Here is a 115,343-nt window from a genome sequence, read left to right as displayed (position 1 = left end):
AGTTTATTCGGCAATAACCTTGTAGGGCCATTACCTTCAAATATTGGTGATTTAAGTGCTCTAGAATCGTTACACCTCCCAGTAAACAAAATATCTGGGCAGATTCCCTCTAGCTTTTCAAACTTATCTAATCTCAAAAGTTTAAGTTTTGCCTTAAATGATATTACAGGCAACATTCCAGAAGATATCGGTAATTTAAGTCAACTCACAAGTCTTTTTCTTAATGCTAACTATTTAAATGGTAATATACCAAGCAGTATTTGGAATTTGAGTAAACTTCAATACCTATTCCTTCCCCAACGAGGAGGGAATAAGCTATCGCTAATCGACAACAAAATACCTTCTAATGTTGTGCTTCAAGATTTAACCTCTCTAAGTTTATCAAACATTCCAATAGCGGAGCCTATACCTTCTGAATTTTTGGATGTCCCTAATTTGCGACGTATTGATATTAACCAATGTCGTATTCCAGGGGCACTACCAAAAGAATTTGCTAATATTTCACAGGTTTTTGCCGAGTTTAATGATTTTGAAGGCACCATTCCACAGGAATTGATTAATGCTGTGGGCAACGATAATTTAAATATTGCTAACAACTATTTCGATTTCAACGATTTGGAACCTTTGGTAATGGCAAATAATTATAATACATTAAACTACTCCCCGCAAAGAACAAAAGATATCGAACAAAACCTTGATTTCCCTCCTGGAGGGGACATCACATTAAGCATAGACGATACCCGCCACAACAAATTCAAAAACTCAAAAGGTGTGGGCGATGTGTACCAATGGTTTAAAGATAACGTTGCCATATCTGGCGCAAACTCCAGTACGTATATAATTGCAAATGCTTTGGAAGCTGATAGCGGTGTGTACTATTGTCAAATCACAAACAACTTAGTGCCAGACTTAGTAATTACAAGGGCAAACATAACGCTGGTAATCGATGCTAATTTAACAGTTGATGAAACTGATAAAAACAGTTTTAGCATCTACCCCAACCCAACAAATAATATCATAAACATAAAATTGGGCAATTACCAAGAAGCCCAAGCCACATTATTCGATACTAACGGAAGAAAAATTTTAGAACAAAAACTGACCACAGAAAATACTATTATGGATATTGGGAATTTAAATTCGGGAATGTATGTATTTCATATAAAGACTAAAGATGATATGGTAGTAAAACGCATCATAAAGCAATAAGTTAAAAACCAACCGTTTATCGACAAACTTTTCGACCAAAAACCTAAAAATCCCCAGTATTGGGGATTTTTTTATGCCTTGTATTTCCCTAAGTTTGATGTAGCTATTAACAATAACTCTTAATCTGATGGATAATACTTCTTAAACACACAATTCTCAAAAAAAGAGGCTGTCTTAAAAGTGTCATTCTGAATGAACATGAAGAATCTATAAAATCAAAATATTGAAAAAAATCAATACATAGAGATTCTTCGCTATCGCTCTGAATGACATTAAAAACACTTTTCAGACTACCTCTACATTTCGCTCTCCCCAATTTTACATCTGGAAAAAGCACAAGCTTTCTCTAGCCAGACTTTTCTATGCTTTGTTTTGAACAATTTTAATTAATCTTTTAAAAACCAATCATTATGAAAACAAGTACAAGTATTTTAAAAAACATGCTATGCTTCGCCATAGCAATTATGACCTTAGGCCTTAGTGCCCAAACCATTATTACTGTTGATAATAACCCCGGTTCTACTACAACACAACAAACCATACAGGAAGCTATTGATGCGGCCACAGCAGGAGATATTATTTATGTACAACCTTCAGGTACTTCCTACGGACATGCAAATGTAACCAAGGCTCTTACCATTGTTGGTAGATCCCATAGTGAAAACAATAGGGTTTCAACTCTAGGCACAGTAAGTATTAGGTCTAGCAATGTTACCATAAAAGGCATTAATTTTGGAAACCTTAATTTTTCTGCAACTGGAGCATCTAATCCTCCACCTTTTGTAGGCACTAAAATATATGAATGTGAATTTGCTAGTGCTACGTTAGGTATTACAAGTGTACTTCCAGTAGATGCTGATGATATAGAAATTAGAGGTAATATAATACGAAGTGGTATTACACAGTATGTAGATGGTATAAATGTGTTAATATCCAACAATATTTTTTTAGGTGGTAGTCCTTTAACTATTTATGACCCCACAAGTATTGTTGTTGCAAACAATATTTTTAAATATTTTTCTAGCGGTTTTAATCTAACTAACCAATCTTCATCTGGAACTGTAATACTATTCAATAATATGTTTATTATAAATGAAACCTCAGATGGAACTATAAGTTTTAATAATGGCCCGTTCAACTTATCAAATTGTTTGACATACAATTATGGTACTGGAAATATATCTTTTACTTCAAACGGCTCGGGGTCTTATTTAGATTCCAATACCCTATCAAACACCAACCCATTATTTACAGATGTTGACAATACGGCTAACCAAAGTTTTGCAGGTTCATCAGGTTATAACCCAGCTTTTCGTCCAGAAGACGATTTAACCTTACAAGCAGGTTCTCCGGCACTTACCGGTGGTGGTGGCGGTTCTGAAATTGGACTGTTTAACAATGGTTTTAATTATAAGTATTTAGGCAATCCAAGAGGTGTACCTGTTATGGATATTATTTCATATGATGGCGCAGTTCCAAAAAACGGTAGCATCAATGTAACTATTACCTCTAAAGCCCATTAATTATGAGCGCGCTAAAAAATAAATGCGCTCCTTCGGTTTTTTCTAAAAGTGCCAAATGTAGTTTTCAATACTATATGGTGTTTATGTTGTTTATGTGCAGTTATTTTGTACAAGCTCAAAACATTGACCAAATAGAGTATTTTATTGGCAACGACCCTGGCATAGGAAATGGAACCGTAGTGACAGCGACAGCAAATACGGGCGAGCTTACCCAAACTCTAGCAATACCTTTAACAGGGTTGCCATCAGGGTTTCATAAGCTTACCTTACGTACAAAAGACGACGCAAATAATTGGAGTCTTTACAGTTCTGCAACGTTTTATATAAGTGAAAATGCAGGTTCTGGAAGCGACCCAATTTCAAATATAGCCGCCGCAGAGTATTGGTTTGATGCCGATCCTGGACTTGGAAATAGATCGCCACTTACTATTTCGGGAAACCCGAGTGAACTGACAGAGAGCTTTGTTATTCCTTTGGGAAGTTTGGATTCTGGTTTTCATTCAATTACTATTAGAACGCAAAATTTAGATGGTGCTTGGAGCTTGTACCAACAAAACACGTTTTATGTAAGTGAATCGGTTTCTGGTAGCGACCCCATAGTCAATCTTTCGGGAGCAGAATATTGGTTTGATACCGACTTAGGTCCGGGCAACAACACAGCTTTGGCAATTACTGGAAATCCGAGTGAATTAACAGAGAGTTTTGTAATCCCCTTAGGGAGTTTGGATGTTGGTTTTCATACCATTGGCTTAAGAACTAAAAATCTCGATGATGAATGGAGTTTATACCATAAAAACACATTTTATATTAGTGAAGAAATTTCTGGAAGCGATCCTATTTCAGATTTGGCAGGTTTAGAATATTGGTTTGATACCGATCCTGGGCCTGGTGGCGGAACACCTTTAGCTATTTCTGGAAACCCTTCAGAATTAAATGAAAATTTAGTGATTCCGTTAGGTGCTTTAGACGATGGATACCATGTATTGGGAATTCGTTCTATAAATCAAGATGGTACATGGAGTTTATATGACAGAAAAACATTTTATGTGATAGATAATGCTGTTTTTGAAACACCGCCTACATCGCCTTTAAGTGAAGTTGAGTTTTTATATGATGAAGAGTTAGGCTTTGGAACGGGAACACCATTGGCTTTTACACCAACAGGGAACACTGATGAATATTTGGTAGAAATCCCAACGGATTTAGTAACCTGTGATATCCATGATGTTTGGTTAAGCATGAAAAATGAAGCTGGCAACTATTCACTTTATAAAGTTTTAGATGATGTGGATGTGTTTGACAACCTACCTCCTACTATTGTAACATTCCCAAACATCACAGCAGAATTGGACGCCTCAGGACAAGCATCAATTACAATTGCCGATGTTGACAATGGCACATTTGATGACTGCGAACTGGTTTCCGTAGTACTAAACCAAACACAATTTGACTACACCTGTGCTAACTTAGGAGCGAATACAGTAACCATTACGGCTACCGATGCCGAAGCAAAAGTTAGTACCGAAGATGTAACTATTACCGTGGTTGACAACATAAATCCTGTGGCAATTACCCAAAATATCACGGTACAATTGGATGGCAATGGAGATGTTACAATTACGCCAGCCCAAATCGAAAACGGTTCAACAGACAATTGTGCGGTAACCGGATTTAGTTTGGATGTCTCTAGTTTTACCTGTGCCAACCTTGGTGACAATACGGTTAACTTAACCGTATCTGATGCTAGTGGAAATACAAATACAGCTAGTGCTACGGTTACCGTAGGAGATACTACAAACCCAGTTGCCATCACAAAAGGGTTTACAGCGCAATTGGATGCTACTGGCAATGTAACCATAACTGCAGATGATGTCGATAACAGTTCTACGGATAACTGTGCGATTACTTCAAAATCATTGGATGTTTCAAGCTTTACGTGTGCGGATATTGGTGCTAATACGGTGATGTTAACTGTTGAAGATGCTAGTGGAAACTCAAATACAGCCGCTGCAACGGTTACTGTTGAAGACTCAATAAACCCTGTTGCGGTTACCCAAAATATCACGGTACAATTGGATGGCAATGGAGATGTTACAATTACGCCAGCCCAAATCGAAAACGGTTCAACAGACAATTGTGCGGTAACCGGATTTAGTTTGGATGTCTCTAGTTTTACCTGTGTTAACCTTGGTGCCAATACGGTTAATTTAACCGTATCTGATGCTAGTGGAAACGCAAATACTGCTAGTGCTACGGTTACCGTTGAGGATACTACAAACCCAGTTGCCATTACAAAAGGGTTTACAGCGCAATTGGATGCTACTGGCAATGTAACCATAACTGCAGATGATGTCGATAACAGTTCTACGGATAACTGTGCTATTACTACAAAATCATTGGATGTTTCAAGCTTTACGTGTGCAGATATTGGTGCTAATACGGTAATGTTAACTGTTGAAGATGCTAGTGGAAACTCAAATACAGCTGCTGCAACGGTTACTGTTGAAGACTCGGTAAACCCTGTTGTTGTTACCCAAAATATCACGGTACAATTGGATGCTTCAGGAAGTGCAACAATTACGGCAGCCCAAATAGAGAATGGATCAACAGACAATTGTTCAATTGCAAGCAGCAGTTTAGATATTACAAGCTTTACATGTGCCAATTTAGGAAGCAATGTAGTTACACTTTCTGTGACCGATACCAGCGGAAATACAGGTACAAACACAGCTACGGTTACCGTAGAGGATACTATAAATCCCGTTGCTATTGGGCAAGATATTAATAGAGACTTGGGAGGAAACCCTTCCGTTACTATTGTAGCAAGCGATGTTGATAATGGCTCATCAGACAATTGTAGTGCAACTACTTTGAGCATAGATGTTGATACATTTACGACGCCTGGTGATTATCCCGTGGTATTGACCGTTACAGATGGTTCTGGCAACAGCCATAGCATTACGGTTACGGTTACCATTATAGATACACTAAGTATTGACGATAATGAAATTTCTGCAAAAGACATTAAGTTGTTCCCAATACCGACCAATGATTATATAAATATTTCGACACCTCTTGTTTTGGATGCCTTAACTATTTATGATATCAATGGTAAACAAGTCTATAAAATAGAAAAGCCTAAAAATAGAATTAACCTGCAAAACATAAGCAACGGTGTCTATTTTTTAAGGTTTAATGTGAATAATATATACGTTACCAAACGTATTGTGAAACAGTAGTTTAGTTTTTGAGTTAGTTTAGTAAGTTGAAAAATCCCCAGTACTGGGGATTTTTCTTTATATGATATTTCACTAGGTTTGATTTATGATTCATTTTTACTAATGACACAACGAAAAGAAAATTTGAAAATGAATTTTCATCAAAAAACCAACACTATTTACCACTCATTTTAACATATTAATAATTTCGTGTTCATTTTAAAACACATAATTTATTTTTAAGAAAAATTCTACGTTTAAACTTGTATATATTTACATACTTTCATTTCTTTATCACAACATTTTGCTATTAACAATTTAACCTTTCAATTTTAATTTTTATGAAAACCTTTAAAACTTTTTTTTACACACTAATCGTATTTACGGCACTAACCTTTTCATGTTCTTCAGATTCTGATTCCGGTGGAGGCGGCGACGAAGACTTGGCAAACCATCAAAACAAAACAGAAGAAAATGCTGTTGAAACCTCTGCCCTATCCAGCGGCATCGAAATTGCAGGTGCAACAAAAAATGACGGTACACCACCACAACCTAACAGTAATATAGATTTAGTTGTTGCTTCCAATAAGGCTGAAGCGCATCAAAAATCTGGATTCAACCTTAAATTTTCTACCGCAGAAAGCAATATTGCAGGTGCTTACCTCCTATTTAAGGATGTAAACGGTAATGGTGCTTCTAACTATTTTGACGTACCTGTTTCCAGTTTTACCACAGCAAGTAAAAAAGCCAATATCAAGAACAACAAATCCTCAAAAAACAAACTGTTTTCAAAAGGAAATGGCTTAACAGATAATGAATATGAGATTGATATCGATTTTGGAGATGCTATTCCAGCGGGACAATTTTGTAGTGATCTATGTCTTTATGACAGCGAAAACAATGTAAGCCAAATAGTTACCGTTTGTATTGAGGTGGAAGCTTGGGGAGGTAATGCTTCTATTGTAGGTACATGGAAAGTGGTTGAGACTACTGGAGATGATGACAATACTCAAATTTCATGTACTAATGGACAAACTGTAGAGGTGCCTTATGAAGAAGTTATTTATGAGGAGTACATATTGAACTTTGAAAATAATGGAGATTTCTATTATACTGATAAAAGTGAATATAACTATTTAGATTATCAAGCGTCTGCCGAAAGTTGCTCTGGAGTTTATTCAGATGTTGAATCGGAAGAGAATGATGAAAAATACACAGGAAAATGGGCTTATAATGAAGATGAACTGCTTCTTACGTTAATAACTTTTAAGTATGAAGATTTTTTAAACCCTCAGTACAACGAAGATTTCACAAATGGTGAAATACTGTTTGATGGCAGTTCTGGTAAAGTTGAAGTTGTAGGGAATAAACTCATCTTTACTCAAACCTATGTAGGGGATGGAGAATCAAATACTTATGTTACAACATTAGAACGAATTTAGTGTTATAAATCAACTCTCAAGATTATAAAAAATCCCCAGTACTGGGGATTTTTTTGTATTGCTCTCTTTTCGTATGTTTGGGAGCTATTATTAACCAATCAATTCTCACATGAAAAATTTAAATTACATTTTACTATTAGTATGTATTAGTATCTCCCCTTTATTAAATGCACAAAGCTACATAGGGTTCTCTGTAGATAATTATGCAGGAGTGCATGGCCTAACTTCAAACCCTTCCAATGTAGTTGATTCACGATTTAAAGCCGATATAAACTTAGTATCTGCAAGTGCTTTTGGTGGTAGTGACTATTTTGGTATCAATGTAAATGATATTATTAAATCTGAAGATGGTTTTGATTTTGATCTGGATACTGAAAAGTTTCCTACCAATGCCAATAACTTCTTCTTGAATGCTGATGTGTTAGGGCCGTCTTTTATGTTTAACCTTTCTCCAAAAAGTAGCGTAGGACTCGTAAGTAGAGTACGGGCTTTTTTCAACATCAATAACATTAACGGCGAACTTTATGAAAGTATTGCTGATGGTTTTGATATTGCGGAAGATTTCAGTTTTAATTCTGAAAACCTAACAGGTACTGTTCATGCTTGGGCTGAAGTTGGTTTGGTTTACGGACGTATTCTTATGGATAACGATACTAACTTTTTAAAAGCTGGAGTTACCTTAAAATATTTACAAGGCGCAGGTGGTGTATTTGTGAATAGTCCGAATTTTACGGGACAATACAGTGCCGCTAACGAAACACTAACCACAAACGGCGAGTTAATTTACGGCATTAGTCAAGATTTTGATAATGACGATATTGAATTTAAAAACCTAACCTCTGGCTTTGGTGCGGATATTGGATTTACTTATGAATTTAGACCCAACAAAATCAAAGATTCACTAACGACTAGAAAACAGAATAAATATAAATTGAAAATTGGGGCTTCCATAACAGATATAGGTTCTATAGATTATACTGAAAGTACAGTAACAACTTATAATGTAAACGGTACTGCCGACACATCTGGTTATACCGAGGACAGTGAAACAGAGGATTTTTTAGATGATAACTACACATTTACTGAAGAGATGATAGCCCAAAAAATAAAATTGCCAACAGCATTTCATTTTTTAGCAGACTATCATATCAAAAATAAGTTATACATCAGTTTACAAACCAATTTATCTTTGGTAAAAAAGAATACAGCAAACGCCAACAGTATCATAAATTCGGTGACGCTGTCTCCTAGATTAGAAACCAAATGGTTCAGTATTTATTCTCCTGTAAGTATTAGACAATACGGAGATTTTGCTTGGGGCACAGGGTTTAGACTTGGGCCATTAATGGTGGGTTCTAGTTCTATTATTTCAAATTTAATATCAGATACATCAAAAACCACCGATGTATATCTTGGTTTAAAAATTCCGATTTATCAATAGAATTTCAAATACATAAAATTGAAAAATCCCCAGTATTGGGGATTTTTTTATGCTCATATTTCATCTAGATTTATACAAACATTAATCTTATCGATGATAGCACATAAAGAAATTATAAAAACCATAAATACTCTAAAAAAAAACGGCGCTGTGCTTTCTAAAAATGGGATTTTAAAGGTTTTGAATGCCACAAAATCAATTACTACCCATAAAGAAACTGTAGATTCCCTCATTTTGTTTTTAACAACATTAGATCCAAAATATGAACATAAAATAGAAAAACTTACAAAGCGGGAATTACAGGTTCTAAAATTTGTAGGTCAGGGCAATAGTTCATTCAAAATAGCAAAGGAATTAAACCTAAGCCTATCAACTATTGAAACACACAGAAAGAACATTAGAAAAAAATTAAAGCTTGTTGGCAAAGGAAAGCTTATTGAATTTGCTATACTGCATAACCTAAGACGACCTGACTAAATAAATAAATTTCTTGTTAGGAAAAAATGAAATGAACCTGTTATATACATATAAAACCCGTTGTGCATTTTGAGAAAATTTTGTCAGTTCGAGTGAAATTTGTTTATTAAAAAGGGTCAAAATGCACAATGGGTATATAAAGTGTTTTTGCACGCAACCTTTTTAAAAACGTGCATCTTATTAATGAAGTGATTTAAACTTTCTGCGTTTAAATCACTTCAATAACTATATACGACTAACATGGAAAATATTTTTTTAATAATTAGCTTACTAATAGTTGTTAACTTGATACTATTAGGTTTTAACACCAATAAAAGAACTGAACCTTAAATTAAGGTTATGATGACATTTTAATGACAAACACGATGTACTAGTATATAACCATTCCAAAACCAATACATATGAAAATTGTTCTAATCATCACAGTATTAATCATTATCAACGGTATTCTTTTGGTCTTAAGCACAAACAAAAAAACAGAACCTTGATTAATGATTAAGATTCTGTTTCTTATAAATTGATTTTTTGTACAAGACGAAAAAAAGAAACGTACAACTTAAGTATTTGTTTGTCAATTAATTTACAATCTTGAAGTGATTTCAGACCCTTCAGGTTAGATACTGAAACAAGTTCAGCACAGAAAACCTGAAGGGTCTCATTTTCAGAAATATAACCGCCTTTTAACAACGGTTAAATATTTTATCATATGATAAAAATTCATCTAATTGACTTCTGGTAAGTTATTGTAATGGGCACTATAGTCCAACATCTGTCCTGAAAAAGTTTCCGGTTGTGTCACATTAATTTCAGTAATTTCTCCCGCATCATCTTTCTTAGGGACTAAAACCGGATTAACAAAACCACTATAAGGTGCCGATGTAAATTGTTTGTTACGTTCCAAGACTTCCGCATGGATAGCCTGATCTACTTTTACACCATAAGTTTCAACTAGAGCTTCAACCGCAGCGTAATCCCCTTCAGATTTAATACGTTGTGTTTCTCTTAATAACTGACCAAACAATTCATGTAACTTGTCATAATCTTTAATATTGAAATAGGTTTTGCCGTCTTTGGTAACCTTTTCAATGACATTGTCTTTTTGTCCTTTTTCAAACACCCAAGCAGACACCCATTGTCTGTTTCGCATGTGGGCTTCTTCTACATCATCACCTAAATTCAAACGAATTAACTGCGTCATCAATCCGTTACGGATATAACCATCGTAGGCAGCCATTCCTATTTTTTTCCAATCTTCAACCAACCCCAATTCTTGTAATTTAGAATCGTATAAATAATATAAGCCCACCAAATCAGCGCGTCCTTCTTCAAGTGTAGAAGCATAATTTTTCAAAGTTTCCTTGGTCTCTCCCACACCGGGATTTAATTGTCCAGAAGCATGACCGATAACTTCGTGTAACGCTGTGTGTAATTTATCTGCTAATTGCCCATACTTTTTCTCTAGTTCATACTCTTTGTCATCATGAACAAATTCTTTTAAACGACCAGTATTTCCCGCATTATTATAAGCTTGCGTAATATTCCCGAGCGACACCGATTTACTCCCAACCGCAGCACGAATCCAGTTCGCATTTGGTAAATTAACACCAATTGGCGTACTAGGCGAAGCATCTCCAGCTTCTCCTGCAACATTCACCACTTTATAGGTAACGCCAACAACATTTTTCTTTTTATGGGCGTCCATTAATGGAGAATTATCTTCATACCATTGGGCGTTATCTGATATGACCTTCATTTTTTGGGACATGTCAAAATCGTTAATCTGTATGATACTTTCATAAGAACCCCTATATCCTAACGGATCATTATAGACTTCAATAAAACTATTGATGTAATCTATATTGCCTTCGGTAGCGGCAGTCCAAGCAACATTATAATCGTCCCAAGTTTGTAAATCGCCCGTTTTGTAATAGTCAATTAATAATCCCAATGCATTGCCTTGCGCTTCATTTTCTGCAATAGCTTTAGCCAATTCCAGCCATTTAATAATTTCGTCTATAGCTTGTCCATACAATCCGCCAGATTTATAAACACGCTCTTTTAAAACACCGTTTTCCTTAACCAATTGAGAGTTTAAACCAAAAGATAAGGGCTTCTCAGGATTTGGGGATTTTTTCGCTTTATAAAAATTGATGACATCTGTGTTCGTAACATTCGGCCCGTAGAAATTAACTGCCGAAAGCCCCACATTATCTACACCTTTTGCTTGATTTACTTTCTTTGAATCCTTAGCATTAAAAATAACATCAAACGCATCGCCTTCTAAAACTGTGTTGGTTTTGGCCAATAATTCTTTTAAATAATCTGAAGAAAATTCAGGTTTCAATTTATCATTTGAATAATGGTGATGAATGCCATTACTAAACCACACACGCTTTAAATAGATTTCAAACGCTTTCCAATTGTCCGAACCTTTATCGCCGCTATAATTCGTGTAAATATTTTCTAAAGCTTTTCGAATTTTAAGATTATGACGGTAGTTTTGATCCCACATAATATCCCGTCCAGACAATCCGGCCTGAACCAAATAGTACACCAATTTTTGCTCTTTTAAAGTCAATGTTTCCCAATCAGGAATTTGGTATCGCAGCACTTTTATATCCGCAAATTGTTCAACATTGTAGTCAAAACTTGCAGATTTTTCAACTTTGTGGTTTTCATCCTTACCAACAGATTTATCATTACCGCATGCTAAAACCGTTAGGGCTACCACAAAAAATAATAGTGATTTTAATTTCATTGTATTAAATTTGAATTATGATTGATTTTCAGAAACAAGGCGAATTATCGCATTTTGATTATTGATTATCTTGAAATATCAATTTTTAGTTATTGAAAAACTATTTTATCGTAACAAATGTAACAATTTATTAATCGAAAATTAAAAATGTTTATATTTGTTTTAACAAACTAAACAACAAATTATGAAAGCCTTAAAGTATATTTTCTTTCTCTTGCTTATTGCTATAATCGGTCTTGCTATATACATTGCGGTACAACCAAACTCATTTGAGGTTACACGCTCAAAAACCTTGAATGCGCCGGCCCCGGTGGTGTATAATAATGTGATTGATTATAAAAATTGGGAATCCTGGTCTTCCTGGGCCGATGAAGATCCTGATATGAAAATTACACTTCCCGAACAAACCGATGGTGTTGGCGGTTCTTACCAATGGGAAGATGAAGATGGTGTTGGCACAATGAAAACTACCGCAGCTGTTCCAAATACGTCTATTACACAGGAAATGCAATTTGCAGATTTTCCTAAGTCTGATGTTTCATGGAATTTTAAACCCAATGAAGACGGTACAACAGATGCTACTTGGACAATTTCCGGTAAAGATTTACCATTCAGATTTAAAGCATTTGCAACCCTTATGGGCGGCATGGAAAAACAAATTGGGCCACATTACGAGCGCAGTTTAGAAAAACTGGATAGTGTTTTAGTTGAAAGCATGAAAAAATATAGCATTACGATAAATGGCATTACAGAACATAGCGGTGGTTTCTATATTTATAATACGGTGTCTTGTAAAATACCTGATATGCCAAAACATATTCAGCAAATGATGCCTAAGTTGGGGGAATATGCGATGAAAAATAATATTAAAATGGCTGGAGCACCTTTTAACTATTACCATAAATGGGATGAGGCCAATAATACTGTTATGTTTTCATGTTGTGTGCCAACTACCGATAAAGTAATTTCTACAGACCCCGATATATTAACAGGACAATTAAAATCTTTTAAGGCACTAAAAACAACACTTAAGGGTAACTATAGCAATTTAAAAGAAGCTTGGGAAACCGCTATGAAACACATAGAAAAAAACGGTTTGGTTACAGATGAAAACGGCCCAATGCTTGAAGCCTATACTAACGACCCTATGGAAAACCCAAATCCGGCAGATTGGGTTACCGAAATTTACATCGCCTTAAAATAATATGAAGCAACTTTTATTGGTTTTTGTTGGTGGTGGTTTTGGTAGTGTGTTGCGCTACCTTATTGGAAAATATTTAAATAGTGCCGAAAATGGTATTCCTTATGGCACCTTTGCTGCTAATATTTTAGGAAGTTTATTGATTGGTGTTATTTTAGGGTTGGCTGCTAAAAACAACTCATTGTCTCAAAGCCAGACGTTATTATTAGCTACTGGTTTTTGTGGTGGATTTACAACCTTTTCTACGTTTGCTTATGAAAACCATGTGTTTTTAAAATCTGGGGATTTTATGAGTTTTGCCGTTTATACTATTGCAAGTTTTGTGATTGGATTTTTGGCTGTTTTTGCGGGGATTTATTTTGTGAAGTAAAAACTTGACTTTGTAAAAAATTTCAACTAAATTCGTTTAACGTTGGATATAAATCATTAAAACGATGTCATATCCACGAAACATTAGCATACATATGAGAAAAAGAACAGTAATATATATTTTCTTACTGACAATAAACATTAGTTTTTGTCAATATAGAAACTACGCTGGACAACCTTTTTCTCTATCTGATTTGTTAATATGGGAAAATGATACCATTCAAATTCAAACTTTTCCTTTAATGTGTTGGACTGAATTTGACCAGAAAGTTCTTTTTGACAACAAAGAAATAAACCCTGATTGTTGGGGCTGTTTAAAAAATCATACAGCTGAATGGAAAATTATTAATAACAAACTTTATTTGTCAAACATATATAGTTATAACTATATAAAAGACAGTATCAAAACTGATTTAAATAAACTTTTTCCTGACAAAACAAAAAACAATTTGGTTTTAGCCGACTGGTATTCTGGTATTCTTTTTGTTCCGAAAGGAGAACATATTTGGATGGGCCAAAGTCCAGGTTTTCCAATTTATGAATCAGAATGGGAAATGATTATTTCTAATGGCCATATTATAAAAAAAGAATTTAAATCTGGTAATTATAATAAATCGATATACACTCAAGATACTAAATATTTTGCTGCATTTTTAGACGAACATTTAGATGAAAAAACTAAAAATGAACTGAAAAGAAAAAGGATTTCTATAATTTTCAAAACAGGGAAATCTAAAAATGATTTCTCAATTTCAATAAAAGGAGTTAATGACAAAATTGTAGAGGACAAACTTATTGAAACATTAAAAACATTACCAGAATTTGATTATTATTATAGACACGGAGAAGAACTTATCCGAATAATCACTATTGCTTATATAGATAATAGACCGATAATAGCAACTAAAAAATAAATACGTATGCTAACACCGTGTAAAAAACATTGCTTATTTTAGTTAAACTGAAAGGCTGTTGCTTGTTTGCTAACTCTGATTTTCCTGCGGAAAATCCTCGCACACAAAACCGCAACGTTTCTTACACATAACCGTTAAACGAACTACCCTTTCTCAAACCCCATAACCCCAGCTTCCACCCTAGTCTTTAAATAATTAATCCTCGGCACAATCGGGCAAGAATACTTATCATTATAAGCACAGTATGGGTTATACGCTTTATTAAAATCGATAATTAGGGTATCGCCTTCAGGTATTTTGGCGTCAATATAGCGTCCGCCGCCATAGCTTTCCAGTCCGTTGGTTTCATCTAAAAAAGGTAAAAAGAGGTAATCTTCAAAGCCTTCTTTGGTCATTAAATCTTTACCTTGATAAATGTTTAATTGGTGTTTTTTACCTTTTAATTCAAAATGCAAAACGCCATACACGCGTTCTTTAGAAACACGATCTGTTGTGGTTTTCATATGAAACCATTCTGAATTTGGGGTTCGTTTTAAAATCGCTTTTACAACATAAGTGGAATCGAACTTAAAAAAGTCTAAACCTTTAAATTGCTTCCTATCCTTATCTTTTAAGGGCGATGTTGATGCATCTTTATATTCGGCATTTAATTCACGTTGAAACTCGGTTTCGCCTTTTATTGGTCGTTTTTTTTGAGCACAATTAGATAAAGACATAAAACTGAGGCAAATAATTAAAATTGATTGTTTCATTCTAAAAAATTATCATATCAAAAATACAATATATACTAAATGAATTGAAATGCATTGAAATTATATTTTCTTTATAGGATTTAAAACATTAAAATCATAAAGCAGGAATGTGAATAATTCTATATTTGGGTTTGATAATACTTGGCATATCATTACAGTAATAGTTGGCATTTATGTATTTTTAGTGTTCATTTTAAAACATTATTTGAGCACTAAAAACAAGATGGTATAGATGAAGGATGTTATTATAATTGGCGGCGGCCCCATTGGTATTGCTTGCGCTTTAGAATGCAAAAAACGAAACTGGGATTATCTAATTATAGAAAAGGGCGCATTGACCAACTCCCTTTTCAATTACCCAAAAAATATGACGTTTTTCTCTACTTCGGAAAAATTGGAGATTGATGGGATTCCGTTTATCAGCAAAAACCCAAAACCGAACAGAGATGAAGCTTTGGAATATTACAGACGTGTTGCGACTTCTAATAAAGTGACTATTAACTTATTCGAAACGGTTGAAAATTTGAGCAATACTGGAACTCATTTTACAGTTGCAACCAGTAAATCTAAGTACGAAACACAAAAAATTATTTTGGCAACAGGGTTTTATGATATTCCTAACCTTTTAAATGTTCCAGGAGAAGAATTACCAAAAGTGACACATTATTACAAAGAAGCGCATCCTTATACGATGCAACATGTGGTTATAGTAGGCGCAAGTAATTCATCGGTAGATGCTGCTTTAGAAATTTACAGAAAAGGCGGTAATGTTACCATGATAATTCGTGGAGAAGCAATTGGAGAACGTGTAAAATATTGGGTGCGACCAGATATTATAAATCGTATTGAAGAAGGCAGTATCAACGCTTATTTTAATTCTGAAATTACTGAAATAAAAGCGGAGGAGTTAACTTTTAAATCTCCTGAAGGCTTAAAAACCATTCCTAACGATTATGTAGTTGCACTAACGGGCTACAAACCAAATTTTGAATTGTTGCACCAAATTGGAATTTCACTTTCCAATGATGAAAAAAAACTTCCAGAATATAATCCAGAAACTATGGAAAGTAATGTTAAAGGAGTGTATTTAGCGGGCGTAATTTGCGGCGGAATGGAAACCCATAAATGGTTTATCGAAAATAGCCGTATTCATGCAAAATTAATTGCAGAACATATTGAAAGGGTATTAAACTCTTAAATTATGGCTATTAAACCAATTTATTATAAATTAGACCTCGCATTTTAATCACGAAGCGTGAGGACTGGGAGGTCTGTAATACAAAACCGAAAATAAGATAACTGATACTATGAGCATGTTCGAAAAATGGGAAAAATTGCCAGTTTTTAAAAAGGCACTAGAAATTCAGAAATTGGTAGATCATATTGTTGAAAGCGTAGAAAAGACAGATATAGATTTTGAGCACGATATTGAAGCAGAAATGTTGAATAGCAACCTTAACTATTTAAGGGAAAATTCGCTTATTATTCCAGCAAAAATAGCGGGTGCGGCAGATGAAGATATGCTTTATGATCTTAAAATGGAAAATGCGGCAATTATTAGAAAATCGGCCAGAGAACTCATTACCGATGCCCGTGGCATTCAAATGCATGGTTTTAAGGATACCGAGTATTTAGATCTATTAAGAACTGAAGTTGAAGCTTTTAGAATCCTGTTTGCTGAATGGGTAAAAACTTTTGATTGCTGGAATTATATTATTGATAGATGGGGACTTTTTAATCCTCCAGGCGTAAATTACGATGATATTGACCCAGATGATGATATCCCTTTTAATCCCGAAGATTTTGACGAGTTATAAGTTATTTTATCGGAATTATTTCCTTTTGTTTTACCACACGAGACAGCACAATCTGCGTTTTAGATTCGCCGTAGATAATTAAGTTATCAATAAAAGATTCTAAATGCTTTTGGTTTTTAAGCACCACTTCCATAACAATATTTTCATCGCCCGTAATACGATAACAATTAACCACTTCGTCTAAGGTTTTAACTTTTTCCAAAAATGGCTTTAGTTTTCCCATAAAAGCCCGTAGCGTAATAATGGCTTTTAACTGATACCCTATTTCAAGTGGAGAAACAAGTGCTTTGTAGCCTTCAATAACACCCAAATCTTCCATCTTTTTTATCCTTTCTGAAACAGCTGGGGAACTTATCCCAACCTGCCTTCCAATTTCAGCATTAGATTGTCTCGCGTTTTCTTGTAAACACTTCAAAATCTTCGCATTAAGCCGATCTATATTCATTTAAAGTCTTTTGAATGTAAAAACATAAAACCTAAAGCAAATATACATATTTACTTTAAATATTAAAGTTGAATGTCAATTCTTGTGATTAATTTTGGTACTGTTGCTAAGAAAAAAATAGTCATGTCACACAATACCCCAGTAAATCTATCGGAATTACCGATTTATCAAAAAGCAATCGAGATATTAGCTTTATCTCAAAATATCTCTTTATATTTAAACGAGGATTTGGCACCATTAAAAGAAGATGGTTCTGAAGACACCAATATTTACTTTTCTGGAGATATAGTACAGCAATCTGTTTCCCTAGCTCCCGAAATTGCCAATGCTGAACGCGAACGTTATTCCGAAAGAAAGCATAGGCATGTTGCTTCTTTAAGACGTCTTACGCATATGCTTTATAAAAATTCATACCGACTTGAAAAAAGCAATAGTAACGGCAAAGATTTTTTGCCAGTTTTAAGACGTGAATTAAAAAAGTTCAAAAAGTTGCAACACAGCTGGATGTTGACACTTTAAGCTTTAATTCAATTTCTCGAATTTTTGTCCGCAGCCCTCTATACATTGGTACCAAAGAATTAAGTGCCCACTAACAGATAAATCAAAATAGACTCTGGCAGAGCGAGAACTACAGGTATTTGGAATAATTTCGCCATCATTTTGTGTATCAGAATCGGTGATAAGTTTGTAAGTCCCAGATTCTTTATCTCCTACTTCACTTGACATAAAACACAATACACCATTAATTGCTACGGTGCCATCACTAAAAAATTCAATAACCCGTTCGGAAGCAATAGGTTGAAACGTGCCACTTCCATCTCCAGGATCAGCAAGTTGTTCTATGAGTTTCCATTTTCCAATTAGTCCTGTTTCGTCTGTTGGTTTACTGTCGTCTGAGGAACAACTTGTAAAAATCATTAACATTGAAAACATCAGTACAATTTTTTTCATAAGGATGGTTATTTCTTTATAAGATGGTGAATTTAAGTATTGGTTGCGTCATTAAAATAAGCATTATTTAATTTTTCATATATTTATCGTAGTCCCAAACCTACGTAAAACCATTTATTATGTTAAAAAAATCTATTTTAATAGAAAACAAATGCAAGTTAACTACTAAAAATCTACAATTATTAGTTAAAAATGATGAAAGAGAATCCAGTATCCCCATTGAAGATATTGGATTTATTGTTATTGATAATCCTGAAGTATATATCAGCATTCCAACCTTAAACCTATTGGTTGACAATAATAGTGCAATAATTATCTGTGGTAAAACACACTTGCCCAATGGCATGTTTTTGAATTTGAACAGTCACCATATTCAACAAGAATTATTCAGGAATCAAATGAATGCTAGCCAACCTTTAAAAAAACAACTTTGGCAGCAAACCATTAGGGAGAAAATAATGAACCAAGGTATTTTACTTAAAACTATCACCGATAAAAATAATGAATTTGAATTTTTAGCCAGTAAGGTTTTAAGTGGAGACACCAGTAATATGGAAGGTGTTGCTGCCAGTTTTTATTGGAAATCTTTTTTTGAATCAGATTTTAAACGTGAGCGATTTGGAGATTATCCAAACAATTTTCTAAACTACGGATATGCTATTTTAAGAGCTGCAACAGCCAGGGCACTTTCTGGTAGCGGATTATTGAACACTTTGGGGATACACCATAAAAACAAATACAATGCCTTTGCCCTAGCAGATGATATCATGGAGCCTTTTAGACCAATAGTAGATGAGGCAGTTTATACTATAATTGAGCATTATGACGAGCAAGAATTGAACACAGAAATTAAATCTGTACTCCTAGGAATACTTACCAGAACCGTATATTTTAAAGAAGAAAAAAGCCCGTTGATGGTCGGCTTACAAAAAACTGCAAGCTCTTTACAGCAATGCTATAGCGGTAAACGAAAGAAAATTAAATATCCAAAATTATGGAACTAAACGGCTATAGAATTATGTGGTTATTTGTATTTTTTGATTTACCGACAGACACGGCCAAAGACAAACGTAATGCCTCTGGCTTTAGAAAAAACCTACTAAAAGATGGGTTTAGCATGATGCAGTATTCTGTATATATGCGCCATTGCGCCAGTAGTGAAAGTGCAGACGCACATGAAAAACGTATAAAACGACTTTTACCTCCCCTTGGAAAAGTTAGTATTTTAAGGATAACAGACAAACAATTCGGGAAAATCATGAATTTTTGGGGCCGTGCAGAAATGCCGAAAGCCCCACCACCAACCCAACTTGAATTGTTTTAAAACAAAAAAATGCTTCAATCTTGCCTTATCACTGCAAAAAAGAAGCATTTTTTTAAACGATATTTCAATTTAATCCTTTGGGTATTAGAAGGTAACAAACCAACTAATATCGTGTTTTCTAATCTTTAATCAAACCACAACGAGGGCGGTAGATGGTGGCGATGAGTTGGTAATATCGTGTTTTCTAATCTTTAATCAAACCACAACACCAAAACAATGCTGACTCTTTCCAGAACGAATATCGTGTTTTCTAATCTTTAATCAAACCACAACTAGAATAAATAGCCCGTGTAAATTCTCCATAATATCGTGTTTTCTAATCTTTAATCAAACCACAACGCAACGGCCAAACGCTGTTTTTCATCCCGAATATCGTGTTTTCTAATCTTTAATCAAACCACAACTCATGTTTTATTAATTATTTAATTTAAATTAATATCGTGTTTTCTAATCTTTAATCAAACCACAACGGGTCTTGCAGGTTTTTTTAACATTATTACAATATCGTGTTTTCTAATCTTTAATCAAACCACAACATGCGAGATATAGCTCGCCTTTCGGCTCTTAATATCGTGTTTTCTAATCTTTAATCAAACCACAACCGTACAGATTATTGAAATCGTTAAAAACAGAATATCGTGTTTTCTAATCTTTAATCAAACCACAACCGTTGCCAAAAACTTTTGTTTCGGCTAAGCAATATCGTGTTTTCTAATCTTTAATCAAACCACAACGAGGATTCAGCCCGCTGGTAGCTTCAGATTAATATCGTGTTTTCTAATCTTTAATCAAACCACAACTTGCATAAAATGCGCTGGCATTTGATAACAAATATCGTGTTTTCTAATCTTTAATCAAACCACAACAAGTTCGTTGGTTTTTTTGACTTTCGGCAAAATATCGTGTTTTCTAATCTTTAATCAAACCACAACCCATTTATTGTTATTATCATCTTAGTAGTAATATCGTGTTTTCTAATCTTTAATCAAACCACAACGTGTTGATGGCGCAATGGGGAGCAAAACCAAATATCGTGTTTTCTAATCTTTAATCAAACCACAACGAAGTTCTAAAGCTTTTTTCTCAGCTGCTTAATATCGTGTTTTCTAATCTTTAATCAAACCACAACGGGCTTTGCAATACATAGCAGCCTGTAAGTAATATCGTGTTTTCTAATCTTTAATCAAACCACAACCAATAATATTTGAGGTGTTTCCTGTTCCGTAATATCGTGTTTTCTAATCTTTAATCAAACCACAACATAATATTTGATTTTAATTAATTACTTACTAATATCGTGTTTTCTAATCTTTAATCAAACCACAACCGCGAAGTGAATTTGCCAATAAATCATCAAAATATCGTGTTTTCTAATCTTTAATCAAACCACAACATGCTGCATAAGATTTAAGTTTATTTGTTAAATATCGTGTTTTCTAATCTTTAATCAAACCACAACAATCAAAATCCAATCCGTTTTCGTAAATAGAATATCGTGTTTTCTAATCTTTAATCAAACCACAACAAACATTGTAAAACGCCGTAAGTGTGCTTAATATCGTGTTTTCTAATCTTTAATCAAACCACAACTTTAAAATAAGTTAATACTATTTTTAGTTTAATATCGTGTTTTCTAATCTTTAATCAAACCACAACAATTTGACATCAATTATATCAATCGTCCCAATATCGTGTTTTCTAATCTTTAATCAAACCACAACTATGCTGCATATCTCTCTTGGTTGTTCCCAAATATCGTGTTTTCTAATCTTTAATCAAACCACAACGATAGTAAAGAACATTTATATTTAACTAGAAATATCGTGTTTTCTAATCTTTAATCAAACCACAACAGGAATTAGAAAAAATGTCAAACGACGAATAATATCGTGTTTTCTAATCTTTAATCAAACCACAACAGATACGTATTTAGACAAGTAAGACGCTAAATATCGTGTTTTCTAATCTTTAATCAAACCACAACTATGATTTCAGAACCAGATAATAATTCTCCAATATCGTGTTTTCTAATCTTTAATCAAACCACAACGCGTTGTCCACAAAAGATGATAATATTAGTAATATCGTGTTTTCTAATCTTTAATCAAACCACAACAGTCGCTCGTTATTTCGTCTCTATTCATAGAATATCGTGTTTTCTAATCTTTAATCAAACCACAACTGGCCAACGCCAAAAGAGCCTGTAAATATGAATATCGTGTTTTCTAATCTTTAATCAAACCACAACTAACTATCTTATCATTGATTTGATTTCAGCAATATCGTGTTTTCTAATCTTTAATCAAACCACAACATTGCTCTACATCTAACAAGTATAGACTAGAATATCGTGTTTTCTAATCTTTAATCAAACCACAACAGCAGCTTTAGCTTCTTTTTTCTTCTTAGAAATATCGTGTTTTCTAATCTTTAATCAAACCACAACCACTTTCTCTCAAAGTGCATATTTTTTTAGAATATCGTGTTTTCTAATCTTTAATCAAACCACAACAAGTTAGTAAGTTTTAATCCTAAGTCCTTTAATATCGTGTTTTCTAATCTTTAATCAAACCACAACCAGAGCGTCCTTTATTATCATACTGGTGATAATATCGTGTTTTCTAATCTTTAATCAAACCACAACCTACTTGGGTTTCGTCTTTTTTTATATTGCAATATCGTGTTTTCTAATCTTTAATCAAACCACAACCCCGAAACAATGCTGACTCTTTCCAGAACGAATATCGTGTTTTCTAATCTTTAATCAAACCACAACGAGTTTCGTACTTTATTTTATTCCAGTATTAATATCGTGTTTTCTAATCTTTAATCAAACCACAACCCAACACTTCTACATCTGTAGCACTTTCTGAATATCGTGTTTTCTAATCTTTAATCAAACCACAACTACCTTCACCGTTTTTAGTTCCTTTAGTTAATATCGTGTTTTCTAATCTTTAATCAAACCACAACATCCAGTAACAGCTTCATTTTTCATTTCAAATATCGTGTTTTCTAATCTTTAATCAAACCACAACCGGAAGCTTTAGTTGATTTATCAAAAAACGAATATCGTGTTTTCTAATCTTTAATCAAACCACAACCATACCAAAACATTCTACCACCACAACAAGAATATCGTGTTTTCTAATCTTTAATCAAACCACAACATTTAAGTTTGTTTTAAATTCATAGGGTAGAATATCGTGTTTTCTAATCTTTAATCAAACCACAACAATAAACGAAGCTTTAGAGGTTGAAAACAAATATCGTGTTTTCTAATCTTTAATCAAACCACAACTGCTGTGGCTTTGCTTTTTTTACTAATTACAATATCGTGTTTTCTAATCTTTAATCAAACCACAACCAGTTTGGGCAAGTTGTTCCTAAAAAGAAAAATATCGTGTTTTCTAATCTTTAATCAAACCACAACACGTGGACTCATGTACATTGCCTTGGGCTTAATATCGTGTTTTCTAATCTTTAATCAAACCACAACAGACCTAAGTATTTACTGCCATCTCCTTTTAATATCGTGTTTTCTAATCTTTAATCAAACCACAACCAATTCCCCAAACAGGAATTAATGATGCCAAATATCGTGTTTTCTAATCTTTAATCAAACCACAACCCTCTAAGTCCGATAAATTTGATTTTATCTAATATCGTGTTTTCTAATCTTTAATCAAACCACAACGAAATATGAGATAAAATATTGACTTGAGAAAATATCGTGTTTTCTAATCTTTAATCAAACCACAACCATCTGGCGAGACCTTTTTATAATCGTTGCAATATCGTGTTTTCTAATCTTTAATCAAACCACAACTGGAACAAACACCGGTGTTTTTATCAACATAATATCGTGTTTTCTAATCTTTAATCAAACCACAACGAAAAATCGTTGCAAAAAATTGAGAAGGTCAATTTTTCGTTGTGGTTTGGGTGCTTAAGACAAAGAGGTGTGTATGTCAATGAACTTTTATTTGTTTTGAAAAATCTCGACTTATTAGAAGTTTTAAGATTTCAAATTATTTTTAATTTCTGCTAAAAGTTCTTCTCTAGTTTGCTTTTTTGCAAAACCACTTTTTTCGCCTCGTTCTATTTTTAGCCGCACAAAATCATAATATTCTTGTTTATTTCGCGCTTGTTTTATAAAGTAATTGATGACCTCACTTTTGCTATTAAACTCCTTTTCTGATACCTGATTTTTCAACCATTCTTCATTTTTTTTTGTTAAGGAAAAGCTTTGTCTTTTCATGATTAAAAAATTAGTGTAGTGTAAATATTCACCAGAATATTGTCAATAAGTTCAAATTAGAGTGTATTTATTTAATAAATCTTTTAGAATATTCAATATCCAAATTACCCAATGCGTCAACTTTTGCAGGAATTACTTTTAATGTAGAGGGACTTCTTCTTAAAACAACTCTACTCAAATCTGATAATTGAGTTGCCTCAGCACCTGATTCTATACAATTTTCTCTTGGTGTTTTATCCAAATTTCCAGAAGCATAATTATGGCGTCTAAGTATTATTTCTTTTATAATACCTTTGTCTTTATTTTCAATAAATTTTGCAACATTAAACAAACGTGATTGCAAATCTCTGATATCATCCCAAATAATTTCTTCATTCGGTTGCTTATCAAATACAATGAACATATCATCTTTTCTCAATTTCAATATAGGTTTTTTATCTTCCTCTTGAAATATATTTTTTACAATATTAAAATGATTTATTATTAAAGATTTACGCCGTTTAAATTTACCGTTTTCATTAGGCAATAACTTTCCAAAAACCCGTGCTTCATAATTTGTGTATTTATCTTTGTCAAAATAAAAATCACGTTTATAATTAAATTTTGAATTATCTATATTTCTTATCTTTTTAAAAGGGTTCAAATTTGAAACCGCTGCTCTGAGTCTAATCCGTTTAATTACCATTTTACCAATCATTTTTTTCTTCTTTTCATCAAAATATTCTGGTAATATAATTACTGGAGATTCACTATCCTTATTCTCATTCAATAATAATTCCAATCCTTTTGTTCGAGTTAAATTAATTACTTCTTTAATTATTTTTTCCTTATAGTTTTCTTTTTTCTTATCATCTAAATCTATTTTAATAATCGTATTGAATAGCAAGTCTATAAGTTCGGACACATTGGAATAGTCAGATGAAATTGTTTCTTTTGTTAATCCTTGCGCTACAATTATTTTCTTTTTATCTGTTTTTTTTATTTTTTCATAAACCCTAAAAGCAATTATTTTTTTATGCTCCACTTCTCTTTCTAGGAGATCTTCTTCATTTTTTACTTGAAATTCCATTAATTTCTCCCAACCTCTTAAATCAGCAAGAGCTATCAACCTTAATTTTATTCCTTCATCTATAATATTTTCAATATCCTTTCCCGTTATACTACCAATTGGTTTACGTTGAGCAAATATTAATTCATTATTCTTTTTAATATGTGCATAAGGATTTTGGCTATTTAATTTTCCTCTAAGATTCAGTTTTTTAGGCTTTTCCTTTTTTAAATTTTCGAGTAAGGGTTTTATGCGGTCAATTTGTCTGTGATACACAAAAACTTCTTTGTGAAGATTATGCATTCTTTCAGCAAAATTATCCATTGGCTCTTTCAATTGATACTTGGGATTACTATTGCCTTTAAAATAATCACTTTCGTAATTATGAAAAGCTTCAGAAATCCAATTTGCTGTTCCTCTTTCCACACAAGCAACAGTTATCGCATCAATACAATGGTGCATGTGATTACTCCTGTCCTTTTTTGCATACTCTCCTTCTAAACCCCACATTTTCCTTAACGTATCAGTAATTTTACCATTCACAACATTTACATTATTGAAATACGATTTTAAGTAAGCTCTAGCATATTTTGAAATAATTCTTGTATCTACCAGATTTGTATTAGTAAATTGATTGGTAATTTCTTCTATTTCAAATACCTTATGTTTTTTACTTAAATAATCAAGCTTCAATTTTGTGTAATGTGCTTTAGTCATTACTTCGCTATGATTTATTGGATCTGAAATAGCTTTAGCTGCATTTTTAAACTTTTTATATTCTGCTTTGAGACTAGCTAAACTTACATTCCAAGTTGGTACATTGTTTTTAATGGAATAAGATTTTAAATTTACATCTCTATTGTTTAAAATAGAGGCTTTATTAATTTGCTCGCCATTAAAACTTACATTTAATAATCCTGGTAAAGTATCTTTTTTAATTTTTCTGTTGAACTCTGCATTTGCCAAAGTTTTATTGGTTAAAGAATTATCATGAAATTTGCTTCTAGGAATAGTATGCTCAATATCATAAATTGTTTTACCTCCTAAAAAATCACAAACTGAAATCGGTTTCACACTTGTATATAAACATTGATGGTTTTGTTCCTTCCATAAAATATATTTCACCACATCTGTATCTGACGGTATTAAATTGCTCCTTTGTTCTTTAGGATAAGTTTTTATGATTTCTTGCCTTGCCCAATCTCTAATAATTTCTTGGTCTTTTTGCCATTGCGATAATGCTTTTCGGTAACTTGCACTATTAATTTCCCCAGCAACTTCAACATTCACAATTGTATCTTTATCAACTATCCCTTCTTTAATTAATTTATTACACAAACGTTTTATTTGATGCATCGCTCGATTAAAAACAGGGTTCTTGATTGAGCTGATTTCTGGGTTTCCAAGTTTTTTACCAGCTTTTGGATAAGCTTCCATTGCAGATGGGTGATATAATTTATCTACATCAATTTTATCATTTGGAAAAACCTCTTGCAATACATCTAAAATGAAATTCACAATTTTTTTAGTCTTTAAGAAACTTATTTCCTTTGGTAATTTATCTAATGCTTCTTCATAAAAAGCATTCCAGCAATTATTAAATAATTCTTCCTTTTTTAGTTTAGATAGTTTTTCATAATCGCTTTTACCTAACCAATTTATCAATTCATCATTCAATCCTTTTTTATATACATTAATACTAAATTGGTTATTCGCCAAAACAGCATTTTTATTTTCTTCTAAGTTCTTTAGTTCACTTATATAGTTATTGACAATACCTTTGATTTGACGCTCTGCTTTGTGTAATTCCAAGGCTTTAGTAACAGCTCTTGTTACTAAAATCTGGTCGTTATCGGATAATTTTCGACCTAAAACATCAGATATATTTGCTAAAAATACAGCGTGTGAATATATTTCTCCTTTTCGAAGAAATGGCATAATCTTTTTTACCGCTGCTTTACTTAAGCTTCCATAGCTTTTTACTAACTTAATTTTTTGAAACGATTCAACACCTTTTTTGTCTAGCGATAAATGTTTTTCTGCAAAATCCTTCCTTCCCTGTTTTTTATCTTTTTGACCAAAAGAATCTAAGAATAAGCAATGCCAAATATCTTCAATGCTAACTTGTTTTTTATCCTTTTCTTCTGCATGACCTGAATTTAAAAATTCATAGCTTTTATAATTATCTTTACCTATAACTTCCTTTAATTTTGAAGTTGTAGGGCAAGCCGAAAACTTTTTATCAATAGGGAAATTAAAAAATAATTCAGCGACGCCTCCCTCAATGGGATTGGAATCATTTCCAGAAAACACTTCTTTTGGTTTTTTTATATAAGCATATGTTTTATCCTCACTTATTGATGAAGCAATTTGTCTAAAATCAAAATCTGTAACCCTTAAAAATAGTGGTTTGATTTGCTCTTTTTCATCTTTTGTCAAAAATTCTAATGTTGAATTTTCACTTCTTGCAATTTTAATTCTATTTATAGATTCCCACATTCTGAATTCCTCAAAAAGCGGATGTGAAATTGCAATTCTTTTCCTTTTTGGTTCAAGAGGACACTTAGCTACTAATCCTTTTTGGCTTTTTAATGGTCGCTGATAAAAAATAGCATTGTATAATTCTTTCTTTAATTCTTCATCTATATTTTGTTTTATGCAAATAGCATTAAACTCTTCTAAATAATGATCAACTCGATGAGTATATCTTCCTCTTATTTTAGTAATTAAACCTGTTTTTTTATTGGTCTTTGTATAAATGGAATAAAAATAACTTCCCATCGTAGGTGCACAATAACCTTTGCTTGATGCTGATTTAATCTCCTCTGAAAGCATGTCAATGGCTTTCATAACCTTTCCTTGATTATCAGGCTTATTAAACTCGGCAGTTATAAAGTTCTTGATTTTCTCAAATTCAATTTCTTTTTTAAGTTCTCTACTAATCTTACTTCCAATGGATTTTACTTTTTTATCACTTTTTCTGCTATCCAATATTACTTCAAAAGGCTCTTTGAAGGCTGCAGAGTTATCAACTTCATCAATTAATTTTGTTATTTCATTCTTAAACAACTCTAACTTATCTTCAGTCTGTTCTTCATCTGAATTAGATAAATAGCCACGACGTTGAGCAATATGATAGAAAGCTCTACCCAACTGCAATCGTCCTTTTTCAAAATCCATCAAGCCTTCTTTTGTTGCAGCTAAATGACGCAAGTAATACGGCTGTTTTAATAGTTCGATTTTTGCGTTTCCATCTTTCTTGCCGGTTCTTTGCCACTCAATGAAAGCCTCATTTTTGCAAGGATATACTCTTTTATTCTTCCACTTATTTAATTCCCCTTCTTCAAAAGGTGGGCAAAGACCATGTTTATTAAGGATTTTTAAGGTTGCTATTTTTCTTAAGACAATTCTTTGTAATCGTACTCTTGATGTTCTAAATCCCCTACGTTCTGCGGCTTTAGAACTTTCATCAGCACTTACTCCTTTAGGAAATATATAACTTCCTTTTGTGGGTATTAAATTACCTTGATAATCCTGTTTTTCTAAAAAATTATACTTCCCATCTCGTTTCTCTAAAACCGACCAACCTATACTATTAGTCCCTAAATCTAATCCCAACTTTATTTTACTCATTTTCCTTTCTTATTAAAAAAATTATTACATTTGTATTAATCAAATCACAATAAGGCACTTGTTTACAAGATAGCCGTTGGAATAATCTGACTGAAGCAATTCAAGAAGTACCTAAATAGAGCCCTCATTATTGAGGGTTCGTTGTTTTTATTAACCACCAAGTCAATTCGGTCCCCAAATCCAATCCTAAAATTTTACTCATTTTTCTTCGCTTTTATAAAAACTAAAACTACAAAAAAACGAAAGAAAATATTACGGTTTTCATCATTGTATAATCAAAAAGTTTTTCCTACATTTGTTTTAGATTAAAATTTCTAATCTTTAATCTTATCACAATAAGGCTATATGCCGTAGATGAAAAATCTTTAGTCCTGCTTCGGTGGGACTTTTTATTTATTGTGATTTAAATTAGTAAGAAGGAAGTTAAGTTAACGATTCACGCACTTTTCCAAAAACAGAGAAAGTGGTTTTCTAAGATCCCGAAACGAGTTCGGGATAAGCGATTCACACAAGTTTTTTTCCAAAAACTTGGTTCTTATTATGCAGTATAATATTCTAAAGATCCCGATACAAAATCGGGATAAGCGATTCACACAAGTTTTTTTCAAAAACTTGGTTCTCTGCTTACATATTTCTCCTATACTGCCCTCCTACTTCAAACAACGCTTTGGTAATTTGACCTAATGAACAGACTTTACAGACTTCCATTAATGATTCAAAAATATTTTCATTTTTTATAGCTTTACTTTGAAGCTCTTTTAAGAGTGTTTCTGTATCATGTGCCTTATGGAGGTTTTCTAGGGTTTTAATTTGAAATTGCTTTTCTTCTTCGGTAGCTCTTATCACTTCTGCAGGCAAAACCGTTGGAGAGCCTTTACTGCTTAAAAAGGTATTGACACCGATAATTGGGAATTTACCATTGTGTTTCAACGTTTCATAATACAAACTTTCTTCCTGGATTTTAGAGCGCTGGTACATGGTTTCCATAGCGCCTAAAACACCGCCACGTTCTGTAATACGATCAAATTCCAATAAAACAGCTTCTTCTACCAAATCGGTTAATTCTTCAATAATAAATGCCCCTTGAATTGGGTTTTCGTTTTTGGCCAATCCTAGTTCTTTATTGATAATGAGTTGAATTGCCATCGCGCGACGGACGGATTCCTCAGTTGGTGTGGTTATCGCTTCATCGTAAGCATTGGTGTGTAATGAGTTACAGTTATCATAAATAGCATATAAGGCTTGAAGCGTGGTACGAATATCATTAAAATCTATTTCTTGAGCATGTAAACTTCTACCCGAGGTCTGAATATGATACTTCAACATTTGAGCTCGTGCATTAGCTCCATATTTATGTTTCATCGCCTTCGCCCAAATTTTACGGGCTACTCGACCAATAACTGCATATTCCGGATCGATTCCGTTAGAAAAAAAGAAGGATAAGTTGGGCCCAAATTTATTGATATCCATGCCTCTGCTCAAATAATATTCCACGTATGTGAAACCATTTGATAAGGTCAAGGCTATTTGCGTAATTGGGTTTGCTCCAGCTTCTGCAATATGATAGCCAGAAATAGACACCGAATAGAAGTTACGAACATTATTTTCTATAAAATATTCCTGAACATCGCCCATTAATCGCAATGCGAATTCCGTAGAAAAAATACAGGTGTTTTGTGCTTGGTCTTCTTTTAAAATATCGGCTTGAACCGTGCCTCTCACTTGCGAAATGGTTTTGGTTTTAATGTCTTTATAAATAGCTTCAGGTAACACTTGATTTCCTGTAACTCCTAAAAGCATTAAACCTAAACCGTTATTTCCTTCTGGTAAATCTCCGTTGTATTTAGGGCGTTCTTTATTCTTATAAATTTTTTCAATTTTCTTTTCGACTTCTTTTTCTAAACCATTCTCTTTGATATAGATTTCGCATTGTTGATCGATAGCTGCGTTCATAAAAAACCCAAGCAACATTGGCGCTGGCCCATTAATGGTCATACTCACTGAAGTCATTACATCTGCCAAATTAAAACCTGAATACAGTTTCTTAGCATCATCTAAACAACAAATTGAAACACCTGCATTTCCAATTTTTCCATAAATATCTGGACGATAATCGGGGTCGTTTCCGTAAAGTGTGACACTATCAAAAGCTGTTGACAAACGCTTTGCGGGTAAACCGGCACTTACGTAATGAAACCGCTTATTGGTTCGTTCCGGTCCGCCTTCACCAGCAAACATTCTCGCAGGATCTTCGCCAGTTCTCTTAAATGGATACAATCCCGCTGTATATGGAAACTCTCCAGGCACATTTTCCTGTAAACACCATTTTAAAATATCGCCCCAAGCTTGATATTTTGGCAATGCTACTTTTGGGATTTGAGTATGTGATAAAGATTCGGTATGGGTTTCTATTCTAATCTCCTTATCCCTTACTTTAAATGAATAAATTGGGTTTTGGTATGTGTTGACTTTTTCATTCCAACCTGTTATGATTTCCCAATTATGCGGATTTAAATTTAGTTTTACTCTATCAAATTCTGCAATAAGGAGTTTTATAAATTCCTTATTGTCATCCTGTCCTGAAACTTCAGGGGTATTCAGAATCTTATCACTATTTAACCCATGTTTATCAAGAAGAGATTGCTTCGTTCCACTCGCAATGACATTAAGGACAGATTCTAATGTTTTATAAATTCCATAAAGCCTTTGGGCAACTTCAACTTGTTCATCCCCTTTTTTATCATAAGTGCGATTACTTTCAGCTATCTCAGATAAATACCTTGTTCTTGATGGGGGAATGATAAAAATCTTCTCACTCATTTCATTCGAAATTGTGAATGTCGATTTTAAATCAGCATCAGTTTTTTCAACCAATGTATCCATTACCGCTTTATAAAGCGTGTTCATGCCTGGGTCGTTAAACTGGGATGCTATGGTTCCAAAAACGGGTAAATCATCTTGATGAACATCCCAAAGATTATTATTGCGCATATATTGCTTTTTCACATCGCGCAACGCATCGAGCGAACCTCTTTTATCAAACTTATTAATGGCTACTAAATCAGCAAAATCGAGCATGTCTATTTTTTCCAATTGCGTGGCTGCACCAAACTCAGGAGTCATAACATAAAGAGAGACATCAGAATGTTCTATAATTTCAGTATCAGATTGTCCAATTCCCGAAGTTTCCAAAATAATTAAATCGTATTCGGCTGCTTTCAACACTTCAACAGCTTCATTCACATGCTTGGACAATGCCAAATTAGATTGACGCGTTGCCAAACTTCGCATGTAAACTCTTGGGTTGTTTATAGCATTCATTCTAATTCTATCGCCTAACAAAGCACCACCTGTTTTTCTTTTGGAAGGATCAACCGAAATAATCCCAACAGTTTTCTCAGGAAAATCTTTTAAAAATCGTCTTACCAATTCGTCAACTAAACTGGATTTTCCTGCGCCACCTGTTCCTGTGATGCCCAAGACAGGTGAAGCCTCTCCTAGTCCCGCCTTTTGCGGGAGACCCTCACTCAATTGGTTAAAAACACTTTCAAAAGCTTCATGATTATTTTCTGCTAAAGAAATTAATCTTGCAATTACTCTTATATCTTTATTTTTTAACCTTTTACGGAATTCATCTTTACTCATTTCCAATAACCAAGAAGCATCCGTATTATGATTTACGCAGTTTTTCAGCTCCCCTCCCTCGGAGGGGTTGGGGGAGGCTTTTTTTACCAAATCATTAATCATCCCTTGCAGGCCCATTTCCCTTCCATCATCTGGCGAATAGATTCTTGCAATACCATAATCCATTAACTCCTTAATTTCCGAAGGTAAAATAACGCCTCCGCCACCACCAAAAATTTTAATATGCCCTGAATTTCTTTCCTTTAAAAGATCGTACATATATTTAAAATACTCATTATGTCCACCTTGGTACGAGGTTAAACAAATAGCATTCACATCTTCTTGAATGGCGGTATTCACGACTTCTTCTACACTTCTATCATGCCCTAAATGAATGACCTCTACACCTGTTGCTTGAATAATTCGGCGCATTATATTAATGGACGCATCATGTCCGTCGAAAAGTGATGCTGCGGTTACTATTCTAACTTTATGTTTTGGTGTATAAGGCAATACTTGCTTCATTCTGAAAAATATTAGATATTATGTCATGCAATTTACGAATAATTCAAAATAATAATCAATTCACAGGAAATTATTCAAAACTAATTCTGGTACGTATTACTAAATGATTTTAATTTAAATTTGACACTTTAGCACTTGAAAATCCCATGAATAAGATTACCATATTAATACATTGTAAAGACAGATCAAATATTATTGCATCGGTTACTAATTTTATTGCTGGAGACGGCGGGAATATTGTTTATATAGATCAGCACGTAGATAGGGAGCAGAATATCTTTTTTATGCGATTGGAAAGTGAATTTACTGATGAAACATTTTCTACTGAAAGTTTTAAATCCCGTTTTAAAGTTGAGATAGCAGAAACGTTCAAAATGAAATGGCGTATTTATTCTTCTGAAAAGAAACCAAAAATGGCGTTGTTTATTTCTAAATACGATCATTGTTTGTATGATTTATTAGGGCGTTATAATTCAGGTGAATTGAATTTAAAAATTCCATTCATTATTAGCAATCATTTAGATTTAAAACCTATTGCTGATAGTTTTAAAATTCCGTTTTTCCATATTCCTGTGACAAAAGATACCAAACAGCAAGCGGAAGAGAAGCAATTGGAATTATTACAGGAGTATAAGGTTGATTTTATCGTGCTGGCTAGATACATGCAAATTGTTTCCAATAAACTAATTGATAAATACCCGAATAAGATTATTAATATTCACCACTCCTTCCTACCTGCCTTTGTGGGGGCAAAACCTTATCATTCTGCCTATAAAAGAGGTGTTAAAATTATTGGTGCTACGAGCCATTATGTTACCGAGGAACTGGATGCGGGCCCAATTATTGAACAGGATGTGACACGCGTAACACATGCACATTCAATAGCAGACTTAATTGCCAAGGGACGCGATTTGGAAAAGATTGTATTGGCCAATGCCATTAAATTACATTCTGAACGGAAGGTCATGGTCTTTAATAATAAGACCGTTATTTTTTCTTAATAAGAATACTGATAATCAGCATCTTAAAATCACAAATAGATTGTTTTTATAAAATTAACAAATGTTAATCGTGACTTAACGAATTTCTCTGTGTCCTAATTACAGAAGAAAAACCATTAACTAAAATTATTAATTTTTATGAAATCAAATTTTATTTTATGCCTAACTTTTTTGTTAGGTTTCGGAATGTCCCAAGCACAAAACTTACCTGCAAATCCCGATCCAGGTAAATGTTACGTAAAATGTATTACTAAAGACGAGTTTAAAACTGTTGAAGAAACTATTGAAGTTTATCCGGCATACACAAAACTAGAAGTAGTACCTGCCACTTACCGCACAGTTGAAGAGCGTGTATTAATTAAAGAAGCTTCGAAAAAATTCGTTTATGTACCTGCTACTTACGAAACTATCCAAGTGCCTTATATCAAAAAAGAAGGAAGAACAGATTTAACAACTAATCCTGCAACTTTTGGATCTAGTTCTAGAACTTTTGAAACATATCCTAAAACTTCTGGATGGGAATACAGAGAAACGGCTTGTGATTCCCCAAACAAGGAAGATTGTATGGTAGCCTGTTTTGTGGAGTACCCTGCTCAATTTAAAGATGTAAGTTTTACAACTTTAGCGAACGATGCTTCAACCAACAACAGACCAGTTCCAGAAGTAAGTACGACTTACAAAAAGCGTGTTATTAAGACACCAGCTAGAATGGATGAAATTGAAATTCCTGCTGAGTATTCTACTATTAAAAAGCAGGTAGTTGCAACTCCTGCTTCTACAAGAAGTGTAACCGTACCTTCAAGATCTCAAACCGTTACTAGAACTGTTTTAGCTAAAAAAGGTGGTTTAACCACTTGGGAAGAAGTAGATTGTGGATTGTTAAATGCTAACGTTTTACCAATTTTTTACGAATTAGGTAGCGCACGTATTACGCCTGCTTCTAAGAAAATTATTGATGAAACTTTATTGCCATTGTTAAACAGCAAGCCTGTAAGCATCGAATTGATGTCTCATACAGATTCTAGAGGTAATGATGATTTCAACATGTCTTTATCACAACAACGTGCTAATTCTGTGGTTAACTATTTAGTATCTAAAGGTATCTCTAGAAGCAGACTATCTGCTAAAGGTTACGGAGAATCAAGATTAGTAAACCGTTGTTCTAATGGTGTAGAGTGTTCTGAAGGACAACATCAAAAGAATAGAAGAACAGAATTTAGAGTGATAAACAACTAATATTTATTTAGTAGTTATTACTTTAAACTAACAAAAAAGGCACCTTTTAAGGTGCCTTTTTTGTTATTGTATAGTTTGGATAATTGCTTATTTTTTTTTCAATCTTAATCCCATAAGTATCATTTAAACTAGAGGCCATTAAATCGAAATACTTATAGTGAATATCCCAATCGTGAAGTTCGTTCGCAACTCCTTCATTATTAGTGACAATTGGAATTTCAAGCAAGTTAGCCAGTTGGTAATTTAATTGGTTTAATGATACATTATCTGCTTTGATATCTGTATCCCCTATTAAAAAATTTGGTGTGTCATTTCCCCAATCTATTTGATTCACATCCCAAAAACTAGGCGTTTCTATATTAAAAAACAGAACTTCGCCATGTGCAGAATTACTGATTTGATGTAGTTTTAAGCTTTTTAAAATAGCCTTAGATAGGTTTTTAGAAGCTTTCGTATCATGTTTAAATCGTACACGATAAAAATCATTTAAATTTGAATCTATGCTTACCTGATTTTTAAACACATTATTGGTGTAAGCCATTATATCTCTCAAGCTTCCAGTTATTTCAGTAAACGTTGGTTTCTTTAGGATTTGTAATTCAGGGATTGGTAATTTTAATTTCTCGATTTCAAAATCCCTTTTTAAATCGGTCTCTTTTTTTGCCACAACAGCTTGGTAAGATTGTACCTTAAACATTTTATCACTCGCAATTTGGGACTTGTTGGTACTTAAATAGCCTTCAAGATGATAGGATTTAAATTCCGCAGGATGCCCTTCCCATAGCTTTTCGCCATTAGCATTAAACAAAATACCATAAGGCAAGCTGCTAATATTATATTTTGAAAATGTTTCGCCCTCATTATCAATTGCAACAGCTAAATCTAGAGGATGCTTCTTCATAAAACGTTTTACCAAATCCGGATTTTCCTGACTTAACGAAAGAATATAAAAGTCTTTTGGGTACTGCTTCTGTAACGACGTTAAGTATTTGGACACATGGATACAAGGTCCACACCAAGTAGCCCAAAAATCCACAAAGTAAAGTGCATTTTCTGAGTTTAATGCAATCTCTGATTTTTGAATATTTTCTGATATTTTAATTTGTCCAAAAAACAACATTGGTAACAAACTAATTACAACACCAATTGAGAGCTTCTTAATTTTCATTTCTGTTTTTTATTCTAATGGATTTCTAGTTACATATAACAACTATTGTGCTAAAATAGTATTTATACCATTTATCATTCGAAATTACTGTAATAAAAAGCCCTTTTTTCCTTTCTTCTTCATTAAAAAAAGCCCCGAACCGTCGGGGGTAACTAAGGCTATGCTTTATTTTTTATAATTCAAATAGAGAAAAAATCATCCTTTTCTTTTTCAGTAATTCCAAATAACAAATGGTATTAACTAAAAATACTTGTAATCTAACATTTTATTTTAGAAAACATGTGACCCTTTTAATTTTCCTGTGTCTTATAACAAAATGAAAAGATCAAATTGATTGAGGGATTAATCTGGTTTCCATATAAAAAGGCACTCAATATTTTTTGAGTGTCTTATTTTTTTAATTTATTATAACCCTATATTTGCCGAATAAAACCCCAATATCATGATACGTAAAATTCTAGTTGTTTTTTTAATTTTCAATCTTACCGCCTGTGCAGAACTTCAAGGTGTCATTGACCAATTACCGCAAAGTGGTCCAATTTCAAACGTAGAAATAGCCTCTGGTTTGAGACAAGCTTTAGATTTAGGAATCGATAAACAAGTTACAAAACTCACACAGGAAGATGGTTTTTATAAAAATGAATTGGTTAAGATTTTACTCCCGGAAGAACTACAAAAAGTAGATAAAGCGCTAAGGGATATTGGCTTAAGCAGTTTAGCAGATGAAGGGCTTAAAGTTCTTAATCGCGCTGCCGAAGATGCCGTAAAAGAAGCGACACCTATTTTTATAGATGCTGTAAAAGGCATTACGTTTGCTGATGCTAAAAATATTTTACTCGGGAATGATGATGCTGCCACAAATTATTTGACCTCAAAGACAGATACTGCATTGTATTCAAAATTCAACCCTGTTATCAAGAACTCATTTAGTAAAGTTGGTGCAGATGATATTTGGAACAACTTGATTAACAAGTACAATACACTTCCTTTTACAAAAGATGTAAATCCAGATTTAACCGATTATGTAACTACCGAAGCCTTAAAAGGCGTTTATACAATGATTGCTGTTGAGGAAAAAGAAATTCGTAATAAAATAGGTTCAAGAACTACAGATTTGTTGAGAAGGGTTTTTGCGCTTCAGGATTAGTTTTAAAAGAAATCTTATACTAAAAACCGGATAATTTTGTTATTCGGTTTTTTTTTATACAAACTGTTAAAGGATTAATTATTATTCATCAGAACTGCTATCTTTTAATATTATATCATCATTATTTGAAATTATTTTATCGTATTCACAAAATTACCCTGTATATATTTTTGAATTAACAATAAAACATGTAATTTAAAACCTTGGAATAATTACTGTAATGAACACTAGAGATACTATTACAAAAAAGCAAGTCAAATTGAACGAAAAGTATAAAAAGCTTATAGAAGATGCTTATAATTTTCAACAAACGGATGCCGCTTTGAGTGATTTATCAGAATACAAAGCCATTAAACTTTTAAATAAGATCAATAAGCTCAAATATCTGACTAGAGAAAGTCAACTTCAAAAAAATTAAATTTAATATTTCTTTAACTTTTCCATAAAATCCAAAACACATAAATTCTCGTAATTTACCTTAAACGAGAACATTATGAGCCCCCATTTTTGTAAAGTTGGTAAAATAAAAGCCAACGTCAGTAAACTAGTTAGCCTTAAGGAATTTGAAAACAGAATTACAAATTTTGTTGATGATATCAATAAGGTAGAATTTTCTAGAGATTTGAACGAAGCTGTTTAAAATAGTTAAACGCCTTTGCTAGTCTAGAACCGTACCAAGAAAAGAATTCTCCATCTACCAAAATAATTTTGGCATTTGGGTAGCATTCCTGCAACTCTTTTTTATGAGCTTCCTTAAACGGAAATGGCTCACTAGAAAGTAAAACTAGGTCTATATCTTTTCTCTGCTTCAGTTCTATTTCAGGATATCTTTCTATAGTCCCAAAACAATTATCGAACTTATTTAAGTTGAGCAAATAATTGATAAATGTGTTGTTTCCAGCTACCATCCATGGATTTTTCCAAATAAAATAGATTGTTTTTAAAGGTGTCGTATTTTGAATGAATGTTTTAAAATCTTCAGCTCCATTCTTAATTTTAGTTACAAGTTTGAAAGCTTCATTACCTTTATCGAATAAAATCCCATATTGTATTATCAGTTCTAAACTATCTTCTAAAGTAAAAATATCAGAGACGTGAACTTCACATATTTGTTCACAATCTGCAACTATATCTTTGGTGTTTTCTTCTTTATTACAAAGAATAATATCTGGATGCAATGCCCTTATTTTTTCAATATGAATTTGTTTTGTGCCTCCAACTACTGACACTTTAGTCTTTATATGATGTGGATGTACACAAAATTTTGTAACTCCAATAAGATATTCTTCCAGACCCAAATCGCACAATAATTCTGTTTGACTCGGGACCAACGACACAATTCTCATTGGTGTTTTCTCAAATTGAATTTTTCTATGAAGTTGATCTAAAATTTTTATCATGTCTCTTTAAACTTCAACCTTCTTCCAGTTTCCTTTTTTAAACCAAATTATAGCAACAATGGCAATTAATATTTCAGCCAAAGTAATTGCCCAAAATACTCCCGAAGGACCAAAACCTAAACTAATTGCCATAACATAAGCAAAAGGCAATTGTAATATCCAAAAACAAAAAAAGTTAATATATGTTGGTGTCTTAGTATCTCCCGCCCCATTGAATGCATTGATAACCACCATGCCATACGCATAAAACACATACCCGGCAGCCAGAACCCGTAAACATAAACCCCCATATTTTACAACATCTGGAGTGTCATTAAATAAAACGATTATTTGTGGTGCAAAAACAAGATAAATTATAGAAACCATGCCCATAAATATTGCGCAATATTTCCCTGTTTTCCAAACCGATTGCTCTGCACGTTCTGGTTTTTTAGCACCGAGATTTTGCCCAACCAAAGTCGCTGCGGCATTGCTCATCCCCCAAGCTGGCATTAGCGTAAACATCATTACCCTTATGGCAATGGTATAGCCAGCAAGCACTTCACTTCCAAACTCACTCATAATGCGCATTAAAAACACCCATGACGATGTGCCAATTAAAAATTGACCAATGCCACCCAATGACACTCTGATGAGGTTCAACATTACTCCAATTCTTAAAACTAAATTACTAATGCCTATTTTGATTTTACTAAAACCAAAAAACAGAATCCCCAATTGAAATACTACTGCTGTTCCCCTACCAATGGTCGTTGCTATAGCCGCACCTTCAACGCCAAAAGCAGGAACAGGTCCAAAACCGAAAATAAAAATGGGGTCTAGAACAATGTTAAGTCCGTTTGATAATACCAACGTCCACATTGCCACAGATGCATTCCCTGCACCTCTAAAAATAGCATTGATTAAGAACAATAGCATGATAGTAATATTTCCACCAAGAAGTATTTTTGTATAGCCATAACCTTCTGCAATTAAATCTGGTTCGCCGCCCATCAGCCCTAAAATCTCCTTTGGATAAATAATTCCAAGAATACTTATAATGATAGAGAGAAATGTTCCCAAAAATATAACCTGTACAGCTGCATTCGAAGCACCTTTTAAATCTTTTTCCCCCGTACGTCTTGCTACAATTGCAGTTGCAGCCATACTCAAACCAATGGCTACGGCATATACCAGAGTGATTACAGATTCCGTTAAACCAATAGTGGCCACCGCATTTACACTAACTTGGGATACATACATGATGTCCACAAGCGCGAATATAGATTCCATGAGCATTTCCAAAATCATGGGAATAGATAACATAAAAACGGCACGCCGAATACTGCCCGAGGTAAAATCCTGCTCCTTACCTGTAATGGCTATTTTGAAATAGTTAAAAAACTGTTTTATAGTGATTTTCTGTGATTGCATTTCAGAAATTTTTAAAATAAGACATGACCAACCAAAACATGATTAATCCTTTTTATTCGAGAGAACCTCGATATGAACGGAAGTCGAATTATACAATCATAAGCAACAAAGGTGTCGATTTAATTTGAAATTACAAAATGAATTTTTCTAGGTGTTTCTCACTTCTTGACATATCTTCGCAAAAAAAATCAAAATGTTAAAAGCTGTTATTTTCGATATGGATGGTGTGGTTATAGATAGCGAACCTATGCACAACAAGGCATATCATGATATGTTTGATGAAGTTGGGATTGATGTTTCTACTGAATTGTATGAATCTTTTACCGGTCAATCTACCTTAAATATCTGCAAACGTTTATGCGACCATTACAATTTAAATGAAGCTCCCGAGACTTTAGTGGCCCTAAAAAGAAAGCATTACAAACAGTTTTTTAATTCGAATTCTGATTTGGGTTTGATTGATGGGGTTTTAGATTTAATTAAAGATTATCACCAAAATGGCTTGACCTTAGTATTGGGTTCATCGGCAGCAATGACAAGTATCAATATGATTTTCGACCGTTTTGATTTGAACCAATATTTTAAAGCGAAATTAAGTGGTGCCGATTTAAAACAATCTAAGCCACACCCAGAGATTTTTGAAAAAGCAGCCGAAGCTTCAGGTTTTAAACGCCATCAATGTATCGTTATTGAAGATTCAACTAACGGTATTGAAGCTGCAAAATCTGCTGGCATTTATTGTGTGGGCTATGATAGTTTTCATTCTAAAAACCAAGACTATTCAAAAGCAGATAAAGTCATTACAGATTTTAAGGCTATTTATTTTGATAAAATTTCTAAAGAATTTTAGATGATACTTCTAATGATAAGCTTCTAAACCACGCTCTAAAAACTTAGCATATTTCTCCTCATCAGGAGTATAAACCTCTGGTTCAGTTAAAACTTCATTGTTTTTCGGGTTGAACAGCACATAATAGGGTTGCGAATTCGACTTAAAAAATTGGGTCTGGAAATTTGCCCATTTATGCCCGTAATTCTTCAACAACCTTGTGCCACCATTTACGCGATTCACTTCTACCCTCTCGTTTTCCGGTAAGTCCTTTTTATCATCAACATATAGCGAAATCAATACATAATCGTTTCGTAAATAGTTGTCAATTTTTTCTAGAGGCCAAATATGCTCTTCCATTTTTCTACAGTTCACACATGCATATCCTGTAAAATCTATCATTACGGGTTTGTTTACTTTTTTGGCATAAGCAATCCCTTCTTTTAAATCCTTAAACGTTTTAAGATTATTGGTTGTATTACTTGGATAAAACCAGCTATAGCCTACTGGAGGTGCTAAACCACTCAAAAGCGTTAACGGCACATAGGTATTTGTTTCTTTATTCACTCTAAAACCAGACACCAGATATATTGTGAAAGCTGCCACTAAAATACCTCCAGAAATCCTAAAGAATGATAATTTTTTAAGTGGGGAATCGTGCGGGAATTTTAACTTTCCGAATACATAAAGTGCAAGGCCCGCAAAAATTAATATCCAAATAATTAAAAACGGTTCAATTTTTAAAAGCCCCCATTGCTTTACCAAGTCGGCATTTGATAAAAATTTAAATGCTAATGCCAACTCCAAAAATCCTAAAATTACTTTAGTAGTGTTTAACCAACCACCAGATTTTGGCAATGCGTTCATCATGTTTGGAAACATCGCAAACAATGCAAAAGGCAATCCAAGAGACACTCCAAACCCTGCCATACCAGCTGTAAGTTGCCATGCGCCACCATCGGCTGTTAAAGAGCCTGCCAATAAAGATCCTAAAATTGGTCCTGTACATGAAAAGGACACAATGGCAAGTGTTAATGCCATAAAGAAAATACCAACAATCCCACCAGCGTTTTCGCCTTGGGTTGTTTTAGCTGTCCAACTTGAGGGTAAGGTTAATTCGTAAAAGCCAAAGAATGAAAATGCAAAAAAGACGAATATTGCAAAAAACACAATATTCAACCATACGTTTGTAGAAATTTCATTGAGTATATCTGGGTTTACAGAATCTAAAAGATGAAATGGCACACTTAAAATTAGATACACCAGTAGAATAAAAAACCCATACAACAATGCTTTTGAAATTCCTGAACTTTTGCTTTCGTTATCATTTTTTGTGAAAAAGCTGACCGTTAACGGAATCATTGGAAATACACACGGCGTTAATAAAGCCAATAATCCTCCAAGAAATCCTAATCCAAAAATAGTCCACAATGATTTTTTTGATTCAGCTTGACCATCTGATAATTTTATGTCTTCAGGATTCATGCCGTAAAGCATTTGATTAACCGAAGCATTATCACCAGTTGAAAAGGCACTTAAATTTTCTTCATTAATTTGAATGCCCTCAGGGCTAAATGTAAATTTAAAATCCTCACTCGGAGGGAAAATACATCTCGAATCATCACATGCTATATATTCAATACCTCCGTTTATAATGGCATCTTTATTTTTAATCTTTATTTTTTGGATGAATATAGCTTCATTGTAAAATTTCCCGACTTCAATATTATCGAATAAAGGTTCTTTTTTAATGATTTTATTAGTGTCACTTTCAAGGGTTTTACCAATCAATTCAAAGCCATCATGCTTTTCAAAAGAAAAGGTTGTTACGGGGCCTTCGCCTTCTAAATACTGTGAATATATTGCCCAGGTAGCATCAATTTCAGCTTTAAAAATTAATTCATACGTTTCATCTGTAAGTTTATTAGTTGAGAATTTCCATATTACCGGTTCTAATAGTTCTGATTGCGTAAACGGATTATCGGCATTTAAATCAACTTTTTCAACAGATGTCTTTTCAATAGATGAATTAGTGTTGGGTATATTAAAAACCAAATCCACTACTTTAGGCGGCAAACAGCGTGTATCATCACAAACCATAAACTCAACTGTTCCATTTAGGGTTGTTTCGCCTCCAACTACTTCAATGGTTTGTTCAAAAACTGCTGAAGTATCAAAAAACTTAATCTTCATTTCAAAAACAGGATCGTCAACCACATGTCCTTCTTCTTCTGAAGTTTTTCCTATAATTTTAAAATCCTCGCCTACTTCATAAGTAAAAGTTGTTGGGATTGGTCCAAATTCTGGTACATCCTGAGAATACAGGTGCCAACCTTCATCTATAATCGCTTTTGAAATTAATTTATATTCCGAATCGGAAATCTTCTCAACAGAAGTTGTCCATTCAACAGGCTCAAAAATCTGTGAAAACGAACTGAAACTTACGACTAAAGCGAGTAAGAAAACGATTGTTCTAAAAGTGGTTTTGATAACCATATAGTTTACTGATTTTTAATTTATCCCCTAAAGAGTCGAAAAAATAATATATCCTCTACTAAATAAATGTTAATGTTTTAATTAAAATAGAAATTATAGTGCTTCTATTTCGATTTCAATAACGCATTTTGCTCTTCCATCAACTGGGTTAATTTATCCAATAACTCAATATCTTTTGGTGTAGCTACAGTTACATCTTTTGTATCCTGAGCTTTCTTTTTAAGTTGATTCATAAATTTCACAACTATAAAAACGGTAAACCCGATAATTATAAAATCCAAAAAAGCTTCTCCTAAAGCGCCATAACCGATCGCTACTTCTTCTGTTAACGTAGTGCCATCAGCTTTATTAACAGCTTCTTTTAAAATGATTTTTTTATTCTGAAAGTTAACACCATCAGTAAGTAACGACAATGGCGGTAAAAACACCTTCTTCACTAAAACATCTATCACTTTGTTGAATGCGGCACCGATAATAATACCAATTGCCATATCCATCATATTACCTTTTACGGCAAACTCTTTAAATTCTTTAAATAATTGCATAATATCTATAATTTTAGAATTGCAAAATTATAGTATTAAGAATTAACCTCTTCATCTAAATGATAGAAAAGTGAACGGAATTGCTATGTAGCTTTAAACTTATTTTTTGTAATACTTCGCATAGCCTCGATAACCAAAGAATCCAAGTATTGCAACACAAGTACAAGCTATGGCAATAAATTTCAAACTCACTATCTGGTCGCCACTAGCATAAGAGTGTAATCCCGCTAAGTAAAAATTCACACCAAAATAGGTCATTAAAATACTAGCAAACGCCACGATAGACATTAAATTATAAAACCAACGTCCGCGAAGCCCAGGCACCAATCTCATGTGGATCACAAAGGCATACACCATAATACTAATTAATGCCCAAGTTTCCTTAGGGTCCCAACCCCAATAACGTCCCCAACTTTCATTAGCCCACATACCTCCCAAGAAGTTCCCTATGGTCAACATTACCAAACCGACAGTTAAAGCCATTTCATTAATTATGGTCAGTTCTTGAATATTTAGCCCCATGACTTTCTTATTTTTTTCGGTGGTAAACGCCATAAGAAATAATGCCACTACACCCAAAATCATTCCTAAGGTAAATGGCCCGTAACTTGCCACAATTACCGCAACATGTATCATTAACCAATAACTATTTAAAACGGGTTGTAGGTTTGCAATGGCAGGGTCCATCCAATTCCAATGGGCAATCATTAAAATCATGGACGTTACAAACGCCGCTGCCGCAATGGTTAAATTAGAAGATTTTCCTTTTCTTAAACCTGTAATCAAACCAAATAACATCGTTGACCACGCCACATATATCATGGATTCGTAGGCATCACTCCAAGGTGCATGACCCGAAATATACCAGCGCACAATTAAAGCCGCGGTATGCAATAAAAACAGACCAACAATGATGAATTTGAAAATAGTTATTGCAATATTTACACCTTTACGCTTAGCATTAAAAATTTGTATAATTAAAAATACAAACATCAACGTACCAGCATACATAAACCATTTGTAAAGTTTTTTAAAAATATCGTACTTATTATAAAGCACTTCTGTTTTTACTTTTTTATCACTCAACATCACATCACTACCATAACGATGTTGCGTCTTTTTAAAGGCTTCTAATAATTTTGAAGCCTCAGAGAAATCCCCTGATTTCTTTGCATGATTCAAGGTATATAAATAAGCTCTAAATCCGTTTTTTACAAAATTATTATACAATGAATCCTTTATTATTGAAGGTTCTAAATTGTATTCGTAATTAGAAATCCATTTGTTATTCTCATCATTAGGAATTGGGAATATTTTTAGAGAACGTCCTTCAATCGTATTGAATAACAAAGTAACCCGTTGGTCTGTTTCTTTTAACTTTTTTTGATACCCATTTGGAATCGCTGCACTATAGGCATCGTTTAAGTATGGCGCAAGTTTATATGAGCCATCTTCGTTAAGAAAATCCAATAACGCAAAATGTTTCCCCTCTTTAGACACTCCAATAAGGTTTCTTAGAGAATCGGTTTCCATGGGGCGTAAGTAGATGATTGGCACATTATACCATAACCCTGGACTTTCTTGAATGGATAAAAACACCTGATTGGCATCCAAATCTTCATAACTATCACTTTTACTCAACTTCCTGAGCATTTCAGAAGCATAGGTATTTACAGGCATCATTCGTCCTCCAAGATCCTGGATTACTAAATGTCCAAATTCATCAGCATGTACTTTGGGTGTGATATTTGCTTTTAAAACAGAATCAATTTGTGCTTTTGTGGGCATTTCAACCTTGCCGTGATCGTGCCCATCATTTGCTGAATGTTGCTCATGCTGTGCAAAACCGTTCAATCCAAGACATAAGACTAAAACTGCCAATAGTTTTTCTTTTTTTGCTTTTACCTTATCCAAGCGCACTTTTAAATCTCCAAAACGAGAACCTTTACTAAACAGGATTGCCATTAAACCAAAATACAGCATAAAATAGCCGATATATGTGATTAGCGAACCCCAATAATCATGGTTTACAGAAAGTACAGTTCCTTTTTCATCTTGATCAAAATTCGATTGAAAAAAACGATAGCCACGATGATCTAAAATATTATTCATAAAGATTTTATAATCGAAATCGCCTTCTTCTTCATCAATTACGGTAACTTCACTCGAAAATGCTGAAAAATTTCTTTCGGTTCCAGGGTAACGTTCCGCTTCAAAATCATTCAATTTAATAGAAAAAGGTAATTCCAAAAGTTTAGAACTGTATTTCAACGCAAACTCCAGCCCGCCAACTTTTATTTCTTTATGTTTATTATTGATGTACTGTCCGCCTAACAACCCAACACGTTTCGTTTCCCCATTGGCCGCAACCTTGAGTACCACTCCGTTTTCGCTACTTCCTTTTAATAGTTGTGACTGCTCAACAACATCAAAAACACCTTTAACAACTGGTTTAGGAAACACCATTTGCATATTCCCAATCACGTAACGAGAGCGTAGAATCAAAGGTTGCAAACTATCTTTCACTAATTTTCCTTGGGCCCTGGTAGCCATCGTCATATACTGGCCTTCAAAAGGAGATTGTATGGTTAAAGAATCGCCTTGATGCGTAATATTTATAGCGCCATCTGTAGGTTTATTTAAAGCAATTAAAATATTATGGATACTAGAAACCTGACCAGATTTTAAGAAATGGTTATCCGGCCCGTTTGATCCGGCTTCCACTAATTTAAGGTACTCCTCTCCGTTTTCATCTGGTATAATATCCTCTTCTGCACCCTTAATAAACTTTTCTAATTCTATAGTTATGGGCTGTTTATTGTATTCGGTTTCAATTTTAAAATCGTTATCCAATCTAGGCGAAAAGTCCACTTCTTCTTCAAAAACACGCATTTGGCTCACGCCGTCTATTTTATAATCTCCATAAATATTCCCAGAAATGTATGTTTTTTGAGATAAGAAAGTATTTGCAGTTGCGCCCTCACGAATAGGCATCATACCTTCAAAACTCACATATCTTGTAATAAATGCACCCAATAAAATAAATATGAAAGCAAGATGTAAGATTAAAGTCGCCCACTTTTCTTTTTTATACAATCTGAATCTAAAAATATTACCAGTAAAATTAATCACAAACATTACCATAATAGCCTCAAACCACCACGCATTATAAATTAAATTTCTAGTGTATGGCGTTGGGGAGGTGTCCTGCCCTGAATCCAAAAACGTACCAGTTGCCATCGCTACAGCAAAAGCGACAAATAAAATGGCAGTAAGTCGTGTAGAAAATAGAATATTGGCGAGTTTCTCTTGCATAATAATGGCACTTTTTTTGCTCGTGCAAAAATACGGATTAATGTTTATTTTACTTGCTTTTTAACACGCTTTAATGTTTTTAAAATGAATTGTCAGTTCGAGTGGGTTTTGCAACTTTAAAATAGAAAAATTGTATCGAGAATATAATTTTTGCTTTTATGTGTTCTCGATACAATTTCGATGTTATCGAAATCACTCGAACTGACACTCAGGAAAAAAAAGAGTATCTACCCCTCAATAATATCCTGATACTCCAAATAGAAAGCCTCAAACAATCCCATCTTTTCATTAAAGAATTCCATAACATCGCGCCATGAATTTTTGTTATGGATTGATACTTTTTGCTCCAAAGGCACGTAAATTCTAGAAATCTCTTTGCCATTTTCTAGAAAAAATTCTTCTTCAAAAATCGCATTAGGTAAATACTCGTCGGTAAGAATGCCTTTTAAAGTCAGAAGTTTTTCCCAATAGTTGATTCGGTGCTCTAAATCATCTTCTAAATCTAAAGCCACCGAAGCTTTTTTAGTATCAAAATGAAATTTAAGACTCAAGCCTTTCAATTTGGTATCGTACAGAATCCACTTTCTAGGAAAAGACTTCCCAAAACTCGTCCAAAATTCTTGTCGCAATATGCGTGATTCTTCTTTGCTAAACATAATAAGCCCCATCTTAATCTTCCCCATAGGGGAAGAAACACTCAAACTCTAATAAAACTCTTTAAACCTAACCGTTTCCTTTCCTTTGGAAAGGCCTTTTTTAAATTAAGTACGCAATCCCAACGCCTAAAATAATTGACACAAACTTAGAAAGGTTAAACTTATGCCCTTCCCCACTTTCAAATAAAATAGTAGTAGAAATATGAAAAAAGATACCAATTACAATGGCATTAATATAATGCGCATAATCGGCAATTATAGTTACGGTATGCGAGATCCAAGTTCCCAAAGGTGTCATAAATGCAAACACAATCAAGAAACTGGCAATTTTCAATGTACTATACTTAGACTGCAATAAAAACATTGTAATTAAAGTCGCAATTGGGATTTTATGTACCAAAACGCCATACACCATATCGTTATGATCGTGAATAGAAAAGCCCTCTAAAAAACTATGAATACACAAACTGATAAATAACAACCACGGAAAAGCTGTCGAATCTTTATGTATGTGTACATGCCCATGTTCTGCACCTTTCGAGAACAACTCTAAAACAATTTGCAGCATAATACCACACATGATAAACAGTCCGGTAAGTTTACTGTCTAAATGACTATAGACTTCGGGCAACAATTCAAAAAGTGTTAATGCCAATAAAAATGCACCACTAAAGGAAAGTAATAATTTGGTATTCCAAGATTTTTGCTTTTTGGTAAAAAATGCTATAACAAAGCCCAGGATAACGGCAAGTACGGGAAACAAAAATTTATTCATTAAAAAACACTACTTAAATTATTTTTAAAATTATGGACAACAGAAAGCATAATTAAATGTCAATTATTGACCTACTTAAAAATCATAATTAAACGTTCTGAAGTTTTAGCATGAAATGGTCGCAATTTATAATCACCAAAAACATCCAACAAATGCACACCAGCGGCATCAAACAACGCTTCAAAGTCTGCTAAAGTAAATGCTTTTACCCGTTCCTCAAAATTATAAACCTCGCCGTTGTCCTCAAAATTAATCTGCTTCACGATATAACCATCTCTCACAAAACGCTTTAAGTGAAACGTAATCCCGTCCACAGTTTTAGAATCCTCAGGCACCAAATTATCGATTACAAACTCGGTATTCATAAAATCAATAACCGCAAAACCAGTAGCGTTCAAATCGTCCTTAATCGCTTTTATGGTGTTCAAATTATCTTCTTCATTATCAAAATACCCAAAACTGGTAAACAAATTAAAAACCGCATCAAATTGTTTTGGATATGGCTTACACATATCATGGACCTCAAATTTTAGGCGATGGTTTTCAAACTGTTTCGCAAAATTAATACTGTTTTCACTTAAATCAATCCCAGTAACATCGTAACCTATTTTGTTTAAATATCGTGAATGCCTGCCCTTTCCGCATGCCAAATCCAGTATGGTTCCACCCTCAGGCAAATTCAAATAATCCGTGAGGTTATCCATAAATTCCTGTGCCTCGGCAGCATCTCTGTCTCTGTATAAAATATGGTAAAATCGGGAATCAAACCACGATGTAAACCATGTTGTAGTATCTTTTATCATGTGTTTTTTTGGGGGTTACCCAGAGGGTCGGGCTTTCCGCTACAAGTCCTCACTCGTACCTCGCTGTGGGCTTTCCACTTCAATCCCTAACCCATTATCTGCTATTGTCCTAATACTCGTTAAGTCATAAAATACTAAATATAAATCGTTTCTTTTTCGCTTACTTTTTGTGAAAAAATATAACCGTAACTAAGGCTATGCTTTTATTTTTTCATTTCAATTAATCAAAAAAATAATTCAATTTATTCATTCAGAATTTCAAAACTCAACTAGTATGATTGCCGCAAAATTACGTTATTTTTGCAACCTATCAGACGAATAAAATGGAAGAAAATTTCAACATGGTTGCCAAAACATTATTTGGCTTTGAAGAATTATTGGCAAACGAGCTCACGCAATTGGGTGCTATGCATGTAAAAACAGGTGTGCGCAACGTAGCGTTTTCGGGCGACAAAGGCTTTATGTACAAATGTAATTTGGCATTGCGTACCGCAGTAAAAATCCTAAAACCCATCCATTCTTTTAACGTCAAAAACGAGCAAGATTTATACGATAACATCTATGCGATGGATTGGTCGCAATATTTGAAGCCCACAGGAACGTTGGCGGTAGATGCGACCATCCATTCCGATTTATTTTCACATTCGCTATATATCGCCCAAAAAACAAAAGATGCCATAGTCGATAAATTTCGAGAAACCGACGGGCAACGCCCCAATGTAGATTTAAAATTCCCAGATCTAAAAATAAACGTACATATCGACAGACGAAAATGTACCATTTCCTTAGATTCCTCTGGAGATTCCCTGCATAAAAGAGGCTATAAAACCGCCACCAACATTGCACCGATAAACGAGGTCTTGGCAGCAGGATTAATAATGCTATCTGGTTGGGACGGACAATCAGATTTTATGGACCCCATGTGTGGTTCTGGTACCATGTTGATAGAAGCAGCAATGATAGCCTGTAACATCCCTCCTAATCTCATGCGAAAAGAATTTGCCTGTGAACGTTGGCAAGATTGGGATGTGGAATTATTCGAAAAAATTGAAGAATCGCTGCTCGGAAAAACAAGGGATTTCCACCATAAAATTACAGGTTACGATAAAGCCCCAAGTGCCGTAGCCAAAGCCATTGAAAACGTAAAAAACGCACAATTAGAAGATTTTATAGATGTTAAACACGAAGATTTCTTTAAAACTCAAAAAGGTGGCGACGAGAAATTACATATGGTTTTTAATCCGCCCTACGGCGAGCGTTTAAATATCGATATGGAAGCCTTTTACGCCAATATTGGCGATACACTTAAACAAAACTACCCAGGAACTGATGCTTGGTTTATTACCTCAAACCTTGATGCTTTAAAACATGTTGGGTTGCGACCTTCGCGGAAAATACATTTGTTTAATGCGAAGTTGGAATCACGCTTGATTAAGTATGTGATGTATGAAGGGAGCAAAAAGGGGAAGTATATGAATAAGGATTAAATTCCTGTGAAAGCAGGAATCTTTTAAATTTAACCGTCATTACGAGGGAAGTATGACCGAAGTAATCTGTTGAATATTTAGACCATTTGTTGAAAAGATTGCTTCACTCCGTTCGCAATGACGGATGTTATTAATAAGACGTCATTACGAAGGAAGTATGACTGAAGTAATCTGTTGAATATTTAGACCATTTGTTGTTTGAGATTGCTTCACTCCGTTCGCAATGACGATAAGTTAAAACAAAGGCAACCGCTCATACTGCGCAATTAAAAACAATTTGCCACAAGCACGTGCATCAGACAACGCATCATGATGTTTTAAAGCAATATCATGCACTTTACAACAGGCATCCAATTTTGCCGGTTTATAGCCTTTTTTACGATAAATTTTAAGTGTACACTCCCAACGCTCTTGCATGATTAGATCGGACTGGGGAATGTTATAATCTTTCATCGTTTTTAGTAAAACGCCTCTATCAAAAGACTCATTATGTGCCACGGTAAGGATTCCAGAAATACGTTTTTTAATCTCAGGATACACGCCTTTAAAATTTGGTGCAAACCGAGTATCGTCTTCTGTGATACCATGTACTTGTGTGTTGTGCCAATTATAAGCGTTGTTTGGTGGTTGTATTAACGCATGAAACTCGTCCACAATAATACCATCTTTAAACGTTACAATCCCAACAGAGCAAATGTGGTGTCCTTTTGCGGTCTCGAAGTCTATGGCGGCGAAGGTGTTTGACATGGGTTGGGTTTTGGGCTTTGAGGGTGTGAAGTTATGGGTTTGTGTTTGAAGTAGAATTTGAAAGACTATCTGTAAACTATATTTTTGTTACTCCTTGTTTTTTTTAATTTAAAATTTACCGGATTCCAATCTTCAATTTCTGGTTGTTGTATATTATTACTAAAAAACAATATCTCCTTTCCTTCTCGAATCTCATAAGCTGTATGTTTAAAAGAGAATTCCTTTTTTGAACATTCAGAATATAATTTTTGAATTTCGGGCACATTATCATAGGAAACTATCCATTTTATATTTTCAATAGCTTTAATTTTATCACTTACCTTTTTATGATTTTTATCTTCATAATGATTTAAATATAATGTGCTTGCCTTTAAATAATAAGGAGGATCAAAATAAAAAACAACATTTTCATTTTCAGCTTCATTTTGAATTTTATCAATTAACTTAATTGCATCTTTTTTATAAAGCCTAATGTTTTTTTTGTGTTTAGCTATTTTTTTTATCCTTTCTATGAGATCTTTTTTATTAAATCGACAGTCCATAAGATAATTACCGTTTTGATTTATTCCCCCCATAACTCCTGCATTGATAATACCTGAACGATTTGTTCTATTTAGGTAAAAAGTTGAGAATCCTAACTCTAATAAATCAGCAGACTTTTTATTATTTTGAACTTCTTTTTGATTTTTCCATTCTGTAACAGATAACTCTGCATTTTCAATTAATGCACAAAATTGATTTGTTTTATTTAAAACTGAATGCCAAAAAGCATATATCGACCTGTCTTTATCATTAATAGTTATTCTATTTACAAAACCTTCAATTAAAAGAAACAAAGCTACAGAAGCACCTCCCGAATAAGGTTCAACATAATGCCCATTAATATTATTATCAATACACATTTTAGCTATAAAAGCTGACAATTTATTCTTTCCTCCTGGATATCTTAATGGTGAATAAAACATATTTAATTGTCTTGTTTTTTTATAAAATTTTCATGTAATGCTTCAAAATTTCCAATAAATTCATCAACTAATTCTTTGTTGTCTTTTTTCCAATAGTTTAAAACTTTATAAGCGTTTCTTCCCCACAATTTTAAATGAATATTGAACCACTTTTTAGCAATTACTCTATCCTTTTGAATTTCTTCATCTGAAAAGTCTTTAAAACAATATTGATGGTCAAAAGTTTCATCTATACTCTCCCATAATAAATGATTATCATTTAAAGAATTTAAGAAAGATGATATTAATTGTTCGGGCGACTTTTTAGATGGTAATAATAGAATATTTTTTAATCGGACAACTTTATTATACTGTTTTTTTTCAGTTTTAACATCTCCGTCTAAAATAATCATCGAATTAGGAAAATGAAAAGAAGGCACTTTAGCAGAAGAAAGCTGTATTAAATTTCCACATCCAAGAGAAATATTTATAAAATTTAAATATTTAGTCTTTTTTGTTCCTAATAAAGATTTAGCAAATATAGCGCCTTCTTTATCTTCGGTATAGGTATCTATTTTCTTTAAAACGGCATTCCCTGTGATTGTTTTGTTAAAATGATTTTTAATAAAAGAATAATTCACATTATTTTTTATTTGAATTTTACCATCTTTTTTAATCAAAAACATAAGTTTTATGTTTTCTTTTCGATTGGCATCTTCTTTAAGTTTAGCAACTTCTTTTAAAATTGTAAGTGAGTGGGTTGTGAAAATAATTTGAATATTAAATTTTGAAGCAAATCTTGAAAGAACTTCTAATAATTTGATTTGAGAACCAGGATAAAATGTTGTTCCAATTTCATCAATAGCCAATATCCCTCCTTTATAATCATCTTTATATTTATCTTGCAATCTTTTAAAAGATAATATTGATAATAATATTTTACTTAAATTATCTTGACCTGCAGAGTTTGTTTTCCAATCATAATAATTGGTATTCACTCCAATTGTTTGTTTATGAGAACTTGAAAGAAAATTTGAACTTATAATATTGTCACTCTCTCTTGTTAATAATAATATCTTGCTATGCCATTTTTTAAAGAAGTTTAATTCATCTTCTGATAAAACAATGTTATTGTCTTCTTTAATCCCCTTATCCTCTGATATAGGAAATAATCGTTTCAAACTTAAGTATATTACAGGGAGTTGAATATATCCTGATCCTTTAGATTTACTACCTTTTTTCCAAAAACGGATTGTTCCTTTAGATTTCTCCCTGTGGATACTCTCAACTGTATATGGTTGCTCATCTTGATTATTAAAAAATAAAGTCCATTCATGCTCACCAGCATTATCAAACTCTTCTGATAGTTTAAATTTATCAGAATATGCAGATTTATAAGAACCTCCTGATAAAGGTTTTTCTCCTATCATTGGGTTATCACTACCAGTTATAGAAAAAGGTTGGCTTAACATCCCTAAAATAGTAGTTTTTTGGGTGCCATTTTGACCAGAGATAACCGTTAAATGTTTACCCATTTCAAATTCTACATTCTCAAAGCCTCTAAATTTTTTTATTGATATTTTATCTATCTTCAAACCTGTAAAAATTATTCTTCTTGTTTCATATTATTACTTAATATCTCAAAAAGAGGTTCTAAGTGAGTCCAAGCACGTTTGTTATGAGACAAATCTACAATAGTTTCTAAATTGTGTACTGCCAAATCTAAACCATTTTTAACATTGTCTATATAAAACTTTAAATTTTTAAGTTGATTAGTATCTAAATGATTTTCAAGTTCGTTATTTTTAACATAATCTAGCATAATTTTCAAAGACGCATTTGAATAATCTTTTTTACCATTAAACTTTAAAATACTCATAATCGAAGTAGTCTCTATTTCGTCTTGAACTTGATATTTTCCATTTATATAATTGATTAAAGTTTCTACTTTCTTTAATCCATTCTTTTCGTTTTCTATATTTGTTTTTAATGATAAATCTGCAAGTAGCTCGTTTTGCTTTAAATAAAAGTATAAAGATTGCTCAAGGTATGTTCTAAGAAGTAAAGAAAAAGAGTAAATTTTATCAATCGGAAGATGCTTTAATTCAAAAAATAAAGTATCCAATTTTTCATTATCAAAAATGATTTCTTTTTCTCTAGAAATTATAACATTTTGATAATACCTTTTTTTGGAACGTTTTTTTCTTCTGGTTGTTGTATTCTTTTTCTGGTCTTCAAGATTTATTTTCTTCGTTGTAGATTTACTTTCTGTAACAGATTTTTCTTTAGCAATATTAAAATTAAAATTAGGGTTCTCTTTTAGATTTTCTACAAAAAGTTTTTTATCATCATCTTTATTGAAATCTCTTGAAAACCTTTCTGAGTCAATAAGAGTTTTAAATACTTCAAGTAATCTTTTTTCAAATTCTTCTCTTGGTAAACTAATTATTAGTTCTCCATTTTCATTATCGAATTCAATGCCTATTAATTTTCTTGCATCTTCATAACTATAAAACCTTTCAAGGTTTGTAAACTCAAAATCTCCAATATCAATTTTAATTCCTTCCTCTTTTTCAAGAACTTCTTGTCCTTCAAGAAATAAATTATACGCTTTTAAAGGTTTTAAAATCTTAGACCTACTTTCATTAAGGACATCACAAATATCCTCTATAACTAAACCGTCTTCGTAATACATTTCAGCTACAAATGCATATTGATTTCCTGTTTTCCATTTTTGTAGCGTAGCTCCATTATGCCTTTCATATATAATTGGGTTTGCAAGAAGCCTATTAGGAGCAATATAACATCTAAGCTTTTTGTCAACAGGAAAATTATTTTTTAAGATATTTTGTAATAAAGTGTTTGCTTTAGCATTTGAAAGGTACTTTTTTGGGTCTTGTAACAATTTTAATGATGCTGTTCTTCTATTCCCTTCTAGGACAATTTTCTTATTGTTTTCAATGCATATTATTGGCTCTTCTCCAACAAAATATCCTTCTTCAGAAATTTTTTTTGATAATTCATAAACTTTTTCATTTTCTATAAGAAACTTCATGATTTGAGTTTGATTAAGAGGTACTCCTCTATATTTTATTCTTGGATTATTTAAATCAAGATTTAATGAACTCAATGTGTATTCAAATGTTTCCCATGATGAATAGTCTATATACATACTAATTTAATTATTGGTTTTATCTAATTTAATAATCTTATAAATTTAAAAATACTATAGTATTTTCAAATTTCATTCTCAACAAAGTTAGAATTTTCTCACTAAATAAACAATAAGTACTTATACATACTTATAAACAATTTTTTTAAATAATTCAACCCATTCCATACCTTTATCAAAAAGTAAACCCATGCCCTTCAACCACATCTTCAAAGCCAAAGTAAACTGGCAATTAGGCACTAAAGAAACCACACAAAACCCAAAAGGTTTTAGTAGAAACCATGTGGTTAATATAGCCAATAAAAAAACACCTTTAGAAGTATCGGCTGCAAAACCGTTTAAAGGCGACGCCACACTTTACAATCCAGAAGACTTGTTGTTATCTGCTTTGGCATCTTGCCATATGATGTCTTATTTATACGTTTGTGCGCAACATAACATCGCAGTTTTAAACTATGAAGATAACGCCGAAGCTATTTTAGAAGTGGAATCTTCGGGTAGCGGTCGTTTTAAAAAAGTTACTTTAAACCCGGTAGTGACTATAAAAGATGCTTCTCAAATAGAACTTGCTAAAACGCTGCATATCAAAGCTAATTGCTTATGTTTTATTGCTAATTCTTGTAATTTTCCTGTGGAGCATCATGCTGAAATTAGAGTTTTTTAACTAAAAGTAATATATGTGTCATTACGGGGAGGTACGACGAAGTAACCTGTTGAGTTTTTGGGCTATTTGTTGTTTGAGGTTGCTTCACTCCGTTCGCAATGACGCATATTCATTAAAATGTAGAAAGTCAAACTCTAGACGTCATTACGAGGAGGTTACGACGAAGTAATCTGTTGAATATTTAGACCATTTGTTGGTAAAGATTGCTTCACCTCGTTCGCAATGACGGATGTTATTAATAAGACGTCATTACGAAGGAAGTATGACTGAAGTAATCTGTTGAATATTTAGACCATTTGTTGGTAAAGATTGCTTCACTTCGTTCGCAATGACGCCTGTTATTAACATTTAGAAATTTAAAAAAACAGACGTCATTACGAAGGAAGTTATGACTGAAGTAATCTCATTCTTAAAAAAGACTAATCCTAGATTACTGGACTTCGTTCGTAATGACGGATTGAATTATTATATTTACCCATGGATAAATCTCACGTTTACTTTATGACCAATAAGAACAATACTGTTATTTATATTGGCGTTACTTCCAATTTATTGAAACGTGTTTACCAACATAAAACAAAAGCTTTTAAGGGGTTTACGGCTAAATATAATTGTGATAAATTGGTTTACTTTGAAGATTTCTCAGATATTAATGATGCTATTGGTAGAGAAAAACAATTAAAAGCTGGAAACAGAAAACGGAAAGAAGATTTAATTAATAAGGACAATCCAGATTGGAATGATTTATCTGATGGCTGGTTGTTTTATTTTGATTAGGTTTTTGCTGTTTGTTGGTAAAGATTGCTTCACTCCGTTCGCAATGACGGATGTTGATTAGAATGCAGAAAATTAAACCCCAGACGTCATTACGAAGGAAGTATGACTGAAGTAATCTCATTCTTAAAAAAGACTTATCCTAGATTGCTTCACTCCGTTCGCAATGACTTAAAACCGAGAAGTAAACGTCTTAAACTCCCACTTACTCTTCCCCTCATTCAGCGTAGCGCAAAGAATTTTATTCCCATCTGTCCTCACATTTACCAAACCATACACAATACCATCCACTACTTTTAAACGGCTCATGGTTCTAACTTTGTCTGCTGGATTTAAGGCTCCTGAAGTCGTCCGTTTATACCGAATATTGGTTTTGGATTCATCATCTAAAACCACATCAATCTTGCCATTTGGGGTGTTATAATTTTTAGAATTTACTTGGTAGGGATCGCCCATACGTAAACTTCTGGAAATTTCGGTACTGTAAATCAATGGTGTTACCATTTCGTCATTCACAATTTTTTTAAAGCCTGTTGCGCCCGAAGCTGCCACAATATTTGGTCTAGGGTGTGCATGGGTTTCATCATCACCAGAAGAAATAACGGTAACCGCAGCGTTTACGTATTGCAAAAATTCATAGGAACAATCGTCACTTCCATGATGGCAGGCTTTTACAACGTCGGCAGCCAACTCAATCAGGTTTCCTTGCATAGATTCTATAATATGTCGCTGACTTTTCTTGTTTAAATCGCCTGTTAATAGAATCCGACATCTCCCATAATCCAATCGTAATAAAATAGAATTGCCGTTGGTGTTTTTACTGTACGAACCTAAATCTTTTAAGGTTGCTTTTCCGTTTATGGTCGTTTCAATAGGCCCTAATACTTTAATGGATGTGTCCTTATCTTCTTCAAAACCTTTCAAATATTTAAAATCCTTTTTGGGGTTATAGGACAAACGTTTTACTTTGGCATCAGAATCGGCAATACACTTCAAAAAACTTGCCCATTCGCCTTGAAGTTTTAAATCTGCATTTTGTCTTAGTCCGTTTTTAACTGAAGTTTTTCCTGTTAATAAATCGTGTAACGCACCATTTTCTTCTTTTCCTATAAAACGGGATTTTTCGGCACTTTTCCACCAAGATACACCTGCGTGATAAAAAGTTTCAACATTGGTTTTTGTCGTGTCCAATTCCTTTTTTTCGTGTTCTTCTGGGTTTAACAAATCCCATAAACCACCATAATGGTCCGCATCACAATGTGAAGAAATCATGGCATCCAACTCAATGGTATTCATTTTATATTCCTTTTTAAACTTCCAATCCACAAAATCGGCAGCACTTTTACCGTGCGGCTGTTTAGAGCGTTTGTAACCACCGTCTATTAGAATATGTTTGCGTTCTGGCGTGACAATTAAAACACCATCGCCCTGACCGACATCAATAAAATAGAGTTCCAGTAATGGCGTATCTCCTAAATCTTCAGCTTTTATGTACACATTTCTTGCCCAACGGATATTGACTTTATAGCGTCCGTTTTTTGGGGTATTAGAAACCAATTCTGCACCATCGCCCCAAAGGGCTTCTAAAAGTACTTTGTTGCCATTGCTGTTGGTGTAAACTTTTGCTGTTTCTGATTTGATGTATTTTGTTGTAGCTGCCATAACTGAAGAATTTAGTTATAGCAAGTTATTGATTATGTTATTCTTAACCAATACGTGTTAGTACTTAATTTTCAGGATAAAAGTCAATAAAATATATGGTGTCTCCTTGAGCTCAGTGGAAAGGTCTTTGAAATCGATTTTTTTGGGGTTTCGACTGCGCTCAACCTGACATTAAAACATAAATTACTAATTTACAGAAATGGTATTTATTTCTAATTCGAAATCAGGTTAAGATTAAAATAAATATACGTGTAGAACTGAGTTTATTTAATAGGCGCAATCACCTTATCTTTCTTATAAAGCGGAATTCTATAACTTATGGTATAGCCATAGCCCACACCAATACGCGTACTATCATAGGTTTTATTAAACCCAGGAATGTAAATATTTTCGAAGTTGTCTGGTTCGGTTTCCGTTAGTTTTACTTTAAGTTGGGCATTTAACCCCATGTAAAGGTTATTGAATAGCTCTACCTTCATACCTATAATAAGTTCCATCCAAATGGCATTTAAGCCATTTTTTTCAATATTTTCAGCTACCAAATTTTGCGGTGCCCAGTATTGATTGGTGCTATACACACTATACTCATTAATGGTGTGGCTAAATGTGCTTGCAGCAGCTCTAGCTCCAAAATAGACCATGTTATCCATATCTAACCAATTCTGGTACATGTTATAATCTATCCCTGCTTTGAAGTAACTTCCTTTGGTGGTAGTATTTAAAAAGTCGGTCACTAGAATGCGTTCTTCATTTCCAATTTCTCCAGCGATGTATAGTTTCTTGGTCAAACGATAATCTGCCACCAATTCCAATCCTGTATAATCATCGTCTAAAAACGACCGAATTAATTTCCCAGCATCTATACCAAAACGCAATCCGTATTTCAGTTTGATAACGGTAGAATCGTTTTCCACTTTAGGAATAGTATCGTTTTGCGCCTGAACTGAACCAGCGCACACCAAAACCAATAGCCCTATACTAATGAAATAATTTAAAATGTGCTTCTGTTTCATTTTCTACTATTTGGTTGTCGTTTTCTGCTTGTATCAATTGTATCCAGTTGTCGCCGTCGTTTTCAATGGAAATACCTACATTACTAAAAATTGTTCTGTAACCACATGCTCTGGATACAAATACGTCTTCCTTAATGTAAGTTATTGTGATGATGTCTTCATTCCCTGTCGCAAAATCATCATCAGGATCATTTGGAGTTCCATTATCATCTATAGCATAATTTTGATGTAATTTAAATTTGGTTTCATTAGCATCAGTTCGCAAAGGCAATATTAAAGAATTGGTTGTAACTACATTATAGCCTTCTAAAACGTCATCATTATCTACGCCTTGTATTCTTAATCCGAATACATTTTTACTATCATCTGGAATAGCGACATCAAATATTCCCATGACCAATTTTGCGGTGGTCTGTGTAGTTTCCGGACATAAATCGTCGCGTTCGCAACTCAGGTAAATACCTCCGATGACAAAAACTACGATTGCTATTTTTATATATTTCATTTTATCTTTTTAACGGATAAATAGTTTAACGCTTTTCTAATAATACCACATTTTCCACATGAAATGTCTGTGGAAACATATCTACAGATTGCACTTTTGTTACTTTATACATGTCGTCCAGCAATGCTAAATCTCTAGCTTGTGTTGCGCTATTGCAACTTACATACACTATTTTTTCGGCAGCAATACTCAACAATTGTGCTACAACATCCTTGTGCATGCCGTCTCTTGGTGGATCGGTAATGACAACATCTGGCTGCCCGTTTGCCGCAATAAAATCGTCGTTAAACACCTGCTTCATATCGCCAACAAAGAATTCAACGTTGTGAATGTTATTTAATTGTGCATTTTCCTTTGCTGCAATAATCGCATCAGGAACAGATTCTACACCAACAACTTTCTTTGCTTTTTTTGCCACAAACTGCGCTATGGTGCCTGTACCTGTATATAAATCATACACTAACTCGTCCCCTTTTAAACCTGCAAAATCCCTGGTTATTTTATAGAGTTCGTAAGCTTGTTCAGAATTGGTTTGATAGAACGACTTTGCATTTATCTTGAATTTCAAACCTTCCATATCTTCAAATATGTGGTCTTGTCCTTTATAACAAATCACATCTTGATCGTAAATGGTATCGTTTGCTTTTCCGTTGATAACGTATTGTAATGATGTGATTTCTGGAAATGAATCGGCAATAAAATTCAGCAATAATTCACGTTTTTCAATGTCTTCCTTAAAAAACTGAATCATAATCATGATATCTCCAGTACTGGACGTTCTAATCATCATGGTACGTAAAAAACCTGTTTGGTTTCTGGTATTGAAAAACTCCAAATTATTTTCAACAGCAAACTGCTTTACGGCATTTCTTACGGCGTTTGAAGGATCTGCCTGAAGGTGGCACTTATCAATATCTAAAATCTTGTCCCACATGCCGGGGATATGAAAACCTAGTGCGTTTCTATCGCCTAAATCTTCATCAGATTGAATTTCCTCCTGCGTTAACCAACGGCTATCACTAAATGAAAATTCCATTTTATTTCTGTAGAAATATTGGTTTTTAGACCCTAAAATCGGCGTCACTTCCGGTAATTCTATATGTCCTATTCGTGTTAAATTATTAACAACTTCCTTCTGTTTATAGAACAATTGATGCTCGTAGCCCATGTCCTGCCATTTACAACCACCGCAAGTTCCAAAATAGTCACAAACAGGTTCAACACGTTTATCAGAACGCTTATGGAAGTTGGTTGCCTTACCTTCATAATAGGCTCTCCGTTTTTTAAATGTCTGCACATCTACAACATCGCCGGGTACGGCGTTCGATAGAAAAACCACTTTTCCATCTGGGGCTTTAGCAATTGTTTTTCCCTTTGCACCAGCGTCAACTACTTCTAATTGTTCAAAAACTATTTTTTTTGTGTTTTTCCTTCTTGCCATGCTGCAAAAATAACAATAGCCAGAAATAAAATACTTGTTATTTAAATTATCTTTAAGAGATTTTCGCTTTCAATTAAAATAAATTTAGAAAAAAATGAACCTTTTTAATCATTCACAGTCTTTAGAGTAAGATATGAAGGTTACAAACATACACAAACGCAAGGTCAAACAACCAAAACATAAGGTTTCGGCACTATTAAAAACACTATCTACCAAGGAGGATAAAATTTGGCCAATTGCATATTGGCCAGCGATTCGGTTTGATAATGGATTAAAAGTTGGCTCAAAAGGAGGACATGGTATAATTCGTTATTATATTGAAGATCATAAATTGGGCGAATACATTGTGTTTCGATTTTTAAGTCCGAAAGGGTTTAACGGGATTCATAAATTTGAAATTATGCAGATTGATAAAGAGAACACCGAAATACAGCATAGTATTATAATGAACACCGAAGGAATGGCAGCATTACAATGGATTTTCATGATAAAATGGTTGCATGATGCTTTAATTGAAAATGCATTTGATAGGATTGAAAACAATTTTTCAGAAGATAAAGTATTTACAACATGGAATATTTGGGTGCGTATTTGGCGCTACATACTGAAATAAAATAAGTGAAAAACGACACATCAGATAGCGATTTAGTTCTAGAGTTTCAATCTGGAAACAAAAAGGCATTGAACCAACTTGTCAAAAAATGGCATAAGCGATTTTGTGAAAAGGCATATTGGATAGTTAAGGATGCAGATGTTGCCAAAGATATTGCACAAGATTCTTGGAATGACATCATTAAAAAAATTGATACTTTAAAGAATCCTAAAAGCTTTGGAAGTTGGGCGCTACGGATTGTCTGTAATAATGCATTCGACTGGATTAATAAAAATAAAAGAGTACAAAAGCATAAAGAACAGATAAAATACGAGCGAAAAAACATTGAAGTAGAAACAGAAGTAGATGATACTAATCATTTCAAAATTAAACTCTTAAATGTGTTTAAACTATTGCCAGAACATCAACAAATTGTAATCAGACTTTTTTATACCGAAGATTATTCACTTAAAGAAATAAGCGACATTTTAAACATCTCTATAGGAACAACAAAATCGAGATTGTTTCATGCAAGGGAAAAATTAAAGCAACTTTTAAAACAATAGAATTATGAAAAATAATATGGAAGATATCGACAAATTAATTAAGGAAACGCTCTCTGAAGAGGAAGCAAAATTTTATGACACCTTGGATGAACAAAACGTACTCGAAATGGTTTGGGGCTTGTTTAAAGGAAAAAATAAATGGATCATGTATATGATGAATCTCATGACATTAATTTTCTTTGGGCTTTTTATTTATTGCTTGATAATGTTTTTTAAAGCTGAAATAACTTTTGACATGCTAAAATGGGGACTTGGAAGTATTGTTTTTCTAATTGGAGTAAGCATGTTGAAAATTTTTGCTTGGATGCAAATGGATAAAAATGCGATTATGAGAGAGTTAAAACGATTGGAATTACAGGTTTCTTCTTTAAGTAGCAGATTATCTGAATAATTTTTCCAAACGACTAATATTTAGTAAATTGCACCCCTATCCGGGGATGATTTCTCTCCCACGCTGCTTTTTTGAATTCTTCGAAAAAATAAAGGTACAGAAGGAATTGCATATTTTTAATATTTAATTTTTTTTAAAATGGCAATTTTAGAACAAAAATCAACATCTCAACAAGTAATTGAGTTAGAAAACAAGTATGGCGCCCATAATTATCACCCACTTCCCGTTGTAATAAGTCGCGGAAAAGGTGTGTATGTGTGGGATGCTGAAGGCAAAAAATATTATGACTTTTTATCTGCATATTCAGCAGTAAACCAAGGGCATTGTCATCCAAAAATCGTCAATGCCATGGTGGAACAGGCAAAAACCTTGACACTCACCTCCAGAGCATTTTATAACGACATATTGGGCAAGTATGAAAAATTTGCTTGTGAGCTTTTTGGATTTGATAAATTATTACCCATGAATACTGGTGCAGAAGCTGTAGAAACCGCATTGAAAATTGCACGGAAATGGGGGTATGAAGTTAAAGGCATTGCTAAAAATGAAGCCGAAATAGTGGTTTGTGAAAATAATTTTCACGGACGCACAACCACAATCATCTCGTTTTCAAATGATCCTGTGGCACGTGAAAATTTCGGCCCTTATACCAAAGGATTTATAAAAATTGCATATGATAATTTAGAAGTGTTGGAAAACGCCTTAAAAAACAATCCAAATATTGCAGCATTTTTAGTAGAACCAATTCAAGGGGAAGCCGGTGTATATGTTCCAAGTGAAGGCTATTTACACAAGGCTAAAGCCCTTTGTGAAGCCTACAACGTTTTATTTATAGCGGATGAAGTTCAAACAGGTATTGCACGCACAGGAAAACTTTTGGCAGTTGACCATGAGAATGTAAAACCAGATGTTTTAATTTTAGGTAAAGCTATTAGTGGCGGTGTTTATCCTGTTTCTGCAGTTTTAGCAGATGATAATGTTATGAACGTTATCAAACCTGGTAACCATGGGAGTACTTTTGGAGGAAATCCTGTGGCGGCTGTAGTTGCGATTGCTGCTTTGGAAGTTGTACAGGAAGAACAGCTTGCTAAAAACTCTGAGAATTTAGGACAATTATTTAGAAGTGAATTAAACAAATACATCGAAACCAGTACTATCGTGAAACTGGTTCGCGGTAAAGGCTTGTTAAATGCTATTGTTATAAATGATGATGAAAGGAGTGGTACAGCTTGGAATATCTGTTTAGCTTTACGGGACAATGGTCTTTTAGCAAAACCTACCCACGGAAATATTATTCGTTTTGCACCACCTTTGGTAATGACGAAAGAACAATTAATGGATTGTATTTCAATAATCACAAAGACTTTAAAGCAGTTTGAAATATAAAATTTATTCAAAGATTTAAGCATAAAAAAATCCAGAGCACGACTCTGGATTTTTTTTCTATAATTTATTTTCAATTAGTTTCCAGCACCTTCTCCTTCAACTTTTGCTTTCATTGCTTTATACTTATCAGTTTCTCCAAGAACGCTATAAATATTCATTAAAGTAGCTGCTGCACTATTATTATCAGGGTCTATTTTTAAAGCTTTCTCTAGATATGGTATGGCTTCTCTATATAGGCCTTGGCGTTTCTCACGCAATTCATCATATCGTTTGTCATCAGCTTTAGAACTACCCAAACCATTCATTTCTTCAATAATACTTGCTTCTTTTCCTAAAATAAGAGCAGCACTATTAATATATGCATTGATATATTCTGGATCTAATTCAATTGCTTTTTTATAATATGCCATAGCCTTGTCAGGGTTGTCAGACTCTGCAGAAATCACTCCTAAATTATATTGCAATTCAGCATTTTCAGGATCTTTTTGAGTGGCAATTTTCAAAAGCTCTTGAAACTTTGCAGTATCTCCCATTTTATAATAAATATTCGCTTCAGAAAGTATTAAATTAACATCTTCTGGATCCTCAGCTCTTGCATCTTTAATGGCTTGTATTGCTTTATCGTTATCTCCAGTTGAAATATAAATAAGTGCAACATTTTTAACTATCTCACCTCTTTTAGACTCTGATTTTTCTGAAGTAGGATTTTTATGTGATTTTGCGTTTATAGCCGCTTTACGCAATGCTTCGCTAGGAAAACTTTCTTTTTCATTAGTTTTTGTATTGACCGCAAAAAGCTGCTCTTCAATACCTGTATATTTCAAATCCTTCAGTTTTTCGTACAAACTTAAAGCACGATCGTAATCTGGAACATTTACCGCAGTAGCAGCCGCATAATAAAGATACACGGTGTCTTGCTTTCTTAAGCTGTAAACTTTTTCAAAATAATCTGAAGCAGGACCGTATTTTTTAGCCTCATAAGCTTTATTCCCTTTTTCCAGCAGCTTGGTTACCATATCATTTTTCAATTGGTTGACCTCTACTTTATAGCTATCTTCAGCTTTACCTAGAAATTCCAATGCTTTATCAATATCAGCATTATTTGCTGCTCCATTGGCATATAAAGCAACACCTTTAAGGTAATTGTACTTGTCCATTAATTTACCATCTAGAGAGCCCAACATTGGTTCTACAGTAGCAAGTGCCGTTTTTGCCTCAGCAAAATTATTATTCTTAATTGCTTTTTCCACAGCTTTCAGTTCTTTCTTTTGGGCAAAAGAAAATGCACAAAGAGAAATAGCCAAAGCTAAAATAATCTGTTTTTTCATTTTAATTTAAATTTGTGTTAAACGTTATCGTTGTTTTCATTATCAGAATCATCAAGAGTTGTGCCATCTTCCGAAATATCCGGGTTTTCAGCTCCTTCAACGCCTTCAGTACCGTCTATACCTTCAATCTCTGCAACTTCATCTTCATCATGCATCGTTTTCGCAACAGCAGCTATAGAATCGTTTCCTTTTAGGTTAATTAACTTAACCCCCTGGGTGGCTCGTCCCATAACTCGTAAATCCTTAACCGCCATTCTAATAGCAATTCCAGATTTATTAATTATCATTAAATCATCATCATCGGTTACATTCTTAATCGACACTAAGTTACCAGTTTTTTCTGTAATAGAAATAGTTTTTACACCTTTTCCTCCACGATTGGTAATTCTGTAATCTTCTAGTTTAGAACGTTTACCATATCCATTCTCTGAAACCACGAGTACATTGCTTTCCATATCATCAACGGCAATCATACCTATAACTTCATCGGTTTTTTCATCTTGTAAACGAATCCCTCTAACCCCGGAAGCACCACGCCCCATTGGTCTCGTTTTAGCTTCTTCAAAACGAATGGCTTTACCAGACTTCAACGCTAACATAACTTGACTTTCGCCCGTAGTCAACTTGGCCTCTAATAAAACATCATCTTCCTTAATTGTAATGGCATTAATACCATTGGTTCTAGGTCTAGAATATTGTTCAAGCGACGTCTTTTTAACCTGACCTTTTTTAGTCGCCATGATAACATAATGACTATTAATGTACTCCTCATCTTTTAAATCTTGAGTACAAATGAAAGCCATCACTTTATCATCTTGCTCAATATTGATCAAGTTTTGGATGGCGCGACCTTTTGAGGTTTTACTGCCTTCTGGAATTTCGTAAACACGCATCCAGAAACATTTCCCTTTTTGAGTGAAGAACAACATGTATTGGTGGTTTGTGCCCACAAATAAATGTTCTAAGAAATCTTCGTTTCTCGTGGTTGATGCTTTTTGACCAACGCCTCCTCTATTTTGTGTTTTATATTCAGTTAAAGAAGTGCGCTTAATATAACCTGCATGAGAAATAGTAATCACTACTTTTTCGTTAGGAATCATATCTTCAATACTCAAATCGCCACCGGCATATTCGATAACCGAACGACGCTCATCGCCATATTTATCCCTTACAACTTCCAATTCTTCTTTAATGATAGCCATTCTACGATCTTTTTTCTCTAAAATATCCTTAAGATCGATGATGGTTTTCATTATTTCATCATACTCAGAACGTAATTTATCTTGCTCTAAACCTGTTAACTGACGCAAACGCATCTCAACAATGGCTTTCGCTTGAATTTCAGAAAGTTTAAAACGTTCAATCAAATTGTTTCTGGCTTCATCTGCATTTGATGATGCCCTGATAATTTTTATAACTTCATCTATATGATCTGAAGCAATGATTAAACCTTCTAAAATATGGGCTCTTTCTTCCGCTTTGCGTAATTCGTAAGTTGTTCTTCTAACTACAACTTCATGCCTATGCTCAACAAAATAATGTATGAGCTCTTTTAAGTTCAACAACTGCGGACGGCCATTAACCAGCGCAATGTTATTCACACTAAATGAGGATTGTAACGCTGTGTATTTGTATAATTTGTTTAATACGATATTTGGAATAGCATCACGCTTTAAAACGTAAACTATACGCATTCCGTTTCTATCAGATTCATCACGAATCAACGAAATACCATCCATTTTTTTATCGTTTACCAAGTCTGCAGTTTTCTTTATCATATCTGCTTTATTCACTTGGTAAGGAATCTCATCTACGATGATACACTCACGTCCGTTTACCTCTTCAATATTGGCTTTGGCGCGCATTACAATCCGTCCGCGACCTGTATGAAAAGCTTCCTTCACACCATCGTAACCGTAAATAGTTCCGCCAGTTGGAAAATCGGGTGCTTTAACATGCGTAATTAGCTCATCTATTTCTATATCGTTATTTTCAATATAAGCAATAGTGCCATTAACAACTTCAGTTAAATTGTGTGGCGGCATATTGGTCGCCATACCTACCGCAATACCAGAAGCACCATTTACTAAAAGCCCTGGGATACGCGTTGGCAAAACAGTTGGCTCTTGTAATGTATCATCAAAATTTAATTTATGATCTACGGTTTCCTTATCGATATCCGCAAGCATATCCTCAGATATTTTACGCATTCTAGCCTCTGTATAACGCATTGCAGCAGGACTATCGCCATCAATTGAACCAAAGTTACCTTGTCCGTCAACTAACATGTAGCGCAAACTCCACTCTTGTGCCATACGCACCATTGCATCGTAAACCGAAGTATCCCCATGTGGATGATACTTACCCAAAACCTCTCCTACAATTCTTGCAGATTTTTTATGTGCTGAATTTGCCCGAACACCCAGCTCGTGCATACCGTAAAGTACACGTCTGTGAACAGGTTTTAAACCATCTCTTACATCTGGTAGCGCACGTGACACAATGACCGACATTGAATAATCAATGTACGCAGATTTCATTTCATCCTCAATGTTAATAGGTATCAGTTTTTCTCCTTCTGCCATATAAATTTAATTTAGTTTTTATCAAAATTTCAAAACAGGCTAATATACGAATTCCCTCAATGAGAATAGGCGATTTCAGTTCCGTTTTTGGTACTTTTTATTAACAATTTACCCCCCTTTTTTAGTTAATAACTCTAATGGGATAAACTTTGATTTAATGAATATTTTTTCGTCAATTAGCATGATTACTACATTTTAAGGTACAGTTTTTGCCGTTAGTAAAAATGTTTTAGTATTTTTAATGCAGAAAGGAACTTAATTATGGATGATAACTTCTCCCCAAGAGTAAAAGATGTAATTGCATATAGCAAAGAAGAAGCATTGCGCTTAGGTCACGACTTTATTGGTACTGAGCACTTAATGCTGGGCTTGCTACGCGATGGTAATGGCAAGGCAATTGACATACTAAATGCTTTAGATATTGACTTAAACCATTTGCGACGAAAAGTTGAAATACTAAGTCCTGCGAACCCAAATATTAGTGTCGCTTCAAATGAAAAGAAGAATTTGCACTTAACCAGACAAGCAGAACGCGCCCTAAAAACTACTTTTTTAGAGGCAAAATTATTTCAAAGTACGTCTATTAATACCGCACATTTGCTGTTGTGCATTCTTAGAAACGAAAACGACCCCACTACCAAACTTTTAAATAAGCTAAAAGTTGACTACGATAATGTTAAAGAACAATTTAAACAAATGATTACAAACGAAAGTGACTATATAGAACCTAAATCTGAATCGTTTCAGGATGATAGTAATTTAGGCGAAGAATCTTCAAAAGACAATATTTTCAATACCCCAACCGGAAAGTCTAATAAGAAGTCCAAAACCCCTGTTTTAGATAATTTTGGACGTGATTTAACCGTTTTTGCCGAAGAAGGGAAGTTAGACCCCGTTGTGGGCAGAGAAGCCGAAATACAACGTGTTTCTCAAATTTTAAGTAGAAGAAAGAAAAACAACCCATTATTGATTGGCGAACCCGGAGTTGGCAAATCTGCCATTGCCGAAGGTTTAGCACTAAGAATTGTACAGCGTAAAGTGTCTCGCATTTTGTTTAACAAACGGGTTGTGACCTTGGATTTGGCAAGTTTGGTGGCGGGCACAAAATACCGAGGACAGTTTGAAGAGCGCATGAAAGCCGTGATGAACGAGCTTGAAAAAAATGACGATGTTATTTTATTTATAGATGAAATCCATACCATTGTTGGTGCCGGTGGTGCTACTGGAAGTTTAGATGCCTCAAACATGTTTAAGCCTGCTTTGGCGCGTGGCGAAATTCAATGTATTGGTGCGACAACGCTTGATGAATACAGACAGTATATTGAAAAAGATGGCGCACTCGAACGTCGTTTTCAAAAAGTGATTGTGCAGCCTACAACTGTTGAAGAAACCATTGAGATTCTCCATAATATTAAAGGTAAATATGAAGAGCACCATAACGTAGATTTTACGGATGAAGCTATTGAAGCCTGTGTAAAATTAACAAATCGCTATATGACGGATAGATTTCTGCCAGACAAAGCTATTGATGCTTTAGACGAAGCCGGTTCTCGCGTTCATATTACAAATATTGATGTGCCAAAACAAATTTTGGAACTTGAAAACCAATTGGAACAAGTTAGGGAAACTAAAAATTCTGTTGTTAAAAAGCAGAAATATGAGGAGGCGGCTAAATTAAGAGACGATGAAAAACGTCTTGAAAAAGATTTAGCAATTGCCCAGGAAAAATGGGAAGAAGATACCAAACAACATCGAGAAATTGTTTCAGAAGACAACGTTGCCGATGTGGTTTCTATGATGACGGGGATTCCCGTAAACAGAATTGCACAAACTGAAATTAATAAATTGGCAGAATTACCAAACCTTATTAAAGGGAAAGTAATTGGACAAGATGAAGCGGTTGCAAAGGTTGTAAAAGCCATACAGCGCAATCGTGCAGGGTTGAAAGATCCTAACAAACCAATCGGTTCGTTTATTTTCTTAGGACAAACCGGTGTTGGAAAAACCCAATTGGCCAAGGTATTATCCCGTGAATTGTTTGATAGCGAAGAATCGCTTATTAGAATAGACATGAGTGAGTACATGGAGAAATTCGCTATTTCTCGATTAGTTGGAGCACCTCCTGGCTATGTGGGTTATGAAGAAGGCGGACAATTAACTGAAAAAGTGCGTCGCAAACCTTATGCCGTAATTCTTTTAGATGAAATTGAAAAAGCGCATCCAGATGTATTTAATATGTTGTTGCAAGTGCTTGATGACGGCCATTTAACGGATAGTTTAGGTAGAAAGATTGATTTTAGAAATACGATCATCATTATGACCTCAAATATTGGTGCTAGAAAATTGAAAGATTTTGGTTCCGGAATTGGTTTTGGCACAGCGTCTCAAAAAGCTCAGGAAGATGCTAACGCAGTTAAGGTCATTGAAAATGCACTTAAAAAATCGTTTGCTCCAGAATTTTTAAATAGAATAGATGATGTAGTGGTATTTAATCCGCTTGAAAAAGAAGATATCAACTTAATTATTGATATTGAATTAGAAAAACTATTTAAGAGAATTAAGGATCTTGGCTACGAATTAAAATTAACCAAAGTTGCAAAAGATTATATCGCAGATAAAGGTTTTGATAAGCAATATGGCGCAAGACCCCTTAAACGGGCTATTCAAAAATATATTGAAGATGCGCTAGCCGAAGAAATTGTCGGCTCAAATTTATCTGATGGCGATAAAATTATTATCGATTTAAACAAAGAGACAAATGAATTAAATATTGAGATTGAAAAAGCTGAAAAGCCTACGGAGTCTTAGATATACAAATTTAGTTCATGTAAAAAATCCTGTAATAAACTTACAGGATTTTTTGTTTTAGAATTTATCTAATTGTACCTACTTAATCAAAGTATTTATCATCTAGAGAGTAATCGAAAGTACCATTTTTACACCAAAACAATTGAGAACCAGGAGTATTACCAGAAACGTCTTCAAATTGAAATTCAAAAGTTCCTTTTATAATTCTAGTATCTAAATTAAATTCTGTAATAATAATTTTCCCTCCTTCCACTTGTTTATAGTTCAAATTGCCCTCACTTAAAACTAAAGACACATATGGTGTAGCAACCTCTTTCATATCAGAATCGAAAGCACGAGGTTGAATATTTAAATGATAAGTTCCTTCGGCCCAATAACTTTCAGGGATATACAGATTTATTTCAGTAAGATTACCTATAATAAAAATGTTTGTTCCTCCCTGAATTTTCAAATACGTAACATCGGCATCTTCTACAAAAAAAGTATCCATAGAGACCGCATCATTATGAAAAATATAACCTGAAGGTGTTAAATTATTATACTGCTCCCCCTTTAGGTTTGCTGTCATGAAGGCACGTTCTTCAGCAACATTTTCTCCGCCACCTTCACAATTCCCTAAATTATCAATAAGCAATTGAAACACGCCTCCTTGATCTCCACAAACCGAAATTTGGTTTTTCAAAGCAGTTTTATATGTACCACATAACGCTCCAAAATTAGCATCTGCGGAAGAGGCGCTTTCATAACTTATAGCTGCATCTGTCGTAATATTTACTGCTTCTTCACATGTTTTGGGCAAATCATCTATTTCCTTAGGAACCTCCCCTTCATAAGGCTCAATATTACATGAACTTAAAAAAAATATTAAAATAAAAACCGCGTAAAAAGACTTTAAATATCGCATTGATTATGTTTGAATTAAAAAGGAAAACAAACATAGTACTTTAAATGAATAAAAAGTGGTTTCAGACAATAATCATATATATTTTTCTACAAAGCACCTATATATAAGTTAAAGTGATTTTTAAAATACATAAGAAGCTATAAACCATACTAATTATCTTCATTTTCTAGCGTTCTTGGCACTCTAAACAATAAAATGATTCCAATCAAAAAGAATACAAACAGAAAAAGAATGGCATAACGCATCGATTTATATTCAGATACAATAGCAAAGATTAGCATACCAATTACAATCCCAATTTTTTCTGCTACATCATAGAAACTAAAATATGAAGCAGTATCTTTAGTTTCTGGCATAAATTTAGAATACGTAGAACGTCCTAATGCTTGCACTCCACCCATAACCAAACCAACTAAACCTGCAGCGATATAAAATTGTATTGGAGTAATCATAAAGAAAGCATACACACAAAGGCACATCCATATAAAATTAACCACAATAAGTGTTTTTATATTTCCAAATTTGGCAGACGCTCTAGATGTTAATATGGCGCCAAGAATAGCTACTAACTGAATAACTAATATACTTACTATTAATCCTTCTCTTTTTTCGCTATCTGAAGCCCAGGCAATTTCTTTTTCACCAAAATAAGTAGCCATAAGCATTATGGTTTGTACTGCCATACTAAATACAAAAAAGGCATTTAAATATCTTTTTAATCTCAAATTTTGCTTTAACTCATTCCAAACATTTTTTAACTCTCTAAAACCTTTAAATATTACATCTTTCGTAACTTTATGTCCAGAGGAAACTCCTTTAGGTAAAATATAGAATGTATATTGACTAAATAAAGCCCACCAAGCCCCAACGGTTATAAATGAATATTTCATCATTTTTATAGCACCAGCTTTATCATCTTGACTCATAACCATAGCCAGATTCACAACTAATAAAAGAACACTTCCAATATAACCCAAAGAAAACCCCTTTGCACTTATGCTATCTTGTTGGTCTTCAAACGCGATATCTGGCAAATACGAATTATAAAATACCAAACTCCCCCAATACCCAATCAACCCCATAAAATAAAATAATAGGCTTAAATGAATAAAATCTAAATTAAAAAAATACAAGCCAACACAGCCAGCAGAACCTGTATAACAGAAAAACTTCATAAAATTCTTCTTATTCCCAACATAATCTGCAATACCAGACAAAATAGGGGATAAAAAAACCACTACTAAAAATGTAAAGGCCGTAATTATCATAATTAAAACCTCTTGCTTCATCATAAGCCCAAATGCAGAAACCAATTCTTCTTTTGAATTAAATAGCGAAGAATAAAAGAGTGGAAATATAGAAGATGCTATTGTTAGTGTGTAAACAGAATTAGCCCAATCATAAAATGCCCAAGCATTCAATAACTTACTACTCCCCTTTTTAAGTTGATCCATAAAAAAAGTCACGCTTTAATTGCGTGACTCCTAAAATAAACAAATATTTTGTTCTAGTGTGTCATTTTAATTTCTAAAAGATGTAACTCCGTATTTTTTCGCTTCCGCTTTAGCTTTAGGCGCCCACTTTGTTAAATTCGCAATTCTAGTATCGTTAGATGGGTGTGTACTCATAAATTCCGGTGGTGCTTGTCCGCCACTATTCGCTTTCATGCGTTTCCATAATTCTGCTGCTTCATCTGGATTATAACCAGCAATTGCCATGAGGTAAATACCAATTAAATCAGATTCTGTTTCATGACTTCTACTAAAAGGCAGCATAATGCCAACTTGTGAACCTATCCCATATGCCTGATTAAATATAGCGCGTGTTTGATCGTCTTTTATAGCAACATTTCCAGCTACTGCCCCTACTTGTTGTAAGATACCGGCACTCATACGTTGTTGTCCGTGGTTTGCCAATGCGTGTGCCACCTCGTGTCCCATAATTGCTGCTACTCCAGCTTCGTTTTTAGCAATTGGTAAAATCCCGGTATAAAACACAATTTTACCACCTGGCATACACCAAGCATTTACCGTTTCATCCTCTACCAAGTTATATTCCCATTTGTAATCTTTCAAATACCCTTGATGTCCGTTGGCATTCAAATAACGTTCTGCAGCAACTGCAATACGTTGCCCGACTCTGGTAATCATTTCTGAATCTTTTGTTCCTGTAACGACTTTATTCTCGTTTAAAAACTGACTATACTGCGCAAATGCCGTTGGAAACAATTGGGAATTAGGCACTAACGCCATAGTTTTTTTACCTGTAAACGGGTTTGTGGCACAAGCAACAACCAGCAAAACAACAGATAAACTTAATAGTATATTTTTCACTTTCATGATTTAAAAATTAGAGTTAAATGTACAAAATCGATATTTAATATATGTGACACAAATCAATAAAAATAGTCACTTAAAAAACACCTTATTATTTATAGTCATTTTCAAAAATAATTGAATTAAATTCATTTTGTTATCTTATTTCATAAAATATTTAACACATTATATTTTAGAAATATGGGTTACATCCTGTTAAGAACCCATCAAAACAACGACAAAACATATAATTTAAAACAAACTCTGTACCATGAATAAATTTTTTGTAATAATTATAACGACACTTCTATTTAATTGTAATTCTACAGCACAAAAAAAATCAACCGAAAAAGAAACCAAGAAAACCTATAAGGTTACAAAAACTGAAGCAGAATGGAAATCCCAATTAACTGAGAAAGAATATTATGTATTAAGAAAAGCGGGTACTGAACGCTCTTTTTCTAGTCCGTTGAATAAAAATTACGCCGAAGGCATCTATGTTTGTAAAGCTTGTGAAACCCCTTTATTTAAAAGCGAACATAAATTTGATTCGGGTACGGGATGGCCAAGTTTTGATAGAGAAATAAAGGGTAATGTGGCATTTTCCACAGATCATAATTTGGGCTACGCCAGAACAGAGGAACATTGCGCTACATGTGGGGGACATTTAGGACATGTTTTCAATGATGGCCCAAAGCATACTACTGGGAAAAGGCATTGTATAAATGGTGTGTCCTTAAAATTTATTCCGAAGAAATAGTTTTTAAAATCTTAAAAAACAAGAGACTATCTAAAAAGTATTGAACTTTCACGTATGTCACATTGAGCACAGTCGAAATGCTTTTTGATGTTTTTCGATTGCGCTCAAAACTACATTGTCACTTACTTTTAAACAGCCTCTAAAATTCCAACTCAAAGAACTATAGTTGTTATTTGGAATTTGTAAATTAGATTTTTTATGGAATATGATATGGAAAGCTATTTAACATCTGTTATAAAACAATTTGAATACTATAAATCTTTAGGCGATAAAACTATTGACCAATTGAGTTTTGAAGAATTACAAAAAGAGTTTGCCCAAGATTCCAATTCTATTGGAATTATAGTGAAACATATTGTGGGCAATATGTTAAGCCGATGGACTAATTTTTTGACTGAAGATGGCGAAAAAGAATGGCGACAGCGTGATGAGGAGTTTATAGATACTTACAACTCTAAAGAAGAATTGATAAGCAGTTGGAACAAAGGTTGGCAATGTTTATTTGATGCCATTACCCCATTATCTGAAGACGATTTAGAACATATTATCTACATAAGAAATCAAGGACATACGGTTACCGAAGCTATTAATCGCCAATTGGCACATTATGCATATCATGTTGGTCAGATTGTATTTCTTGGGAAGTTAGTAAAAGGCGGGAACTGGAAATCTTTATCCATTCCAAAAGGCCATTCTTCAACATATAATAAGGACAAGTTCAGTCAAGAAAAAGGGAGACGTCATTTTACGGATGATCTGTAAATGAGTTGCTGTTTTCAGTCTCAGTTAGCGGTTAGTTTCGTTATAATATAAAAACTATGTTGCTTATCACTATTGTCCGATTAAATTTCGCTCCTCTGGAGTTTTATAATATTTTTTGCTTCGGTCTATAAAGATTACGCTCCTCTGGAGCTAAAAAAAATCCCATAGGGATGGAATCTTTGTAGCAAAAGGATAAGAACTAAAAAATCAAGCCCCATCGGGGCGACATCTTAAAAATCGTTTATTTAGTATGAGGTTGAAAGGTTTCTAAATTTTTTTATCGGACACTAATGGTTGCTTATTAAAAATTACTTCAAAAATCAGCAAAAAAAAAAAAAGACTGCCTTTTCAGACAGTCTCTATAAATTTTTGTTCAAAAGTTTAATTCTTATTTAGAGTCCAAAACTTTGGTGCTAAAATATCCAATTGATCTTGAAATTTTGCCATCGTCGTTAAAATCATGGGTGTACATTGCCGGCATTGTCAATTTCTTTTTGTCAGATTTTCTAATCAGCTGGAAGTTCCACCATGACTGTACGGTTAAACCACCACCGCCAATTTCATATTCCAAAGCATCAGGATACCCTACAACATCAATGCTCGCAATTTCAAAATTTTTGAAAAAGGCAGCATGCGCCTCTTTAATTTCGTCTAGACTCTTACTTTCATCTATTCCCATTTCTAAACTGTTAAACTGGGCTTTTTCATCAAAATAACTATATGCTTTTTCTAAATCCATATTTTCAAAAGCAGCCATCATGCGTCTTACCTTATTAATGGTTTCATGTTCATTATAGATTGTACCGTTTGTTCTAGTAGAAAAAGCTTTTCTAATGTCTTTCCCAATAGGGTAATTATAATAAATAGCTAATTCAATTTTATGATCGTCATTTAATCGATATAGGCTATGAACTGGCATTTCTATTTTTACCCCAGTTTTATCGTGCACACCTTTCATGTAATTCCAAGTCTGCACCCAAACTTTACCATCTTTGTATTCAATAGCGTCTGGATACGCTTCGCCATGGGGTGCTAAACTAAGATATGATACCCATTTTTTTCTGTTTTCCGTCCATTTTAAGAAGTCTTCCTTGTTAGTCCCTTTAGCATTTTTGTTTAGTGTGGTTCCATTACGAGACCTAAAGTCATCTGCTAGTAGGGTAGCTAATTTCTCAACATCTCCTGCAATGTCTGCTTTTTCCATGGCATCTACAACATCAATGGCAGGGTGTTCAATGTAAACAGTTCCGTTTTTTTTCTTTTGGGAATACATGATACTAACGCATAGTACCATTACAATAATGATTGCTTTTTTCATTTTAGTTAAATTTTTGGTTAATTAATATTTCTTAAATTTAACTAAATTAATTGATGATGAAGTAATTAGTGTCTGTTTTAAAATCAATTGTTTAACAGAAACAAGGCTAAAACTTTCTATTTCTCTTAAAAGGTCTTATGATTAATCGCGCTTCCCTATCAAAACGCACATAATTATACACCCAATTCACGAAAACCACCATACGGTTTCTAAAACCTATTAGGAAGAACAAATGCACAAACATCCAGACATACCAGGCAAAAACACCTTGAAATTTAAAATGCTTTAAATCTACCACCGCCCTGTTTCTGCCAATGGTTGCCATAACGCCTTTGTCTTTATATAGAAATGGCCTAAGTGGTTTTTCTTCAATAATTCGCAATAAATTATCGCCCAATTGATCGCCTTGTTGAATGGCAGGTTGTGCCATCATCGGGAAACCATGAGGATGTTCTTCGGAAATCATGCTCGCTATGTCTCCAATAGCAAATAAATGTTCAAACCCTTTTATTTGGTTGAATTCGTTGACGATAATTCGGTTGCCATGAGTTACAAAATCTTCAGAATCCAGTCCTTTTATAGTTGCACCCTTTACACCTGCTGCCCAAACTAAGGTGGCCGTTTCAAAAGTTAAATCGGTATTTGTGGTTACTGTTTTTCCGTCGTAATTGGTCACACGAACGTTGGTCCAAATGTTTACGCCTAGTTTTTCCAGAAAATCTTCGGCTTTTTGAGATGCCTTTGCACTCATACCTTTTAAAATACAATCGCCAGATTGTACAATATGTATTTGCGCCAAACGCGTATCCAGATCGGGATAATCCTTTGGCAAAATGCCTTTTTTAATTTCAGCTAAAGCACCTGCAAGCTCTACGCCTGTTGGTCCACCTCCTACTATCACGAAATTCATCAATGCATTGCGCTCGTTTAAATCTGAAGTTAATAATGCATCCTCAAAATTTTCTAGAATCAAGCTTCTTAGATTTAAAGACTGTGGTATGGTTTTCATTGCCATACTGTGCTTTTCAATTTCGGAATTACCAAAATAATTGGTTTTAGAACCTGAAGCAACTACTAAATAATCGAACTTTAAATTCCCTATATTCGTTTTAATCTTGTTTTTCTTGGTGTCTATTTCTTCAACAGAAGCTAACCTGAAATAGAAATTAGGGAAATCCTTTAATATTTTTCGAATAGGGTATGCAATAGAATCCGGCTCCAATCCGCCAGTAGAAACCTGATACAGTAAGGGCTGAAACGTATGGTAATTATTTTTATCCAATAGCACAACCTGAACTTCTTGCTTTGATAATTTTTTCGCCAAGGCAACACCCGCAAAACCGCCACCTATTATAACAACTCTTGGAAAACTAGTCCTTGGTATATTCATATCATCAAAATTGCAACGCAAAGGTAGTAAAAGATGTAAATTTATAGGGCTCTTATATTCTTTATTCAAATACGATTTCGTAAATTCGTATCCTAAAATTTTTCACATGAGTAAATACGATATTATAGTTCTTGGAAGCGGTCCTGGTGGTTATGTTACGGCAATTAGAGCGTCGCAATTAGGTTTTAAAACCGCAGTAATAGAAAAAGAAAACCTTGGAGGTGTATGTTTAAACTGGGGGTGTATTCCAACAAAAGCCCTTTTAAAATCTGCCCAAGTGTTTGAATATCTGAAACATGCTGAGGATTATGGTTTAAAAGTTAAGGATGCTGAACATGATTTTGATGCGGTTGTAAATCGCAGTCGCGGTGTTGCCGATGGCATGAGCAAAGGTGTTCAGTTTTTAATGAAAAAGAATAAAATTGACGTTATAGAAGGTTACGGTACCCTGAAACCTGGCAAGAAGGTTGATGTTGACGGCACTGAATATAGTGCTGATAATATTATTATTGCTACTGGAGCGCGTTCTAGAGAATTACCTAGTTTGCCCCAAGATGGCGAAAAAGTGATTGGTTATAGAGAAGCCATGACTTTAAAAAAGCAACCTAAGAAAATGATTGTTGTAGGTTCTGGTGCCATTGGTGTTGAATTTGCCTATTTCTATAGTTCTATTGGAACAGAAGTTACGATTGTAGAATTTTTACCGAGTATCGTTCCTGTTGAAGATGAGGACGTTTCTAAACAATTAGAACGTTCGTTTAAAAAGAGTGGTATAAATATTATGACTTCTGCTGAAGTTACAAGTGTTGATACTTCAGGAAAAGGTGTAAAAGCAACCGTTAAAACTAAAAAAGGAGAAGAAGTTCTTGAAGCGGATATTATTTTATCTGCCGTAGGCATTAAATCTAATATCGAAAATATTGGTTTGGAAGATGTTGGTATTGTAGTTGACCGAGATAAAATTTTGGTGAATGATTTCTATCAAACAAATATTCCTGGCTACTATGCAATTGGAGATGTTACACCAGGACAAGCTTTAGCACATGTTGCTTCTGCCGAAGGTATTCTGTGTGTTGAAAAATTAGCGGGTCAACATGTGGAGCCAATTGATTATGGAAACATTCCAGGATGCACCTATTGTTTTCCTGAAATTGCTAGTGTTGGTTTAACAGAAAAGCAAGCTAGAGACAAAGGCATCGATATAAAAGTTGGAAAATTCCCGTTCTCTGCTTCTGGTAAGGCAAGTGCCGCTGGTAACAAAGATGGTTTTGTAAAAGTTATTTTTGATGCCAAATATGGCGAATGGTTAGGCTGCCATATGATTGGTGCAGGCGTTACCGATATGATTGCTGAAGCTGTTTTAGGCAGAAAGTTAGAAACAACTGGACATGAAGTATTAAAAGCAATTCACCCACACCCAACAATGAGTGAAGCGGTTATGGAAGCTGTTGCTGCGGCTTATGATGAGGTGATACATATATAAAAGGTCCCTCCTGGCCTCCCCACGGGGGGAGGAACTCTTACTCGGATGGATATATAAAATAAAAAAAAGTGATTCTTGAATGTTTTAAGAGTCACTTTTTAATGGATTAAACTTATGAACAAACTGACTATTCTTTTCTTATTTGCATGTATTGGCCTTAAAAGCTTTTCGCAAGACACGAATGGTATTATTAAAACCGATATCGGAACCATAGCCGAATACAACTTTTACCAATTATCTTATGAATTTAATATCACGGAGAACAATTCTATGGAGCTTGGTGCTGGATATGGTTCAGAATCTGGAGTTAATGCTTTTGGATTGAGTATGCAATCTCGATATTATTTATCAGAAGTTGCTCCAAAAGGTTTTCATGTTGGTCCAAGAATTTTAGCTATTTACGCAGAATCTAGGCGAAGTAATGCATTTACTGGCACAAAGGATAATGCATTTGGTTTCGAAATTGATGGTCTGTTTGGTTATCAGTTTTTAATTGAAGATTTAATCTCATTAAATCCCTATGCGGGAGGCGGTTTAGCTATTGTAAACAATATAACAACAACAGGTTTTGTGTTTGGGATTACTTTAGGGATTGCTTTTTAAGACCTATAAAAACTAAATTTTAAAACCAAGCCCAATAAATAAACCATTAGGTGTAATTTCTTGAAATCCTAAAGTATATTTTACGTGCACGTCTAAACGAGCAATTATATCATAAGACATTGCGAGGTCTGCTCTAATTTTTAATTTATTCGAAAAGAAATCAAAAAAGTAATTCATACTTGGTCCTACTAATAAATTGAAATTATGTCCAACTTTGTACTTCAGATAAATTGGAGCATTCAAAAATTTAAAATCATTTAAAACAATATAAAGTAATTCGGGTTGCATAGAAAAACCATCTTCAACTATAAAATCAACAAAAGCACCTCCGTAAAACCCTGTAGCAGTTTCAGGATGGGTTCCAAAGCTGCCCTCAACAACTTTAAAGAACGTTAAATTTAGTCCGCCTTTTATGCCAAATTCAGTATTCTTCTGTGCTTCAGAAGTAAACACCAAAGAAAAATAGAGAACACTAAAAAGAGCAACTATTTTTTTCATCTTAAAACTTAATCTAAAAAACTCTGAATTGCCAATTCATAACTCTGTAGCCCAAAACCTAGAATAACTCCTTTTGCATTTGGTGAAATAAAAGACTGATGTCTAAATTCCTCTCTATTAAACGTGTTTGAAATATGTACTTCTACAACTGGGGTTTCTATAGCTTTAATTGCATCTCCAATACCAACCGAAGTATGAGTGTAAGCAGCTGCGTTAAGTATGACACCATCGAAACTAAATCCAACTTCATGTAGTTTATCTATAAGCTCGCCTTCGATATTAGATTGGTAATAATCGAGTTCAATAGCGTCGTACTTTCCTTTTACTTCATCTAAAAACTCTGTAAAGGTTAAACTTCCGTAAATATTTGGTTCTCGCTTCCCTAATAAATTAAGATTTGGACCGTTGATGATGATTAGTTTTTTCATAGTGTAAAAATACGAAAGTTATGGTACAAAAAAACCAAAGCACGAAGCTTCGGTTAAATATATAGTGTTTACCTAATCTATAGCTTAAAAGATATAACCAATGCCAACTTGAAAAAAGCTTAATGTTGTTTTTATGTCAATATCAGCAACAAAAGGATCATTAGGATCAGTAAAAAATTCAGTTTCGTCCAATCTATTTGTCAATCCAAAAGCATACCTAACGGACGCAACAAAATGATCTGAAATATCATAACCCATTCCAGCTACTAAACCTAACCCAAGTTTTTTTATGCCTTCGGAATCATCTTCAAGAATATAATCAAGTTGGGGCCCTGCTTGTAAGTTTACTTTATCTGCAAAATAGTATTTACCAACAATTGGAACAACTAATACGTTTCCAGAATCACCATTTTTACTTGTAACCGAAATTAAAACTTCTGGTTGCACATGAAATTTTTCACTTGTTGCAATATCCGCAAAAAAACCAGCATAAAAACCAGACGCACTAGTAGATGCAGATGTACCATCTACTTTTACAGTGGCTATTAAAGAGTTATAACCTGCGCTAACGCCAAATACTGTTTTTTGAGCATTAGAGAATAAGGACAAAGACAAAACAGATAGTATTAATATGTTTTTCATAGTAGATTATTTTTGAATGAAATTCTTTTCAAAGGAACCAAAATAAAATATGAAATAGAGTGACTTTTGTCATAGAAAAAATAACATTCATATTATAAATCCTAAAGAATTAAGCCCATAAGAAAAGGAAGCTGAATGAGCTTCCTTTTCTATAAATTCTTGTAAAAAAACTTATAAAGCTAATTCTACACCTAAAGTGATTGTATTGAAACCTACTGTAACTGGTCCGGCGTCGATACTCACACCTCTATATGCAGCAACAACATCTAGTGACTCACTTACACTATATTGCACTCTTGGCGCATAATAGAACCCTCCGTCATTTCCTTCATTTATACCAATGGCATAACCTAAATCAAGACCAACAACGAATTCATCAGAAACGTTAAAACGCCCTGCAGCTGCTAAAGGTACAAATTGAGTATCATCTCCAGAAAAATCACTGTCTAAAATAGAGTGAGAATAGCCAGTTGCTGCTCCAGCCTCAATTTTATCTGCTACTTCCCATAAGTAAGATGCATCTAAAGTAATGTTTAAAGAATAGCCATCACTAAAATCACCAGTAATAAGACCTAGACTAAGACCTACATTAGGACTTCCTTGAGCGTTTACACTTGTTAATCCCAATACTGCAATTGCAGCGCATAAAAATAATTTTTTCATAATAATAAAAGTTTATAGTTTGATTACACAAATTAAACACAATTTTTTGAAAAATACTACAAGAATAACCGAGTTATTAACAATTTTATCAACACAAATTACCAATTAACTGGTAATCATATATTTAAAAATTATATTATTAACAGTTTTATTAGAAAATACGCAGAATTACGCATAGAATAACATTGCTTTAGAGCGTGATTTATCACAAAACCCAGTTGATAATTATAGTCTTGATAGATAAAAAGACTGTTATCTGGAAGAAAGGGAAATTTTGCCACAAAACCCGAGGTGCCAAAATTCCAACATGAACTCCATTAGGTTTCATTAATTGAAAATCCGCAACCTGTATTCAAAGAAACAATTAGTTTGATTTATTACGTAAGCTCCTAAAGAATAGCAATATTCAAAATACAAAAAATTATTGTGGATTGATTTAGAGCATATTGGTGACTTGTGAATTCAATTTTGCGCATAAAAAAGGAAGCTATAAATAGCTTCCTTTTTATGAGTTAATGGAATATTTTATTTTTAAAACTTATATACAGCTCCAAACCATATATTTTTTAAATCAAAATCAAGTCCAAATTCATTTCTAGACTCTGCACCGCTGGTATCTTCTTTAAGAGTACTGTAGTTAAGTGCTCCAATATGTGTTTTTAATGCCCAGCACTCATTCAAATTAAAAAGCGCCCCAACAGAAAGTCCGGCTTCAAAACCATTTTCCTTAACATCGTTAACTTTGTCCTTTTCACTTAAAATACCAATATTTAATCCCGTATAGGTTGTAAAACGGTTTTGCGGATTACAAAAATAATATCCATGGATCCCAGCGCCAAATGTGGTTGTTTCAGAAGACGTATTTCCATTGAACTCTGATTTACTGCTCATATATGTTATACCAGCTCCAGCACCAACATTATCAGTAAACATATGGGTAGCCTGTGGCATAACAGTAAAACCATTGCTCTTGTCGTCTCCAAATTTGTCGCTACTATATCTGAGGGAAGCTGTCAAAAGCCAATCTCCTTGAGATATACCAGTAAAATTATCAGTGGCATCATTCTCTTCTAGAACAGTTTCGTCAGTCGTTAAAGTGGTGCTATCTAAATTAGCATCAAATTGAGCATTTACTTTCGATAATCCGAATACTGCAATAGCAGTACATAAAAATAGTTTTTTCATAATTTATTAGAGTTTATTGTTTGATTAAAACAAATTAAGCACTTTTTTTACGAAGAATTAACATTTTCACCACACTTATTAACATTTTTATTAACATTTAATTTCAACTGATTGATTTTCAAATTCTTACAAATACAGTTATTAACATTTTTATTATAATTATGTTAAAAAGATGTTTAAAACCATTTAATAACATCAATTTTTTCACTTATTTTAGCTTTTATGAAATGGGAAAATGCATTAAAGGACTATCAATTATACTTAAAGATTGAACGTGGTTTATCAAAAAACTCAATTGATAACTATGGTTTAGATATTAAAAAGTTAATTTCTTATCACGATGAGAACAATAGCAACACCTCCCCTATTTCTATTTCGTCTGAATTTATTCAACAATTTCTTTATACATCTGCTAAAAGTTTGAATGCAAGATCTCAATCAAGATTGATTTCAGGGTTAAGAAGCTTTTTTGGCTATTTGGTTTTTGAAAATTATAGAAAAGATAATCCGCTAGAGCTCATTGAATCTCCTAAAATTGGAAGAAAACTTCCGGACACATTGAGTATTGAGGAGATAAACAATCTGATTAAAGCTATTGACCTAAGCAAACAATACAATAACGTAAAGATTGGAGAACGCAATAGGGCCATACTTGAAACTTTATATGGCTGTGGCTTACGAGCAAGTGAATTGATTCATTTAAAACTATCTGATTTATTCTTTGATGAAGGTTTTATAAAGGTAACAGGAAAGGGTGATAAACAACGTTTTGTGCCCATAGTTGAAACTACTATGAAATATATTAATATTTATAAAAATGAAGTCCGCACCCATATTAAAATAAAAGCTGGATTTGAAGACACTTTATTTTTAAATCATAATGGCAGACAATTAACAAGAGCCATGATTTTTACCATCATCAAACAACTAACTGAAAAAATAGAACTCAAAAAAAATGTCTCTCCCCATACTTTTAGACATTCCTTTGCTACACATCTTTTACAAAATAATGCTGATTTACGAGCCATTCAATTAATGCTGGGGCATGAAAGTATAACTACAACTGAGATTTATGTGCATTTGGACAAAAGTCATTTAACTGAGGTTGTTGAGAAATACCATCCTAGGAAGTAGATGATAGAGGATAGACGATAGAGGATAGACAATAGACGATAGACAATTAGACAAATAGACAAATAGACAAATAGACAAAACTAAAAAATCCAACTTGCGCTGGATTTTCTTAATCTTAATCTATATGAGATTCCTGCCTTCGCAGGAATTTGTTACTTCGCAATATTAACCGCTCTTGTTTCTCTAATAACGGTTACTTTCACTTGACCTGGATACGTCATGTCCGTTTGTATTTTTTGGGAAATACTGAATGATAAATCTGCTGCATTGTCATCAGTTACTTTTTCACTCTCAACAATAACACGCAACTCCCTTCCCGCCTGAATAGCGTAAGCCTTTTTAACACCGTTAAACCCAAAAGCGATATCTTCTAAATCCTTTAAACGCTGAATATAACTGTCCAATACTTGACGACGTGCTCCAGGTCGTGCACCAGAAATAGCATCACAAACTTGAATGATTGGTGCCAATAACGATTTCATTTCAATCTCGTCGTGGTGTGCGCCAATGGCATTACAAACATCATCCTTTTCACCGTATTTTTCCGCCCATTGCATTCCTAAAATAGCATGAGGCGTTTCCATATCAGCTTCTGCATCTGGCACTTTTCCAATATCATGTAACAATCCAGCTCTTTTAGCAAGTTTCGGATTCAACCCTAATTCCGCAGCCATTACACCGCACAATTTTGCAACTTCGCGTGAATGCTGTAACAAGTTTTGTCCGTAAGAAGAACGGTACTTCATTCTACCTACTGTTTTGATTAATTCAGGATGCAAATTATGAATTCCTAAATCTATTACGGTACGCTTACCAACTTCTATAATTTCTTGCTCAATTTGCTTTTGGGTTTTCTTTACAATCTCTTCAATTCTTGCAGGATGTATTCTTCCGTCTGTCACCAATTTATGAAGTGATAGTCTCGCAATTTCGCGACGTACGGAATCAAAACATGACAATATAATCGCTTCTGGAGTATCATCAACAATAATCTCAACGCCTGTGGCAGCTTCTATCGCTCTAATGTTTCTACCTTCACGGCCAATAATACGTCCCTTAACATCATCAGATTCTATGTTGAATACAGAGACACAGTTATCAACCGCCTCTTCTGTTCCAATACGCTGTATGGTATTTATAATTATTTTTTTGGCGTCTTGCTCTGCAGTCATTTTTGCTTCCTCCAAAGCAGTTTGAATGAACGACATGGCATCATTCTTAGCTTCCCCTTTTAGGGATTCTACCAATTGCTCTTTGGCTTCTTCAGCAGATAAACTTGAAATCACTTCTAGCTGTTGTACTTGACTTTTATGCAATCTGTCTATTTCAGATTGTTTTTTATCAAGCACATCCAATCTATGTTTGTAGTCTTTAATTTTATTTTCAACATCAGCATTTAGCTTTCTATTTTTAGCAAGCTCATTAGATATTTGAGACTCCTTATCTCTTGTGCGCTTTTCGGCTTCAGCCATTTTTTTGTCACGAGACAAAATCACTTTTTCGTGCTCTGCCTTGAGTTCTATAAACTTCTCTTTTGCCTGAAGTATTTTATCTTTTTTTAGTGTTTCGCCATCTCTATTGGCTTCTTTTAGTATTGATGCTGCATTTTTTTTTGCGTTCTTTATGAGTTTTGATGCATTGTTTCTCTCAATTGCCTTAGCTATAATAAATCCTATTATAAGCCCTACAATTACGCCCCCTGCAATTAATACAATTGTGCTATCCATTTTTAATTTAGTTGATTTATGTATATAAAAAAACCTACATCAGTATAGTGTTTTGTATAAACTCCTTAAAAACAAGTTTAGGGCTAACAAGCTGATCAAGGATCTGCCCGAGATATTGTGTTACTGAAATAAATTCAGCACAGGCAATACTAGCAGCATGCTTTTACAACTTCAACTCACCCTTTTTAAAGAATTAACGTTGAGTTTATCAAAAAAAATAACCGATGTAGGTAGTAACTTTCTACTTATTTTAAAGAACGTTTAAGAGTTTAAATGAGCTTCTAACATTTTGTTAATGGCATCGAGTTTTTCCTCAACCACCTCACTACTGACCTCTTTATCTATTGTTTTCTGCTCCACTTGAGATGCAAATTGTAAAGCACACATGGCTAAAACATCTTGTTTATCTCTAACGGAATAACTTTGCTCAAATTGTTTAATCATTGTCTCAATATTCTTAGCCGCTTTACGCAACCCTTCCTCTTGCTTTGAATCAATAGTTAAAGGATATACCCTATTAGCTATAGACAGCTTTATTTTAAGCTTCTCTGACATTGATTTTATGTTACATTAATCGGATAACTGAGCAATACAATGATCTATATCTCTAATTAATGCGTTTATTTTAAGCTTAGTTTCTCTTTTATTTTCGTCACTACCTAACATTGAATTTGCAATTTTAAGAGCTTCATATTTTTCTTCCCAATCCGCATTTAACTGTTCTTGGGTTTGAATATCTTGTTTTGCCGAAGCCAAATCTTCATTCAACTTCGAATTAGTAAGCTTTAAATTATCTACTTTATGTAGCACCTTACTAATTTTATTCTCTAAAGAATCGACAATTCCTTCAATGTTACTCATTTACAAAATTCAATACTTATTACACAAAGTTAACATACCTCACTCGAAATTACAATAGTTTTTCCATATATTTTGAAAATAATTTCAGATTTGAAATAAAATTAAATGGCTTGATTTTTGTTTTGTTCTTTGCTAATAACTATCAAATTAATATTTTAGCCCAATACAAAATTATGCGATTAATCCTTGCCCTTTTAGTACTTATACCTTTATTTACCAATGCCCAGACCCAATATCCACAAGATTATTTTTCTAGTCCGTTGGAGATTCCCTTGGTGTTATCTGGAACATTTGCTGAATTACGAACCAATCACTTCCATTCCGGAATGGACATCAAAACCCAACAACGTACCGGTTTAAAGGTAAACGCCTCGGCTGATGGTTATGTAAGCAGAATTAAAATAGCGCATTATGGTTACGGCAAAGCTTTGTACATCACACATCCCAACGGCTATACCACGGTATATGCGCATTTAAAAAAGTTCGCACCAGACATTGAAAACTACATTAAGAAAAAACAATACGAAAAAGAATCTTATGAAATCGAGTTGTTTCCTAAACCCGATGAACTTTTGGTAAAAAAGGACAATTTAGTGGCGTACAGCGGTAATTCTGGAGGCTCAGGAGGCCCGCATCTTCATTTTGAAATTCGCGATAACGCAGAACGCCCCATAAACCCAATGCTGTTTGGAATTGATATTAAAGACAGTTCGTTGCCAACTGTCACTTCAATTTATGCCTATCCTATTAATGAAAGTTCTCATGTCAACAATTCAAGTGAAAAACAGAAATTGAGATTGATTCCTTTAAAAAACGGAGATTATACCGTTGAAAACATTAAAGCTTTCGGGAAGATTGGTTTTGGCATTTCTACTTGGGACAGGCAAGATATGGCGACCAACAAAAATGGGGTTTCCAACATTCAAACCTTTGTAAATGGCAGCAAAAATTTTGAATTGGATTTCAAAAGATTTTCATTTGACGAAACTAAACATATCAATCAATTAATAGACTATAAACACTTCAAAACCAACAGACAGCGTGTTCAAAAATTGTTTAGAGACAACAATCCATTAAGCATCTACAAAGACATTCAAAACGAAGGAATTCTTTCAGTTGAAGACAGCACTTATTCGGTGTATAAAATTAAAGTAAGTGATTTTAAAAACAATACCTCTTGGATAACTGTTTCCATTAAAGGCACTAGAAGCAAAAGCATCAAACCCAAAAAAACGATAAAAACACCTTACTATATTTATGCCGATAAAAGCACCGAATTAAAGGAAAAAGACATCCATGTCTCTATTTTTCCTGACACATTTTATAATGATTTTTATTTAGATTATAATGTGAATAGCGATACCTTAAAACTACATAAGGATATTATTCCACTTAAAAAAAACATCAAGATTTCCTATAACATTGCAAAATATGCTGATGCCGAAAAGAGAAAACTATACATCGCAAAACTCTCTGGATACAAGAAAACACCATATTACTCGTTTACTAAAAGAAGTGGCGATACATTAACAACATATACCAAATATTTAGGTGAATTTGCGCTAGCAATGGACGATACGAAGCCAACTATTAAACCCATTAATTTTAAAGACGGGCAATGGTTAAGTAAGTTTCGTTTTTTAAAAATTAGGATTGATGATGATGCCTCGGGTATTTCAAACTATCGTGCTACCGTTAACGGAAAATGGATTTTAATGGAGCACGACTATAAGCTAAATACCTTAACCCATGATTTTAATGATGGCATTATAACCGAAACAAAAAACAATTTAAAAGTAATTGTTACCGATAATGTTGGAAATAGTTCTACTTTTGAAACACTATTTTACCGAAAATAAATTGCAGCACTTTTGAAAACAACTTACCGACTCTCCATACTTTTATTATCATTATTCTCATTCGCAATTGGTTTTGCACAAGAAGCATCTATAAAAGGTATCATTTTAAATGAAAACAATCAACCCATCCCAAAAGTCTCAATTAAAGCAGGAACGGTAGGAACAGAAACCAATGAAAACGGGTTTTACACCTTATCAATTCCTGCAAATCAAGATGTAACGATTGAATTTACGCATCTTTCCTATAAAAAAATAGTGGTTACTTTTAATCTGAAGAATGGGGTGATTAAAGAATTCAATCCTGTTTTTAGTGAATCAAGAGAACAAATTGCAACCGTAATAGTTAAAGGGAAACGAAGAAAAGATGTTGAAGGTATTGTTACATTAGAACCAGAAACTATTAGAAAAATTCCTAGCGCAAATCCTGGCGTTGAAAATTTATTAATGTCGTTGCCGGGTGTTAACAACAACAACGAATTGAGCACACAATATTCGGTAAGAGGCGGAAATTATGATGAAAACTTGGTCTATATCAATGGTATTGAAGTGTATCGTCCGTTTTTAGTCCGTTCGGGTCAGCAGGAAGGCCTGAGTTTTGTTAATACGGATTTGGTGCAAAATGTGGATTTTTCGGCAGGTGGTTTTCAAGCGAAGTATGGCGATAAGTTATCTTCTGTTTTAGACATTACTTATAAAACACCTCATCAATTTGAAGTCAACGCCGATTTAAGTTTATTGGGAGCAGCGGTTTCTGTTGAAAACATGAGTAAAGATTCCAAATTCACGGGCATTATTGGCGCGCGTTATAGAAATAACAATTTACTGGTAAATGCTAAAGAAACTGAAACGAACTTTAAACCTGTTTTTGCCGATGTTCAAGGTTTTTTCACCTATAAATTCACTAATAAATTCCATTTTAGTTTTTTGGGGAATGCCTCATTGAACAAATATGATTACGAACCCTTAACACGTCAGACTAATTTTGGAACTTTAGCCGAACCTATTGCACTTGTGGTGTTTTATCAAGGCAAGGAAAAGGACGAATACAAAACTGCTTTTGGTGCATTTCAAGGGACTTACTTTGCAAATGATGATTTAACCTTAAACCTTACAGCTTCCGCTTATCATACTACAGAAGAGGAATACTTTGATATTTTAGCGCAATACAGTTTAGGTGAAGTAAATACAAATATTGGGGATGAAGATTTAGGAGACGTTGAATTTACCGAAGGAATCGGGAGTCAATTAAATCATGGTAGAAATGATTTGGATGCTTTAATAACCACCATTCAACATAAAGGCGATTTGAAAATAGAGGACAATAGAATTGAATGGTCTGTTAAATTTACAAATGAGGATATTCGAGATAGACTCGTTGAATGGGAAGTTATAGATTCCGCAGGTTTTTCAATTAGACCTCCTAAGACCTTGCCTAATAACGAGCAACCTTATGAACCCTACACAGGCCCTTTAACACCATTTACAAACGTAAGGGCCAAAAACAATACTCAAATAAATAGACTGCAGGCTTATGCGCAATGGAGCAAACGTTCTACTTTAGGGTCTAGCGATGTTTGGTACAATGCAGGTGTGCGTGTGCATAATTGGGGTGTAAAAGGAGATGGTATCGCGTCATCAAATCAAACTGTTTTCAGTCCGCGTGGGCAATTTGCCATAAAACCTAATTGGGAGAAGGACATGCTGTTTAGAGTTGCTACTGGATTATATTATCAACCCCCTTTTTACCGTGAGTTAAGAGATTCAACAGGAACGGTTCAACCGAATGTAAAAGCCCAAAAATCCTTTCACTTGGTATTAGGAAATGATTATAGTTTTAAAATGTGGGACAGACCTTTTAAATTGACTTCTGAAGTTTATTATAAAAATTTAAGCGATGTAAACGCCTATACTCTAGAAAATGTTCGAATTCGATACCGCGCTAAAAACAATGCAAAAGCTTATGCTTACGGTCTGGATATGAGATTGAATGGTGAATTTGTCCCCGGAACAGAATCTTGGTTTAGTTTCGGGTATTTAAAAACTGAAGAAAACATTGAGAACAGAGGTTACATTTCAAGGCCTACAGATCAACGTTTAAAGTTCGCCGCTTTGTTTCAGGATTATGTACCAAATATTCCGAGCATGAAAATGTATTTAAACTTGGTTTACAATACGGGATTGCCAGGTGGCTCCCCAAGTTATGCAGATCCGTATCAATACCAAAATCGATTGCCAGATTATAAACGTGCCGATGTTGGGTTTCAGTTTGTCATCGTAGATGAGAAAAAACAATTTAAAAGCGGCTGGAAAAAACCGTTTAAGGAATTGGCGTTCGGGTTTGAAATCTTTAATCTTTTTGATGTTCAAAACTCAATTACCAACACCTGGGTAAGAGATGTTTATAGCAAGCGTCAATATGCCATTCCTAATTATTTAACGCCCCGTGTGTTTAATGTTAGGACGACAATGAAGTTTTAACTACCTGTAAAAACTCCAAAAAAACAAACACTAAATTCCAAAATAAGAAAGTAAGGCAACCAACAATCTAGAAGAATTTAGATTAATTCTTTTAAAACACCAACCACATAATCCACTTCATCCTTAGTATTAAAAACACTCAAGGAAAACCGAATTGAAGGCTTTTCTAATTCCTCTTTATTCAAAATTTCAGTAAGCACATGCGATTTTTGATTGCTCCCACTCTGGCAAGCACTTCCTTTAGAACATGCAATACCTTTTAAATCCAATTGAAAGAGAAACATTGCCGACTTATTAGCCGCGATAGGCAATTGCACATTTAAAAGTGTATAAGTACTTTTTTCCAAATCTTCCGAAAGTCCATTGAATTTCACATCGGGTATTTCAGCTTTAAGCTTAGAAATAAAATAGGTTTTCAGTCCCTTTATATAACTAGTCTCTTTTTCGATGTTGCCATAAGTTAAAGACATTGCCTTTTCCAAACCCGCAATATTATGCACACTTTCGGTGCCTGCACGCAATCCGCGTTCTTGTTCCCCACCACAAATCATCGGTTTTAAAACCCTATTTTTTCTAATAAAAGCAAAACCCACACCTTTTGGCCCATGGAATTTATGCGCACTAGCTGCTAGAAAATCAATTTTAATTTCTTGTAAATCTAAATTATAATGTCCTATAGATTGTACCGCATCAGAATGAAACAAGGCGTCATATGCTTCACATAAATGGGCAACACGTTTTATATCCAAAATATTTCCTATTTCATTATTCACGTGCATTAAACTTACCAAAACTTTTGTATTGTTTTTTAATAGCTGTTCGAGTTCATTAAAATCAATCGTTCCAAATTCATCCAGTTTTAAAAAACTTACAGAGATATTATACTCTTTTTGCAATTGCTCAACGGTGTGCAGTACGGCATGATGTTCAATTTTTGTGGTAATAATATGCGCAACCCCTAAATCTTTTACCGCACTTCTCAGTACCAAATTATCAGCCTCAGTACCTCCCGAAGTAAAAACAATTTCGCCTGCAGAAACATTTAAAATTTTAGCAATTGCTTTTCTGGACGCTTCAATCAACGTTTTAGATAATCGACCTAAACCATATGAAGATGAAGCATTTCCATAATTATTTTTCATCGTTTCAGTTATTACAGAAATAACTTCATCACGCATTTTGGTGGTTGCTGCATTATCCAAGTAAACCGATTTCATAAGATTATGGTTTATAATTATTAACAAAACCATTTAATGAATAAATAGCCTTTAAGGCTCAAAAATACTTGAAATAAAATTATTATCAATAAGTCTCGTTATAAATACAATTCTATTATTTTTGTGTAAAATTAAAAACCCAATGCGTAATCTATTCTTACTACTTAGTTCAATTTGTTTTCTATTCATTTTTTCGTGTAGCGATGGCGATGTATTTACTGTTGAATTTGATTTTGATGACACATTTCAAGCTTGTGAAGAAAGCGATTTATTATTCTACAAGACAAAGGAAGAACCTACCGAAACGCTTTCTGTGCTTTTTACATCATTAACTCTCGAAGAACTTTTTGAAACCGAAGTAGATACCTTAACCTTTGAAGAAACCGCAACATTTAATTATAGAACATACAATAGAACAGACTTACCTAACGATTTGTTTTGCACCATTATACCGCCTTCCAATTTAAATATTGTGGTTGATGAAAGCAGCTCTTGTACGGCAAAAATTATTAGGATTCTTATAGAAGATGATAATGATGGCATTCCTTCTGAATTTGAAGGCCCAAACGGTATTGATCCACTAGGAGATGATGATAATGATGGTGTTTACAACTATCTGGATGACAATTCCAACGATAAAACCATTGGGGACGTTGATGAAAAAATTGAAGATGGTTTCGATACAGATGGCGATGGTTTAGCAAATTTTATAGATGCAGATGACGACGGCGATAATGTATTTACTAAAAATGAAAAACCAGATGTGGATGGAGATGGCAGCCCTTCTGATGCTCAAGATTTTGACAAAGACGGTACACCAGATTATTTGGATAGTGATGATGACGGCGACGGCACTTTAACAAGAGATGAGGAAAATAATACACAAAACCAAAACCCGCTAGACGATATAACCAATCCTGATGTAGGAGCAGATTATTTGAATCCAGCAGTTAAAACCGAAACTCCTGCAACGGCTTACAAAGAACACTCCATTAGTCAGACCTATACGGTAAACATGGTAGTTGAGGATATTTCTTTGGATTTCCTATTACAAGAAGAATTAAATTTTGGTTTTTTGACTGGATTAAGTGAGCTCACAAATACTAGAAAAGTTACCCCAGTTTTTAATTAAGCTTTGTTTTGATAAAAATAAACTTCGGTTGCACCAAGACCGTATTTTTGATAATTGGCGTCGTAATATTTTAAATTATCATAACGTCCAAACAAAGATTCCAATTCCGCTTTTAAAACACCCTCTCCAACACCATGGATAAAAACAATACGCTGAATCCGTTTTGAAATGGCGAATTCCAATTGTCGTTTCGCGGTTTGCATCTGCAAGTTCAACATATCAAAATTCGTCATGCCCCTAGAAGACCTTACCAATTGATTGATATGTAAATCTACTTCCATTGCTGGTTGCGAGCGCTCTTTTGGTTTTACTCTTTTATGGGACTTACGTTTGCCGCCTTCCTTTTCTGAAAGCACTTCATTTACATTAGAATTTGAAAAAACAGCAGCGTCCAAATCATTATCTGTATCTAATAGCACCAATTCATGCGCTTCAAAATCCAATAGAAATCCATCTTCGGTTTCTAAAGTAACAGTAGTTTCATCTATCTGCTTTACAACACCAGATAATTCTTCATCTAAAACCGCAACTCTATTTCCTATTTTAAAACGCATTAGTCCTCGGTATCAGTTTCGTCATCACGCTCTTTTCTGCTGGGTATAGTTTTAGAAACTCTATAGATACCAATCATTAATATCACAATGCCACTTATCAATATGTATTGATCTTGATGCTCTTCTGCTTTGGCATAAATTGCAACAACAGCACCTAATAAAATTAAAACGTAATTGAAATATTTCATAACTAACGAGGTATAATTTGGCAAATTTACATGAAATAAACGAACTGAAATAGAGTATCCATTTTAATATAAATCAATACAAATTACCGATTAAATACACAAAAACAGGTTATACTGATATTTTTATTTATATTTGCTCATCCAACTATTGAAAAATATGATTCCCCAAATCCCTAATTTCAGAATAGCAAGTAATTGTATTTCTAAAAACTTAAAGTTTACTCTTGCTTTTATTCTAGCAATAACGTACTCTTTTAACACATTTTCGCAAGATTTATATGTTGATGATGACTCCTATTTATACGCAAGGGATGTAGTGCTTTTTGTAAATAACGATATCCGTCTAGAAACGGATACTTCTATGCTCTACATGAGAGGTGACGCCCAATTGATGCAAGATGCTGATATTAAAAATTCTGATGAAGGGGAACTTTCTGTGTATCAAAATCAAACCGTGGGAGCTACTGAATATAACTTTTGGTGTTCGCCAGTTGGGGTAAGTGTAGCTGGTACTGCGAAAGCGAATGTTGCTTTTAATGGTTCTAATATACATAATCCTGATGATGACGCAGATTTAACCAATGTTGTCTCTACTGACTATACCTATACATCAAGCTACAACGCTACAGCAAACACGCTCTCTAACCAATGGATATTTACCTTAATTTCGGCTGGTGGTTATAATGGCTGGGCACTACAATTAGACACTGGTAGTATAGCAACAGGTTATGGCTTTACTATGAAAGGCAGCCCAAATACCGATAATGTTTTAGATTTTAGAGGACGACCAAATAATGGTAATTTCTCGGTTGCTTGTGAGTTCACAGGAACAGATACCGACCCAAATTCAGGTGCAGATGATCATGTTGAAACACTAACCGGAAACCCTTACCCTTCTGCTTTAGACTTAAAAGAATTTTTAAAGGCAAATGTTAGTGTTGCAGATGGTGGAGCTGGACATCCTACGATATCCTATATTAATGCTCAAATTTATTTTTGGGAACAACAAGCTACTGGCTCACATTATATAACGAATTATCAGGGCGGCTATGGCACTTATACAGCTGGAGATTTAACAGACGATATGGATAACGGTACTTATGTAGAAGCTACATTCTCAACTTATGATGCTCAAGGAGGTAGCAACGGTGACGATGTAGGAACAGGTGCAGATTATGGCCCCAACAACGAAAGACGTTTTGCAGCAGTAGGCCAAGGTTTTATTATAAGCAGTAAACTAAACCCGTATAATGTAGCAATGCCGGATGGAACTGAAGCCTCTCCTGTTGGAAATGAAGCTTTTTTTACAAATGCTATGCGCTTATATCTAGCAGAAGATTCTACTCCTGGTGGTGATGGCTCTATTTTTGCAAAAGGTGGTAATGCTAAAAAAACAGGGGATTCTGAGAAAAAAGAAGTGATAGCTATGTCTCATAACGGTATTGATTATCAAAGTATATTAAACAATCCTACAATAATTCCTGAAATAAAAATCCATACACACATCAATAATACATTCTACAAAGAAAACCTTATTGCCTTTCGTGAAGGCACTCCAAATAACACAACTTATAACAACTCTTTTGATGCACTTAGCCCAGCTCAAGATTTAGCTAACGATGCTTATTTAATTTCTGATGATAAAAACTTAGTTATAAAATCTATTAAGTATGATAGTAATACTAGACTACCTATTGGCTTTAAGGCAAATGAGATTTCAACACGCTTTAGTGTAAAGGTTTTTAAACTGAATGATGTACCTGCTGATGTTAACGTTTATCTTTTTGATAAAGACAACAACACTTATACGGATATAAAAAATGGTGCTTTTGAAGTCTCGCTTCCAAAAGGCATCCACAATGACCGTTTTGAAATCACATTCAACAATCAAAGCAATCTGAACGTAGAAACAATTTCCAACGATGATTTTAAAGTATTTGAAAACTCAGGAATTTCCCAACTTGAAATCCACAATCCGCAATTATTGGACATAGCTTCAATTACTTTATATGATGTTTCAGGTAAATTAGTTACAAAACGAATAATTTCTTCAAACGAACGTAAACACACAATTGATTCAAGAAGATTGAGCACAGGCACCTATATTGTCGAAATTAAATTAACAGACCAGCAAGTACTTAACAAAAAAGTGATGATCTCAGGAAATTAAAATTGATTTTCGTTTGATTGCCTGTGTTGTTATTTCTCATTTTTAGTATATTTATCACTTGTTAATTTAGCGCTTGCTTAATTATTATGAGTGAACTTGAACAATACATGCTCCCCTGTTTAAACAAAAAGTTTTTTGGTATAGACTGCATGGGATGTGGCTTACAACGTAGTTTTTCGTTATTGATTAACGGCGAGTTTGCCGAAGCTTTTAAAATGTATCCCGCCATTTACACACTTGTTTTAATGTTTTTAATTATTGGTATTAACGCTTTTAAACCTTTAAAATATGGTTATAAAACAATTTTATCTTTAGCATTATTAAACGCCGTAATTATCATCACAAGCTTTATCTTAAAAACTTTCTTAATTAAATAAAAAAACAAAATGGAACAACAAAAACTACCAAATTCAACCTTAATTCTCGTATTCGGGATTTTATCAATTGTCACCTGCTGTTGCTACGGCATAGTAGGATTAATTTTAGGAATAGTAGCTATTGTGCTTGCCAAAAAAGCGACACAGATGTATTCTGAAAACCCCGATCAATATTCAGGTTTTCAAAACGTGAAAACAGGTAAGGTTTTAGCAATTATCGGTATTATATTAAGTGTACTCTATTTATTATTTGTAGTTGTAATGGTTTCCACTTTTGGATGGGAAACATTGCAAGATCAAGAATTGATGCAGGAAAAATTGCAAGAAATGATGGGACAATAGTAAAATTAAAGTAAGTCGTCCAAAATTGGACAAACAAATTAAATACATTGAATCAAACCAGAGCAGCTTACTGTTCTGGTTTTTTTATTGTGCATAAAAATCAGATGTTTTCATTCTAAATTTGGCGTTTTAAAATAAATGTAAAATTGGAAACATTTCTTCCATACGTCTTTTAAATATACAGTATATTGACAATTTTTGCCCCTAATCAAACCATAACTAAACCCTATTTTCTATTTCGTTATTTAATTTTGATTAAATTTATCTTTCTGGAGTTTACCAAAAATTTAACCTTATTTTTTTGAAGCTAAAAAAAATCATATTCTTATTACTTATCTTTTTTTGTGGTCAATTCGCGTTTTCCCAAAGCAATATTGAATTTCAGCAATTAAGGGGAGAAAATGTTTCTACACAAAGTATTACCTATGCTGTGGCTCAAGATAGTGTTGGCAATTTATGGATAGCTTCCGAAGAAGGTGTACTAAAGCACAATTCTAAATTCTACAAAATCTACAACACCTATGATGGTCTGCCAGAATTGTTTAGTAACCGTACAACGGAAATATTTATCGACTCTAAACAAGACATCTGGATTGGACTCGAAAAGGGGGTTTGTATTTACAATGCCAATTTGGATGTATTTAAACAAGTAAAAAGCAATACTGATATTAACCCTTCTTTAGTAACTAGCATCCATGAGGATAGCCATGGCAATATTTGGGTTGGTGGTTTTAACGGTTTATGGAAATACGATGTAAAATCTGAGGCTGGGGAACTCATTAGAATTGTTAGTAACCATAATATACTCACATTAAAACCTTCCGGCAGCAAAATACTTTTTGGCACTCCTAAAGGCTTGTTCGTTTACAACACTTTGGATGACGATTTACAGGAAATAAAGCTAGATAATCAGTTAAACAGTATTAGTTTAATAACTATTATTGATGCCTATGCCATTATAGGTAGCAAAGCTGGTAGTCTGTTTAAATTAAATCCCAAAACATTAGAAGTAAATACTATTCATTTAAAAAATAAGCTGATACACCCTATAACCGATGCCGTTAAAAATGACGACAATAGCATTTACATTTCTACCGATGGCGATGGCATTTACCATGTAAACTATGCCTTTTCTGTTATAAGCCATTTTAGTGAAGATGCCAATAATGCTAGCGATATATCCAGTAATGGTGTTTATGATATTTTATTGGGAAAAGAAAATATTTTGTGGGTTGCCACTTATGGGGGCGGTATCAACTATTTTGATGCCAACCGTTTGCCTTTTAAAAAAATACGCCATCGCTTTAATGATAAAAATAGTATTGCTGCAAATTTCACAAGGTCTATTGCAAAAGACAAGAATGGCAATTTATGGTTTGGCACAAAAAAAGGAATAAGTATCAGGAACGCCAAAAACAAAACATGGACACATATTCCCAACCTATCTAAAAATCAGGATAATAAGCAAAATATTGTACTTGCCTTAGAACCGGATAAAGATTTTATGTGGATTGGAACCTACAACAATGGCCTTTATAAGATGAATATTAATTCGTTGAAGAGCACACATTATAACACCAAAAACAACAAACTTTTAAAAAAGGTCTATGCCATACATAAAGATGCAAAAAATAATATTTGGGTCGGAGGAATTGAGGGTGGTCTAGCCGTAATTACCCCAGAAGACAACATAGAAACCTACCCTATTCAACAATTAAGATCCATTAAAGAAACCCGTTCCGGAAATATTCTTACCACGGGCAGATATGGTGTTTATACAATAAACCCGATTACAAAAGAGCTTCAACTTATTGAAGCTTTAAAACCAGATAAAAACGCACTTGCCTACTCTACCATAAACAGTGTTTATGAAACAAATAATGGCAATCTTATTTTGGCAACAAATGGGGAAGGTCTTGTTTTTTTCAATTCGAAAAATAAAAGTATCAAAAAACTAACAGTCAACTCCGGTATGCCTTCTGATATTGTTCAAGGCATTATCCCAACCTCAAACTCTAATATTTGGGCCAGTACCACTAAAGGCTTAGCAAATATTATTATCACAGAAAAAGATACCACCATAAATGTTTTTGACAGAAGGGACGGTTTAGCAAATACGGAATTCAATTATGGAAGTTACAGAAAACTTAGTGATAGCCTATTTGCTTTTGGCGGCGTTGGTGGCGTTACGCTATTTAACCCAAATCATATAAAAAGTGATAGTTATACCCCAGAAGTGACATTTGATGCCTTTAAGCTTTTTAACAAACCTGTTAAACCCGGTGATGGTGTATTGCAAAAACATATCAACGAAACAGAATCAATTATTCTAAAACACAACGAAAACTCTATTGAAATAGGATTTACTGGCGTTTTACATAGTTCTGCTTCAAAAATTAAATACACCCATAAACTCGAAGGTTTTGATAAAACATGGTCTGCCCCAAGTAGATCAAGAATTGCTTCCTATACAAATTTGAGCCCTGGCAATTACACCTTTAAGGTAAAAGCTTATAACAAATATGCCAATCCCGGTAAAGAGCGCCAATTAAATATCGCAGTAGCTTCTCCCTGGTGGACAACAACTGCGGCATACTTATTTTATGGATTACTGCTTATTGCACTAATAATGGCAGTTATTCATTTTACAAGTGTTGTTATAAAGAAGAAAAATGCCGATGAACAAATTGATTTTTTCAATAATATTACCCATGAAATTAAAACGCCGCTTACCATTTTGATTTCATCCTTAGACAATGTAACCGAAAACGCAGATACTGGAGAAGACTCGAAAAAAAGAATAAAAACAACCGTACAACGCATCAATTCACTATTTGAGCAAATGCTTAATTTTCAAAAAGTCACTTCAGATGATGCGCTTTCAATAGACATTTCAAAAATCGATTTGGGACACCATTTAAAGAAACGCATCAATAATTTTGTACCATTAACTAAAGAAAGAAATATTAGTATTGTTTTAAATAACCATTGGAATGAAAATGGTTTTTATTTTGATAAAGACAACTTCGATAAAATTATTTTAAACCTCATTACAAATGCCATAAAATATTCTTTTGAAAACGGAAAAATCACAATCAATCTTCATAAAACCCGTTTGCGTGAATTGAAGATTGAAGTTATCGATGAAGGTTTAGGCATCCCAAAAGACCAGCAAAAATTCATACTTAAACGCTATTACAGAGCAAGAAATGTTATCAATAGCCAACGTCCCGGAACTGGATTAGGACTCATGATGGTTAAAAAACTATTGGAAAAAACTGGTGGCTCCATTGATTTTTTGAGTGAAGAAAACAAAGGCACAACATTTACCGTAGTGTTAAAAAACCTAAAGTTTGAATATGATAAAAAGCTGGTTTCTAAAGAAAGCACCATCAATAATTTAAACGCCTCGACCGAAGATCAGGCAGAAATAGATGCTTTTAGCGATAGTAAAATATTAATTGTTGAAGACAATGATGAATTGCGTGATGTTTTGATAAATACATTAGGTGTGTATTTTCAAATTTTCGAAGCCAACAATGGTGAAGAAGGTTTAAAAATGGCATCTCAAATATTTCCAGACCTTATTATAACAGACCTTATTATGCCAGAAATAGATGGTATGCAAATGGCTAAACAATTAAAGGACGATATCAACCTGAACCACATTCCTGTATTCATGCTTACGGTGCTTCAAAACACCGCACAAAAACTTGAAAGCATTGAAAGTGGTATTTCTGAGTATATAGAGAAACCTGTTGATATTAAATTTTTGTTGGCCAAAATGATAAATACCTTGAAATGGCAACAAAAACTTCGCGAAAAATACATTCACGATAACGATGCAGACAATGCCTCTTTATTTAGAAATAAAAATGATCAGGAATTTTTAAAGAACCTTGAAGATGTAGTTATTCAGAATATTGAAAATGAATCCTTTTCGGTTCACAACCTATCAGGAAGTTTTAGCATGAGCAGAACTTCACTTTACATGAAACTTAAAAATTTGGTAGATCTATCCCCCCAAGATTTCATTATTCACACCAAATTGAAACATGCCAAAAAACTTTTAATCGAAGGGACCTCCAGCATTAAGGAAGTGGCTTATCGTTCTGGGTTTTCAAATCCAAAATATTTCAGCACGTCATTCAAGAAATTTTATCAAATGACGCCAAGTGCCTTTTTGGATAGTCTTAAAGACAATATTTAAAGCAGGTATTTATATTTAACTTCCCTCAAAATTCAAGGTTTGACAATTTACAAACCCTTTGTGATGCTTTTTACGACCCTTTAAGCGGATATTTATGTAGTTTAGCGGAAACCAAACTATTATGAAAAAATATTTTTGCCTCATTCTTTTTATGCTGCCATTTACCCTTTTGGCACAACATACCATAAAAGGAGCTGTTACCGACGACAACCAACTACCTCTTCCTGGTGCTTCTATATTGGTTAAAGGCACTACTACTGGAGCGGTAACAAATTTTGATGGTAATTTTAGCATAGATTTAAAATCTACACCAAGTACGTTACTTATCAGTTATTTGGGCTATGTTACTAAAGAAGTACTAATTACAAATCAAAAAAACATAACCATAGTTTTAGAAGGCGACCAAGAGAGCTTAGATGAAGTTGTTGTTATTGGATATGGGGAGGTTAAAAAGAAAGATTTAACAGGAGCAATTACGTCAATAAAACCAACAGAAGCAATTGCAGAACAATCTAGGGGTATTGAAGATGTTATTAGAGGAAGATCGGCGGGAGTTCAAGTTGTAAATAATGGTGCAGAACCCGGCGCATCCATTTCTGTTAGGATTAGAGGTTTAAGTAGTTTAACTAACAATTCTGAGCCACTATACGTAGTTGATGGTATTATAATAGATTCAGCCACAGAAGACACACAAGACCCATTGGGAGGCTATAGCTCTCAGCAAGCTGGTTTAACAGGTGTAAACCCGCAAGATATTCAAAGTATAGAGATTTTAAAAGACGCCTCTGCTACTGCCATTTACGGGTCTCGTGCAGCAAATGGAGTTGTAATCATTACAACTAAAAAGGGTAAAAAAGGAACTGCAAAGTTTAATTTCACAACTACAACATCAATAGGCCATGTGGTAAGAAATATAGAGGTATTAGATATAGAAGGGTTTGCGAACTATCAAAACGATGCTAAACTAGCAATAGGCCAAGAATTACCATATTCAATTGCTCCAAATGGAGTAATATCTACAACAGGAGACGATCCAATAGTGGTAGAGGGAATTAACTGGGCAGACGATACGTATAAAAAAGCCTATGTTGTTAGAAATCGATTATCAGTTAGCGGTGCTGGAGACAAAACGAATTATTACGTTTCTGGTGGAATGACAAGAAACCAAGGTACATTTCCAAATGCATTAGCAGAAGCATTTGATGTTAACGCTAATATAAAACATAAATTCAATGATAAATTTAGCATAAAAGCAAAAGCAGCAGCAACCTTCACAGAATTACAGGCCTCAAAAGGGACTGATGAGACTGGTGGCGCAAATAATAGTATGGTACGACAAGTCATATTAGCAGCTCCAATTTTGAATTTTACCGATAATAACAACGATGCTGAAGATGTAGATGAAATACTGGATGGCCCAAGAGCTTGGACTCAAGAGTATGATGATGATGCCACAGAAACACGTTTATTGGCATCTGTTGATATGCAATATAGAATATCAAAAACTTTAAAGTACAGATTACTTTTTGGTGGTGATTACAGAACAAAAGAACGTAAATTTTTCTTTGGTACGGGTTTAAGAAAAGGTAGAGATCCTAATGGAATTGCAGGAGTAAGTACGCTAGACAGGTTTAGATACAATATTGACAACACCATATTGTATAATAAGCGATTTAATAAAAACCATCGTATTAATGCTACAGCTGGATTTTTAATAGATAAAACGCACATTGAAACATCACGTTTCTCTGCAAGTGATTTTCCAGATTTATCTTTACGAGCGGATGGCATCAATACAGGTCGTAACCAAAATGCAAAAATTTTAGGGAGCGAATCTCCAACCATATTATCATTTATTGGGCGTGCTAACTATACACTAGCAGATAAATATTTATTTACAGGAACTTTTAGAGCAGATGGTAGTAGCAGATTTCCAAAAGGGAATCAATGGGGTTATTTTCCAGCATTTTCCTTTGCTTGGAAAGTTATGGAGGAGCCTTTTTTAAAGGATCAAAAAACAATTTCTAATTTAAAGTTAAGAACAGGTTACGGTGAAGTAGGCAATCAAAATATAGCATCTTATAGATTCCTTTCGATATTCAATAGAACAGAGAATAGCTTAGCAGACTCAGAAGGTAATGGCACGCTTATTCCTATAATACCTCAAAACCTTGCCAATGAAGAATTAAAATGGGAAACATCAAAACAATATAACCTTGGTGTTGATTTTGGTTTTTTTGATGATAGAATTAATGGAACAGTAGATGTATATGAGAAAAAAAGTTCTGATTTATTATTAAGTGTTCCTTTGGGACCAAGCACAGGTTTTAACGCTTTAACTGCTAATCAGGGTGGTATTGAAAATAGAGGTTTAGAAATTAGTTTAAATGCAGATGTTATTAGAAATAAAAACACCAATTGGAATGTTTTTGCCAATATTTCTTTTAATAGAAATAAAATAACAAGTTTAGGTTTAGATGCTAAACCATTTGGTGCTCTTGGAAATATCGTCGCTTTTGAAGGTACTCAAATTGCTGGAGGTACGACTTTCAAACAACCGGCAAATATTTTTATTGAAGGAGAAGAAGCCGCCTTGTTTTATGGTTATGAAACCAATGGAATCATTAGAACAAATACTGCATTAATAGATACCCCTACTGGAGACCCATTAACTTTTAAAGGACAAGATTTACAGGTTGGCGATGTCCAGTTTGTTGATAAGAACAATGATGGAAATATTGATGAAAATGATAAAACCATTATTGGAAATCCAAATCCGGATTATACGTTTGGTTTCGGATCATCTTTTGAATATAAAAATCTGTCGTTAAGCGTATTATTTAATGGTGTGTATGGTAATGATCTTGCTAACGGTAATAGTTTAGAAAATGCATATGCCAATACAACGCCTAGGAATGTACGCTCTGAAGCTTATTATGATGCTTTTAATGCGGTTTTAAATCCAAATGGAAAATACCCGTTTGTTGGTGTTAATGGTACAGGTTATACTTCAGAGTTTAATGATAGAGCGGTGGAAAGCGGAAGCTTTTTAAGATTGAGCTATGTCACTCTAGGCTACAACGTACCCTTAAAAAGTAACCTTATTGACAGCTTGAAATTCACACTTTCCGGACAAAATTTATGGCTACTTACAGACTATACCGGTTTTGACCCTGAAGTGAGCAGTTTTGCTTATGACCCATTAAGATCAGGAGTAGATTGGGGTTCTTTTCCAAACCAAAGAACATATGCATTTGGACTAAACATAACTTTTTAGTACAAGTTTAAAAGAAAAAACAGAATTTAGCACTTATAATATTAAAATTAAACACATGAAAAATACAAGAACCAGCTTTCTAATTTTCTCCATATTGGTTATGTGCTTCTTTAATTGTGAGAAACAATTAGAAGATATTCCAGAAAATGATTTATCCGCAGATCAACTTTTTAGCGATGAAGAAGGGACAGAAAAAGCAGTAAACGGTATGTACTCCCAATTACAAGGGTATGACTACTACGGCGCAAGACTGAGACTATTACTTTGGCCACATTCCGGTAAATACCAATCTAAACAAAACGCAAATGCTGATGCCAACCAATTAAGCGTTACAAATAATAATCTTAATTTAGATAGATTATGGCGCGGCATCTATCAAACTATAAATCAAATAAATACTGTAATTCTTAATGTTGAAAACACAGGTTTAACTAATAAAGATACCAGTTTAGGTCAAGCCTATTTTTTAAGGGCTGTAGTCTATTTTGATTTAGCCCGTATGTTTGGTGAAGTTCCTCTGAGAACTAAACCTGCAACATTAGCCGATATTAATATTGCAAAAAGCAGTAAAGAAGATATCTACAATCTAGTTATTTCTGATTTAAAAAAAGCCACAGACTTATTACCTAATAGAGGAGAATATATTGCTGGACGTCCAATTAAATTTGCAGCTAATGCATATTTAGCCAAAGTTTACATAACACTAGCAGGGTCTAACGATGCTTCGGAACAACCAGAAGGCTTTAATAGTGTAACCGAATCTGAAATTACAGCAACTGAGATTACCAATTTTTGGGAAGAAGCGAAAGGTGAATTAGATGAAGTTATCAATAATGGCGGTTATGAACTTACGACCACTTTTGGAGATTTATGGGAAGAAGGTATTGGAAGCAGAAATACTTCAGAATCCATTTTCGAACTTCAGTATGGTGCTACAGGCGCATCAAGAGATAATGATATTATTCGTGATGTGGTGCCTTCAGGACATCCAATTATAGCTGAAAACACAAATTCATTTGGTAGAATAAGACCAAATAAAGAAATGTTTAATGATCATATTATTCAGTATTCTGGAGATGATTATTCTGATGTAGCGTTTATCTCTGCCGGAAAAGGTAAAGATGTTATTGATTTAGATCCTAATGTTGCTGACCCAAGAATTGACGAAACATATATTTTCAATTCCTATACAAAAACAAGTAATACTAAAAATCAAAACGTATTTCCTAGACTTAATAAAGGAAACAATGCGTATGCACATTTAAAAAAATATAGAGATTTAACTTATAACGGTACAAATACCATTAATAACCTGATTCTAATGCGTTATGCGGATATTTTATTAATGCGAGCAGAGGTTGAAAATGAAATTAGCGGGCCTTCAAGTGCTTATGCTTTTGTGAATCATGTATTAAAAAGAGCAAGAACAACAACTTCTGGTACAACACAAGAACCATCAGATTGGGATGCGACAACTGTTGCTACAAAAGACGCATTTCGGGAGCGTATTATGAAAGAACGTGAGTATGAATTAAATGGAGAAGGCCATGAATGGTTTGATATGAGACGTCGAGGATTAAACCGTTTTCAAGAACAAATAAATCATCATAATGCAGCAGTAACATTCTATAAATCTGAAAATGATAAAGATTTTATTTTTGAAGACGTTGAAACTGAAATGACATTACCAATACCTTCTGCTGAATTATCGGGAAACAATTTAATTAACGAATAAGTTTAAAACCAAATGATAAAAAGTAACATTAATAAGCTCTCAATAACTTGTATCATTTTAATGGTCTTGTCCTGTTCAGACAAAAAAAATATGAAAGATGATGCTAACCCAAGATATTTAGACGCAACCGCTAAAGTTGAAGATAGAATTGAAGATTTAATGTCTCGCATGACGCTGGAAGATAAAGTCTATCAAATGTGCCAATATGTTGGTTTAGAGCATATGAAACATGCTGAAAAAAACATTACCCAAGAAGAACTGGATAAAAATGATGCTTTGGGATTCTATCCCGGTGTTCTTAGTGATAGTGTTGGTCGTTTAGCAGAAGCCGGTAAAATTGGTTCATTTCTTCATGTGGTAACACCAGAAGAAGCCAACTATTTACAGGAATTAGCTCAAAAATCGCCTCTTAAAATCCCATTGTTAATTGGTATTGATGCCATACATGGCAACGGATTGGTAAGTGGTTCTACCATTTACCCCTCTCCTATTTCGCAAGCAGCAACCTTTGCCGATGATTTGATAAAAGAAGGTAGCCGTCAAACTGCGCTTGAAATGAGAGCCAACGGCATGCATTGGTCGTTCACACCAAATATAGATGTGTTGCGTGATCCGCGTTGGGGACGCACCGGAGAAACTTATGGCGAAGACCCTTATCTCGTTGGAAATATGGGCATTGCAAGCATTAACGGTTTACAGTCTGATGATTTCTCTGGAAATGAAAGCGTCATTGCATGTGCAAAACATCTTATTGCTGGGAGTTCATCTATAAACGGATTAAACGCATCGCCAACCGATGTGTCTAAACGTACTTTATTTGAAATATTCTTACCGCCATACCGTCGTGCTGTTCAGGAAGCTAATGTGTTTTCTATCATGGCTGCCCATAACGAAGTTGCAGGAATGCCCGGACATATGGATAAATTTATGATGAACGATTTAATGCGGAACCGTTGGGGATTTGACGGGTTTTATGTGAGTGATTGGAACGATGTTTCAAGAATTGCTTTGTGGCATCACGTTGCAAAAGACTTTAAACAATCCATAGAATTTTCGGTAAATGCCGGAATGGATATGAACATGCATGGACCAGTTTTCGATAAACATTTAATTGAATTGGTGAATGAAGGTAAAGTCGATGAAGCCCGCGTTAATTATGCCTGCCGGGAATTATTGGAAGTAAAATTCAAATTAGGGCTTTTTGAAAATCCGTTTGTTGATATTGAAAAATCAAAAGAAGTTAACTTTACCGAAGCTCATCAAGACAATGCTTTAGAACAAGCTAGAAGAGCAATTGTACTTCAAAAAAATAAAAACAATGCGTTACCTTTAGCTGAAAAAGGAAACGGAAAAACTATCTTTATTACAGGTCCAAATGCAAACAACCAAACTACTTTAGGAGATTGGGTATCGCCGCAACCTGAAGAAAATGTGGTGACTATGGTTGAAGGTATTTCGGAAATTGCAGAAACGAATGGTTATAACATTAATTATTTCGATTCTGGAGATCGTTCAAAAGAAATTACACCAGAAAATATCAATAAGGCTTCGCAACAAGCTGAGACTGCAGATATAATTGTGTTGGTTTTAGGTGAAAACTCTTTTCGTCATGATTGGGGACGTAAAACTACAGGTGAAAATATTGATAGAGCTACCTTAAAATTATCTGGAAATCAAATGAAGTTGGCAGATAAAATGTTCGAATTGAAAAAACCAGTCATTGTGGTCTATGTCAGCGGAAGCCCAATTGCAGAACCTTGGTTAGAGCAAAGAGCCGCAGCAGTTTTAAACACTTGGGAAAGTGGTGCGTTTGCGGGACAAGCTACTGCTGAAATTCTCTTTGGAAAAATAAATCCTTCAGGGAAACTGCCTTTAACTATTCCGCGTAGCGTTGGTCAATTACAAATGGTATATAACCACAAACCAACTGCTTATATTCATAAATACAATACTGAAAAGAAAGTGCCATTACATCCTTTTGGCTTCGGATTGAGTTATTCAAAATTTCAACTATCGGCACCCAAAGTTTCAAAAGCCGATTTTGCAGGTATTGATGATATTATTGAAGTTACGGTGCAAGTATCCAACAAAGGAAAAATGGATGGTGAAGAAGTCGTTCAATTATACATTAGAGACGATATCAGTTCATATACAAGACCTGTGAAAGAATTAAAAGGCTATAAACGTGTGGCAGTTAAAGCTGGTGAAACGAAACAAGTAACCATTCCTATTACTGCTGAAAGTTTAGCCATGTATGATGCCGACTATAATTTTGTTGTAGAACCAGGAACATTTACGATTATGATTGGCAACTCTTCTTCTGACAAAGATTTAAAGAAAATAATAATCTCGGTAAAAGAAAAGATTACATTAGATAAAAATAGATAACATGCTAAAAATATTCAACATAATTGCAGTCTGTGCATTGGTATTATTTTCCTGTAAGGAAACAAAAAAAGACCAAGCCTTAAATAGTGCGTCTGCTTCCGAAACCGCAAGACCAAATATTATTTACATCATGGCAGATGACTTAACCACGCAAGCAATTAGTGCCTACGGTGGTATTTATAAAGACATCGCGCCTACTCCAAATATAGATAGAATAGCTTCAGAAGGTATGTTGTTTCAAGACGTATTGTGTACAAATGCTATTTGTGGCCCTAGTCGTGCTGCCATTCTAACTGGAAATTATAGCAATCTTAATGGGTATTATAAAAATGAAAGTGGCGGGAAATTTGACGAATCAAAATGGACATTCCCACAGGAATTTCAAAAAAATGGCTATCAAACCTCTTTGTTTGGAAAATGGCATTTAGGTACAGAACCTCAAGGTTTTGATGTGTTTAAATATCATAATTCTGCAGGACAACAAGGCCATTACTGGGATCCTGTTTACAACATGAATGGGCAGGATACTAAAGTTGAGGGGTATTCTACAAACTTGAGTACCGACTTTGCAATGAATTGGTTACAGGATGGTAGAAAACAGGACGAACCATTTATGATGGTGTTGCAATATAAAGCACCACACAGGCCATGGCAACCAGACACCAAATACGAACAACTGTGGGAAGATATCGAAATGCCCTATCCTTCAACGTTCAATGATGATTATAAAGGGCGTGAGCTAACCGCAGGCGATACAGAAATGACCATGGAGTATTTCTCCCGAAGAGATATGAAATTTGAAGAACCTGCCGATTTAAAAGGGAAAGAAAAAATAAAATGGGCATTTTACGGCGCCAAAAAAGGGGAAGTTGTACAACCCGAAGGCATGAGTGCCGAAGAAGGTCGCAAATGGAGGTACCAAACTTACATTAAAGATTATTTGGCATGTGTAAAATCAGTTGATGACAATATAGGTCGTGTCCTTAAATATTTAGATGATAATGGTTTAGCTGAAAATACGGTCATTGTTTTAACCTCCGATCAAGGATTTTATTTAGGAGATCATGGGTTTTTCGATAAACGATTTATTTACGAAGAATCAATTAGAATGCCATTTATGGTAAAATATCCTAAACTGGTAAAAGCAGGATCTGTTAATGAAGATATCATCACAAATATCGATTTTGCACCAACACTCTTAGATTTAGCAAACATTAAAACCACGCAGCAAATGCAAGGTAAAAGTTTTAAATCCATGTTATCTGGAACTACACCAAAAGACTGGGAACAAGCGATGTATTATCATTATTACGAATTTCCATATTGGCACCATGTACAACCACATTATGGCATAAGAACACAAAAATATACATTAGCACATTTCTACTATAATATTGATGTTTGGGAATTGTACGATTTAGAAAAAGACCCACAGCAAATGAATAATGTGATAAACGATCCAGAATATGCCAACGTGGTAGTCGCTTTAAAATCACAATTAAAAGACTTAATGGCGACCTACGAAAATGACAAATCTTTAACAGAATTTAGAGCTATTACCGATACCGATTTTGGTTCTATAATAGACCGTAAAGATGATGAAACTTCCGTACAAGACGTCCTAACAAACAAATAACAATGAAGAACTTATATAAAATAGCATTTGTAATTGCAGTTTCACTAGTAATAGCTTGTAATGCTCAAAAAAGTACAAATATAAACCCTTCTGAAGATAACAAAGGTGCCACTTCAGTTTCCAATGGGACTAAGAAGAACATACTTTTTCTGGCTATAGACGATTTAAAACCGCTACTTTCAAATTATGGTGCATCTCAAGTGATTACGCCTAACTTTGATCGTTTAGCAAAAATGGGGATGACCTTTACAAACGCACACGTACAATACGCGGTTTGTGGGCCGTCAAGAGCAAGCGTCATGACCGGTGCTAATCCTGACAAAACCAAAGTTTGGGATTTACATACCGATTTTAGAGAGTCTGCTCCAGATTTAGTTTCTATGCCGGAATATTTAATTTCCCAAGGTTACGAAACTACTGCTGTTGGTAAAATTTATCACAAAGGAAGTTCTGCTCCAGGACATGATGGAAAAAGCTGGAGTATCCCACATGAATTACCAAAAAATTACGACCCGAAATACGGAGATGCTGCTTTCGAATATTATCAAAACCCAGAAACCAAGAAGAAGATGAATGCCTTGATTGCCGAAGGCGAAGCAAAAGGTATTAAAGGCGGAAAAATGCGTGGCTATGTTTTCAAACGTTTAAAACCAAGTACAGAAAGTGCCGATGTTAGCGATGAGTCTTATCAAGATGGCTTATACACACAAACTGCATTAAAACAATTGGCAGATTTGGAAAATTCTGGGAAACCATGGTTTTTAGGTGTGGGCTATCAAAAACCACATTTACCTTTTGTGGCGCCCAAAAAATATTGGGATTTATATGATAGGTCTAAAATTAAATTAGCAGAATTTCAAGAATTGGCAGAAGGCACACCAAAATTTGCATACCACTCTTTTGGAGAACTGAGAGCATTTAGTGATATTGATAACAAACTGGGTATTGGCGACAAATTACCCGAGGCGAAACAACGTGAGTTGATTCATGGTTATATGGCGTGTATCTCGTATATCGATGCACAATTAGGAAAGTTGTTTGACGAATTGGAAAAAAGAAATATCCTTGATGATACCGTTATTGTACTGTGGGGAGATCACGGTTGGCATTTAGGCGATCATACCGAATGGTGCAAACATTCAAACTTCGAACAAGCAACCCGTATTCCGTTTATGTTTGCTGGACCTGGTGTAAAAGCAAATCAAAAATCACATCATCCTGTAAATTTGGTAGATTTATTTCCAACCGTTTTTGACTTGGCAAATGTTGCTCAAAGTCCTCAAACCGATGGAAAATCATTAGTGCCACTTTTAGACAACGACACGTCAACTTCCATAGATATGGATTATGCCTATCATCAATACAAAAGAGGGAAACGTATGGGGTATGCAGTAAGAACAGACCGATACCGCTATACCGAATGGCACGATAACGACTATAGAAGTTTCAAAGCTTATAATGAGAGTAATATTATCGCTAGAGAATTATACGATTATGATAAAGATCCTTTGGAAACCAGAAATTTGGTGAAAGACCCTGCTTATAATGCCGTGGTTTCAGAATTAAAAAGCACCTTAAAAAACCACTTAACTAAGTAATTTTGAGTAGCCAACCTGAAAAAAAGTGGTGCTTCTTAAGTATCACTTTTTTGACATTATTAATCTTAAATATAAAATACAGATGAAAAAATATAGTCTTCTTTTTATTTTTATGTTGTCTGTCTCAGTTTTTGCACAAGACAAGCCGAATATTTTAATCATCCATACCGATGATTTGGGCTACCACGATTTAAGTATTACAGGTTCACAATTATACGATACTCCAAACATTGACAATTTATCAAAAGAATCGGTCTCTTTCTCAAACGCTTACAGTAGTTATCCACGTTGTACACCATCTCGTTATGGGATGATTACAGGAATGTATCCCGTAAATGAAAACAAAGGTAATTTAGGCGCGATTCCAGAAGACAAAAACATGATTAAGCAATTTGTAAATGCTGGTTATAACACCTCTTATGTTGGTAAATGGCACTTAGGAAAAGGAAAGAGCAATCCAGATAAATTTGGGTTTAGTCATATTTATGCAGCAGGTGAAGCTGGTAGTGTCGGCTCTCGGTTCTATCCGTTTAACACCAAAAAAAACGGAAAACCTGCAAAATATGATGTCCCAAATGTAAAAGAAGATGGAAAAGTAGGCGATTATATTAGTGATATGCTGACTTCGGAAGCCATAAAGTTCATTGAAAACAATCCAAAAAACAAACCGTTTTTAGCAGTATTGGCTTACTATTCGGTACACACACCTTTGGAAGCTAAAGAAGAAGATAAACTTCGGAATAAAAAACAATTAAAAACCATCGATTTTGGAGACACGCCTGAATACATCAAAGAAGGTGAGGGCAGACGAAAAATGCGTCAGGACGATCCAGATTATGCCGGTATGGTGGAGAATATAGATGAAAACGTTGGCCGTTTACTGCAAACTTTAAAAGATATGGGTATTGCTAAAAATACCATCATCGTGTTTTCGTCAGATCATGGTGGATTATCTAATGATGGCCATAAAGGCGAGCGTCATTTAGCAACCACTAACCTCCCCCTTAAAGCAGGAAAAGGCCATTTATATGAAGGCGGCATTCGTGTACCTTTATTTATAAAATGGCCTAAAGAGTTAAAACCTAAAAAAGACGAAAAATCTATCGTTTTAGGAATGGACATCTTCCCTACCCTTTTAGATTTAGCAATTGACAAAAAAGTTGATGGCTTAGATGGACAAAGCTACGCTTCAGTATTAAAAGGAAAAGACAATTGGAAAGACAGAACTGTTTACTGGATGTCCAGAAAAGCACGACCACACAGTACAGGAGATAGTAAAGCGATAGCTGTTCGTTCAGGAGACTATAAACTGATTCAGTTTCTGGAAACAAAAAACGTTGAGCTCTACAATCTTAAAAAAGACATTTCCGAAGAACACAATCTTGCCGAAAAAGAATCTGCTAAAACGGCCCAAATGCTTCAGTTATTAAAAAATTGGAAAAAAGAGATGCTAGTGCCAGAGCGTTTAGACGTTGGCAAAAAACCAAAAGGAGATAAAAAGGGGAAGATTAAAAATCAATAAAAAGCACCAATGAAAAATATATACATCCTATTTTTATTGTGTTTTATATCTTCCTGTGCCCAACAAAAGGAAGCTACAAGTCTTGCAGCACAAAACTCTTCAAAAGAAAAAGCAAACAACAACAAATTACTTGTTGGAGCAACATTAAATCATAATGAATTAAATACCAAAAAAGAAAAACTCTTTTTAAAAGATTTTAAATACCT

General features: G+C 34.0%; 89 protein-coding genes, 1 other RNA gene and 1 CRISPR repeat array (2 of these 91 running past the window's edge). Of the genes, 47 read left to right on the top strand and 43 right to left on the bottom strand.

Features of this window, described 5'->3' with window-relative positions:
- The 6 genes from ABXQ82_RS03360 to ABXQ82_RS03335 all read left to right on the top strand — a co-directional run.
- Positions 1-1,209 carry the 3' portion of an immunoglobulin domain-containing protein gene (locus ABXQ82_RS03360; protein ID WP_367054836.1) on the top strand. 3,321 nt of this gene lie to the left of the window's left edge, so the window shows 1,209 of its 4,530 coding nt (coding positions 3,322-4,530); its start codon lies beyond the left edge, outside the window; it ends in the stop codon at positions 1,207-1,209.
- A gap of 410 nt (positions 1,210-1,619) precedes the next feature.
- The gene (locus ABXQ82_RS03355; RefSeq protein ID WP_367054834.1) at positions 1,620-2,732 is read left to right on the top strand and encodes a hypothetical protein; all 1,113 of its coding nucleotides are present in this window, start codon (positions 1,620-1,622) and stop codon (positions 2,730-2,732) included.
- Between the two features lie 2 nt (positions 2,733-2,734).
- Positions 2,735-5,971 carry a T9SS type A sorting domain-containing protein gene (locus ABXQ82_RS03350; RefSeq protein WP_367054831.1) on the top strand — a complete coding sequence of 1,079 codons (3,237 nt, stop codon included), beginning with the start codon at positions 2,735-2,737 and terminating at the stop codon, positions 5,969-5,971.
- Between the two features lie 320 nt (positions 5,972-6,291).
- A complete protein-coding gene (locus ABXQ82_RS03345; RefSeq protein ID WP_367054828.1) occupies positions 6,292-7,392 on the top strand; it encodes a hypothetical protein in 1,101 nt (366 codons plus the stop codon).
- A gap of 109 nt (positions 7,393-7,501) precedes the next feature.
- Positions 7,502-8,833 (top strand): DUF5723 family protein, encoded by a 1,332-nt coding sequence (locus ABXQ82_RS03340; RefSeq protein WP_367054825.1) that lies wholly within the window; start codon positions 7,502-7,504, stop codon positions 8,831-8,833.
- A gap of 93 nt (positions 8,834-8,926) precedes the next feature.
- Positions 8,927-9,310, top strand: coding sequence for a LuxR C-terminal-related transcriptional regulator (locus ABXQ82_RS03335; protein WP_367054822.1), 384 nt, complete (start codon positions 8,927-8,929; stop codon positions 9,308-9,310).
- A 721-nt stretch (positions 9,311-10,031) separates the two neighbouring features.
- Here ABXQ82_RS03335 and ABXQ82_RS03330 read toward each other — a convergent pair.
- On the bottom strand, positions 10,032-12,068 hold the full coding sequence (locus ABXQ82_RS03330) for a dihydrofolate reductase (protein WP_367054819.1): 2,037 nt from the start codon (positions 12,066-12,068) through the stop codon (positions 10,032-10,034).
- Between the two features lie 184 nt (positions 12,069-12,252).
- Between ABXQ82_RS03330 and ABXQ82_RS03325 the strand changes: the two genes are divergently transcribed.
- The 3 genes from ABXQ82_RS03325 (at position 12,253) to ABXQ82_RS03315 (ending at position 14,552) form a co-directional block, all read left to right on the top strand.
- Positions 12,253-13,272: a GyrI-like domain-containing protein gene (locus ABXQ82_RS03325; protein ID WP_367054816.1), complete on the top strand. Its 1,020-nt coding sequence runs from the start codon at positions 12,253-12,255 to the stop codon at positions 13,270-13,272.
- A gap of 1 nt (position 13,273) precedes the next feature.
- Complete coding sequence (gene crcB / locus ABXQ82_RS03320) at positions 13,274-13,639, top strand: fluoride efflux transporter CrcB (protein ID WP_367054813.1); 366 nt, start codon at positions 13,274-13,276, stop codon at positions 13,637-13,639.
- 94 nt (positions 13,640-13,733) lie between these two features.
- Positions 13,734-14,552: a hypothetical protein gene (locus ABXQ82_RS03315; protein ID WP_367054810.1), complete on the top strand. Its 819-nt coding sequence runs from the start codon at positions 13,734-13,736 to the stop codon at positions 14,550-14,552.
- 143 nt (positions 14,553-14,695) lie between these two features.
- On the opposite strand, the gene ABXQ82_RS03310 is transcribed toward ABXQ82_RS03315, so the two are convergent.
- A complete protein-coding gene (locus ABXQ82_RS03310) occupies positions 14,696-15,304 on the bottom strand; it encodes a DUF1684 domain-containing protein (RefSeq protein WP_367054807.1) in 609 nt (202 codons plus the stop codon).
- A 232-nt stretch (positions 15,305-15,536) separates the two neighbouring features.
- Between ABXQ82_RS03310 and ABXQ82_RS03305 the strand changes: the two genes are divergently transcribed.
- The gene (locus ABXQ82_RS03305; RefSeq protein ID WP_367054805.1) at positions 15,537-16,502 is read left to right on the top strand and encodes a YpdA family putative bacillithiol disulfide reductase; all 966 of its coding nucleotides are present in this window, start codon (positions 15,537-15,539) and stop codon (positions 16,500-16,502) included.
- A 109-nt stretch (positions 16,503-16,611) separates the two neighbouring features.
- Complete coding sequence (locus ABXQ82_RS03300; protein ID WP_367054802.1) at positions 16,612-17,121, top strand: hypothetical protein; 510 nt, start codon at positions 16,612-16,614, stop codon at positions 17,119-17,121.
- A 1-nt stretch (position 17,122) separates the two neighbouring features.
- On the opposite strand, the gene ABXQ82_RS03295 is transcribed toward ABXQ82_RS03300, so the two are convergent.
- Positions 17,123-17,566, bottom strand: coding sequence for an Lrp/AsnC family transcriptional regulator (locus ABXQ82_RS03295; RefSeq protein ID WP_367054799.1), 444 nt, complete (start codon positions 17,564-17,566; stop codon positions 17,123-17,125).
- Between the two features lie 123 nt (positions 17,567-17,689).
- Between ABXQ82_RS03295 and ABXQ82_RS03290 the strand changes: the two genes are divergently transcribed.
- On the top strand, positions 17,690-18,085 hold the full coding sequence (locus ABXQ82_RS03290) for a hypothetical protein (RefSeq protein ID WP_367054796.1): 396 nt from the start codon (positions 17,690-17,692) through the stop codon (positions 18,083-18,085).
- A gap of 3 nt (positions 18,086-18,088) precedes the next feature.
- Here the strand turns inward: ABXQ82_RS03290 and ABXQ82_RS03285 are convergent, their stop codons facing one another.
- Positions 18,089-18,517 carry a hypothetical protein gene (locus tag ABXQ82_RS03285; RefSeq protein ID WP_367054793.1) on the bottom strand — a complete coding sequence of 143 codons (429 nt, stop codon included), beginning with the start codon at positions 18,515-18,517 and terminating at the stop codon, positions 18,089-18,091.
- A 119-nt stretch (positions 18,518-18,636) separates the two neighbouring features.
- Here ABXQ82_RS03285 and cas1 point away from each other — a divergent pair, with 119 nt between their 5' ends.
- Both cas1 and cas2 read left to right on the top strand, forming a co-directional pair.
- The gene (cas1, locus tag ABXQ82_RS03280; RefSeq protein ID WP_367054790.1) at positions 18,637-19,521 is read left to right on the top strand and encodes a type II CRISPR-associated endonuclease Cas1; all 885 of its coding nucleotides are present in this window, start codon (positions 18,637-18,639) and stop codon (positions 19,519-19,521) included.
- Positions 19,512-19,841 carry a CRISPR-associated endonuclease Cas2 gene (cas2, locus tag ABXQ82_RS03275; RefSeq protein ID WP_367054787.1) on the top strand — a complete coding sequence of 110 codons (330 nt, stop codon included), beginning with the start codon at positions 19,512-19,514 and terminating at the stop codon, positions 19,839-19,841. The genes cas1 and cas2 overlap by 10 nt, the downstream gene beginning before the upstream one ends.
- A 105-nt stretch (positions 19,842-19,946) precedes the next feature.
- Positions 19,947-23,736: a CRISPR direct-repeat array (repeat unit 36 nt; unit sequence AATATCGTGTTTTCTAATCTTTAATCAAACCACAAC).
- A 123-nt stretch (positions 23,737-23,859) separates the two neighbouring features.
- On the opposite strand, the gene ABXQ82_RS03270 is transcribed toward cas2, so the two are convergent.
- From ABXQ82_RS03270 to ABXQ82_RS03260, 3 genes are all read right to left on the bottom strand, one after another.
- A complete protein-coding gene (locus ABXQ82_RS03270) occupies positions 23,860-24,102 on the bottom strand; it encodes a CopG family transcriptional regulator (RefSeq protein WP_367054784.1) in 243 nt (80 codons plus the stop codon).
- A 67-nt stretch (positions 24,103-24,169) separates the two neighbouring features.
- Entirely contained in the window at positions 24,170-28,783 is a 4,614-nt protein-coding gene (gene cas9 / locus ABXQ82_RS03265) for a type II CRISPR RNA-guided endonuclease Cas9 (RefSeq protein ID WP_367054781.1), read from the bottom strand.
- A 624-nt stretch (positions 28,784-29,407) separates the two neighbouring features.
- Positions 29,408-32,932, bottom strand: a complete 3,525-nt coding sequence (locus ABXQ82_RS03260; RefSeq protein WP_367054778.1) for a methylmalonyl-CoA mutase family protein — start codon at positions 32,930-32,932, stop codon at positions 29,408-29,410.
- Positions 32,933-33,078: 146 nt separating this feature from the next.
- Here ABXQ82_RS03260 and purU point away from each other — a divergent pair, with 146 nt between their 5' ends.
- Complete coding sequence (gene purU, locus ABXQ82_RS03255; protein WP_367054775.1) at positions 33,079-33,933, top strand: formyltetrahydrofolate deformylase; 855 nt, start codon at positions 33,079-33,081, stop codon at positions 33,931-33,933.
- 138 nt (positions 33,934-34,071) lie between these two features.
- Positions 34,072-35,169 (top strand): OmpA family protein, encoded by a 1,098-nt coding sequence (locus ABXQ82_RS03250; RefSeq protein ID WP_367054772.1) that lies wholly within the window; start codon positions 34,072-34,074, stop codon positions 35,167-35,169.
- Positions 35,170-35,215: 46 nt separating this feature from the next.
- Here the strand turns inward: ABXQ82_RS03250 and ABXQ82_RS03245 are convergent, their stop codons facing one another.
- Positions 35,216-36,337 (bottom strand): TlpA family protein disulfide reductase, encoded by a 1,122-nt coding sequence (locus tag ABXQ82_RS03245; protein WP_367054769.1) that lies wholly within the window; start codon positions 36,335-36,337, stop codon positions 35,216-35,218.
- Between the two features lie 442 nt (positions 36,338-36,779).
- On the opposite strand from ABXQ82_RS03245, the gene ABXQ82_RS03240 reads away from it, so the two are divergent.
- From ABXQ82_RS03240 to ABXQ82_RS03230, 3 genes are all read left to right on the top strand, one after another.
- Positions 36,780-37,484 (top strand): DUF4197 domain-containing protein, encoded by a 705-nt coding sequence (locus ABXQ82_RS03240; protein WP_367054766.1) that lies wholly within the window; start codon positions 36,780-36,782, stop codon positions 37,482-37,484.
- 220 nt (positions 37,485-37,704) lie between these two features.
- Positions 37,705-37,902, top strand: coding sequence for a Lacal_2735 family protein (locus ABXQ82_RS03235; RefSeq protein ID WP_367054763.1), 198 nt, complete (start codon positions 37,705-37,707; stop codon positions 37,900-37,902).
- 75 nt (positions 37,903-37,977) lie between these two features.
- Positions 37,978-38,124: a hypothetical protein gene (locus tag ABXQ82_RS03230; RefSeq protein ID WP_367054760.1), complete on the top strand. Its 147-nt coding sequence runs from the start codon at positions 37,978-37,980 to the stop codon at positions 38,122-38,124.
- On the opposite strand, the gene ABXQ82_RS03225 is transcribed toward ABXQ82_RS03230, so the two are convergent.
- Both ABXQ82_RS03225 and ABXQ82_RS03220 read right to left on the bottom strand, forming a co-directional pair.
- Positions 38,099-38,884 carry a helical backbone metal receptor gene (locus tag ABXQ82_RS03225; protein WP_367054757.1) on the bottom strand — a complete coding sequence of 262 codons (786 nt, stop codon included), beginning with the start codon at positions 38,882-38,884 and terminating at the stop codon, positions 38,099-38,101. The genes ABXQ82_RS03230 and ABXQ82_RS03225 overlap by 26 nt on opposite strands.
- Positions 38,885-38,890: 6 nt before the next feature.
- Positions 38,891-40,297, bottom strand: a complete 1,407-nt coding sequence (locus ABXQ82_RS03220) for an MATE family efflux transporter (protein ID WP_367054754.1) — start codon at positions 40,295-40,297, stop codon at positions 38,891-38,893.
- 193 nt (positions 40,298-40,490) lie between these two features.
- On the opposite strand from ABXQ82_RS03220, the gene ABXQ82_RS03215 reads away from it, so the two are divergent.
- Positions 40,491-41,147: an HAD family phosphatase gene (locus ABXQ82_RS03215; RefSeq protein WP_367054751.1), complete on the top strand. Its 657-nt coding sequence runs from the start codon at positions 40,491-40,493 to the stop codon at positions 41,145-41,147.
- A gap of 9 nt (positions 41,148-41,156) precedes the next feature.
- Here the strand turns inward: ABXQ82_RS03215 and ABXQ82_RS03210 are convergent, their stop codons facing one another.
- From ABXQ82_RS03210 to ABXQ82_RS03185, 6 genes are all read right to left on the bottom strand, one after another.
- Positions 41,157-43,622, bottom strand: coding sequence for a cytochrome c biogenesis protein CcdA (locus ABXQ82_RS03210; RefSeq protein WP_367054748.1), 2,466 nt, complete (start codon positions 43,620-43,622; stop codon positions 41,157-41,159).
- A 104-nt stretch (positions 43,623-43,726) separates the two neighbouring features.
- Positions 43,727-44,167, bottom strand: coding sequence for a large conductance mechanosensitive channel protein MscL (gene mscL / locus ABXQ82_RS03205; protein WP_367054745.1), 441 nt, complete (start codon positions 44,165-44,167; stop codon positions 43,727-43,729).
- Positions 44,168-44,266: 99 nt separating this feature from the next.
- On the bottom strand, positions 44,267-47,482 hold the full coding sequence (gene ccsA, locus ABXQ82_RS03200) for a cytochrome c biogenesis protein CcsA (protein WP_367054742.1): 3,216 nt from the start codon (positions 47,480-47,482) through the stop codon (positions 44,267-44,269).
- Positions 47,483-47,709: 227 nt separating this feature from the next.
- Positions 47,710-48,138 carry a DUF4268 domain-containing protein gene (locus tag ABXQ82_RS03195; protein ID WP_367054739.1) on the bottom strand — a complete coding sequence of 143 codons (429 nt, stop codon included), beginning with the start codon at positions 48,136-48,138 and terminating at the stop codon, positions 47,710-47,712.
- Between the two features lie 100 nt (positions 48,139-48,238).
- Positions 48,239-48,913, bottom strand: a complete 675-nt coding sequence (locus ABXQ82_RS03190) for a ZIP family metal transporter (RefSeq protein WP_367054736.1) — start codon at positions 48,911-48,913, stop codon at positions 48,239-48,241.
- A 71-nt stretch (positions 48,914-48,984) separates the two neighbouring features.
- Entirely contained in the window at positions 48,985-49,716 is a 732-nt protein-coding gene (locus ABXQ82_RS03185; protein WP_367054733.1) for a class I SAM-dependent methyltransferase, read from the bottom strand.
- Between the two features lie 323 nt (positions 49,717-50,039).
- Here ABXQ82_RS03185 and ABXQ82_RS03180 point away from each other — a divergent pair, with 323 nt between their 5' ends.
- Positions 50,040-51,203 (top strand): THUMP domain-containing protein, encoded by a 1,164-nt coding sequence (locus ABXQ82_RS03180; protein ID WP_367054730.1) that lies wholly within the window; start codon positions 50,040-50,042, stop codon positions 51,201-51,203.
- 234 nt (positions 51,204-51,437) lie between these two features.
- Here ABXQ82_RS03180 and ABXQ82_RS03175 read toward each other — a convergent pair whose 3' ends face one another.
- The 4 genes from ABXQ82_RS03175 to ABXQ82_RS03160 all read right to left on the bottom strand — a co-directional run bounded on the left by ABXQ82_RS03175 (position 51,438) and on the right by ABXQ82_RS03160 (position 56,066).
- Positions 51,438-51,950 carry a 3'-5' exonuclease gene (locus ABXQ82_RS03175; RefSeq protein ID WP_367054727.1) on the bottom strand — a complete coding sequence of 171 codons (513 nt, stop codon included), beginning with the start codon at positions 51,948-51,950 and terminating at the stop codon, positions 51,438-51,440.
- Between the two features lie 65 nt (positions 51,951-52,015).
- A complete protein-coding gene (locus ABXQ82_RS03170; RefSeq protein ID WP_367054724.1) occupies positions 52,016-52,915 on the bottom strand; it encodes a DNA adenine methylase in 900 nt (299 codons plus the stop codon).
- 2 nt (positions 52,916-52,917) lie between these two features.
- Positions 52,918-54,489 carry an AAA family ATPase gene (locus ABXQ82_RS03165; RefSeq protein ID WP_367054721.1) on the bottom strand — a complete coding sequence of 524 codons (1,572 nt, stop codon included), beginning with the start codon at positions 54,487-54,489 and terminating at the stop codon, positions 52,918-52,920.
- A gap of 11 nt (positions 54,490-54,500) precedes the next feature.
- Entirely contained in the window at positions 54,501-56,066 is a 1,566-nt protein-coding gene (locus tag ABXQ82_RS03160; RefSeq protein WP_367054718.1) for a hypothetical protein, read from the bottom strand.
- A 190-nt stretch (positions 56,067-56,256) separates the two neighbouring features.
- Between ABXQ82_RS03160 and ABXQ82_RS03155 the strand changes: the two genes are divergently transcribed.
- On the top strand, positions 56,257-56,730 hold the full coding sequence (locus tag ABXQ82_RS03155; RefSeq protein WP_367054715.1) for an OsmC family protein: 474 nt from the start codon (positions 56,257-56,259) through the stop codon (positions 56,728-56,730).
- A 477-nt stretch (positions 56,731-57,207) separates the two neighbouring features.
- Positions 57,208-57,507, top strand: coding sequence for a GIY-YIG nuclease family protein (locus tag ABXQ82_RS03150; RefSeq protein ID WP_367054712.1), 300 nt, complete (start codon positions 57,208-57,210; stop codon positions 57,505-57,507).
- A 168-nt stretch (positions 57,508-57,675) separates the two neighbouring features.
- Here ABXQ82_RS03150 and ABXQ82_RS03145 read toward each other — a convergent pair whose 3' ends face one another.
- From ABXQ82_RS03145 to rlmD, 4 genes are all read right to left on the bottom strand, one after another.
- Complete coding sequence (locus tag ABXQ82_RS03145) at positions 57,676-59,166, bottom strand: hypothetical protein (RefSeq protein ID WP_367054709.1); 1,491 nt, start codon at positions 59,164-59,166, stop codon at positions 57,676-57,678.
- A 263-nt stretch (positions 59,167-59,429) separates the two neighbouring features.
- Positions 59,430-60,179: a DUF6048 family protein gene (locus ABXQ82_RS03140; protein WP_367054706.1), complete on the bottom strand. Its 750-nt coding sequence runs from the start codon at positions 60,177-60,179 to the stop codon at positions 59,430-59,432.
- Positions 60,145-60,684 (bottom strand): DUF6452 family protein, encoded by a 540-nt coding sequence (locus ABXQ82_RS03135; RefSeq protein WP_367054703.1) that lies wholly within the window; start codon positions 60,682-60,684, stop codon positions 60,145-60,147. Before ABXQ82_RS03135 ends, ABXQ82_RS03140 begins: the two co-directional genes overlap by 35 nt.
- 25 nt (positions 60,685-60,709) lie before the next feature.
- Complete coding sequence (rlmD, locus tag ABXQ82_RS03130) at positions 60,710-62,125, bottom strand: 23S rRNA (uracil(1939)-C(5))-methyltransferase RlmD (RefSeq protein ID WP_367054700.1); 1,416 nt, start codon at positions 62,123-62,125, stop codon at positions 60,710-60,712.
- A gap of 133 nt (positions 62,126-62,258) precedes the next feature.
- On the opposite strand from rlmD, the gene ABXQ82_RS03125 reads away from it, so the two are divergent.
- From ABXQ82_RS03125 to rocD, 4 genes are all read left to right on the top strand, one after another.
- Positions 62,259-62,738 carry a hypothetical protein gene (locus ABXQ82_RS03125; RefSeq protein WP_367054697.1) on the top strand — a complete coding sequence of 160 codons (480 nt, stop codon included), beginning with the start codon at positions 62,259-62,261 and terminating at the stop codon, positions 62,736-62,738.
- Between the two features lie 5 nt (positions 62,739-62,743).
- On the top strand, positions 62,744-63,283 hold the full coding sequence (locus tag ABXQ82_RS03120; protein ID WP_367054694.1) for an RNA polymerase sigma factor: 540 nt from the start codon (positions 62,744-62,746) through the stop codon (positions 63,281-63,283).
- A 4-nt stretch (positions 63,284-63,287) separates the two neighbouring features.
- Positions 63,288-63,674: a DUF6768 family protein gene (locus ABXQ82_RS03115; protein WP_367054691.1), complete on the top strand. Its 387-nt coding sequence runs from the start codon at positions 63,288-63,290 to the stop codon at positions 63,672-63,674.
- A gap of 138 nt (positions 63,675-63,812) precedes the next feature.
- On the top strand, positions 63,813-65,060 hold the full coding sequence (rocD, locus tag ABXQ82_RS03110) for an ornithine--oxo-acid transaminase (RefSeq protein ID WP_367054688.1): 1,248 nt from the start codon (positions 63,813-63,815) through the stop codon (positions 65,058-65,060).
- A 74-nt stretch (positions 65,061-65,134) separates the two neighbouring features.
- Here rocD and ABXQ82_RS03105 read toward each other — a convergent pair whose 3' ends face one another.
- Both ABXQ82_RS03105 and gyrA read right to left on the bottom strand, forming a co-directional pair.
- Positions 65,135-66,388 carry a tetratricopeptide repeat protein gene (locus ABXQ82_RS03105; RefSeq protein ID WP_367054685.1) on the bottom strand — a complete coding sequence of 418 codons (1,254 nt, stop codon included), beginning with the start codon at positions 66,386-66,388 and terminating at the stop codon, positions 65,135-65,137.
- A gap of 17 nt (positions 66,389-66,405) precedes the next feature.
- Positions 66,406-68,973, bottom strand: coding sequence for a DNA gyrase subunit A (gyrA, locus tag ABXQ82_RS03100; protein WP_367054682.1), 2,568 nt, complete (start codon positions 68,971-68,973; stop codon positions 66,406-66,408).
- 261 nt (positions 68,974-69,234) lie between these two features.
- On the opposite strand from gyrA, the gene ABXQ82_RS03095 reads away from it, so the two are divergent.
- Positions 69,235-71,781, top strand: a complete 2,547-nt coding sequence (locus ABXQ82_RS03095) for an ATP-dependent Clp protease ATP-binding subunit (protein WP_367054679.1) — start codon at positions 69,235-69,237, stop codon at positions 71,779-71,781.
- A gap of 82 nt (positions 71,782-71,863) precedes the next feature.
- Here ABXQ82_RS03095 and ABXQ82_RS03090 read toward each other — a convergent pair whose 3' ends face one another.
- The 3 genes from ABXQ82_RS03090 to ABXQ82_RS03080 form a co-directional block, all read right to left on the bottom strand.
- Positions 71,864-72,685 (bottom strand): hypothetical protein, encoded by an 822-nt coding sequence (locus ABXQ82_RS03090; RefSeq protein WP_367054676.1) that lies wholly within the window; start codon positions 72,683-72,685, stop codon positions 71,864-71,866.
- A gap of 149 nt (positions 72,686-72,834) precedes the next feature.
- Positions 72,835-74,139, bottom strand: coding sequence for an MFS transporter (locus tag ABXQ82_RS03085; RefSeq protein WP_367054673.1), 1,305 nt, complete (start codon positions 74,137-74,139; stop codon positions 72,835-72,837).
- Between the two features lie 66 nt (positions 74,140-74,205).
- The gene (locus ABXQ82_RS03080; RefSeq protein ID WP_367054670.1) at positions 74,206-75,024 is read right to left on the bottom strand and encodes a M48 family metallopeptidase; all 819 of its coding nucleotides are present in this window, start codon (positions 75,022-75,024) and stop codon (positions 74,206-74,208) included.
- A gap of 247 nt (positions 75,025-75,271) precedes the next feature.
- Here ABXQ82_RS03080 and msrB point away from each other — a divergent pair, with 247 nt between their 5' ends.
- Positions 75,272-75,760 (top strand): peptide-methionine (R)-S-oxide reductase MsrB, encoded by a 489-nt coding sequence (gene msrB, locus ABXQ82_RS03075; protein ID WP_367054667.1) that lies wholly within the window; start codon positions 75,272-75,274, stop codon positions 75,758-75,760.
- A 198-nt stretch (positions 75,761-75,958) separates the two neighbouring features.
- Entirely contained in the window at positions 75,959-76,522 is a 564-nt protein-coding gene (locus ABXQ82_RS03070) for a DUF1572 family protein (RefSeq protein ID WP_367054664.1), read from the top strand.
- A 388-nt stretch (positions 76,523-76,910) separates the two neighbouring features.
- Here ABXQ82_RS03070 and ABXQ82_RS03065 read toward each other — a convergent pair whose 3' ends face one another.
- Together ABXQ82_RS03065 and ABXQ82_RS03060 are read right to left on the bottom strand one after the other, a co-directional pair.
- A complete protein-coding gene (locus tag ABXQ82_RS03065; protein WP_367054661.1) occupies positions 76,911-77,840 on the bottom strand; it encodes a nuclear transport factor 2 family protein in 930 nt (309 codons plus the stop codon).
- 106 nt (positions 77,841-77,946) lie between these two features.
- On the bottom strand, positions 77,947-79,230 hold the full coding sequence (locus tag ABXQ82_RS03060) for an NAD(P)/FAD-dependent oxidoreductase (RefSeq protein ID WP_367054658.1): 1,284 nt from the start codon (positions 79,228-79,230) through the stop codon (positions 77,947-77,949).
- Positions 79,231-79,336: 106 nt separating this feature from the next.
- On the opposite strand from ABXQ82_RS03060, the gene lpdA reads away from it, so the two are divergent.
- Together lpdA and ABXQ82_RS03050 are read left to right on the top strand one after the other, a co-directional pair.
- A complete protein-coding gene (gene lpdA, locus ABXQ82_RS03055; RefSeq protein ID WP_367054655.1) occupies positions 79,337-80,713 on the top strand; it encodes a dihydrolipoyl dehydrogenase in 1,377 nt (458 codons plus the stop codon).
- 114 nt (positions 80,714-80,827) lie between these two features.
- Positions 80,828-81,316 (top strand): hypothetical protein, encoded by a 489-nt coding sequence (locus tag ABXQ82_RS03050; protein WP_367054652.1) that lies wholly within the window; start codon positions 80,828-80,830, stop codon positions 81,314-81,316.
- 12 nt (positions 81,317-81,328) lie between these two features.
- On the opposite strand, the gene ABXQ82_RS03045 is transcribed toward ABXQ82_RS03050, so the two are convergent.
- The 5 genes from ABXQ82_RS03045 to ABXQ82_RS03025 all read right to left on the bottom strand — a co-directional run bounded on the left by ABXQ82_RS03045 (position 81,329) and on the right by ABXQ82_RS03025 (position 84,732).
- Positions 81,329-81,814 carry a hypothetical protein gene (locus ABXQ82_RS03045; RefSeq protein ID WP_367054649.1) on the bottom strand — a complete coding sequence of 162 codons (486 nt, stop codon included), beginning with the start codon at positions 81,812-81,814 and terminating at the stop codon, positions 81,329-81,331.
- 8 nt (positions 81,815-81,822) lie between these two features.
- Complete coding sequence (aroQ, locus tag ABXQ82_RS03040; RefSeq protein ID WP_367054646.1) at positions 81,823-82,242, bottom strand: type II 3-dehydroquinate dehydratase; 420 nt, start codon at positions 82,240-82,242, stop codon at positions 81,823-81,825.
- An 84-nt stretch (positions 82,243-82,326) separates the two neighbouring features.
- Positions 82,327-82,884, bottom strand: a complete 558-nt coding sequence (locus tag ABXQ82_RS03035; RefSeq protein ID WP_367054643.1) for a porin family protein — start codon at positions 82,882-82,884, stop codon at positions 82,327-82,329.
- 171 nt (positions 82,885-83,055) lie between these two features.
- Positions 83,056-83,547: an outer membrane beta-barrel protein gene (locus ABXQ82_RS03030; RefSeq protein ID WP_367054640.1), complete on the bottom strand. Its 492-nt coding sequence runs from the start codon at positions 83,545-83,547 to the stop codon at positions 83,056-83,058.
- 531 nt (positions 83,548-84,078) lie between these two features.
- Entirely contained in the window at positions 84,079-84,732 is a 654-nt protein-coding gene (locus ABXQ82_RS03025) for an outer membrane beta-barrel protein (protein ID WP_367054637.1), read from the bottom strand.
- A 222-nt stretch (positions 84,733-84,954) separates the two neighbouring features.
- On the opposite strand from ABXQ82_RS03025, the gene ABXQ82_RS03020 reads away from it, so the two are divergent.
- Positions 84,955-85,866 (top strand): tyrosine recombinase, encoded by a 912-nt coding sequence (locus tag ABXQ82_RS03020; RefSeq protein WP_367054634.1) that lies wholly within the window; start codon positions 84,955-84,957, stop codon positions 85,864-85,866.
- A gap of 152 nt (positions 85,867-86,018) precedes the next feature.
- Here the strand turns inward: ABXQ82_RS03020 and rny are convergent, their stop codons facing one another.
- From rny to ABXQ82_RS03000, 4 genes are all read right to left on the bottom strand, one after another.
- Entirely contained in the window at positions 86,019-87,593 is a 1,575-nt protein-coding gene (gene rny, locus ABXQ82_RS03015) for a ribonuclease Y (protein ID WP_367054631.1), read from the bottom strand.
- A gap of 58 nt (positions 87,594-87,651) precedes the next feature.
- Positions 87,652-87,798: non-coding RNA, 6S RNA (gene ssrS / locus ABXQ82_RS03010), on the bottom strand.
- A 56-nt stretch (positions 87,799-87,854) separates the two neighbouring features.
- Positions 87,855-88,148 (bottom strand): cell division protein ZapA, encoded by a 294-nt coding sequence (locus tag ABXQ82_RS03005; RefSeq protein WP_367054628.1) that lies wholly within the window; start codon positions 88,146-88,148, stop codon positions 87,855-87,857.
- Between the two features lie 15 nt (positions 88,149-88,163).
- A complete protein-coding gene (locus ABXQ82_RS03000) occupies positions 88,164-88,454 on the bottom strand; it encodes a hypothetical protein (RefSeq protein ID WP_367054625.1) in 291 nt (96 codons plus the stop codon).
- A gap of 173 nt (positions 88,455-88,627) precedes the next feature.
- On the opposite strand from ABXQ82_RS03000, the gene ABXQ82_RS02995 reads away from it, so the two are divergent.
- A complete protein-coding gene (locus ABXQ82_RS02995) occupies positions 88,628-90,313 on the top strand; it encodes a M23 family metallopeptidase (protein ID WP_367054622.1) in 1,686 nt (561 codons plus the stop codon).
- A gap of 12 nt (positions 90,314-90,325) precedes the next feature.
- Positions 90,326-92,791 (top strand): carboxypeptidase-like regulatory domain-containing protein, encoded by a 2,466-nt coding sequence (locus tag ABXQ82_RS02990; protein ID WP_367054619.1) that lies wholly within the window; start codon positions 90,326-90,328, stop codon positions 92,789-92,791.
- Between the two features lie 77 nt (positions 92,792-92,868).
- On the opposite strand, the gene ABXQ82_RS02985 is transcribed toward ABXQ82_RS02990, so the two are convergent.
- On the bottom strand, positions 92,869-94,008 hold the full coding sequence (locus ABXQ82_RS02985) for a cysteine desulfurase family protein (RefSeq protein ID WP_367054617.1): 1,140 nt from the start codon (positions 94,006-94,008) through the stop codon (positions 92,869-92,871).
- 142 nt (positions 94,009-94,150) lie between these two features.
- On the opposite strand from ABXQ82_RS02985, the gene ABXQ82_RS02980 reads away from it, so the two are divergent.
- Complete coding sequence (locus tag ABXQ82_RS02980) at positions 94,151-95,140, top strand: hypothetical protein (RefSeq protein WP_367054614.1); 990 nt, start codon at positions 94,151-94,153, stop codon at positions 95,138-95,140.
- Here the strand turns inward: ABXQ82_RS02980 and ABXQ82_RS02975 are convergent.
- Positions 95,137-95,694: a Smr/MutS family protein gene (locus ABXQ82_RS02975; RefSeq protein WP_367054612.1), complete on the bottom strand. Its 558-nt coding sequence runs from the start codon at positions 95,692-95,694 to the stop codon at positions 95,137-95,139. The two genes, ABXQ82_RS02980 and ABXQ82_RS02975, sit on opposite strands and share 4 nt — an antisense overlap.
- The gene (locus ABXQ82_RS02970) at positions 95,694-95,882 is read right to left on the bottom strand and encodes a hypothetical protein (RefSeq protein ID WP_367054609.1); all 189 of its coding nucleotides are present in this window, start codon (positions 95,880-95,882) and stop codon (positions 95,694-95,696) included. The genes ABXQ82_RS02975 and ABXQ82_RS02970 overlap by 1 nt, the downstream gene beginning before the upstream one ends.
- Positions 95,883-96,039: 157 nt before the next feature.
- On the opposite strand from ABXQ82_RS02970, the gene ABXQ82_RS02965 reads away from it, so the two are divergent.
- The 11 genes from ABXQ82_RS02965 to ABXQ82_RS02915 all read left to right on the top strand — a co-directional run.
- A complete protein-coding gene (locus tag ABXQ82_RS02965) occupies positions 96,040-98,052 on the top strand; it encodes a T9SS type A sorting domain-containing protein (protein ID WP_367054607.1) in 2,013 nt (670 codons plus the stop codon).
- Between the two features lie 86 nt (positions 98,053-98,138).
- Positions 98,139-98,429 (top strand): DUF2752 domain-containing protein, encoded by a 291-nt coding sequence (locus ABXQ82_RS02960; RefSeq protein ID WP_367054604.1) that lies wholly within the window; start codon positions 98,139-98,141, stop codon positions 98,427-98,429.
- A 9-nt stretch (positions 98,430-98,438) separates the two neighbouring features.
- Entirely contained in the window at positions 98,439-98,771 is a 333-nt protein-coding gene (locus tag ABXQ82_RS02955; protein ID WP_367054602.1) for a CCC motif membrane protein, read from the top strand.
- A 301-nt stretch (positions 98,772-99,072) separates the two neighbouring features.
- A complete protein-coding gene (locus tag ABXQ82_RS02950) occupies positions 99,073-102,981 on the top strand; it encodes a two-component regulator propeller domain-containing protein (RefSeq protein ID WP_367054599.1) in 3,909 nt (1,302 codons plus the stop codon).
- 121 nt (positions 102,982-103,102) lie between these two features.
- Complete coding sequence (locus ABXQ82_RS02945; protein WP_367054596.1) at positions 103,103-106,258, top strand: TonB-dependent receptor; 3,156 nt, start codon at positions 103,103-103,105, stop codon at positions 106,256-106,258.
- Positions 106,259-106,313: 55 nt separating this feature from the next.
- Positions 106,314-107,993, top strand: coding sequence for a RagB/SusD family nutrient uptake outer membrane protein (locus tag ABXQ82_RS02940; RefSeq protein WP_367054594.1), 1,680 nt, complete (start codon positions 106,314-106,316; stop codon positions 107,991-107,993).
- Positions 107,994-108,083: 90 nt separating this feature from the next.
- Positions 108,084-110,381, top strand: a complete 2,298-nt coding sequence (locus tag ABXQ82_RS02935; RefSeq protein ID WP_367054591.1) for a glycoside hydrolase family 3 N-terminal domain-containing protein — start codon at positions 108,084-108,086, stop codon at positions 110,379-110,381.
- A gap of 1 nt (position 110,382) precedes the next feature.
- On the top strand, positions 110,383-112,017 hold the full coding sequence (locus ABXQ82_RS02930) for a sulfatase (RefSeq protein ID WP_367054589.1): 1,635 nt from the start codon (positions 110,383-110,385) through the stop codon (positions 112,015-112,017).
- A 2-nt stretch (positions 112,018-112,019) separates the two neighbouring features.
- Positions 112,020-113,615, top strand: a complete 1,596-nt coding sequence (locus tag ABXQ82_RS02925) for a sulfatase (protein ID WP_367054586.1) — start codon at positions 112,020-112,022, stop codon at positions 113,613-113,615.
- Between the two features lie 82 nt (positions 113,616-113,697).
- Positions 113,698-115,137: a sulfatase gene (locus tag ABXQ82_RS02920; RefSeq protein WP_367054584.1), complete on the top strand. Its 1,440-nt coding sequence runs from the start codon at positions 113,698-113,700 to the stop codon at positions 115,135-115,137.
- Between the two features lie 9 nt (positions 115,138-115,146).
- Positions 115,147-115,343, top strand: partial view of an endo-1,4-beta-xylanase gene (locus ABXQ82_RS02915; RefSeq protein ID WP_367054581.1) — the start only. The gene runs 904 nt beyond the window's last position; only the first 197 of its 1,101 coding nucleotides appear in the window; its start codon is at positions 115,147-115,149; its stop codon lies beyond the right edge, outside the window.

It is taken from the genome of Algibacter sp. 2305UL17-15, from assembly GCF_040720935.1.
Taxonomy (GTDB): Bacteria; Bacteroidota; Bacteroidia; order Flavobacteriales; family Flavobacteriaceae; genus Jejuia.
Note: the sequence above shows the minus strand (reverse complement) of the source record. Positions and strands in the feature narration are given on the sequence as shown.

Bases quoted from the DNA above. Each gene is read 5' to 3' on its own strand.
- ABXQ82_RS03355 (WP_367054834.1), top strand. From the start codon at position 1,620: ATGAAAACAAGTACAAGTATTTTAAAAAACATGCTATGCTTCGCCATA.
- ABXQ82_RS03350 (WP_367054831.1), top strand. From the start codon at position 2,735: ATGAGCGCGCTAAAAAATAAATGCGCTCCTTCGGTTTTTTCTAAAAGT.
- ABXQ82_RS03345 (WP_367054828.1), top strand. From the start codon at position 6,292: ATGAAAACCTTTAAAACTTTTTTTTACACACTAATCGTATTTACGGCA.
- ABXQ82_RS03340 (WP_367054825.1), top strand. From the start codon at position 7,502: ATGAAAAATTTAAATTACATTTTACTATTAGTATGTATTAGTATCTCC.
- ABXQ82_RS03335 (WP_367054822.1), top strand. From the start codon at position 8,927: ATGATAGCACATAAAGAAATTATAAAAACCATAAATACTCTAAAAAAA.
- ABXQ82_RS03330 (WP_367054819.1), bottom strand. From the start codon at position 12,068: ATGAAATTAAAATCACTATTATTTTTTGTGGTAGCCCTAACGGTTTTA.
- ABXQ82_RS03325 (WP_367054816.1), top strand. From the start codon at position 12,253: ATGAAAGCCTTAAAGTATATTTTCTTTCTCTTGCTTATTGCTATAATC.
- crcB (WP_367054813.1), top strand. From the start codon at position 13,274: ATGAAGCAACTTTTATTGGTTTTTGTTGGTGGTGGTTTTGGTAGTGTG.
- ABXQ82_RS03315 (WP_367054810.1), top strand. From the start codon at position 13,734: ATGAGAAAAAGAACAGTAATATATATTTTCTTACTGACAATAAACATT.
- ABXQ82_RS03310 (WP_367054807.1), bottom strand. From the start codon at position 15,304: ATGAAACAATCAATTTTAATTATTTGCCTCAGTTTTATGTCTTTATCT.
- ABXQ82_RS03305 (WP_367054805.1), top strand. From the start codon at position 15,537: ATGAAGGATGTTATTATAATTGGCGGCGGCCCCATTGGTATTGCTTGC.
- ABXQ82_RS03300 (WP_367054802.1), top strand. From the start codon at position 16,612: ATGAGCATGTTCGAAAAATGGGAAAAATTGCCAGTTTTTAAAAAGGCA.
- ABXQ82_RS03295 (WP_367054799.1), bottom strand. From the start codon at position 17,566: ATGAATATAGATCGGCTTAATGCGAAGATTTTGAAGTGTTTACAAGAA.
- ABXQ82_RS03290 (WP_367054796.1), top strand. From the start codon at position 17,690: ATGTCACACAATACCCCAGTAAATCTATCGGAATTACCGATTTATCAA.
- ABXQ82_RS03285 (WP_367054793.1), bottom strand. From the start codon at position 18,517: ATGAAAAAAATTGTACTGATGTTTTCAATGTTAATGATTTTTACAAGT.
- cas1 (WP_367054790.1), top strand. From the start codon at position 18,637: ATGTTAAAAAAATCTATTTTAATAGAAAACAAATGCAAGTTAACTACT.
- cas2 (WP_367054787.1), top strand. From the start codon at position 19,512: ATGGAACTAAACGGCTATAGAATTATGTGGTTATTTGTATTTTTTGAT.
- ABXQ82_RS03270 (WP_367054784.1), bottom strand. From the start codon at position 24,102: ATGAAAAGACAAAGCTTTTCCTTAACAAAAAAAAATGAAGAATGGTTG.
- cas9 (WP_367054781.1), bottom strand. From the start codon at position 28,783: ATGAGTAAAATAAAGTTGGGATTAGATTTAGGGACTAATAGTATAGGT.
- ABXQ82_RS03260 (WP_367054778.1), bottom strand. From the start codon at position 32,932: ATGAAGCAAGTATTGCCTTATACACCAAAACATAAAGTTAGAATAGTA.
- purU (WP_367054775.1), top strand. From the start codon at position 33,079: ATGAATAAGATTACCATATTAATACATTGTAAAGACAGATCAAATATT.
- ABXQ82_RS03250 (WP_367054772.1), top strand. From the start codon at position 34,072: ATGAAATCAAATTTTATTTTATGCCTAACTTTTTTGTTAGGTTTCGGA.
- ABXQ82_RS03245 (WP_367054769.1), bottom strand. From the start codon at position 36,337: ATGAAAATTAAGAAGCTCTCAATTGGTGTTGTAATTAGTTTGTTACCA.
- ABXQ82_RS03240 (WP_367054766.1), top strand. From the start codon at position 36,780: ATGATACGTAAAATTCTAGTTGTTTTTTTAATTTTCAATCTTACCGCC.
- ABXQ82_RS03235 (WP_367054763.1), top strand. From the start codon at position 37,705: ATGAACACTAGAGATACTATTACAAAAAAGCAAGTCAAATTGAACGAA.
- ABXQ82_RS03230 (WP_367054760.1), top strand. From the start codon at position 37,978: ATGAGCCCCCATTTTTGTAAAGTTGGTAAAATAAAAGCCAACGTCAGT.
- ABXQ82_RS03225 (WP_367054757.1), bottom strand. From the start codon at position 38,884: ATGATAAAAATTTTAGATCAACTTCATAGAAAAATTCAATTTGAGAAA.
- ABXQ82_RS03220 (WP_367054754.1), bottom strand. From the start codon at position 40,297: ATGCAATCACAGAAAATCACTATAAAACAGTTTTTTAACTATTTCAAA.
- ABXQ82_RS03215 (WP_367054751.1), top strand. From the start codon at position 40,491: ATGTTAAAAGCTGTTATTTTCGATATGGATGGTGTGGTTATAGATAGC.
- ABXQ82_RS03210 (WP_367054748.1), bottom strand. From the start codon at position 43,622: ATGGTTATCAAAACCACTTTTAGAACAATCGTTTTCTTACTCGCTTTA.
- mscL (WP_367054745.1), bottom strand. From the start codon at position 44,167: ATGCAATTATTTAAAGAATTTAAAGAGTTTGCCGTAAAAGGTAATATG.
- ccsA (WP_367054742.1), bottom strand. From the start codon at position 47,482: ATGCAAGAGAAACTCGCCAATATTCTATTTTCTACACGACTTACTGCC.
- ABXQ82_RS03195 (WP_367054739.1), bottom strand. From the start codon at position 48,138: ATGTTTAGCAAAGAAGAATCACGCATATTGCGACAAGAATTTTGGACG.
- ABXQ82_RS03190 (WP_367054736.1), bottom strand. From the start codon at position 48,913: ATGAATAAATTTTTGTTTCCCGTACTTGCCGTTATCCTGGGCTTTGTT.
- ABXQ82_RS03185 (WP_367054733.1), bottom strand. From the start codon at position 49,716: ATGATAAAAGATACTACAACATGGTTTACATCGTGGTTTGATTCCCGA.
- ABXQ82_RS03180 (WP_367054730.1), top strand. From the start codon at position 50,040: ATGGAAGAAAATTTCAACATGGTTGCCAAAACATTATTTGGCTTTGAA.
- ABXQ82_RS03175 (WP_367054727.1), bottom strand. From the start codon at position 51,950: ATGTCAAACACCTTCGCCGCCATAGACTTCGAGACCGCAAAAGGACAC.
- ABXQ82_RS03170 (WP_367054724.1), bottom strand. From the start codon at position 52,915: ATGTTTTATTCACCATTAAGATATCCAGGAGGAAAGAATAAATTGTCA.
- ABXQ82_RS03160 (WP_367054718.1), bottom strand. From the start codon at position 56,066: ATGTATATAGACTATTCATCATGGGAAACATTTGAATACACATTGAGT.
- ABXQ82_RS03155 (WP_367054715.1), top strand. From the start codon at position 56,257: ATGCCCTTCAACCACATCTTCAAAGCCAAAGTAAACTGGCAATTAGGC.
- ABXQ82_RS03150 (WP_367054712.1), top strand. From the start codon at position 57,208: ATGGATAAATCTCACGTTTACTTTATGACCAATAAGAACAATACTGTT.
- ABXQ82_RS03145 (WP_367054709.1), bottom strand. From the start codon at position 59,166: ATGGCAGCTACAACAAAATACATCAAATCAGAAACAGCAAAAGTTTAC.
- ABXQ82_RS03140 (WP_367054706.1), bottom strand. From the start codon at position 60,179: ATGAAACAGAAGCACATTTTAAATTATTTCATTAGTATAGGGCTATTG.
- ABXQ82_RS03135 (WP_367054703.1), bottom strand. From the start codon at position 60,684: ATGAAATATATAAAAATAGCAATCGTAGTTTTTGTCATCGGAGGTATT.
- rlmD (WP_367054700.1), bottom strand. From the start codon at position 62,125: ATGGCAAGAAGGAAAAACACAAAAAAAATAGTTTTTGAACAATTAGAA.
- ABXQ82_RS03125 (WP_367054697.1), top strand. From the start codon at position 62,259: ATGAAGGTTACAAACATACACAAACGCAAGGTCAAACAACCAAAACAT.
- ABXQ82_RS03115 (WP_367054691.1), top strand. From the start codon at position 63,288: ATGAAAAATAATATGGAAGATATCGACAAATTAATTAAGGAAACGCTC.
- rocD (WP_367054688.1), top strand. From the start codon at position 63,813: ATGGCAATTTTAGAACAAAAATCAACATCTCAACAAGTAATTGAGTTA.
- ABXQ82_RS03105 (WP_367054685.1), bottom strand. From the start codon at position 66,388: ATGAAAAAACAGATTATTTTAGCTTTGGCTATTTCTCTTTGTGCATTT.
- gyrA (WP_367054682.1), bottom strand. From the start codon at position 68,973: ATGGCAGAAGGAGAAAAACTGATACCTATTAACATTGAGGATGAAATG.
- ABXQ82_RS03095 (WP_367054679.1), top strand. From the start codon at position 69,235: ATGGATGATAACTTCTCCCCAAGAGTAAAAGATGTAATTGCATATAGC.
- ABXQ82_RS03090 (WP_367054676.1), bottom strand. From the start codon at position 72,685: ATGCGATATTTAAAGTCTTTTTACGCGGTTTTTATTTTAATATTTTTT.
- ABXQ82_RS03085 (WP_367054673.1), bottom strand. From the start codon at position 74,139: ATGGATCAACTTAAAAAGGGGAGTAGTAAGTTATTGAATGCTTGGGCA.
- ABXQ82_RS03080 (WP_367054670.1), bottom strand. From the start codon at position 75,024: ATGAAAGTGAAAAATATACTATTAAGTTTATCTGTTGTTTTGCTGGTT.
- msrB (WP_367054667.1), top strand. From the start codon at position 75,272: ATGAATAAATTTTTTGTAATAATTATAACGACACTTCTATTTAATTGT.
- ABXQ82_RS03070 (WP_367054664.1), top strand. From the start codon at position 75,959: ATGGAATATGATATGGAAAGCTATTTAACATCTGTTATAAAACAATTT.
- ABXQ82_RS03065 (WP_367054661.1), bottom strand. From the start codon at position 77,840: ATGAAAAAAGCAATCATTATTGTAATGGTACTATGCGTTAGTATCATG.
- ABXQ82_RS03060 (WP_367054658.1), bottom strand. From the start codon at position 79,230: ATGAATATACCAAGGACTAGTTTTCCAAGAGTTGTTATAATAGGTGGC.
- lpdA (WP_367054655.1), top strand. From the start codon at position 79,337: ATGAGTAAATACGATATTATAGTTCTTGGAAGCGGTCCTGGTGGTTAT.
- ABXQ82_RS03050 (WP_367054652.1), top strand. From the start codon at position 80,828: ATGAACAAACTGACTATTCTTTTCTTATTTGCATGTATTGGCCTTAAA.
- ABXQ82_RS03045 (WP_367054649.1), bottom strand. From the start codon at position 81,814: ATGAAAAAAATAGTTGCTCTTTTTAGTGTTCTCTATTTTTCTTTGGTG.
- aroQ (WP_367054646.1), bottom strand. From the start codon at position 82,242: ATGAAAAAACTAATCATCATCAACGGTCCAAATCTTAATTTATTAGGG.
- ABXQ82_RS03035 (WP_367054643.1), bottom strand. From the start codon at position 82,884: ATGAAAAACATATTAATACTATCTGTTTTGTCTTTGTCCTTATTCTCT.
- ABXQ82_RS03030 (WP_367054640.1), bottom strand. From the start codon at position 83,547: ATGAAAAAATTATTTTTATGCGCTGCAATTGCAGTATTGGGATTAACA.
- ABXQ82_RS03025 (WP_367054637.1), bottom strand. From the start codon at position 84,732: ATGAAAAAACTATTTTTATGTACTGCTATTGCAGTATTCGGATTATCG.
- ABXQ82_RS03020 (WP_367054634.1), top strand. From the start codon at position 84,955: ATGAAATGGGAAAATGCATTAAAGGACTATCAATTATACTTAAAGATT.
- rny (WP_367054631.1), bottom strand. From the start codon at position 87,593: ATGGATAGCACAATTGTATTAATTGCAGGGGGCGTAATTGTAGGGCTT.
- ABXQ82_RS03005 (WP_367054628.1), bottom strand. From the start codon at position 88,148: ATGTCAGAGAAGCTTAAAATAAAGCTGTCTATAGCTAATAGGGTATAT.
- ABXQ82_RS03000 (WP_367054625.1), bottom strand. From the start codon at position 88,454: ATGAGTAACATTGAAGGAATTGTCGATTCTTTAGAGAATAAAATTAGT.
- ABXQ82_RS02995 (WP_367054622.1), top strand. From the start codon at position 88,628: ATGCGATTAATCCTTGCCCTTTTAGTACTTATACCTTTATTTACCAAT.
- ABXQ82_RS02985 (WP_367054617.1), bottom strand. From the start codon at position 94,008: ATGAAATCGGTTTACTTGGATAATGCAGCAACCACCAAAATGCGTGAT.
- ABXQ82_RS02980 (WP_367054614.1), top strand. From the start codon at position 94,151: ATGCGTAATCTATTCTTACTACTTAGTTCAATTTGTTTTCTATTCATT.
- ABXQ82_RS02975 (WP_367054612.1), bottom strand. From the start codon at position 95,694: ATGCGTTTTAAAATAGGAAATAGAGTTGCGGTTTTAGATGAAGAATTA.
- ABXQ82_RS02970 (WP_367054609.1), bottom strand. From the start codon at position 95,882: ATGAAATATTTCAATTACGTTTTAATTTTATTAGGTGCTGTTGTTGCA.
- ABXQ82_RS02965 (WP_367054607.1), top strand. From the start codon at position 96,040: ATGATTCCCCAAATCCCTAATTTCAGAATAGCAAGTAATTGTATTTCT.
- ABXQ82_RS02960 (WP_367054604.1), top strand. From the start codon at position 98,139: ATGAGTGAACTTGAACAATACATGCTCCCCTGTTTAAACAAAAAGTTT.
- ABXQ82_RS02955 (WP_367054602.1), top strand. From the start codon at position 98,439: ATGGAACAACAAAAACTACCAAATTCAACCTTAATTCTCGTATTCGGG.
- ABXQ82_RS02945 (WP_367054596.1), top strand. From the start codon at position 103,103: ATGAAAAAATATTTTTGCCTCATTCTTTTTATGCTGCCATTTACCCTT.
- ABXQ82_RS02940 (WP_367054594.1), top strand. From the start codon at position 106,314: ATGAAAAATACAAGAACCAGCTTTCTAATTTTCTCCATATTGGTTATG.
- ABXQ82_RS02935 (WP_367054591.1), top strand. From the start codon at position 108,084: ATGAAAGATGATGCTAACCCAAGATATTTAGACGCAACCGCTAAAGTT.
- ABXQ82_RS02930 (WP_367054589.1), top strand. From the start codon at position 110,383: ATGCTAAAAATATTCAACATAATTGCAGTCTGTGCATTGGTATTATTT.
- ABXQ82_RS02925 (WP_367054586.1), top strand. From the start codon at position 112,020: ATGAAGAACTTATATAAAATAGCATTTGTAATTGCAGTTTCACTAGTA.
- ABXQ82_RS02920 (WP_367054584.1), top strand. From the start codon at position 113,698: ATGAAAAAATATAGTCTTCTTTTTATTTTTATGTTGTCTGTCTCAGTT.